A 115343-nucleotide genomic window follows, 5' to 3' on the forward strand; every position below is an offset into this window, starting at 1 on the left:
GTCGGTCGGTGAAAGCCTGCAAAGCCACCTGCTGTGGCAACTCAACGTGGCCCCGATGTCCGACAAGGATCGTCTGGTCGCTGTGACGCTGATCGACTGCATCAACAATCAAGGCTATCTGGACGAGACGCTCGAAGAGATTCTTGAATCCTTCGATCCCGAGCTGGACATCGAGCTGGATGAAATCGAAGCGGTCCTGCATCGCATCCAGCAATTCGAACCCGCTGGCATAGGCGCTCGCACGTTGAGCGAATGCCTGCTGTTGCAATTGCGTCAGCTGCCCGCAAAAACTCCATGGCTTGCCGAAGCGCAGCGCCTGGTGACCGATTACATCGACCTGTTGGGCAGCCGCGATTACGGCCAGTTGATGCGCCGCATGAAGCTCAAGGAAGACGAGCTTCGCCAGGTCATCGAACTGGTTCAGAGCCTCAACCCGCGCCCGGGCTCGCAGATCGAATCCACCGAAGCCGAATATGTAGTGCCCGATGTCATCGTGCGCAAGGATAACGAGCGCTGGCTGGTCGAACTGAACCAGGAGTCGGTTCCCCGCCTGCGCGTCAATCCTCAGTACGCAGGATTCGTGCGTCGCGCCGACACCAGCGCCGACAACACCTTCATGCGCAATCAGTTGCAGGAAGCCCGCTGGTTCATCAAGAGCCTGCAGAGCCGCAACGAAACACTGATGAAGGTCGCGACCCAGATCGTCGAACACCAGCGTGGCTTCCTTGAATATGGTGACGAAGCCATGAAACCGCTGGTCCTGCACGACATCGCCGAGGCAGTGGGCATGCACGAATCGACGATTTCCCGGGTGACCACCCAGAAGTTCATGCATACGCCGCGCGGCATTTACGAGCTGAAATACTTCTTTTCCAGCCACGTCAGCACCTCTGAAGGCGGCGAATGCTCATCCACGGCAATTCGCGCAATCATCAAAAAACTGGTTGCGGCCGAAAATCAGAAAAAGCCGTTGAGTGATAGCAAGATCGCTGGTTTACTGGAGGCACAAGGCATTCAAGTAGCCCGCCGCACAGTCGCCAAGTACCGCGAATCCCTTGGGATTGCGCCTTCCAGTGAGCGCAAGCGACTGATGTGATGCAGGCCGAGCCACAGCGTTCCAGTGGCAGGCGCCATGCCTGCCTCTTTATGCACTGGCAAAGGAGAAAGCTGTATGCAAGTCAACATCAGTGGACACCAACTGGAAGTGACCAAGCCCCTTCGCGAATACGTTGAGCTCAAGCTCAAGAAGCTCGAAGGGCATTTTGACAAGATTACAAACGTGCAGGTCACGATGGCGGTCGAGAAACTGAAGCAGAAGATCGAAGCCACGCTGCATATCCACGGTGGGGAGGTAGTTGCCAATGCTGAACATGACGACATGTATGCGGCCATCGACCTGCTCACTGACAAGCTCGACAGACAATTGCTCAAGCATAAGGAAAAGCAGCAAAGCATCCTCAAGGGTGCCACCGCTCGCTGACACTCATCACACATGATTCGAATTGAAGAAATCCTGACCCCCGGCCGTTCCCTCGTGAACGTGCCGGGTGGCAGCAAGAAGCGCGTACTCGAACAAATTGCCAACCTGATCGGCCGCGAAGTGCCGGGCATGGATTCGCAAACGGTGTTTGAAGCGCTCGTTGCCCGTGAAAAACTGGGCTCCACCGGATTTGGCAATGGTATTGCCATCCCTCACTGCCGCCTTGCCACCTGTGGCGATCCCGTAAGCGCAGTGATCCATCTCGAATCAGCCGTGGATTTCGACGCCATCGACGGCGCGCCCGTCGATCTGCTCTTCGTGCTGCTGGTTCCCGAAGCCGCCACCGACAAACACCTGGAACTGCTGCGACAGATCGCCAGCATGCTCGACCGTGAGGATGTGCGCAAACGCCTGCGCAGCGCCAAGACCAATGAGGCGCTCTATCAGGTCGTGCTAGACGTGCAGAACGGCCACTGACCATGCGCATGATCATCGTGAGCGGCCGCTCCGGCTCGGGCAAGAGCACGGCGCTCGATGTGCTGGAAGACAGTGGTTTCTACTGTGTCGATAACTTGCCGGCTGGCCTTCTCCCGGAACTCGCCGAACGCGCACTGATCAATACGGAACTGGCAGAGCCGCTTCTGGCGGTGTCCATTGACGCACGCAATCTGCCCAGCCACCTGACCCGCTTTCCAGCCATGCTCGATGAGGTGCGCGCTCGTAACATCCAGTGCGACGTGTTGTATCTGGATGCTGACGAAGCCACCTTGTTGAAGCGCTTTTCCGAAACCCGTCGCCGTCATCCGCTGAGCACCTCAGACCGCTCGCTGGCCGAGGCGATTCGTGACGAAACCACATTGCTGGGGCCGATCATCGATCTGGCCGACCTCAAGATCAACACCACGCACCTCAATCTTTATCAGTTGCGCGACGCCCTCAAGCTGCGCCTGCTGAACAAGCCTGAACCCGGCACTGCATTCCTGATCGAATCATTCGGCTTCAAGCGTGGAATGCCGGTCGATGCGGACCTGGTCTTCGACGTGCGTTGCCTGCCCAACCCGTACTGGAAGCCCGAGCTGCGCGATCATTCCGGGCTTGAAGAGCCGGTCATCGAATACCTGGCGGCACAGCCGGACGTTGAAGAGATGTTTCAGGATATCTTCTCGTACCTCAACAAATGGCTGCCTCGTTTCGCGGCCAGCAATCGCTCGTACGTGACTATCGCCATAGGCTGCACAGGCGGGCATCATCGCTCCGTCTATCTGACAGAGCGACTGGGTCAGGTCTTGCAACAATCACTCAAGAACGTTCAGGTTCGCCACCGCGACCTCAGCTGAAAGGATCTTCTCTGCGATGCCCGCCCGTCAAATCACCATCATCAACAAATTGGGCCTGCACGCCCGTGCGGCTGCCAAGTTCGTTGGCGTAGCCGGCAAGTTTCCCTGCCAGATCCGCGTCGGCCGTTCGCCGGACAGCATGGTCGATGGCAAGAGCATCATGGCCGTGATGATGCTGGCCGCCGGTAAAGGCACCGAGATTCATTTGCTGACTGAAGGCGAAGGCGAGCAGGACGCACTGGACGGTCTGGTCGAGCTGATCAACAACCGGTTCGACGAGGGCGAGTAAGGCGTCGCCCCCGCCCTGCCCTGCATGCCCAGGTCACAGGCCGCGCCACCTTCCAGAGTGGCCAACAGACGCGGCTCAAGGTTCAACCATGCGAGCCCCTGAGCCGCCAGCAACGCCATACCCGCCACAAGCAGCACGGTCCCTACCGCCAGACGAAACAACCGCACACTGCTGATCGCGAGTATTTCAGAACGCATAAACAGCCCTGGATGATGGTTATGGAAATCAGGCCACGGCGGCTTGATAACGCCGGGACACTTCGTCCCAATTGACGACGTTGTAGAACGCGTTGATGTATTCCGGACGACGGTTCTGGTAGCGCAGGTAGTAGGCGTGCTCCCAGACATCAAGGCCGAGAATCGGTGTGTTGCCATTCATCAGCGGGCTGTCCTGGTTACCGCTGCTTTCCACCACCAGCTTTTTCTCCGGCGTAACGCTCAGCCAGGCCCATCCGCTGCCGAAACGCGTCAGGGCAGCTTTGGTGAACGCCTCCTTGAAACTGTCGAAGCCGCCTAACTGCTCGTCGATGGCCTGGGCAACGGCGCCCTTTGGCAAACCGCCACCGCCGGGCACCATGACCTCCCAGAACAGCGAATGGTTGGCATGCCCGCCGCCCTGGTTGATCACCGCAGCACGCAGGTTTTCAGGCAACTGCTTGACGCTGGCGACCAGTTTTTCGATCGGCCACTCTGCGTACTCGGTGCCGTCCACAGCGGCGTTGAGGTTGTTGATGTACGTCTGGTGGTGCTTGGTGTAATGGATCTCCATGGTCTGCGCATCAATGTGCGGCTCAAGCGCATCGTAGGCGTAAGGGAGTGCTGGCAAGGTGTAAGGCATATCAATGTGCTCCGTAGAAAAGGCCAGAGGTGGCCGCTGAATCACGCTGCAACGACGAGCGCGTGTGCTCGCCACTGCTGTTCAGCAATCGATGGGTGCGTGGGTATTCGCCGTATTCGCTGATGAACGCCAACAGTTCGGCATAGGTTTTACTGCTATGGCGCAACGCGGCTTGACGCAAGGCGGGCGACAAACGCGTGTCCTGCATGGTCTGCAGCAGGCGCTGGTGGATGGCGCACAGGTACTCGGCACTCTCCTCCGGCTGACCCAGACTCAGGTGCAGGTCGGCCAGGTTGTGGTGAGAAACCACACAGGCCGCAACCGCTTCGTCAGCATCGGCCCAGCGCTCGAACAGCACTTGCGCCAGCGCCAGGGCCTGGAGGTACAGCTCGCGGGCTTCGACCCAGTCGCCAAGCTTGAAACAGCGATTGGCCAGTTCAATGGTGCGTTTCCAATGCTGCATGACAGACCTCCAGGTGCGTTGGCCGGATGGAATCAGATGCCGCCGGCGGTGAGTTTTTCGGGGTTGAGCAACACTTCCAGTTGGCTGCGTTGCAAGTCGGTGTGCTCAAGGGCAACGTCGATCACCGGGCGGCCTTCCTGATAGGCTTTTTTGGCGATTTCAGCGGCTTTCTGGTAGCCGATGATCGGGTTGAGCGCGGTGACCAGAATCGGGTTGCGAGACAGCGCCTCCTTGAGCCGGGCGTCATTGACCTTGAAGCTGGCAATCGCCTTGTCAGCCAGCAGTCGGCTGGCGTTGGCGAGCAATTCGATGCTGCTGAGCAGGTTCTGCGCGATGATCGGCAGCATCACGTTCAGCTCGAAATTGCCTGACTGGCCCGCCACGGTAATGGTGGCGTCGTTGCCAATCACCTGTGCCGCGACCATCGCTGTGGCTTCCGGGATTACCGGATTGACCTTGCCTGGCATGATCGAAGAGCCCGGTTGCAGGGCCTCAAGCTCGATTTCACCCAGGCCTGCCAATGGGCCGGAGTTCATCCAGCGCAGGTCATTGGCGATCTTCATCAGCGAAACGGCTGTCGCCTTGAGCTGACCCGAGACAGCGACCGCAGTGTCCTGCGAGCCGATCAGCGCGAACAGATCCTTGCCCTGAGTGAAGTTGATGCCGCTCAGTGCGCTGAGGTGCGCACTGAAGCGACCGGCGAACTCGGGGTGCGCATTGATCCCGGTGCCGACTGCCGTGCCGCCTTGGGCCAACGCCTGAAGACTGGGTTGTAGCCCTTGGAGATGTTCGATGTTGGCGCGAATCTGCTGCGACCAGCCATTCAGCACCTGGCTCATGCGCACCGGCATGGCGTCCATCAAATGCGTGCGGCCGGTCTTGACGAAGCTGTGAACCTGAACGGCTTTGTGTTCTGTGACGTCCACCAGATGACTCAAGGCGGGCAGCAGTTGTTCATGCAGCGCCAGCGCGGCGCTGACGTGAATCGTCGTCGGAATGATGTCGTTACTGCTTTGCCCACAGTTGACGTGGTCATTGGGGTTGACCGACTCGCCCAGAATACGGCTGGCAAGGGTGGCGATCACCTCGTTGGCGTTCATATTGGTGCTGGTGCCCGATCCGGTCTGAAAGATATCCACCGGAAAATGGGTCATGAAGTCGCTGCCCAGTAACTGCTCCACTGCACCGACAATCGCTTTGCTCTGCCCTTCACTGATCTGCTCCAGCTCAAGGTTCGCGTGAGCCGCAGCAGCCTTGGCGAGCAGCAAGGCCCGAATGAATTGCGCAGGCATACGCTGATGGCTGATCGGAAAGTTATCCACCGCACGTTGAGTCTGTGCGCCATACAGAGCCTCGGCCGGCACTTGTAACGAGCCCATGCTGTCGCGTTCGATACGGGTATTACTCATCGCAATGTCCTTGCACCAGTTCAGAAGGAGAAATCGAGGGTTGCAGCACGCAGGACGCCAGTTGATGAACACAGGCCTCCCAGCGCTGACGGCGAGCGGGCGTGCAGGCCAGGGCCTCGACATCGCGCAGCGGACGCCAGGCCTGATCCAGACACAGACAGCGCCAATGCCAGGGCAGCATCGTGTCGCGAGCGGTGTCCATCAAAAGGCGGAAAGTGGTTTCAGCGATCAGGGCGTGAGGTGTGGCGGTGAAACGCGCCAGATAGCGCCCTTCGGCGAAGTAATGCTCGATCAGCCGCGGCTCGTCAGGCTCAAAGGCACAGCGAATCCGCAGACTCAAACCACGCCAGTTTTCCAGATGGGGTAGCTCGTGCAGAACAGATCCCATGACCGCACCTCATTATGAAAATGAGATTCATTATTGAATGAGATCGAGAATCAAAACAAGTGCAGTGTTGGATTTGTGATCGGAGGGGAAGATCGGCTTAAGGGTGCCAGGCGGGTGTTACCGTGCGCTGTGCTAGCGGGTTGGTCGGGAGAGCATGGGCACAATCGGCTGACTGTGTGGCAAATGGGGCGAGCTTTTTCGCTAGAGCGCTGGGCCTTCCGGCTGAAACCCAGCGCCTGAAATACACCCTTCGCGAGCAAGCTCGCTCCCACTCATGACTGCCCAACCTCGTGGGAGCAAGCTTGCTGCCACTCAGCAGTCCATAACCTCGCGGGAGCAAGCTTGCTGCCACTCAGCAGTCCATAACCTCGTGGGAGCGAGCTTGCTCGCGAAGAGGCGGTAACCGTCACTCGAAATGCACCTTTCGAGATGCGACCCTCGCGAAAGGATGCACGCCCCCACCAAACGGATGTGTGTCAGCTACCCGCCACCGTCATGCGCTCAATCAGCACCGAGCCCGTGCGGATGTTGCTGCGCAGCTCAAGATCGCTGCCAACGGCGACGATCTGCTTGAACATGTCACGCATGTTGCCAGCAATGGTCACTTCCTGAACCGGGAACTGAATCTCGCCATTCTCGACCCAGAAACCCGCTGCACCACGCGAGTAATCACCCGTGACCATGTTCAGGCCACTGCCCATCAGCTCGGTGACCAGCAGGCCACGACCCATGCGCCGGATCAGCGCGTCCTGATCTTCCGTGCCATGGGTAACGAACAGATTGTGTACACCGCCCGCGTTCGCCGTACTCGGCATGCCCAGTTTGCGGCCCGAATAGGTGCTGAGCACGTAGGACACCAGGTCGCCCTTTTCAACGAAGGGTTTGGCGTAAGTCGCCAGGCCGTCGCTGTCGAATGCCGAGCTGCCCATGGCCCGCATCAGGTGTGGACGCTCGTCGATGGTCATCCACTCGGGAAACAGCCGATGGCCCAGCGAGTCCTGCAGGAATGAGGATTTGCGATACAGCGTGCCGCCGGAAATCGCGCCCAGAAAGCTGCCGAACAGACCGCCCGCCAGTTCGGCGGAAAACAGCACCGGCACTTCGCATGTCGGGACAGGACGTGCGCCCAGGCGGCTCGCGGCGCGCTGCGCCGCCTTGCGACCGATGCTCTCGGCATCCGCCAGCAACTGGCCCTGACGATTCACGTCGTACCAGTAATCTCGCTGCATCTGGCCTTCGCCTTCGGCGATCATCACGCAACTGAGGCTGTGACGGGTCGAGGCGTAGCCGCCGATAAAACCATTGCTGTTGCCGTAAACACGGCAGCCCTGATGGGTGTTGAGCGTGGTGCCATCGGCGTTCTTGATGCGGTTGTCGGCATCGAAAGCGGCAGCCTCGCACAGCAGCGCCTTCTCGATGGCCTGCTCGGGCTTTATGTCCCACGCGTGATAGAGATCAAAATCCATGGTCTCCCTGGCCATCAACGCAGCATCGGCAAGACCCGAGCTTTCATCCTCCGACGTATGCTCGGCAATCGCCAAGGCTGCAGCGACCGTTTCGCGAATCGCCTCAGCGCCCGTGGCCGAGGTGCTGGCCGAGCCCTTGCGCTGGCCGACGTACAAGGTAATGCCGAACCCCTGATCGCGGTTGAACTCGACCGTTTCGACTTCGCGCTGACGCACCGAGGTCGACAGGCCCTGCTCCAGCGACACCGCGACTTCACACGCGCTGGCGCCCTGACGCCTGGCTTCGGCGATGATCTGCTCGACCTGTTCCTGCAGTTCGGGCAAGGCCTGTGGGCCGACGCTTTGGTTTGCACTCATGACTTTCTCCATCAAATTCTGCTTTCGGCACAGGCCGAATACCGACCGGGCCGGACAAGCGGCCCTCGACTGGTTATCATGGCGGCGTTTCTTAGCGGACTGCCCCCATGGTTGATTCTTACGACGACTCCCTCGACGGGGAGAAAAGCAAAACCCAGGTCAAACGAGAGCTGCATGCTCTGGTTGATCTCGGCGAGCGACTGACGACACTCAAAGCCGATGTACTGGCCAAGCTGCCGTTGACCGATGCACTGCGCAAGGCTTTGGCCGAAGCGCCGAAGCACACGGCCAACATTGCGCGCAAGCGGCACATCCTGTTCATTGGCAAGCTGATGCGCGATCAGGATCAGGAAGCCATTCTGGTTTTGCTGGACCAACTCGATGCCTCCACTCGCCAATACAATGAACGTTTCCACGGTCTTGAGCGCTGGCGTGATCGCCTGATCGCGGGTGATGACAGCGACCTGGAAAAATTCGTGGTCGAATACCCTGACGCCGATCGCCAGCAACTGCGTTCCTTGATCCGTCAGGCGCAACACGAAGTTGCACGCAACAAACCGCCGGCCACCAGCCGCAAAATCTTCAAATACATCCGTGAGCTGGACGAAATCCAACGCGGTCTGCGTTGATCTCGACCTCGGGACCGGCCGTCATCGGCCAGTCCCGACTCATGTTCAGTTGCCTGTACCGCCCACGGTAATCGCGTCGATTTTCAGCGTAGGCTGACCCACGCCCACTGGCACCGATTGCCCGTCCTTGCCGCAGGTACCGACGCCGCTGTCCAGCGACAGGTCGTTACCCACCATCGAAACCCGACTCATGGCTTCCGGCCCGTTCCCGATCAAGGTCGCACCTTTGACCGGCGCGGTGATCTTGCCGTCTTCGATCAGATACGCCTCGCTGGTCGAGAACACGAACTTGCCGCTGGTGATGTCCACCTGGCCGCCACCCAGGTTGGCGCAGTAGATACCACGCTTCACCGAGGCGATGATTTCCTGTGGATCACTCTGGCCGCCCAGCATGTAGGTGTTGGTCATGCGTGGCATTGGCAGGTGTGCATAGGATTCGCGACGGCCGTTGCCGGTGCGCGCCACACCCATCAGCCGTGCGTTCAGTTTGTCCTGCATATAGCCCTTGAGAACGCCGTTCTCGATCAGGGTCGTGCATTCGGTGGGCGTGCCTTCATCATCGACGCTCAGCGAACCGCGACGACCGGCCAGCGTGCCGTCATCGACGATGGTGCACAGCTTGGAAGCGACCATCTCGCCCATGCGGCCGCTGTAAGCCGAACTGCCTTTGCGATTGAAGTCGCCTTCCAGGCCATGCCCCACCGCTTCGTGCAGCAGAACGCCTGACCAGCCCGAACCCAGCACGACGGGCAAGGTGCCTGCCGGTGCGGGAATCGCTTCCAGATTGACCAGCGCCTGACGCAGCGCTTCACGGGCATAGCCCATGGCGCGGTCGTCGGTCAGGAAATAACGGTAGTCGGTACGCCCGCCACCGCCATGGCCGCCGCGCTCGCGACGGCCATTCTGCTCGACGATGACACTGACGTTGAAGCGCACCAGCGGGCGCACATCGGCGGCAAGACTGCCGTCGGCAGCCGCCACCAGAATCCGCTCCCAGACCCCGGCCATGCTCACCGAGACCTGCTGAATACGCGAATCCAGGGCACGGGTTGCCACATCGATGCGCTTGAGCAAGGCCACCTTTTCAGCGCGGGTCAGGACTTCCAGCGGGTTATCCGGTGCATAGAGCTGCGTCACGTCCTGGGAGGTGAACGCCTGGACACGACCGTTCTGCCCTGCACGGGAGATGGAGCGCGCAGCACGTGCGGCGGTAAGCAGCGCCTCTTCGGTGATGGCATTGCTGTACGCAAAACCGGTTTTCTCACCGGACTGTGCACGGACTCCCACACCCTGATCAAGGTTGAAACTGCCTTCTTTGACGATTCCGTCTTCGAGCGACCAGGATTCGGAAATCATGCCTTGAAAATACAGATCAGCCGCGTCGATACCCGGGCCTGCCAGCTCGCCCAACACTGATTGCAGGCTGTCGAGGCTCAGGCCGCCGGGGGCCAGAAGGTGTTCGCTGACTGAGGACACGTCACTCATATTCACTCCGAAGCAGGCCGCAAAGCGTCCTGCGAAAAAAAGCGCCGGTGAGTGGACACCGGCATCCGCGCCCGTATGGACGCCTGTTCTTCACTGTCACGCGTGGCCAGCAGCACGGTTTCACCCTGCGCGTGCTGAGCCAGGACCCGCCCCCATGGGTCGATAATGGCGGCGTGTCCGTAAGTTTCGCGGGGCCCTGGATGCACCCCGCCTTGCGCGGCGGCCAGCACGTAGCACTGGGTTTCGATGGCCCGCGCACGGAGCAGAACATCCCAGTGCGCGGCCCCCGTCACAGCGGTAAACGCCGACGGCGCAGTGATCAGCTCGGCACCGGCTTCACGCAGCGCGGTGTACAGCTCCGGGAAACGCAGGTCATAACACACACTGAGCCCGAGTCTTCCAACCGGTGTGTCGACCACAACGACGTTGTTTCCATGAGCATAGTCATCCGACTCCCGGTAGCGACCTCGACTGTCGGCAACGTCCACGTCGAACAGGTGCAGCTTGTCGTAGCGCGCCACCTGCTCGCCGTGCTCATCGATCAGCAACGAGCAAGCCGTGACCTTGCGCTCGGGCTGGCCATCGGGCGGGAGGGGAATGGTTCCGGCAACTACCCATAACCTGAGGTCACGGGCGGCCTGTTTCAACCACGGCAGGATCAATCCCTGACCGGAGGCTTCGGCACGACCAATGTCGGCCGCGTCGCGGCGGCCCATGGCGGCAAAGTTCTCGGGCAGCACAGCAAGCCGGGCACCGCCTTCGGCGGCCTGTTCCAGCAAGGCGCGTGCGCGAGCCAGGTTGCCCGCAACATCGCTCTGACTGACCATCTGAATCACGGCAAAAGACATGGCGACCCTTTTTTGAATGGCATGGCCACCACTGTACTCCATGCCGCGCTATTGAGGCTTTTCAAAAGGCTTGTCGAAGGTGATCTTCGGTTCTTTCCACGGTCCTTCGACCTTGTACTGCACGCTGGCAAAGCGCGCGACCTTGTCGCCCAACAGCTTGTCCACCAGGAACAATGCGCCGCCAATGGCTGGCGCGCCAACGATCAGCGCAGCGATAGGCAGGTTGTTGGTGACCGGCAGCGTGACCAGCAGCTTGGCATCGACGCGGTCCTTGACCATGTCCAGCGTGCCGTTCAGCTCCAGGTTACTGGACGGCCCTGTCAGCGTGATGGGGTTACGGGTGACGTAAACCCCGTCGCTGGCCACCAGCAGGCCTTTGACCCGATCGTAGCTGAGGCCCTTGCCGAGCAGGTCAGAGAAATCCAGACGCAGGCGGCGGCCAATGGAGTTGAAGTTCAGCAACCCGAACACACGCAGGGCCTGGGCACCGCCCTCGACCTCCACAAACTGTCCGCTGCGCAGCGTAGCGTCCAGGCTGCCGGTGTAACGTTTGAGCCCGACCCAGGCCGGGGAGCCGGGCCAGCGGCCGTCAAAATTCAGGTCGAAGCTTTCGCTGGTGACTGTGGGTGCAAAGCCCCAGGCCTTAAGGACATCGGCCAGATTCTTGCCGCCCAGATGCCCTTTGAACCAGCTGCTGCTGGATCCGGGGGTCCCCTCCCACACACCTTCGCCTTCCAGCAGAATGCCCTTGAGGCCAAGGCTCAGGTCGGTCATGCGCATACCCGCAACGCTTGGACGAATCTTCAGTGCCCAGGCGCCCAGTAGCTGATCGCCCTGAAACAGCTGGGATATCTTGACGTCCAGCGCTGGAATCTTGCGAGGATCGATATCAGCCAACGGGTCTGGCGCGTTCTCGACCACCGCTGCGTTGGGGTCGGCCGCAGGCAGGCGCACGTACAGCATGTTGATGCCGATCGGCGCGGACTTGGCATCGGGCAACGTAGCAGTGCCCTTGGCCAGCGCGCTGTCCAGCGACAGTGACCAGGCGGCAGCGGCGCGCTGCAGTTGCACACGGACGTCGTCCAGCGTGGTGCCCATCGCCGTCAGCTTGCCGATCTGCAGGTCGACGCTGTTAACCAGCTGTTTGGCGCTGCCGCCCGGGTCGCTGCCCGAGTAGCGGTCTGCGATAGCCTGCCAGGGCGCAACGTCCAGCTCCGTCAGGCTGCCACGGATTCGCAGTCCCTTGGCGTCGGGCACGATAGCGCCGCCCTTGCCCAGAAACAGTTCGCCGCGTCCGTCAGCGATCTTCCCCGCAGGCGCTGCATAGGCCAGGTTGGCCAGGTCGCCATACGCGGCTCCAAAACGTCTTTCAGCGCCTTTCAGCGTCATGCGGAATTCGCTGGCGCGCTCCTGCTCCGCGGTCTTGCCAAACGGCGCAGGCAGATCAATCGCCACGCCAGTCAGGGGCGAGGTGATCAGCAGAGGACTGTCTTTTTCGTCCAGCGTGAGTTGCAGCTGAAACGGCATGTCGCCCGACACCGGCAGCGGCTGCTTGACGTCAAGCCATTCGGTCAGACGCTTGAGGGTGATCTGCCCATTGGCCACGATGCGCGTCACATTGGCGTCCGGCTTGCCCTCGGCGGTAATCTCTGCCGTGATCGGACGGTCAAACGCCTGGGCACGAATGCCTTTGCCGCTGAGCCCGCTGGTGCTGTCGAAGCGGAAATCGCCTTTGAGTTGTGTGAGGTCCAAAACAGGATCGGCCAGTTTCAGGCGTGCATTCTGGGTGCTGAAATCCACCGCGATCTTCGGTTCGGTGCCTTTGGCCAGGGGAATATCCAGCTTGAGCTTGCCGCTGAGTGGCCCGTCAGCCTGCCATCCGGCGAACGTGCTGCCGGTGCCGATAGGCGCTTCCTGCAGAATCTTCATGCCATCGGCCAGCGTGCCGGAGAAGTTGCCGTCCACCAGCAAGTGACTGTCTTGCCCTGACGGCACGTGAGGAATATTGACGACGACGTTGCTGACCTGCGTATTGAGCAGTTGCCCTTTGCTGGCCTTGACCCGCACACCGCTGTTTTCAACGTAGACCTTGCCATCCACACCGGTCAGCGAAGGCCAGCCCGGCTGGAACGCGAGGGTCGCGTTGTTTACGTCGAAAAACAGACTGATGACCCGCGCGGTGTCGGGGGAGTTCTTGTTCAGCGATCCCTGATACTGGAAAAAGCCCTGCTTGACCGCGCCGCTGACAACGGCCGTGCGCAGCCAATGATCCAGATCGGGACTCAGGACAGCTGGCAGGTACTTGCCGGTGTAGCGCCCATCGCCATCGACCATGCCGACGCGCAGGTCCATGTAGTCTTCCTGATCGTGCTTGAGGTGAATGCGAATCAGGAAGTCGGCAGCGATCTTGCCTTCATCGCCCAGTACCTTGATGTAAGGCGCAATCAAGGTGAAGGCCTGATCGTCCAGTGTCCAGGTCAGACGCGCATTGGCCTTCTGATAGCGCCAGGGCTTGGCGAAAATCGGGTCCAGATGCAGCATGAAATCGTTGGTATCCAGACGCAATTCGCCCTGCCCCAGATCGCCGCTGATGGCCCCGCTGACGTTCGCCGCAGCCGGAGCGCCGTGGTAGGCGTTGAAGCCGACCTTGTCCAGATTGGCAGCAAAGCCCAGGCGCTTGTCGCCGGTCTCCTGCGGGCGATAGTCGAGCAATACGTTACGCAGCCCGCCCGTCACCTTGAGCCCGTCCACCACTGCCATGACCGGGTCGGGCAGCGGTGCCAGCGAGTCGATCAGGGGCGTGAGAGGCGTCAGCTCAAGACGGTCGGCCTGCACGTGCCACAGCTCGGTGCTATCGGCGGTCGCGGCGGTCTGCTTCAATTGCAGACGACTTTCCCAGCGGGTGCTGCCCAGGCTCATGGCCAGCGAATCAAGCTTCACATCGAAGCCCTTTTCCGTGCGTTCGAACCAGGCGTTCAGCGCCAGATTTTCAATGGTCGCTGGCTTGCGCTTGGCATACACACCCTTGAACATCGGGGCATGAAGGCGGGCGACCGCGCTTTTCACCGAGCCCTGACTCCAGCTCAACCAGAATTCGCCGCCGGCCTGCAGCCTGGACAGCGTCCACTCCTGCGTCATGCTTTTGGGCAGCCACTTGGCCCAGTCACTCTGCGGCAGGCTTGCGTAAACGTCGGCCTCGCCTTCTTTCCAGCGACTGGCCTCAATGCGCGACTGCACGTTTACGGCCAGCGGCTGGCCATCTGGCAGGGTCAGACGGGCGTCGAGGCGCTGGTGATAGCTGCCTGTCGCCAGGCTCAGGTTGACGTAGGTAAGGGTCAACGGGGATTCATCGAAGGGTTGCAGGGTCACCTGGCTGTTGAGCAGTGACAGCTGTGACACCATTTGCATCTGCGTCAGCACGTGCTCCGGATTGAAGGCACTGTCCTGGCTGACAGGCAAACCCTGCGCCGCCCAGTGTCCGTCCTGATCCTGCTTGAGCACCACCTTGAGGCCATCGACCTCCAGATGCGCGAGCCGCACATCCCGGGCCAGCAGACTCTCCCACATGTCGGGCACGACCCTGACGCTGTCCAGACGCAACGCGCTGCTGCCCTCACCCATCATCACATCATGGGCAAGCACAACGGGCGTGAAGCCGCTCCAGCTGCCTTCGAGACTGCCGATGCTCAGTGGCATCTTCAACGCCGCGCTGGCTTTGGTCTCCACATCGACGCGGTACTCGGCCACCATCGGCGTGAGCTGCCGCCCGACGCTCACATAAAGCGCAGCGAATACCAGAATCAACGCGCAAAGACTCAGGCCCCAACGGGTCATCGCCGCCACGAAACGCGGAAGACGTTGCATCAGCACGCCCTCCACGACAGGCATCGTCGTTCGGGGCGCTCGACATGAACATGATTCACGCAGGCTGGTCCGGTCAGGTACAGGTTTTGCTCATTCGCCACGCATCATTCTCGATATAAGGGTAGACCGGCAGAACCCCGTCGGGCGCTTGTTGCAAACAATGGAACGGTGACAATCTCAGAGCAGTACGACGTCGTATTGTTCCTGCGAGTACATGGTTTCTACCTGAAAACGAATGGTGCGACCGATAAAGCTCTCAAGCTCAGCCACATTGCCCGATTCTTCGTCGAGCAGGCGGTCAACGACACGCTGGTTGGCCAACACACGATAACCCACTGCCTGATAGGCCCTGGCCTCACGCAGAATCTCACGGAAGATTTCGTAACAGATGGTTTCCGGAGTCTTCAACTTGCCGCGTCCCTGACAGCAATGACAAGGCTCGCACAGCACTTGTTCCAGACTTTCACGGGTACGCTTGCGGGTCATCTGCACCAGACCCAGCTCGGTGATGCCGATGATGTTGGTCTTGGCGTGATCACGCTCCAGCTGTTTTTCCAGCGTGCGCAACACCTGACGCTGATGCTCGCCATCTTCCATGTCGATGAAGTCGATGATGATGATGCCGCCCAGGTTGCGCAGGCGCAGCTGACGGGCGATGGCGGTGGCCGCTTCAAGGTTGGTCTTGAAGATGGTTTCTTCCAGATTGCGATGCCCGACGAACGCCCCGGTGTTCACGTCGATGGTGCTCATGGCCTCGGCAGGATCGACCACCAGGTAACCGCCCGACTTGAGCGGCACCTTGCGCTCCAGAGCTTTCTGGATCTCGTCCTCGACGCCGTACAGGTCGAAAATCGGCCGCTCGCCCGGGTAATGCTCAAGACGATCGGCGATCTCCGGCATCAGTTCAGCAACGAACTGGGTGGTTTTCTGGAAGGTCTCGCGTGAGTCGATGCGGATCTTCTCGATGCGCGGGCTGACCAGATCGCGCAACGTGCGCAAGGCCAGCCCCAGGTCTTCATAGATGACCGTGGGCGGGCTGACGGTCTTGATCTGCTCGCCAATCTGATCCCACAGCCTGCGCAGATAGCGGATGTCCATAAGGATTTCGTCAGCGCCCGCACCTTCGGCGGCGGTACGCAGGATGAAGCCACCCGCCTCCTTGATCCCTTCCAGCGCGACACAATCGCTGACGACTTTCTTGAGACGCTCACGCTCGGCCTCGTCCTCGATCTTCAGCGAGATACCGACATGCGCGGTGCGCGGCATGTAGACCAGATAGCGGGACGGGATCGACAACTGCGTAGTGAGCCGCGCACCCTTGCTGCCGATCGGGTCCTTGGTGACCTGCACAACCAGGCTCTGGCCATCATGAACAAGCGAGGCGATGCTTTCGACAGCAGGGCCTTCGCGCATGGAGATTTCCGACGCATGAATGAAGGCGGCGCGGTCCAGGCCAATGTCGATGAACGCGGCCTGCATGCCGGGCAACACACGCACAACCTTGCCCTTGTAGATATTGCCCACGATGCCTCGACGCTGGGTCCGCTCGACGTGGACCTCCTGCAGCACACCGTTTTCCACTAGCGCCACCCGCGATTCCATCGGGGTGATGTTGATCAGAATCTCTTCACTCATGGCTTGTTACCTTCCAGGTATTGCCAACAGGGTATGCCGAAACGACCCAGCAGTTCCGCGGTTTCGCACAGAGGCAGGCCAACTACCCCAGAGTAGCTGCCTTGCAGGCTTTCGACGAAGATGGCCGCCAGGCCTTGAATGGCATAGCCGCCGGCCTTGTCCTGCGGCTCGCCGCTGGCCCAATAGGCGCTGGCTTCGTGGGGCTGAATCGGGCGAAAGCGCACGCGACTGGTGACGACACGGGTTTCGCTGCGCTGATGGTCGATCAGTGCAATGGCGGTCAGGACTTCATGTTCAGTTCCCGATAGCGCGGCGAGCATGCCCAGGGCATCGGCTTCATCCACAGGCTTGCCGAGAATACGGCCGCCTTGCACCACTGCGGTATCGGCGCCCATCACGCACGCCTGCCGATCGCCCGCCAGCAGCGCCAGACCGGCCCGCGCCTTGCCCAGCGCCAGACGCTCGACGTACGCAGACGGTGTTTCCGAATCGAAAGGGGTTTCGTCGATCTGCGCAGTCAGCACAGTGAAAGGCACACCGATCTGGGTGAGCAGTTCGCGACGGCGCGGTGAGCCGGAAGCCAGATAGAGCGAGGGCATGAAGAACTCTCCGTGTCGGTGGCAATCAACACAGCGCCAGACAGGCCACTGTGTTCACGTTGCGCTTAATTGATCTTCAAACGCTTGCGCAATCCACGTAGGCCATAGCTGACCCACGGCCACAGCAAGGCGCTGACCAACGCGGGCAAGACAAGCGCCAGGGTTGGCTGGCGGTTACCGGTCAGAGCGCTGAGCCACAGCTGGGCGAGCTGCGCCAGACCGAACACCACCAGCAGAACGAGACACTGTTGCCACATCGGAAACATGCGCAGGCGCTGCTGCAACGACATGACCAGAAACGTGATCAGGCTGAGGATGAGTGCGTTCTGCCCCAGCAACGTGCCATACAGCACGTCCTCCGCAAGGCCCAGCAACCAGGCAGTGGTCATGCCGTACTTGTGCGGCAGGGCCAGCACCCAGAAGGTCAGCAGCAAGGCCAGCCACAGAGGCCGGAAAATCTCCATGAACTGCGGCAGCGGCGAAATACTCAGCAAAAGACCAATCGCGAAGGTAAGCCAGACGACCCAGCCATTGCGTCCGGAAACATGACTAACCATCGATACGCTCCCGAGAGCTGGAAGGTGAAGAAGCCGGGGGCTGGGACGTAGCAGGCCGCGAGGCCGGCCTTGACGCGGGCGTTGACGGTGCAGCAGCCGGCGCCTGGCTTGCGCCCTGCCCCGTCGCACGGTGTGGGGTGGTGCTGGTCGGGAACACGGGGACGACCGGCTGCGACCACATCGGGAACGCAGGCGCTGGCGGCGGCAGGGTCGGCACCGTAGCGGGCTCAAGGCCCTTGTCGATGGATTCCTGCGCCAGGGCGGCATCGGCGGCACGCTCTTCAGGCGAACGGCCGTCGGAGAACACCAGCAGCAGGTAGCGGCTACGGTTCAGGGCGGCAGTCGGCACGGCGCGCACGATGGCGAACGGCTGGCCGGAGTCATGGATGACTTCTTTCACGGTCGCCACGGGATAACCCGCAGGGAAGCGTTGCCCCAGACCAGAGCTGACCAGCAGGTCGCCCTCCTTGATGTCCGCCGTGTCGGCAACGTGACGCAACTCAAGGCGCTCGGGGTTCCCGGTGCCGCTGGCAATGGCGCGCAGGCCGTTGCGGTTGACCTGTACCGGAATGCTGTGGGTCGTGTCGGTCAGCAGCAGTACACGGGAGGTATAAGGCATGAGTTCGACCACCTGCCCCATCAGACCCCGGGCGTCGAGCACCGGCTGACCGAGCACCACGCCGTCACGCTCACCCTTGTTGATGATGATGCGATGGGTGAAGGGATTGGGGTCCATGCCGATCAGTTCGGCAACTTCGACTTTCTCGTTGACCAGCGCCGAGGAGTTCAACAACTCGCGCAGGCGCACGTTCTGCTCGGTCAGTGCCGCCAGCTTTTGCAGGCGACCCTGAAGCAGCAGCGCTTCGGTCTTGAGTTTTTCGTTTTCGGCGATCAGCTCGGTACGGCTGCCAAACTGGCTCGCAACGCCCTGGAACATGCGCTGCGGCAAATCGACGATCCAGTAGGATTGCATCAAGACCAGTGACATCTGACTGCGCACGGGCTTGAGGATCGTGAAGCGTGCGTCGACCACCATCAACGCCACGGACAACACAGCCAGCACCAGCAGACGAACGCCCAATGACGGGCCTTTTGCGAAAAGCGGTTTAATAGGCCGCTCCTCCGGGGCATGCGATCGACGGATCGAGCTTCAATTGGCAGTTATTCATGCGGTATGGAACCGGCCTGGACAGATGAAAGAAATAGGCACCCTGATTCGACATCAGCCTAACGCATACAGGCAGCACAAGCGCTACCTGTAAACAAAAGGCTCATGTCAGGCACCCCGGCGAATTACTCGCTGGAGAGCAGATCCATGGTGTGCTTATCCATCATTTCCAGCGCACGGCCACCACCACGTGCCACACACGTCAGCGGGTCTTCGGCAACGATGACCGGCAGACCGGTTTCCTGAGCCAGCAGTTTGTCCAGATCGCGCAGCAACGCGCCGCCACCGGTCAATACCAGGCCGCGCTCGGCGATGTCCGAAGCCAGCTCCGGCGGAGACTGTTCAAGGGCGCTTTTCACGGCCTGAACGATAGTCGCCAGCGACTCCTGCAGCGCTTCGAGCACTTCGTTGGAGTTCAGCGTGAAGGCACGTGGAACACCTTCGGCCAGGTTACGGCCACGCACGTCGACTTCACGTACTTCGCCGCCCGGGTAGGCCGTGCCGATTTCCTGCTTGATGCGCTCGGCAGTGGATTCGCCGATCAGGCTGCCGTAGTTACGGCGCACGTAGGTGATGATCGCTTCGTCGAAACGGTCGCCGCCCACACGAACGGATTCGGCATACACCACGCCGTTCAGGGAGATCAGCGCGATTTCAGTGGTGCCGCCGCCGATGTCGACAACCATCGAGCCGCGCGCCTCTTCAACCGGCAGACCTGCACCGATGGCCGCAGCCATGGGCTCTTCGATCAGAAACACTTCACGCGCACCCGCGCCCAGGGCCGACTCGCGAATGGCGCGGCGTTCAACCTGGGTGGACTTGCACGGAACGCAGATCAGCACACGAGGGCTGGGCTGCAGAAAGCTGTTTTCGTGGACCTTGTTGATGAAGTACTGAAGCATCTTCTCGCAGACGCTGAAATCGGCGATGACGCCGTCCTTCATGGGGCGGATGGCTGCAATGTTGCCTGGTGTACGGCCCAGCATGCGCTTGGCTTCTGTACCGACGGCCACGACACTCTTCTGGTTGCCGTGAGTACGGATGGCAACAACAGAGGGCTCATTCAGAACGATACCGCGCTCACGCACGTAAATAAGGGTGTTGGCAGTGCCCAGGTCGATGGATAGATCACTGGAAAACATGCCACGCAGTTTCTTGAACATGGGAAAGGGACCCTAGGGAACGCGTGGGTAAAAAAGTGCGGCAAACTCTAACAACGACAGGGATTTTGGGCAAGGAGCCAATATGTTAAATTGGCGCTTTTATGACCACGACCCTCGACGTTAGCGGCTTGAGACCGCAGAAACACGATAGTGTTCCGCATTCTGCTATAAAGCAAACCTGCTCGTATTCCACTGGAGATACCCCCATGGCGCTTGAACGCTCCGACGTGGAAAAGATCGCTCATCTGGCCCGACTGGGCCTTAATGACGCCGATATCCCACGTACCACCGAAGCCCTCAACAGTATTCTAGGGCTGGTCGATCAGATGCAGGCGGTCGATACGACCGGCATCGAACCTCTCGCCCATCCGCTGGAAGCCTCTCAGCGCCTGCGCGAAGACGCCGTTACCGAGCGAAATCGTCGCGAGACTTACCAAGCCATCGCACCAGCCGTCCAGGACGGACTTTATCTGGTTCCGAAAGTCATCGAGTAAGGGAAAGAGCCTGCATGCATCAAATGACTCTGGCCGAGATCGCCCGCGGACTCGCCGAAAAGAAGTTTTCCTCTGAAGAACTGACCCGTGTCCTGCTGGCGCGCATCGCGCAGCTCGACCCTCAGCTCAACAGCTTCATCAGCCTGACCGAAGACCTGGCCATCACCCAGGCCCAGGCCGCAGACGCACGCCGTGCTGCCGGTGAGAATGGTGCCCTGCTCGGCGCGCCGCTGGCTCACAAGGATCTGTTCTGCACCCAGGGCATCCGCACCAGCTGCGGCTCGCTGATGCTCGACAATTTCAAAGCACCGTACGACGCTACCGTGGTTTCCCGTCTGGCCTCGGCCGGTACGGTGACGCTGGGCAAGACCAACATGGACGAATTCGCCATGGGTTCGGCGAACGAGTCGAGCCACTATGGCGCAGTTAAAAACCCGTGGAACCTTGAGTGCGTTCCCGGCGGCTCGTCCGGTGGTTCAGCGGCGGCCGTTGCGGCACGCCTGCTGCCTGCCGCGACCGGCACCGACACCGGCGGCTCCATCCGCCAGCCTGCCGCACTGACCAACCTGACCGGCCTCAAGCCGACTTACGGTCGTGTGTCGCGCTGGGGCATGATCGCCTATGCGTCCAGCCTCGATCAGGCCGGCCCCATGGCCCGCACGGCAGAAGACTGCGCCTTGCTGCTGCAAGGCATGGCCGGTTTTGACGCACAGGACTCCACCAGCATCGACGAGCCCGTCCCGGATTACTCGGCGACCCTAAACGCATCGCTCAAAGGCCTGCGTATCGGCTTGCCGAAAGAGTATTTCAGTGCAGGCCTGGACCCACGCATCGCGCAACTGGTCCACGACAGCGTCAAGGAACTGGAAAAGCTCGGCGCCATCGTCAAGGAAATCAGCCTGCCGAACCTGCAACACGGTATCCCGGCCTATTACGTGATCGCACCGGCAGAGGCTTCGTCCAACCTGTCGCGCTTCGACGGCGTGCGGTTCGGCTATCGCTGCGAAAACCCCAAGGATTTGACCGACCTGTACAAGCGCTCGCGCGCCGAAGGCTTTGGCCCGGAAGTGCAGCGTCGCATCATGGTCGGCGCTTATGCGCTGTCGGCCGGTTATTACGATGCCTACTACCTGCAGGCGCAGAAAATCCGTCGCCTGATCAAGAATGACTTCATGAATGCGTTCGCCGAAGTCGACGTGATCCTCGGTCCGACCACGCCTAACCCGGCCTGGAAAATCGGCGCCAAGACCAACGATCCGATTGCCGAATACCTGGAAGACTTCTACACCATCACCGCCAACCTGGCGGGCCTGCCGGGCCTGTCGATGCCTGCAGGCTTCGTCGAAGGTCTGCCGGTGGGCGTGCAATTGCTCGCACCGTATTTCCAGGAAGGCCGTCTGCTCAACGTCGCGCACCAGTATCAGCAGGTCACCGACTGGCACACTCGCGCACCTGAAGGCTTCTGAGGAGAAACACATGCAATGGGAAGTCGTCATCGGGCTGGAGATTCACACCCAGCTTTCGACCCAATCGAAGATTTTTTCCGGCAGCGCCACGACGTTCGGCTCCGAGCCTAATACCCAGGCCAGCCTCATCGATCTGGGCATGCCGGGCGTACTGCCGGTCCTGAACAAGGAAGCCGTGCGCATGGCCGTCAAATTCGGCCTGGCGGTGGATGCCGAAATCGGTCAGCACAACGTGTTTGCCCGCAAGAACTACTTCTACCCTGACCTGCCCAAGGGCTATCAGATCAGCCAGATGGAATTGCCGATTGTCGGCAAGGGCCACCTGGACATCCCGCTGGAAGACGGCACGGTCAAGCGCATCGGCATCACGCGCGCGCACCTTGAAGAAGATGCGGGCAAAAGCCTGCACGAAGACTTCCAGGGCATGACCGGCATCGATCTGAACCGCGCAGGCACGCCGCTGCTGGAGATCGTCTCCGAGCCAGACATGCGCAGCGCCAAGGAAGCCGTGGCTTACGTCAAGGCGATCCACGCCATCGTGCGTTATCTGGGCATCTGCGACGGCAACATGGCCGAAGGCTCACTGCGCTGCGACTGCAACGTGTCGATCCGCCCCAAAGGTCAGGTCGAATTCGGTACGCGCTGCGAGATCAAGAACGTCAACTCGTTCCGCTTCATCGAGAAAGCGATCAACAGCGAGATTCAGCGCCAGATCGACCTCATCGAAGACGGCGGCAAGGTCATCCAGCAGACCCGCCTGTACGACCCGAACACCAACGAAACCCGCGCCATGCGCAGCAAGGAGGAAGCCAACGACTACCGTTACTTCCCCGACCCTGACCTGTTGCCGGTGATCATCGAAGACTCGTTCCTGGAAGAAACCCGCGCCACGCTGCCAGAATTGCCGCCGCAGAAACGCGAACGCTTCCAGAGCCAGTTCGGCCTGTCGACCTACGACGCCAGTGTGCTGGCCTCCAGCCGCGAGCAGGCGGATTACTTCGAGCAAGTGGTCAGCATCAGCGGCGACGCCAAGCTGGCCGCCAACTGGGTCATGGTCGAACTGGGCAGCCTGCTGAACAAGCAGGGCGTCGAGATCGAGCAGTCGCCGGTCAGCGCCGAACAACTGGGCGGCATGCTCAAGCGCATCACCGACAACACCATCTCGGGCAAGATCGCCAAGATGGTGTTTGAGGCAATGGCCAATGGCGAAGGCAATGCCGATGAAGTCATCGAAAAGCGCGGCCTGAAGCAAGTCACCGACAGCGGCGCCATCGAATCGATGCTCGACGAGGTCCTGGCTGCCAACGCCGAACAGGTCGAACAATACCGCGCCGCAGACGAAGCGAAACGCGGCAAGATGTTCGGCTTCTTCGTCGGTCAAGCCATGAAAGCCTCCAAAGGCAAGGCCAACCCGCAGCAGGTGAACGAACTGCTCAAGGCCAGGCTGGAAGGCTGATACCTGCAAGGGATACGCAGCCGCCTCGCACTGACTGTGGGAGGCGGCCTGTCGGCGATGCGTCTGTTCAGGCGACAACCAGTGACTGGCCTGACGCCTTCGCCGGCAAGCCGCCTCCCGCAAATAGCCGGGCCACATGGAATTGCGTTACAACCGCGCTCACCCACAGGCACTCAGGACCCGACCCATGCGCCGACTTCTCTCTGCCTGCAGCCTGTTGACGTTACTGGCCGGCTGCTCCAGCAACAGCCTCATCGACCCCCACGGTTACGATGAAACCGGGCGTGCTTCGTATTACGGCTCCCGGCATCACGGCAACCGTACCGCCAGTGGCGAACCCTTCGACCAGAACGCCCTGACCGCCGCTCACCGGCAGTTGCCATTTGGCACGCGCGTCAAAGTGACCAATCTCGACAACGACAGATACGTCGTCGTGCGCATCAATGATCGCGGCCCTCACACGCGAGGCCGATTGATCGATGTCTCTCGCAAGGCGGCTGAACAACTGGGTATGCTGCGTAGCGGCACCGCCCCTGTACGCCTTCAGGCCCTCGACTAAGGACGCCCTCGATTCTCCAGCTCTCGACACTGCCCGCCCCTGCCCTGATCCAGATGGTCTGCGGCCTTCTCTTGCTATTGGTCGGCGCAGAGCTGTCGGTTCGGTCGGCCGTGCACCTCGCGGCCCTGTTCAAGGTCAGACCCCTGATCATCGGCCTGACCGTCGTGGCAATGGGCACCAGCGCGCCGCAGATGGCCGTCAGTCTGCAGGCGGCCTTCTCGGACAACACCGACATCGCGGTGGGCAGCGTGATCGGCGGCAACATCTTCAATGTGCTGGTGATTCTGGGGCTGTGCGCCCTGATCATTCCGCTGCGGGTGGCCCGGCAGGTGCTGCGCGTGGACATCCCGCTGATGATCGCGGCCTGCCTGCTGGTTATTGGTCTGTCGTGGACCGGCGAGCTCAGCAAGTTCGATGGCGTGCTGCTGCTGGCCGCCATGCTGGCCTGCCTGTTTGTTGTCATCCGCCAGGGTGGACAGGTGCCACGCCATGGTGATGCAACCACCACCGAAAAACCCCGCAGCCTGATGCGCATCGCGTTGCTGGCGGCAGGTTTGCTGCTGCTGACGGCGGGTGGGCAGTTGCTGGTGGATGCCTCGGTGGTGATCGCGATCAACCTGGGGCTGTCCGAGCGCATCATCGGCCTGACCGTTATCGCCATCGGCACCTCACTGCCCGCCTTGATGACCTCGCTGATTGCAGCTTTGCGTGGCGAGCGCGACATCGCCGTCGGCAATGTGATCGGCAGCAACCTGTTCAACCTGTTGGGCGTGCTGGGGTTAACCGCGCTGATTGCGCCGGTACCGCTGACCATCTCACCCAATGCACTGGTCTTCGACTTGCCGATCATGTTGGGCGTCGCGGTACTCTGCGTGCCCCTGTTCTATTCCGGCTACCGGATAGACCGCATCGAAGGCCTGTTTCTGTTGTCGCTTTACCTGACCTACGGCCTGCACATCGTGTCGATCAGCTCCGGCATGCTGCTGGCCGAGCGCCTGGAAGGCATGATGCTCAGGTTCATCCTGCCGCTGCTGGGCGTGATCGTTGCCTTTGGCACCGTGCGCGCCTGGCGAAGACAACACTGACGGCCATTCGAAACGCCCGACCACTAAGCCTGAGGAGAAATGCCATGACAGACAAAACCATCAGCAATGGCGAACAGATTCGTCGCCAGGTGATGGGCGATGCCTATGTGGACCGCGCACTGGGCAACGCCACCGACTTCAGCCAGCCGTTGCAGGATTTCGTCAACGAACACGCATGGGGCAGCGTCTGGAGCCGCGAGGGCTTGCCTCTGAAAACCCGTAGCCTCATTACTCTGGCCACCCTGACCGCACTCAAATGCTCTCAGGAGCTCAAGGGCCATGTGCGCGGCGCGCTGAACAATGGCTGCACGGTGGAAGAAATCCGCGAAGCGCTGCTGCATTGCGCAGTGTATGCAGGCGTACCGGCCGCCATCGAGGCGTTTCGTGCAGCGCAGGAAGTGATCGACAGCTACGTGACGCCAGACTGAGACCTGGCTACATGGGACAGTAGTCAGTCTGATGACACAGTTGCCACCCTTCGAGTGGCAACTGCATTCATTCCGCACAAGGGACAGGCCGCTCAGAACAACCCAGGCGTGCCTGCCTCGCTACCGCGCACTGACGGACGTGTTCGACCACATTAAAAGCTGATGTTTAAAGCCGTGGCTCGCCGCCTGATAGTAGCTAATAGCAAACCATGATCAACAGGTCCCGCCGCCCACGATTACGGTTCTCGCTCCTTCCCTGTGCGCTATCTTTACCCAGAACTACTCTGACGCCATCGGAAGGTGTTGCGAGTGGGGGGCTGGCCATACCGGCGGCCTTGAGCAACGACCCGGAGCGATATGGACGTCAGACACAGCCTCATCAAAAGAATCGTCATTGTGTTCGCGCGGATGATTGCGTTCATAGCCGTCATTCTTGTCGCTGCGCTCGTTGCGATCTTTCACGGGGTTTTACCGCCAGGTGCCCGGTGGATGCCGATTCTCAATGGATTTGATGGATAATATTAAGGCACCGTAATGGATATTTTAGTTATTGAGGATCACCCCGACATCCACGACAACCTGGTGGAATACTTTGAACTAAAAGGGCACACCGTAAAGGGCGCACTTGACGGTTTAAGCGGGCTGCACCTGGCGGCCACCCAGAAGTTCGACGCAATCATTCTCGATATCATGCTGCCGGGCATTGATGGCAACCAGATATGTCGAAGCCTGCGTCAATACGCCAAGACTGAAGTCGCGATTATCATGCTCAGTGCCCGCGACGAGCTTGAAGATCGTCTGGCAGGTTTCAGCGTGGGCACTGACGATTACATTACGAAACCGTTTGCCATGTCGGAAGTCCTTGCCAGGGTCGAAGCAGTCGTCGCCCGCAGTCAACGAAGGAATAACCGAATCATGGTCGTTGCAGACCTGACGTTTGACCTGGACACCTGGGAGGTTTCCCGAAGCGGCAAGCGCCTCAAACTCAACCCTGCCAGCATGAAGTTGCTGGAGTTATTAATGCGCAAAAGTCCTGACCTCGTAAAACGCGCAGAACTTGAAGATGTCGTTTGGGGGCGAGACGCGCCCAACAGTGACAGTTTGCGCAGCACTATCCATATCCTGAGACGTACATTGCACAGCGGTTTTGATGCGCCCTTGCTGCACACCGTCCATGGACTTGGTTATAAACTCAGCCAGGCGGAATAGTACGTTCCAGGGCAACATGGTTTTCACGATCACTTGACTCAGTCACAACGCGGATCGCTCTATTTTTTGCTCATGAACACCCGGAGAGCGTCATGAGCAGCCCAGTCAGACTCAAGTTTTCTGAACCTTACGATCAGGACCCTGCAGAGCAGTATTTCCTGAAACACCACGCCACGCTCGCCGGTCGCCTGTCCCACTTGCGGGATGAGCACATGGTGCGCAAAGCACTCAAGCGAGCGGGAGATCCAGGTTTGGTACTGGATCTGCCCTGCGGCGCAGGCAGGTTCTGGCCTGTGCTGTCAGAAAAGAAAAGTCGAATCATCGTAGGGGCAGATCACTCGGCAGACATGTTGAGCACTGCCTGTTCGCTTCAGGACCCGGACATCGTCAAGCGCGTCAAACCGCTGCAGACATCCGCGTTCAATATTTCGCTGCCCAATAACTCGGTGGATACCATTTTCAGCATGCGCCTGTTTCACCACGTGGGCGAGGCCGAAAACCGTATGACGATGCTCAGAGAGTTTCACCGCGTTACCCGAGAGACCGTCATTCTTTCACTGTGGGTCGATGGCAACTACAAATCCTGGAGGCGTAAACGCCAAGAGGTTGCTCGCAAGGAACAGGGTGAGCACGGTGAGAACCAAAATCGGTTTGTACTGAATCGCGCGACTGCAGAAGCGGAATTTGTTTCGGCGGGGTTCGTCATTGAGGAACGTATTGATTTCATACCGTTCTACGCGATGTGGCGGGTCTACGTGCTGAGCAAGCTGTAACGGATGCCAGTGGCACCGCTTGTGCGGTGCCGGATTGTGTATAAGAAAGGTTTTCCTGCTGACACAACAGTAACTCTACACGCGTTGACCAAACGTCAGACAGCGCCCAATGAGCAATTATTATTTCAACTGCTCGTGAGTCAGGCTCTTCCATTGCACTGCATTCAGTGAACCGAGAATCCTGGGTATCGCCTGACCGTCCATTTTCACAAAAAATGCTTCAGTGTATTCACTGGATCGCTCACCGGCAGGCACCCCCATTGTTCGCTCAAAATGATCGATGCAACCGCTGTGCGTGATCAGCACCAGGTTTTCACCTCGTGCTTTGTGGCCGACGACCTCATCCTTGAAGTGGCTGTTGCATTCACCCACCCAGTCCTGAGCGACCACAGCTTGTCCGGCGACGTAACGCGCCGTCTGCTGTGTGCGGGTTGAAGGGCTGGCGATCATGCTGGCCCGCTCAAGCCCCAACCGTTGCAGACCCGCGCCGACATCAGAGGCCATATGGCTGCCGTTCACCGTAATGCCGTCAGCGTTGCCGAGACAGCGATTGGCAGACCGGTCGCAACGTTCTGCGTGCCTGATCATGACCACCACATCGCCATGCTTCCACTGCTCGACAAGCCCCGAGCTGACCAGGTTTTTGCCGCTGCCAAGGTCTACAACACGGGCGGTGGTCAGGTACCAGATCAAGGTGGTGGCGAGCATTAAAGAACAGACAGCGATCACTGTGTGCCAGCTGAAGAGGCGAACCGGGCCAACGCGAATGTTGAGCTCGCCCAGATCCTGAATAAAAGTATGTGCCATGTGAATGCTCCTGTTGGTCACCGTGATGCCGCTTAGTGCACGTGAAGCCTCGCTTCACAACATGAGCCTGAACATAAAGTTACTGCCGTGGCAGAGCAGTGAAGAAGATGTCAAAAATTAGTCGGCGACAAGAAGCACCCCAGAAAAAAGACGGGATCACCTTATTTGAAAAACAACGAAGATGAGCGCCGCACTGCTCGACCTTTTATCACCACCTTTTTCACATAAATTTTATAATCCGCACCCTACAGTTCGCAGCCTTGCCGCAGCCACTCTCGCGCTGCCCAATAGTTGCTTACTGACGTCAGGAAGACCGGCATGTGGAAGATCAAAGCAGCTCGCCCCGAGCTTGCGATTATGCTCGCCAGTGTGTTTTTGTTGCTGGCGTTTAACACGACGTTATGGCAACACCTGTTCGACATTACCGACAACCATGACGGAAATACCGTACTGCGTGTCGCATTCGGCCTTATCGTGCTGTGTATTTTTAATGGTGTACTCACGTTATTTGCGTTTAAAAGAGTCCTCAAACCTCTGCTGACGGTCGTGTTTATTCTGAGCGCAGCGGTTTCATACTTCATGAGCCAGTATGGCGTGTTGATCGATGTCGGCATGTTCAGAAACGTGGCCGAAACCAACATCACCGAAGCTCAAGGACTGCTGTCTCTCAAACTTGTCGCCTACCTTGTCCTGCTGGGGATAGTGCCTTCCGTCGTGCTGTGGAAAACCCCGATCAACTACAGGCGCTGGCACAGAGAGTTGCTCAGCAAAGCCATCGTCCTCGCAGGCTGCGGTTTTGTGATGGGTTCGATGGCCCTGCTCAATTATCAGGGGTTGTCATCGCTTCTTCGCAATCACCATGAATTGCGATTGATGGTGGTTCCCAGCAATTACATGGGCGCCTCCATCAGCTACCTGCGTGAGAAGGTGATCTCCGCCCGGAAGCCGTTTTCAACCGTCGCTGAGGACGCAACGCTGAGCAACGCCTGGGCGCAGCATCCGCGTAAATCCCTGACGGTCCTGGTCGTCGGCGAAAGCGCACGGGCCGATAATTTCGGGCTGCTTGGCTACACCCGAGACACAACACCCGAACTGCGCAGCCAACCGGGCGTGATTGCATTCAGCGACATGCAATCCTGCGGCACCGAGACAGCGGTATCGGTACCGTGCATGTTCTCGAACATGGGCCGAAAAAACTACAATCCAACCACCGCCAAGAATCAGGAAGGGTTGCTTGATGTGCTCAAACGGGCTGGCGTGGATGTCATTTGGCGAGACAACCAGTCAGGCTGTAAAGGAACCTGCGACCGTGTGACGTTTGAAAATGTCAGCAATCTCAAGGACCCTGCGTTGTGCAGGGATAACGAGTGCAGCGACGAAATTCTGTTGCAAGGCCTGCAAGCGCGCATCGACCACCTTGAGAAGGACACCGTACTGGTACTTCATCAAATGGGGAGTCACGGCCCCGAGTACTACAAACGTTACCCAAAGCAGTTTGAGAAATTCACACCGATTTGCGAGAGCAATGCGCTTAATAACTGCTCGCGAGAAAGCATCATCAACAGTTACGACAACACCGTGGCGTATACAGACCATGTGTTGGCCAGCCTGATTAAGCTATTGCGCAGCAATCAGGAAAAGGTCGACACCGCCATGGTGTATCTCTCGGATCATGGCGAGTCATTGGGAGAGTACAACCTGTTCCTGCATGGCACACCCTATATGCTGGCGCCGATGCAACAAAAGCATGTGCCGATGATTGTCTGGTTCTCTGAAAACTATCAGACGTCGTTCGATATCGACTCCGCCTGCCTGGAAAAGAAACGCGATTCAGCACTGAGCCAGGACAACCTGTTTCACTCCATGTTGGGCTTACTTCGGGTCGACACCCAGGCCTACGATCCGGCGCTGGATATGTTTGCAGGCTGCCGAAGTCCCGTCGAAGGCGGAGCGTTGGCAAAGCAATAACATCGTTAATCCCCCCTCGCCTGGCCTCAGGCGAGATGGCGTGCTCAAGAATCAACGCCTCAGCCCTTATATGACAAACACAGTCATCGTTTCTTAACACATTTATGACATTTATCTTGCGCTACGTGTCCGGCATGTGTTCGGGCATTAAAAAACCAGGCTCATGATTCATGAGAGCACAGGGAGCAGCACATGAAAGTGACCGTGTTCGGAACTGGCTACGTGGGGCTGACACAAGCCGCCTGCCTCGCGAAAGTGGGCCACACCGTCTGTTGCATGGATGTCGACGAGAAACGTATCGAAGCGCTACGTGACGGCCTGTGCCCAATCTTTGAACCCGGCCTTGAAGAACTGTTGCGAAACGGGCTGGACTGCCAGCGTTTGCATTTCACTACGGACGTTGCCAAAGCCAGCCGCTTTGCCGAGTTGGTGTTCATCGCGGTAGGTACACCGCCGCAGGCGGACGGCAAAGCGGATCTGAGCCAGGTGTTTGCTGTACTGCGCTCCCTGCTGGGGCACGCTGACGGTGCTCGTCTGATCGTCAACAAATCCACTTCACCTGTCGGGACGGTGGACCGTTTACTGGCCGAAATCGCTGCCAGCCCGCGACGTGATGACGGCTTCGAAGTGATCAGCAACCCGGAATTTTTCAAGGAAGGCTCTGCTGTCAGTGATTGCCTGCGTCCAGACCGGATTATCGTCGGCGGGGCCAGTCAGGCAGCGCTGGAGCTCATGCGTGAGCTGTATCAACCCTTCAGCCGCAACCGTGAAAAGTTTGTGGTCATGGATGCCCGTAGTGCTGAGCTGACCAAGTACGCGGCCAACTGTCTGCTGGCGACCAAGATCTCTTTCATCAATGAACTGGCCAATCTGGCTGAGCGGGTTGATGCAGACATTGAGCAGGTTCGCCTGGGCATCGGCTCAGATCCGCGCATCGGATACGACTTTATCTACCCTGGCTGCGGCTTCGGCGGATCGTGCTTTCCCAAGGATCTTCAGGCGTTGATCGGCACCGCCGAAGAACACGGTATCGAGACGTCACTTCTCAACGCCGTGGAACAGGTCAACCGCCGCCAAAAAAACCGTCTGTTCGAGAAAATCCGCTCGCATTACCACGGCGAACTCAAGGGCAAGGTGTTTGCTATCTGGGGACTGGCGTTCAAACCCGACACCGACGATATCCGCGAGGCCTCCAGCCACGCCTTGCTGGAAGCACTGTGGGCCTCAGGTGCCCAGGTTCAGGCCCACGACCCGCAGGCGATGCAAGCCATGAGTCGCCATTACGGCGAGCGTGAGGACATGAAGCTGGTGGACTGCAAGGAACAGGCGCTTGAAGGAGCGGACGCATTGGTGGTGGTGACCGAGTGGCAGGACTACCGCGTTCTGAATCTGGGCCAACTCGGCAAGACACTGCGTGATCGGGCGGTTTTCGATGGCCGCAACCTGTTCGATCCAACGCAATTGCAGGAAGCGGGCTTTGCATACTATGGCATCGGGCGCGGCCAGAGGGCCCACCCATGACGGTACTCGTGACCGGCGCAGCCGGGTTTATTGGATTCCATGTTGCCAGGCGTCTGTGTGAACTCGGTGTTGAGGTAGTCGGCATCGACAACCTCAACGATTACTACAGCGTCGAACTGAAACAATCGCGACTGGCCATGCTTCAGTGCATGCCCGGCTTCACCTTCAACCGGTTAGACATTACCGACGCAGAGGGTCTTGGCGCTCTATTTGAGCGGCATGGCTTCGAACAGGTCATTCACCTGGCAGCCCAGGCCGGTGTGCGCTATTCACTGGAACAACCCAACGCCTACGTTCAGTCCAATCTGGTCGGTTTTATCAATGTGCTTGAGGCCTGCCGTCAGCACCGGCCAGCGCACCTTGTTTACGCCTCCAGCAGCTCGGTCTACGGGGCTAATACGTGTATGCCATTTCGGGTAGAGGATGCGGTCGACAGGCCGCTCTCCCTGTATGCCGCCACAAAGCGAGCCAATGAACTGACGGCCTACAGCTATTCCCACCTGTATGGCTTGCATGCCACCGGGCTGCGCTTCTTCACGGTTTACGGCCCCTGGGGCCGACCAGACATGGCGTTGTTCAAGTTTACCCAGGCGATGCTCTGCGATGAGCCTGTGGATATCTACAACCACGGCGAGATGGCGCGAGACTTCACTTACATCGAGGACATCGTCGAAAGCATCATGCGTCTGCGCCTGCGTCCACCTGAGTCAGTGGGCGGCGAGCCGCCTCATCAGCTCTTCAATATCGGCCGCGGCCAGCCCGTCAAACTGCTGGAGTTCGTCGATTGCCTGGAGAAAGCGCTGGGCGTATGCGCCAAGCGTCGCTATCTCCCCCTGCAAGCCGGCGACGTACTGCACACCTGGGCCGACGTGACTGCGTTGACCCAGTGGATCGATTTCCAGCCGCAGGTATCGGTCGACAACGGCGTAAACGCCTTTGTTGCCTGGTATCGAGAGCACTATCGATCCGGGCCTCGTCCGCCATCTCTCTAATAAGGACATCCATGACTACGCCCATTTTTCTGTCTGTCGTGATTCCAGCTAAAAACGAAGCCGACAACCTCCCCGCCCTGGTCAGGGAAGTCTGTGCTGCGCTCACCGGCGAGCGCTACGAGATACTGGTGGTTGACGACGGCAGCACGGATAACACCCTGCAAGTACTGACGAACCTGAAGGAAAGCGGCCTCAACACGTTGCGCATCCTGCGCCATGAGCGATCTCTCGGTCAGAGCACATCGATTTATCACGCAGCATTGGCAGCTGAGGGTGAATGGCTGGCGACGCTGGATGGAGATGGCCAGAACGATCCTGCCGACATTCCAGGGATGTTATCGCTGGTACGCGCTCGTCAGGGAGGCCCGAACTCGATCCAGCTGGTGGCGGGGCATCGGGTGAATCGCCGCGATACGGCCAGCAAGCGATGGGCCTCGCGATTCGCGAACGGTCTGCGCAGCCGCCTTCTCAAAGACGCTACACCGGACACCGGCTGCGGCCTGAAGCTGATCGAGCGAGCGGCTTTTTTGCGCCTGCCTTACTTCGACCACATGCACCGATTCATTCCGGCACTCATTCAGCGACACAACGGCCGGATGGTCATCCACCCCGTCAATCACCGTCACCGACAGGCGGGTGTATCCAAGTACGGCAATCTGGACCGTGCGCTGGTCGGCATTCTTGACCTGTTTGGTGTCTGGTGGCTGATCCGCAGGACCCGCCTGGATGCCACCGCACAGGAGCAGCGCCCATGAAACTTGATAGCGAAACCCTCTGGCTGATCCTTGGCTTCGTCGGGCAGGCCGTCTTTACCGGCCGTTTCGTTCTGCAATGGCTGTACAGCGAATTCAAGAAGCGCAGCGTCATTCCGGTGGGCTTCTGGTACCTGAGCATGCTGGGCAGCTCAATCCTTTTGATCTACGCGATCTATCGACAGGACCCCGTGTTCATAGCAGGTCAGGCTTTTGGACTGATCGTGTACATGCGCAACCTTCAACTGATCAGCCAACAGGCCAAGACACCCAAGGAGCAATGACGTTGCGAACTTCCATTTCGCCTCGCCTCGAAGGATGGTTACTGGTCGTGCTGGCCGTCGTGCTGGTCGGGGCCGGTCTGGGTTTGCGCCAGCCGCAGAACGTTGACGAAGAACGCTTTCTGGGCGTTGCGCTGGAGATGCTGCAGAACGGGTCGTGGTTCGTCCCCCATAGGGCCGCCGAAATCTATGCCGATAAACCGCCCTTGTTCATGTGGGCAGTTGCGTTCTTCATTTGGTTGACCGGCAGCCCGAACATAGCGCTCTATCTGCCCGCACTGTTCTCGGCAGGCGCGACCACTGCAGTCCTCTACGACCTGGGGCGTCGTCTCTGGAACCGACGCATCGGTCGATACGCCGCCTTGCTGTTCCTGGCCACTTATCAAACCTACAGCATCCTGCGCACCGGACAGATCGACAGCTTCCTTTGCCTATGGGTCGCGCTCGGTTTCTACGGTTTGGTTCGTCACCTGTTGCTCGGACCGTCCTGGCGCTGGTTTTATTTCAGTTGCGCAGCGATGGGCCTGGGAATCATCAGCAAAGGCGTGGGTTTTGTACCGGCCTTGATGCTGATTCCGTATGCCTACGCCGTGCGTAAAAACTGGCAAGGTGTGGTGAGAATGCCTGGCCAGGCTGCACGCTGGGCGCTGGGTTTACTGGTGACATTGCTGGCGTGCTGCCTCTGGCTGGTCCCCATGGTGATCTCGGTCGTGCGTGACGGGGGACCGGAAGGCTTTGCTTATATTCACGAAATACTCCTGCACCAGACGGCCAATCGCTACGCCAGTGCCTGGGACCACCGCGAGCCCTTCTGGTATTTCTTTGTCAAAGTCATCCCTCAGTACTGGCTTCCACTTATCTTCGCGCTGCCCTGGCTGATCCCGGCGTGGCGCAGGCAATTGAGCAAACAGGATGGCCGAGTGTTGATACTGCTTGGCTGGGTGTTGCTGGTGCTGCTGTTCTTCAGCCTTTCCAGTGGCAAACGCAAGCTCTACATCTTTCCCGCGCTCCCCGGCCTGGTACTGGTCGCGGCCCCACTGGTGCCCTGGCTTCTGCGGCGCTGGTTCAAGGAACGCGCCTGGGCTCGGCGAATATTCCCGACAGTGGTCGTTGTATGGCTGGGTCTGTGGTTCGCCAGAGGCTTCGTCGAACCGCTCATCGAAGGCGAGAACCCACACAAGGAGCTGATGGAGCAGGCCGCCAAAGTCACCCAGGGGGCCGATCTGGTCCTGGTCAACTGGCGTGAGGGCCACTGGCTTTATGCGCGCCAACCCATTGTGCATTTCGGTTTTGCCCGGCCCTTGGCGGTCGAGCAGGCGGCCAGGTGGCTGCGAGAGCACCCCGGCACCTTCGCGCTGGTTCCAGGCGAACTATTGGCCAATTGCTTCCTGCCGGAAAAGGCTCATGCGCTGGGTCAGACATCCAGGGCGGACTGGTTCGTGGTCGATGCCCAGGCCGACAACGGCGTGTGCCGGCCTGAACGCCCTATGGAAGTCTATCGATTTGCCTGGAAACAGCCTGTCCAATGACCATCAGCCCAATCGCCAAGCAAGCAGGGAGTGCCTGACGCCATGCTTCTGGAAACCATAAGAACGGCGCGCGAGGGTGGGTCGAGCCTGTATCGACGACGAGTCTCACTCGCGCAGATACTGCTCGTCACCGTTACGTTTGGGGTGTTGATGCTGGCATACGGCGTGTCGACACACTTTCAGATTCATCAGCAGCTCTATCAGTACGGCCGCACCTGGTTGAAGGGAAATGAAGCACCCGATAAAAACATCTGGTTGCCGGACTTTCAGGTGGTTGTCGAAGCCAAACCCATCGGCCCGGATGTGGCCAATATCTCGGGAATAGCTTACGACTACGACAACCATCGCCTGCTGGCCGTGACCAACAAGGGGCCGATGCAACTGCTGGCGCTGGACATGAACGGCGACATTCTCGAACGCTACCCCCTGATCGGTTTTGACGACACAGAAGGAGTGGCCTATCTGGGTAACGGACGGGTAGCGCTTTGCGACGAGCAGCTTCAGCAACTGGATATCATCACCTTGCCAGCAGCCGCTCGTCCAATCCAGGTCGAAGAGGCCCAGTACATCGCGTTAGTGATCAATCCAAGCCTGCACAACAAGGGCTTTGAAGGTGTCACTTACGATCCTGATAACGACCGTCTATTCGCGATCAAGGAGCGTGATCCACGCCAGCTATTCGAGGTTTCTGGCGTCTTGCGGTCCATCGACCAAGGCCGCTTGCAGATAAAAGTTGTCGATCGGCTGGATTGGGTGACAGGGGGTGTTGCTGCACGTGATCTTTCGGAAGGTTACTACGATCCGCGTACCGGACACTTGCTGCTACTCAGTGACCAGTCACGCTCAATCACCGAGCTGGACGGTAACGGTAGGTTCGTCAGTATAAGGTCGTTGGCATCGGGATTTTCCGACCTGAAAAACAGCATCCCCCAGCCTGAAGGACTGACCATGGACCGCGATGGCAATCTGTACGTGGTCAGCGAGCCGAATCTGTTTTACAGGTTTTCAAAAGCACAGAAGCAACCCGCTGAACAACCGGGTCACTGAAGGCGAAGACGCCTGGTTTCGTCAGATCCAGCCGCCCCACTGCAGGATAAAAATCCCGATATTGGTCGTCACGGCGGCGGCCAGCGTGGTCAGCACGATGATCGCGGCTGCCAACTCGTAATTGCCATTGGCGGTGCGCGCCATGATGTAGCTGGCGGCGGCGGTCGGACTGCCGAAGTACAGGAACAGAATGCCCAGCTCCGCGCCACGAAAGCCCACCAGCCAGGCCGCGAACGTGCACAGCACCGGCAGCCAGACCATCTTCATCACACTGGCACTGATGGCCAGCTTGCCGCTCTTGCGCAGCGAGGCCAGTGACAGCGTACCGCCGATGCAGATCAGTGCCAGCGGCAAGGTCATCTGCGCCAGATAGCTGCCGGATGTTTCCAGCCATTTGGGCAAACCGATACTGAAGTAGGCGAAAGGCGAAGCGATGATCACACTGATGATCAGCGGATTGGCCAATACACTTTTGAACACGTTCCACGGGTCGGACTTGATCACCGGGCTGTACACCGCCAGCACGACGGTCGACAGCGTGTTGTAAAAAACGATGACCAATGCCGCAAGAATCGCGCCCAGTGAAATGCCGTAGGAGCCATACATACTGGCGGCCAGCGCCAGGCCGATCACGCCGTTATTGCCGCGAAATGCACCCTGAACGTAAACCCCGCGGTCTTCATGCGGGCAGCGCCAGATCGCCCAGCACCAGGTGAACGCGAAACTCAGCAGCGTGGCGACGCCGAAGAAGATCAGCAGTCTGGGTTGCAGGGCCGCGCGCAGGTCGGCGTGGATGATGCCCAGAAACAGCAGTGCAGGCATGGTGACGTTAAACACCAGTCCCGACGCTGCAACGATGAAACCATCGTTGATGGCACCGATGCGCTTGAGCAACACACCGAGGAACAGCATGGCGAACACCGGGGCGGTGATGTTCAGGGTTTCAAGAAAAATAGCCAGCATCCAGCGCACCCGGTCCCGTCGATAGGTGGCTCATGATAAGCCACCCACGACGCAGGTGTTGCAAGGAATTTCTGCAAACACCGAACCACCTGACGGCGCGGCGCGTCAGACGATACGACTGACCTCCACCGTTGGCTGCAACTGGCGTTCGAATACCGACACACCATCCAGGTCGCGCAGGGTCACGGTCATTTCGCCGCTCTGCCCGTCGATATTCACTTCACCGAAGAACTGGAAACCGGCGAACGGTGAGGTGTTCTGCGCGGGCGGTGCCTTCTGGAAGACCAATTCCGGGCCGAAGGTCTTGTCAAGCTTATTGGGCCCGAAGCTGCCTGCGTTCAACGGTCCGGCAACGAATTCCCAGAACGGGTCAAAGTCCTGAAACACGGCCCGATCCGGCTGGTAGTGATGCGCAGCGCAATAATGCACATCCGCCGTCAGCCACACACAGTCGCGAATCTTCTGCGCGCGCAGGTAGGTCAGCAGTTCCGCCACCTCCAGCTCACGCCCCAGCGCAGGTCCGTCATTGCCGTTGGCAATCGCTTCCCAGCGTGCAACGCCTGGGCTGACTTCACCGTCCGGTACACCCAGGCCAATCGGCATGTCGGCTGCGATGACCTTCCATTGCGCCCTGGAGCCTTTGAGCTCACGCTTGAGCCAGTCCAGTTGTTCGCGCCCCAGGAACGCCGTGGTCGGGCCCGGCTTGTCGGCCAGATTCGCGTCGTTGCCGTCGCGATAGCTGCGCATATCGAGGACGAACACATCCAGCATCGGGCCATAGGGGATCTTGCGATAGATCCGCCCGCCGTTATCGGCTTCCTGCAAACGCAACGGCGCATATTCCAGGTATGCCTGACGCGCGCGGGAAGACAGCAACTGAATGTCCTTGACCTTGTAGCGGTCATCCAGCTGTTTGCTCGGCGACCAGTTGTTGGTCACTTCGTGGTCATCCCATTGCCAGATTTGCGGCACCTCGGCGTTAAACCGGCGCAGGTTCTCGTCCATCAGGTTGTAGCGATAGTTGCCGCGGTATTCGTCCAGCGTTTCGGCGACTTTGCTTTTCGCCTCGGTGGTGAGGTTGCGCCAGATGCGTCCATCCTCAACCGTGATCTGCGCCGGGACAGGGCCATCGGCGTAAATGGTGTCGCCGCTGTGGATAAAAAAGTCCGGAAGACGCAGGCGCATGGCTTCGTAGATACGCATACCGCCCACGTCCGGGTTGATGCCAAAGCCCTGGCCCACCGTGTCGCCACTCCACACAAAACGAATGTTGCGACGCTGTTGCGGCATGCTGCGCAGATGGCCGAACCAGGGCTCACTGGCGACGCCGCTCTGCGCATCTTCGAACGACACACGGTAGAAGATCGTCTGATCGACGGGCAGGCCGGTCAGCTCGACGCGAGCGGTGAAGTCGGTGCGCCGATCGGCCAGCGCCGACACGACACGTCGCGGCTGGGTGAACATGCTGCGCGTGTCCCACTCCACGATCATGCGCGAAGGTCGGTCGCTGCGACTCCAGACCATCGCGCGGTCGCCCAGCACATCACCTGACTGGACGCCGTCAGTCATCTTCGGACGATCCTGCACCGCCGCGATGACCGCCGGCGCAAGCCCTGGCAACAACAACCCGGCCCCGACGGCCTGAATGACACGACGACGCTTGAGATCGAACTGGCTCACGGTTATCCCCTCGCAGACAGGTAAAAGAGCAACCTAGCAGGGGAATGTTGGGGGAGTGTGACAGCGCTTGCGCAGCGTGGGAGAGGACCCACACATGAGTGCGAGATACCGCCGCCGCCCACAGAAGAAACAGCTTTTCTTCTGCGGGAGGAAGTTGATAAGCGCGTGCGTGATCAGCGTCAGATCAGATCAGATAACACTCAAGCACTGGCCGGGGCGACATCCATTTCGACCACTTCGGGCCGCTTGAGCACGGCATACACCACACCTGTCACCACGCTACCAACCACAATGGCCAGCAGGTAAAGCAGTGCGTGATTGATGGCGTTGGGGATCAGCATGACGAACAGGCCGCCGTGCGGGGCCATGAGTTTGCAGCCGAAGTACATCGACAGCGCACCGGTCAACGCGCCACCCACGACGCTCGCCGGGATCACGCGCAACGGGTCCTTGGCAGCGAACGGAATCGCCCCCTCGGAGATGAAGCACAGCCCCAGCACAAACGCGGCCTTGCCGGCCTCGCGCTCGCTCTGGGCAAACTTGCGACGGGCCAGCAGCGTGGCGATACCCATGCCGATAGGCGGCACCATGCCGGCGGCCATGGCAGCGGCCATCGGCGCGTAACTCTGCGACGCCAGCAAGCCGACCGAGAAAGCGTAGGACGCCTTGTTGATCGGCCCACCGAGGTCGACACACATCATCGCGCCCAGCAGCACACCCAGCAGAATCGCGTTGGTGGTGCCCATGCTGTCGAGGAAGTGGGTCAGCGCTTCGAGCATGCCCGCCACCGGCTTGCCGACCACGTAGATCATCACAAGCCCCGTGAACAGGCTCGACAGCAACGGGATGATCAGGATCGGCTTGAGCGCTTCGACACTCGCGGGCAAGCGTGCATAGCGATTGATCGCCGCCGCGCTGTAACCGGCCAGAAAACCGGCCACGATGCCGCCAATGAAACCGGCACCCAGCGTACTCGCCAGCAGGCCACCGATCATGCCCGGCGCCAGACCCGGCCGGTCAGCAATGGAATACGCGATGTAACCGGCCAGCAACGGCACCATCAGTTTGAACGCCGCCTCGCCACCGATCTGCATCAAGGCGGCGGCCAAGGTGCCCTGCTCCTTGAACGCAGTGATCCCGAACACGAACGACAGCGCAATCAGCAGACCACCGGCCACCACCATCGGCAGCATGAACGATACGCCGGTCAGGAGGTGCTTGTAGACGCCGGTCTTCTCTTGCGCGGCAGGCGACCTGGCAGCGGTTGCGTCGGACTCAACCTGACCTTCTGCCAACGCTTGTTTCAGCGTGGCCTCGGACTGTTTGAGTGCGATGCCCGTGCCGCAACGATAGATTTTCTTGCCGACGAAACGGTCGGTGTTGACCTCGATATCCGCAGCCAGCAGCACCACGTCCGCGTCAGCGATGGCCTTCGGGCTCAGCGGATTACGAGCGCCGACCGAGCCTTGGGTCTCGACCTGCAGGTCATAGTTCAGACGCTTGGCGGCTTGCTGGATGGCTTCGGCAGCCATGAACGTATGCGCCACGCCAGTCGGGCAGGCGGTGATCGCGACAATGCGCGGTTGAGCGCCGGAGCCGGTCGCGGTTTCAGGCGCGACCGCCTGCTGGGCAACGTGGACCTTCGCCTCCTTGTCAGCACGCAGCAGAAAGCCGTCAACGTCCTGCAAGGCATGGGAAGGCGAGTCCTGGAACAGACGCTTGCCGACGAAGCGGCTCAGGTCCACAGGCCCGGTATTGACGACCAGTACCAGATCGGCGGCCTCAATGTCCTGGGCCGACAGTTGGCGATCCGGTTTGTGCGGGTCAATGATCTCGACGCTGGTTTCCCAGCCCTGACGCATCGCCGCCGCTTCGAGCAATCGTGCACTGAGTACGCTGCTGACCTTGCCGTTCGGGCAGGCCGTTACTATGGCTAACTTCATGACGATCCTCTCTTATTGTTCTGTCAGGCTGCGTACAGTGACGCCGCCTTCAAGCCGTTTGAGTTGCGCGGCATCGGTAATGCCGAAGCCGATCTGAGTCACCGCCATGGCGGCAATCGCCGTCGCAGTGCGCAATGTTTTGTGCGGCTCATCGCCGCTGATCAGACCGTGAACCATGCCTGCCAGCAACGAGTCGCCCGCGCCCACGGTGCTGGCGACAGTAACCTTGGGCGGCAGCGAGTGCAGCGCAAGGTGGGGACTGAACCAGTGCACACCTTCCGAGCCTTGGGAAATCACCACGTGCTCGATGCCCTGGGTGTGCAGACGAGCCGCCACCTCGGCCTGAGCGGCGATGGAGATGATCGGCGCATCCAGCGCGTCGGCCAGTTCTTCGGTGTTGGGCTTGATCAGCCACGGACCTGCCGCCAGACCGGCACGCAACGCCAGACCGCTGCTGTCCAGCGCGACTTTCAGCCCCAGATCCTTGAGCATCACCAGCAGCTTGTGCAGCCATTCAGGCGTTACGCCACGTGGCAGGCTGCCGGCAACGACGACTGCATCGAAGCCCGGCGCGATCTGCTGCACGCGGGCAAACAGCGCCTGCTGCGCCTCGTCACTGACCTGCGGGCCGGGGCCGTTCAAGTCGGTGATGCGGCCGCTGCCTTCGGCCAGCTTGATGTTGCTGCGGGTTTCGCCCGGCACGCGCACGAACTCGTCAACGAAGCCACGACGCTCGAACAGCGCCTCGAACGCCTGTTGATTGTCGATGCCCAGAAATCCGGCGACGGTCAGGTCATGTCCCAGGTCAGCGAGCACCTGCGCCACATTCAGGCCCTTGCCCGCCGCGTGAGTGAGCATCGCGTTGCTACGATTGACCTGGCCCAGCTCGATCTGCCCCAACTGCACAGTCAGGTCCAGCGCCGGGTTCATGGTCAGGGTAAGAATCTTCGCCATTACAGGGCCTCCACGAGTGCACGGACTTCGGCGGCACTGCCCACCGCCAGCGCAGTTTGCGCCAGTTGCCGGGCGCTGCTCAGGCTCAGTTCACGAACACAGGCCTTGACCTCGCCGATACTGCGCGCTGAAACGCTCAACTCATCCACGCCAAGGCCGACCAGTATCGGCACGGCCAGCGGGTCTGCCGCCAGTTCACCGCAGACGCCGACCCACTTGCCATTGGCATGGGCAGCGCGCACGGTCATATCGATCAGTTGCAACACCGAGGGGTGCAGACCATCAGCCTGTGCCGACAGGGTCGGGTGACCACGGTCGATGGCCATGGTGTATTGGGTCAGGTCATTGGTGCCGATGCTGAAAAAGTCGACTTCTTTGGCCAGCACCGGCGCAATCAGCGCAGCGGACGGCACTTCGATCATGATCCCCAGTTGCAGGTCACTGACCGGAATCTCTTCACGCAGGCGCTGGGTCATGTCCCGCGCCTGACGCCATTCCTCGACGGTGCCGATCATGGGAAACATGATGCGCAGCGGCCCGCTGTTGGCGGCGCGCAACAGCGCGCGCAGCTGGCTTTCCATCACGTCCGGGCGCTGCAACGTCAGGCGGATGCCGCGCACGCCGAGGAACGGGTTCTCTTCTTTATCGATGGGCCAGTACGGCAGCGGCTTGTCGCCACCCACGTCCAGCGTGCGCACCACCAGAGGACGCCCGCCCAGGTCTTCGAGCACGCGGCGGTACTCCGCCTCTTGTGTGGCTTCGTCCGGCGCCTGAGAATGCGCCATGAACAGCAACTCGGTGCGCAGCAGACCGACGCCTTCAGCGCCCTGCTCCACCGCAGCCGGCGTGCCGGTGCTGTCACCAATGTTGGCGAACACTTCAACGGCGTGGCCGTCGCGGGTCACCGCTGGCTCCATACGCAGCGCTGCAGCCTCCTTGAGGCGTTGCTCACGAGCATCGCGATCCTGAATGGCCCGCTGCAAGGTGGCGTCGTCCGGGGCCACGGTCAAACGGCCGCGCTGGCTATCCAGCAGCAGGACAGTGCCCGGCTTGAGCAGCAGCACTTCATCGCCCGCCCCGACCAGCGCCGGAATGCCCAGCGCACGCGCAACGATGGCGCTGTGCGCCGTCGCACCGCCGCGAGCCGTCAGAATGCCCGCTACCTGCGCAGGATCCAGACGCGCCACGTCGGACGGGCCAACTTCGTCCATCACCAGAATGTAAGGTTCGTCGGGCGCGGCGACGGTTTCAACGCCGCAGATTTGCGCCAGCACGCGACGACCGACATCACGCAGGTCTGCCGCACGTTCGGCAAGCAGCGCGTCCTGCAGTTGTTCCTGCTGAACGGCAGCCGCCTCGATTACGCTCGCCCAGGCAGCGGCAGCACTTTCGTCCCGGTTCAGACGCTGCTCGACCTCGTGGGTCAATTCCGGGTCGTCGAGCATCTCCTGGTGGGTGATGAAGATCTCGCGGATGGCCTTGGCCTTGCTGCGCTGGATCAGGTTTTCGATGTCGCGGCGCACTTCAGCCAGCGCTTTTTGCAGGCGCTCGCGTTCAGCGGCGACCGACTCGCCTTGCTGAGGGTATTCGAAGGCCTGCAACACCTGAATATGCGCCGGGCCAATCGCAATGCCCGGCGAGGCGGAAACGGCCTGCAACACGCTGCCGGCTGCCGGGGCATGGACCGGCTTGGCAACGGCGGCTGGCGCAGGTGCCGTCTTGTTTTCGGACGCCACCGGCAGTGGCTCGACTTCCTCGCCCAAGCCCTGCGCTACCGCTGCCAGCAAGGCCGGCAATGCATCAGCGGCGATGGTCGGTTCAGCGATGAACTCCAGCGTCTGACCGCGACGTGCGCCCAGGCTGAGCAGCTTGCTCAAGCTCTTGGCAGAGACGGCGCTATCGCCGGTTTCCACGATACGCACGCGAATCTCGCCCTCGAACTCCTTGGCCAGTTGCGCAAGGATTTTCGCCGGACGCGCGTGCAGCCCATGGGCGTTGGCGAGTTGGATCTGCTCGGTGGGCCATTCGGCGGGCAATTCGCCACCCAGGGCCTGCAACACCACGCGGCTGTTGGTGGCGTGGCCCAGTTCATGGCCGCGACCTTCGATCAACAAAAGGCACAAGCGCTCAAGCAACGCCTGATGCGCCTCACCGAGACTGGCCAGACAAAACAGGCCGGTGAGCGGCTGACCCAGATAACGAATCGGTTTGTCAGGCGTGACAAAAGCCAGACCCGGACGCTTGACGGTCTGCTCGCTGTGCAGCCACCACAGGCCATCGCCCAGCGACAGCGCCTCGACTTGCTGCAACACCGCAGCGAAACCGTTACTGACACAATCGGCCTTGCGCAGCAGACGTGCGCCGCGCCATACCAGTTCTTCGAAATCGTCGGCCGATACACCCAGGCTGATCATTTGCGCATCGAGCGCCAGTTCCTGCGGTGCGCCTTGCAGCAGTTTGAGCAGATCCTCCGGGGTCTTAGCTTCTCGCAGCGCCTGGCCGAGGTCTTCCTCGCCCAACGCGCGGGTCAGCAGTTGCAGCAGGCGCAAGTGCTCATCGGACTTGGCCGCGATACCAATGGCCAGGTACACCATCTGGCCATCGCCCCAGTCCACCCCTTCGGGGAACTGCATCAGGCGCACGCCAGTGGTGGAGACAAGGTCGCGGGTTTCGGGAGTGCCATGGGGGATGGCGATGCCCTGACCCAGAAAGGTGGAGCCCTGCTGTTCGCGGTTCATCAACCCGGTGAGATAGCCTTGTGCAACCAGGCCGTCGGCGACCAGATGTTCGGCAATCAATTCAAGTGCGGCAGTTTTATCCACAGCCGACTGGGCCATGGATATTTGCTCCAGAGTGAGTTCGAGCATTGCCTTGACTCCTGTGCAGCGCCAGGGCGCCACTTGATTCTTGTTTTAATGACGATCTGACATGATCGACAGCTTGGGGTAGATGAAATGCTATCCATCGGACATCGGTTTCATCTCGATTGCAGCAGACAATGCGAAAGCTGAATCGTTTAATCTACAATTGCCCGGCACGTTACTCGATTCTTGGGATTCATTGAAGCCCAGTCGGTCTGATCCTGTAGGAGAAGTCCCAAAATACTTGCAGTAGTTGGGGTTGTGCCACGGTCTCGTGTAAAGATGACCGTCATACAAAAGTTTTTCGACTGTCGTAAGCCACGCCAATAACAAAAGGAAATTTGCGGTGAAACTGAGCGATATTGCGCGTCTGGCAGGTGTGTCCGTCACCACGGCCAGCTACGTGATCAACGGCAAGGCTGAACAGCAGCGCATCAGCCCCGCCACCGTCGAGCGGGTACGGGCAGTGGTCGAAGAGCATGACTTTCGCCCCAACCCTCAGGCAGCCGGCCTGCGCAGCCGACACAGCAAGACACTGGGCTTTATCCTTCCAGACCTTGAAAACCCCAGCTATGCACGCATCGCCAAACTTCTGGAGCAAGGCGCAAGGGCACTGGGTTATCAGTTGCTGATCGCCAGTTCCGATGACGATCCCGTCAGCGAGCTGCAACTGCTGCAGGTGTTTCGCGCACGCCGCTGTGATGCGTTGCTGGTCGCCAGCTGCCTGCCGCCGAGCGACGACAGCTACCGCGAGCTGCAACTCAAAGGCTTGCCGATCATCGCCATCGACCGTGAAATGAACCCGGAATTTTTCTGCTCGGTGGTCAGCGACGACCACGACGCGAGCCTGCAGCTGACTCACAGTCTGCTGGAAACCAACCCCCGGCACATCGCCCTGATTGGTGCGCGACCTGAGCTGAGCATCAGCCGGGCGCGCGCTGCCGGCTTCGAGCATGCGCTCGCAGGCTTTGCCGGAACCACCATCGTGGAACATGGCGAGGCGTTCAGCAGGCAATGCGGCCAACGCCTGATGACCGAGATGCTTGAGCGCCTGGGTCAATTTCCCGACGCGCTCATCACCACCTCGTATGTGCTGCTGCAAGGCGTGTTCGACGTTCTGCAAAGCCAGACGCTGAACTCGACCCAACTGCATCTGGGCACGTTCGGTGACACGCAACTGCTGGACTTCCTGCCGTTGCCGGTCAATGCCATGGCGCAGCAGCATCAGAAGATTGCCGACACCGCACTGCAACTGGCCCTGGATGCGATTCAGAAGAATGAATATCAACCCGGCGTGCATGCCATCGTGCGTACCTTCAAGCAACGTATTCACGGGGTGTGAGCGTGGCGCTGATCGACACCCACACGCACCTCGACTTCCCGGACTTCGATGCCGACCGTGCGCACGTCCTGGAAAACTGTCGCGTGCTGGGTGTCCAGCGCATGGTGGTGCTGGGGGTTTATCAGCGTAATTGGCAGCGACTGTGGGACCTGACCGAACAGAACCCTGCCCTGCACGCCGCCTTTGGGCTGCACCCGGTCTATATCGACGAGCACCGCCCAGAGCATCTGACGCAGCTGGGTGACTGGCTCACACGCCTCAACGGTCATTCTCAGTTGTGTGCGGTGGGCGAGATCGGGCTGGATTACTACGTTGAAGGCCTGGACAAAGCGCGTCAGCAACAGGTGTTCAAGGCGCAGTTACAACTGGCAGCGGACTTCGATCTACCGGTCTTGCTGCATGTCAGGCGCAGCCATGCCGATGTGATCGCGACGCTCAAACGCTTTGCACTCAAACGCAGCGGCATCGTTCACGCCTTTGCCGGTAGCCGGGAGGAAGCGCGGGAGTACATCAAGCTGGGGTTCAGACTCGGGTTGGGTGGCGCAGCGACCTGGCCACAGGCGTTGCGCATGCACCGGGTGATTGCCGAACTGCCACTGCAAAGCGTGGTACTGGAGACCGACTCCCCGGACATGGCCCCGGCCATGTACCCCAACCAGCGCAACAGCCCGGAACATTTGCCGGACATTTGCACGGCACTGGCGAAGCTTATGAACGTCAGCCCCGCACAGCTGGCCGAGGCGAGTACCCGCAACGCCTGCGAACTGTTCGACTGGCCCCTCTGACGTCAGATCAGCAAGGTCCACAGGGCAAAACCTGTGTACCAGACAATCGCCGCACGGATCAGCAACTCCCAGAGCATGTCGAGGCTGCTCACGCCATCGGTGCCCAGCGCAGGCGCCGGCACGTCGCTGGCCGCACAGCCGATACGGTTGATCAGTTGCGGCGCGCTGATGTTCCAGTTGAGCAACTCATGCAGCATCACCCGGCTGACTGCAACGAAGTTGCCAACCAGAGCGAAGCTGGCCGCGAGCAGCCTGACCGGCACCCAGTCGAAGGCATGACGCAGTTGCGCAGCGCGCTCGACCAGGGCTGGCGTCTTGCCGTGCTCGGCAGCCAGCGCCAGCAGGCGATACGCCAGCGCCGCGACCGGCCCCAGCAGGAAGTACCAGAAGATCACCGCAAAAAAACTTTGATAGGCCTGCCAGAGCATGTAGCCCTGAACGCCCTGCAACAGTTGCTGACTGTCATCGGCCAGAACGCCCATGTCCCGCTCGGCCACATGCACGGCTGCCTGCGAATCGGCACGTCGACAGGCATCGCGAAACGGACCGAGCGCTGCAATCAGATCGCCTCTGCCCAGGCTGTAGATCAGCACCAGCAGGTGAACGGGCAGTGCCAGCCAGCCATACGCCACCGACCCCACGACGGTCAGCGCCAGTTGCAGCAACACGACCGGCAGCAGAATCAGCAACGCCAGGATCAGCCAGGGCCGCGACGCCGTTCGAGGACCGGCCTCAAGCCTGGCCAGCTCGCCCAGCCAGGGACCATCACGCTGCACACGCTGACGCAGCGCAGAGAACTTCTCCACCCAGACCGCCAGCAACAACACCAGAAAACTCATCGTTCGTCCCTCACATCATTCCTGCAGCGCCGCGTGAAATCTTGCCCAGTCAAAACAAGGCCCCGGATCGGTCTTGCGCCCTGGCGCAATGTCACTGTGACCACAGATGCGTTCAGGGGTAATGCCCGGATACGCGACACGCAACTGACGCGTCAAATCGGTCAGCGCTGCGTATTGCGCATCGGTAAAAGGCTGATCATCAGTGCCTTCCAGCTCAATGCCGATGGAAAAGTCGTTGCAGCCTTTACGCCCCTGAAAGCAGGAAACGCCTGCATGCCACGCCCGATCCAGACAAGAGACGAACTGAATCGCGTCGCCATCACGTTCAATCAGAAAATGCGCCGAAACCGTCAGATGGGCAATGCCTTCGAAATAAGGATGCTCAGAGGTATCAAGCCGATTCTGAAACAGGGCGTGTACCTTGCCCGTCTTGAACTGGCCGGGCGGCAGGCTGATGTTGTGGATCACCAAGAGCGAAATCTCGCCATCGGGTCGCGAATTGAAGTTGGGCGACGGGCAGTGCTGGACGCCTGTGCACCAACCGCTTGCGCAATCGAGCCGCATGAAAGCTCCTTGAGCGGACAACTGGATAGCGCTCAGTATGCCCGCGATGGAAAACGATGTGGGGGTTGTCACCAGGCGGGTGTTGTACGAAATGGCTTAAAAACGCGCAGCAGCGGCTCCGCACGCTGTCGCTGCCGAGGGCAGGCGACAGCGCCAAAGGCGTCAGGCGCCTTTCTTGAGCTTGCGCAATTGAGTGACCACCGACTCCAGCGCACGGTCGAACAACAGGGCGTCGTCGAGAATGCGCACCGCACCGCGACGAAACTCGACAGCCAGTCCCATCCGGGTCTTTTCCAGCACTTTCATGCCGGTGCGGTTGACGAAAATGTAGCGCCCGCCTGGCTCGACGATAGCGGTCAGTTTGCAGCGCAGCTTGTGCTCTTCGTCTTCCTGGATCTCGACCCAGCAGCCAGCGCGCAATGCATCCACCATTTGCAGACCGGCGTCATTCTCCGGCAACTGCCCGGGTGCCTCTTGAAGCAGCGCTTCTTCGGGTGCAATCAGGACAATTTCTTCCATGACTTCCATCATGGGCGGGCCTTCAAACGCTGTGACGGACGTTGCCACGCCAGCCGAAGCCTCATCACCTGAAACCTCATGCAGTCTGGACAGGTGCTGGAACGCCTGGACGTGCAGCGACTCAAGCTGGCTGAAAAACTCGCTGGTGGCAAAGGGGTCGAACGCCGCGCTGGTCAGGCCATCGCGCAGCGCCTTGAGCAGACCGGGAACCAGATCCAGCAGTTGCTGACAGGCTTGCGGCTCGTCGTGCAGCTCCACGCTCCAGATCAACTCGTCCATGGTCACCAGCCCCGCCTGCCACTCGCTGGAGCCATCACCGTGCTTGAGGCAGGTTAGCAGCAGGACCTTGCTCCAGGCCTCTTGCAGCAGGCGCACAACGGCCTCGGGCAGTGTCTTGCCCAGCAGACGTCGATTGAGTTCCTGCTGCACACGCTGACGCGCGAGTTCAGCGCGGGCACGCCCTTCTTCGGCGTCGCGGGTTCGCTGCTCAAGCAGCTCGCTGCGCCGACGCTCATCGCTGGTGAACGCCAGAAACTCGGCCAGCAACTCGGAAAAAATCGCCGGGTCGTCGACAAAATCGTTAAGCAGCCGCTGTACGATCTGCTCGACACGCACGTAGAGGGAGTCGCGCTGGTAATCATCGCGCCCACCCCAGCCGAGCGCTGCTGTGGCGATTTCATTGAGCAGACGACGGGCAGGATGACTGCCACGGCTGAAAAAGCTTTTATCGAGCACTGCCACCTTGAGCATCGGAATCTGCAGTCGCCCGATCAGGGCGCGCAGCGAAGGCGGCAGGTTACGGTCGTCGAGGATGAATTCGAACAACATCGCAATCAGGTTGATGACATCTTCATCACCCGCGCCCACACCACGGGACTTGCCGCTTCTGACGCTGACACGCGTCAGCAATTGCTCGAGCTGATCACGCAGGTCGAACTCGTCCGACGCCTGCTGTGCAGGCACGTACTGCTGCAAGTGCGAAAGCAGACGCAACAGGTCCTTGCTGGAGATGGGCCGTACTTCGGTGTTGGGTTCGTGGCGTGGCGTCAGATTGCCCCTGACCTGCAGTAGCAGCTCCTGCAACGCCGAAAACACTTCCTGCACGCCTTTGTCGAGCTTGTCGGCTGCCTCGGCCAGCGTGGGGTCGGACAACTCCGGACTGCGAGCACGCGGCGTCGGATGGTCAGATGAGCGACGCGCAGGCAAAGCCTTCATGTCCGGCAGGATACCGGTGGCGATCAACAACTGATTCGCTTCGCCATACAGATGGTCGGCGTTGCTCAGCACGTAGCGTTCGAACAGTTTGAGGATGATCAGCTTGACCTTGATCTCGACACCCAGACTGCGTGCGGCCTCAAGAAAGAGCCTGCACAGAATCGCTGGCCCCATGGGATTGGTCTCATCCGTCACAGGCTGCGGCAGCAATGCGTTGAGACGCAGGGTGAAGTGACTCAGTGCAAGGCTGTCACGGCTCATGACTTTCGTGACCATCGCATCGACAGCGACGGTTTTCTCGAGCTCATCGTTCGGCACCAGCGCAAGCTTGTCGAACGACACGGAGGCAGACAGCACGGGCTCGCTCACCCGGTACTGGCCAAGCGCCAGAAAGGATTCATAGAACTTGTCGAGAAACCCGCGCTCAATGCTTTTACGCTTGAGGCGCAAGTCCCGCATCGCTTCAAAGAAAAGGTTTTGCTCGCTGTTGCTGCTGGCGCGATCAGCCATCTCGAAGAGGGTATCGTCGGCGTTATCGAACAGCGCTTGCAACGCGTCCTTGAGCTGCTGCGCGGCCTTGTCACGCACTTGCAGCAACACCACGGGCAAGCGGGACAGGGGCGCACTGCCTCCTGGAACGGAAGATATCTTGCTTAACGGCACTACTTTTTCGTCGTTCGGCATTACACCCCCCTGACAGGAACTACCTGAGCGCATCACAACGCGGCGTAAAGCCTGCGTGACTAGCGATCCCCTTGGCTGGCGCCACGTCAAACCTATGACGTCAAATACAAGTCGGATTATCTTTCAAAACTTGTCATCGACGCCAGCTAAGTCTTTCATCCCCACAAACGGGGGTGGCACTGCCTCTATGCGGGGATAGACCGCGTCATTTGCGTTACATCGCAAAGCTTTTTGCAAAACCGACCAACAGCATGTCTTGAATACAGGACAAGGCACCCTGCGCGGGTGGGTTGAAAGGGAACGGTGCCTTATACTCGGGCGACTTTGTGAGTGGAGCCCGCTATGCCGAATTTACGCCTTGCCGCCCTGACCGCCGAAATTGAAGCGAACGTGCGCCGCGCGTTGCTCGAAGACGTCGGCAGTGGCGACATCACCGCCCAACTGATTCCTGCAGAGCGACTGGCCAAGGCCACGATTATCTCGCGCGACGCTGCAGTGATCGCAGGCACCGCCTGGGTCGATGCCGTGTTTCGCCAGCTGGATCCCCGGGTCGCCGTGCATTGGCAGGTGAGCGACGGTGACCGCGTGAGCCCCAATCAGGCGCTGTTTCATCTGGAAGGTCCTGCCCGATCGCTGTTGACGGGCGAACGCAGTGCGCTCAACTTCCTGCAGATGCTCTCAGGCGTGGCCACCCGTGCGCAGTACTTTGCGGACATGGTCGCTGGCACTCAGGTAAAACTGCTCGACACCCGCAAGACCTTGCCGGGCCTGCGCCTGGCCCAGAAGTATGCAGTCACGTGCGGGGGCTGCCATAACCATCGCATCGGCTTGCATGACGCTTTTCTGATCAAGGAAAACCACATCGCCGCCTGTGGCGGTATCGCCGAGTCCATCAACGCGGCCCACAAGATCGCCCCCGGCAAGCCGGTGGAAGTCGAAGTGGAGAGCCTTGATGAACTCAGGCAGGCGCTGGAGGCCGGAGCAGACATCATCATGCTCGACGAACTGAGTCTGGACGACATGCGCGAAGCCGTGCGCCTGACCGCAGGCCGGGCCAAACTCGAAGCCAGTGGCGGAATCAACGATGACACCCTGCGGGTGATCGCGGAAACCGGCGTGGATTACATTTCCATTGGCGCAATGACCAAGGACGTGAAGGCTGTGGACCTGTCCATGCGCCTGAGCATCTGATCCGCTTTTAGTTGAGCGCTGTCATCGAATCCAAATCGGGAGCAGACAACGTGGAAGACTGGTTTGTAATGAATGCGGGCAGGCAACTGGGCCCGATGGACTCGGCCGCAGCGCGCCTCATCGCCCGCGAGTCACCCGGTGCATGGTGCTGGAAACAGGGCATGCCGGACTGGAAACCGATCTATCAGGTCGCAGAAGTGCGCGCCCTGAAGAAAGACGGCGTCACGCCTTTTCCAGACCCGACGCCAGACATGATCCAGCCCCGACCGTCAGCCCTGCCCGCTCAGGCAGCCCCGGTGATCGCGCCTGCGCCCTCCTCCAGCACTGCGCCAATCAAGCGCCCATCGTTCACGCCTGACCCTGACGCGTCAGGCGGTTACGGTTCGTCACAGACCACCGATGGCGTGGACTTCAAACTGTATGGCACGGAAACCCAGTTCATCGAACTGGAACTCGATCGCGGCGAAAGCGCCGTCGCCGAAGCCGGAGCGCTGATGTACAAAACCTGTGACGTGCAGATGGAAACCATCTTCGGTGACGGGAGCAATCAATCATCAGGACTGCTGGGCTCGCTGTTCGGCGCAGGCAAACGCATGCTGACCGGCGAAAGCCTGTTCACCACCGTTTTCTCGCAACAGGGCTCGGGCAAAGGACGCGTGGCCTTTGCCGCGCCCTACCCCGGCACCATTCTGCCGCTCAACCTGCGCGATTTCGGCGGCAAGCTGATCTGCCAGAAAGACAGCTTCCTGGCAGGCGCCAAAGGCGTGTCCATCGGCATTCAGTTCCAGAAAAAAATTCTTACGGGCCTGTTTGGCGGCGAAGGCTTTGTGCTGCAGAAACTCGAAGGCGACGGCTGGGTATTCGTGCACATGGGCGGCACCGTGCGCAAAATCGAGCTGGCCGCGGGTGAAGGCCTCGATGTGGACACCGGTTGTCTGGCCGCCATGACGCAGACGGTCGATTACGACATCCGCCTGGTCGGTGGCGGTATCAAATCGATGCTGTTCGGTGGCGAAGGCATGGTATTCGCCAGACTCACCGGCCCCGGTACCGTGTGGCTGCAAAGCCTGCCATTCTCACGCCTGGCCGGACGCATGCTGGCTGCCGGACCTGCGGGCGTGGGCAGAAGCGAGCGATAACGCCAAATACGTCATCAAGGGCGCATGGGCGTCCTCATTGCCAAGGAAGAAACATGCTTATCTCTCAGGGTCAACGCATCCCTCTTTCCACCCTCATTCAAGGCTCCGATATCACGCTGTCCATCGAGATCAAGAGCGGCCACGTCATCGACTACGTCTGCTTTGGCGTCGATGCCAACGGCAAGCTGTCCGATGATCGCTACATGATCTTCTTCAATCAGCCCGCCAGTCCCTGCAACAGCGTCAAGCAGATCAACGGCGGTGACTTCCAGCTCGCGCTTTCCGGCCTGCCCGCCTCCATCGACCGCCTGGTGTTCACAGCCTCGATTGACGGTGCCGGCGCCATGAGCGACATCCAGGCCAGCCATTTCAGCATCAAGCAAAACGGGGCCGAGGCCGCACGCTGCGAATTCTCCGGCGCGACCTTCGCGGCCGAGAAAGCGATCATGGTCGCGGACATCTACCGCAAGAACGGTGAGTGGCGTCTTGCCTCGAACCTGCAGGGCTACAACGCCGGCCTCGACGCGCTGGTGGTGCATTTCGGGGGCGAGATTGCTGAGGCTCCCGCGCCTGCACCCGCGGCACCCGCAAAAATCTCCCTGGAAAAGAAGATCGCTGCTGCGGCACCTCAACTGGTGAGTCTTGCCAAAAAAGCGCAGGTCAGCCTGGAAAAAGCCAACCTGACCGATACCAGGGCGCGGGTCGGCCTGGTGCTGGATGCATCGGGCTCCATGAACCCTCAATACACCCGTGGACACGTACAGGAAGTGGTGGATCGGCTGATTCCCCTTGCCGTGCACTTCGATGACGACGGCGCGCTGGACTGCTGGGCGTTCGGTGCCAAACCCCAGCAACTGTCGGCCGTCACGCTGGCCAACTTCAAGGATTTCATCAAGACCGATCACGGCGGGTGGAAGGACTGGGAGCTGGGCGCTCGCGTCAATGACGAGCCCAAGGCGATGCGCAAGGTCATCGACTACTACAAGCAGTCGGGTGACAGGACACCGATTTATATTCTGTTCATCAGTGACGGTGGCGTGCATCAGGATCGCGAGATCAGCAAACTGATGGTCGAAGCCGCCAGACTGCCGATCTTCTGGCAGTTCGTGGGCCTTGGAGGACGCGGTTACGGGATTCTGGAAAAGCTGGACGACATGGACGGTCGAGTGGTCGACAACTGCAACTTCTTCGCCCTGGACCGACTGGACGAAGTGCCGGAAGAAAAGCTGTATGACTTGCTGATGGAAGAATTCCCGGACTGGCTCAAGGCAGCCAAGGGCGCGGGGATTCTGTAACGCCTGATAGAACGCCAATAAAAAACCCCCGCCATCACTGGCGGGGGTTTTTATTGAGCGCAAGGTTCGGGTTTAGCCGATCGACACGCCATGGGCTTCTGCCAGTGGCTTGAGGCCGCCTGCAAAGCCCTGGCCGATGGCCTTGAACTTGAACTCGTCGCCGTTGCGATACAGCTCGCCGAAGATCATCGCGGTTTCGGTCGATGCGTCTTCCGACAGGTCGTAACGCGCGATTTCCTTGCCGTCAGCCTTGTTCACAACACGGATGTACGCGTTGGAAACCTGACCGAAGCTTTGCTTGCGCTCATCAGCCGAGTGAATGGTCACGGCGAACACCAGTTTCTTGACCGCAGCAGCCAGGCCCGTCAGCTTGACCACGGCAGACTCGTCGTCGCCCTCGCCTGCACCGGAGCGGTTGTCACCCAGGTGCTCGACCGAACCATCGGTCGATTTTTTGTTGTTGTAGAAAATGAAGCTGTTGTCGTCCAGTACCTTGCCGTTCTCGCCGACGATGAAGATCGACGCGTCGAGGTCGAACTCGGTGCCGTCAGTGACACGCGGATCCCAACCCAGGCCTACGGTGATTTCTGTCAGGCCAGGAGCCTCTTTGGACAGAGAAACGTTGCCGCCTTTACTCAGACTTACCGCCATTTTCTTGATCCTTTTCTAGAAAGTAGTTGAGCGCGAATCAGAAGTTCATGCCGTAGGAATTGGCGACGGCCTTCAGACCGCCTGCGTAACCCTGACCGACCGCACGGAATTTCCATTCGCCAGCATTGCGATACAGTTCGGCGAAGACCATAGCGGTCTCAGTCGATGCATCTTCGGCCAGATCGTAGCGAACGATCTCGGAGGACGACTTCTCGTTCACCACGCGAATGAACGAACCGCCCACCTGACCAAAGTTCTGCTTGCGGCTGTCGGCATCGTGAATGGTCACGACGAAAACAATTTTATCGACGTCGGCAGGGACGCGGGTCAGGTCGACCTTGACCACTTCGTCATCGCCGTCGCCTGCGCCGGTGCGGTTATCACCGGCGTGCTCGACAGAGCCATCGGCACTCTTGAGCTGGTTGTAGAAAATGAAGTCAGCTTCACTGCGGACCTTGCCATTGGCGCCCAGCAGGAATGCGCTGGCGTCCAGGTCAAATTCCTGGCCGTCAGTGGCTCGCGGATCCCAGCCCAGACCGATGAGCACATTGGTCAGGGTAGGGTCGGTTTTCGACAGCGAAAGGTTGCCACCTTTTTGCAGAGTCAAAGCCATGATTCGGTTATCTCCTATATCCAGTGTTTACGCTTTTTCTTCAGCTGGCTCTTCTTTACCCGGGAAGAGCAGGCTGGCGACGATACCGATTACCAGAACGACCACTACAACCAGAAGACTGGCGTTGGCGCTGATCTCGTAACCGTGATGGAAAATGTGGTTGGTCGCATTCAGGCCCAGCTTGAGGGCAATGAAGAACAACAGTGCGATAACCGCTTTCTCCAGGTGCACCAGGTAACGCTTGAGGGCTTCAAGAACGAAGTACAGGGTACGCAGGCCCAGAATCGCGAACAGCATCGCCGAGAACACGATCAGAGGCTCACGGCTGACCGCGATGATCGCGGGTACGGAGTCGAACGCGAACAGTACGTCGGAGATTTCAGCCACGACCAGACACAGGAACAGCGGCGTTGCGAACAAGGCACCTTTGGCCGCCAGGGTAATACCGGCGTTCTCGGGCTTCTTCACTTCTTCTTCCAGCACCGAGCGGCGAACGAAGAAGTTGCTGCCGTGCAGCTTTGGCCATACCGGGAACAGCTTCTTGGCGAAGCGATACGCCATGTGCTGGGAGTAGTCGATCTCTTCATCGTCGTCATCACCGGCCCTGAGCATCATGATGGCAGTCCAGGCAACGATGATCGCGAACACCACTTCGACCCACGGGCCCAGCGCCAGCAGGCCGGTACCAATGGCGACGAAAATGCCGCGGAAAACGATGGCACCGATGATGCCCCAGTACAGAACGCGGTGGCGCAGGCCGTCCGGGATCTTGAACCAGGTGAACAACGCCATGAACACGAACAGGTTGTCGACGCTCAGCACTTTTTCCAGCGCATAACCGGTAACGAACAGCGTGGCAACTTCAGAACCGTGCTGAACGTACAGGAAACCGGCAAACGCCAACGAAATGGCAACCCAGAAAATCGACCAGGCGGATGCCTGAGCCAGCGTAATAGGCTTGTTTCCCCGGTGGGAAAACATGTCGATGGCCATGGCCGTAATGGCCAGGCCGATGAATACGGCCATGGTGAGTGGAGGGAAGCCTAGAGAGGTGCTTTCCATTTAACTGCGTTCCTTAGGGTGAAAAATTACAGGTCGAAATCGGATGGGTTCAGGCCAAGCTCTCGACAGATCGTGCGGCAGACTTCCCGCTCTTTCTCGTCGAAGCTGCCATCTGCGCCACCGATGGCACAGCAGACACGTACCAACAGACGGGAGGCATCTTCTTTTTTCTTGATCTTGCCGATGGTTTTCAAGGCTTCGGCACGGCCGATCTCGAAATCGAACTCGAATTTCGAGCACGCTTCCTGAAAGCCCTGAATGACGTCCTTCATGTCAAAAACTTTCAGTTCCTGAGAGTTTTGAATGAAGCCGGCCATTTTCTGCTTTTCGCTGGAGCTGATATCGCCATCGGCGGCAGATACCAGCGCACAACCGGAAACCACGGCGTCCATGAACTCGCGATTCTTGAACTTCGAGACTTCGTTAGCCAGTTTGTCACGAGCCGCTGTTGCGTTAGTTTTCAACCAGTCCAGCATGTCTATCTCCCATGAGGCGGCACGGCCGACCTCAGAAAATGAGTATGTCGTTTATTTCGAACCGGCAGCCCAGCGCATGCCCCAGCTGTAGGCCTTGTCCATGTTGCTGTGTCCGTTGTGGAAATCCACACGGCGCGTCACCTTGACCGCACCATTGTCGTTTTCCAGCAGCGCAATCGCACACATTCCCTGACGACCACCTTCCTCATTGAGGCGAACCTCGATGGGCGGCTGGCCAGGGGCGTGGATAGTGACAACTCCGTCGGTCTCTTTCCAGTTCGGCGCACCTTCATAGATGAATGCGTAGACCAGAATGCGGCGGATCTTGTTCCAGTGAGCACCGTTTATATGCAACCACTCGCCATCGCTGACAGAGCCGGTGCGGTCATCGCCCATCAGTTTGATGAAGGGCTCGGTGTTGAGCGAACCAAAAGAGTTGCCCAGTGCCTGCACGGCGCCTTTATGACCGTCCTGCAACTCGAACAGGCAGCCTACATCAAGGTCAATGGCATTGCTCTTCTTCATCGAGAAGAAACCGCCACCCTTGCTGTCACTGCGACGATTCCAGTTCAGGTTGACCCTGATTTCGCCAAAGCCGGCACTGGTCTTTTCCAGACTGATCGAAGCGCGCGTCTTGTCTAGCGTGATTTTGCTCAGACTGACGGTCGATTTGACGGCTGGCGGAGCGGAGACAGGTGCAGGTGCAGGTGCAGGTGCAGGTGCAGGTGCAGGTGCAGGTGCAGGCTGATCCTGCGGCGCCGCCACTTCAACCCCGAAATTCTTCGCCAGCGGCTCAAGACCGCCCGCAAAACCCTGCGCAACGCAACGGAATTTCCAGGCCCCCTGACGCAGATAGAACTCGCCCAGAATCAGCGCCGTTTCTTTCATGCCGCCAGTGGGAATATCTGCCTGAATGTCACCGGTGATGCTCAGAGCCAGCCGTGACACGCTGTCAAAGCTGGCCTTGTTCTCGTAAATGGTCGCTGTCAGCGCAACTTTCTCGATAGCCGGGTCCAGACGCCCCGGGTCGAGGGTGAACACGGCGCGACCGGACGACGCCTCGGTCAGCTGCACCGCTCCGCCGTTCACGCTTTTCTGACCGTAAAAACACATGTCCTGATCGCCACGGACCTTGCCGGAGCTGGTCAGCAGGAACGCGGACACGTCAATGTCCGCGCCCGCTAGAGGGGAGTAGCTGACGTCCACCGTCAGGGGACCGGCAGCTACCGGCGCATTGGCGCCTGGGACAAGTTGCGTCATGCGCGTACGGCTCCAATGGCCAGATCGACCAGGTCATCGGCGGTGCGACCGTTAGTGGCCTGGCCCACGGCGGTGAAGTCCCAGCCGCTTGGTGTGCGCGACAGGTAAGACATCACGACACCTGTGTGCTGGCCTTTCTCGGACAGATCGAAACGACCCAGCTCGTTGCGCGTGCCCAGATCGACAATACGGCAGTAGGCGTTGGCGACTTTCTCGAAGTTCTGTCCGGTAAAGGAGTTGACGGTGAAGACCAGATATTTCACGGTCGCTGGCAGTTTTTCCAGATCGACGCTAATGGTCTCGTCATCGCCCGCGCCTTCGCCGGTGCGGTTGTCGCCGGAGTGCTGAATGGCACCGTCGCGGGACTGCAATTGGCGGAACCAGACGAGGTCGAGCGGCTTCTTGTCGGCGTCCAGCATGATGCAGGATGCGTCAAGGTCGATGTCGCCACCGCCACCGCCCAGTAATTTGCCGAAGAATCCGCTCGCTTTCTCGGGGTCCCAGCCGAGGCCCATGCTGACTTTCTTGAGGCCGGTACCAGCGGTTTTCTCAAGTGAGATCGTCTGGTTTTTCGCCAAAGTGAGTGCCATTTTTCGCTCCATGTGGACTGCGCAGGTCGGATAAAAGTGTTACAGCGTTACCGTGTTGGCCCATCTTTGCCATCAGGATTGTGTAACTTGGCGTTAATGGGGCCTTTGTAACGGCCTTTACGCCATGTCGGATGAAAATGCCGCCAGTGCGCATCCTGAGCAGCCGCGAGCAATTCGTGATCGCCTCGCGTGTCGCCCCAGGCCCTGACGCGAAACTGCGTGAGCGGCCCGTAAACGCCCTCAAGACGCGCCACCTTGGAGTCACAGCGGCAGTTACTGCCTTCGATCAAACCGGTCAGTTTGCCGTCGATCACTTCCAGATTGGTGCCAATCAGCTCGACTTTCAGGCGGTTGGCGAACGGTTGCAGGACCATAGCAGGCGATGCTGAACATAGCGTGACAATGGCTCCTTTCTCGATCTCCGCCGCAATGGACTCCAGCGCAGCCGGGCGCATCAGGCGCGACCAGTAGAGTTCGCAGAACGCTTCAGCCTTCTGCTGCAACCACTGCACTTCAACGCCCGTCAGAAAGGCTTTGATCAGACGGCCCTTGAGTTCATCGCGGGTGACGCGTTTGGTCAGGTAGCCAATGCTGGGCAGTACCAGCCTGGCCATACGCACTGAAAAGGCACGCTGCCCGAAGGCGAATTTGAGGAACGGCACGAAGCTGTCGTGTCGAGTGATGGTCCCATCGAAATCGAACACCGCCAGCAGGCGCTGTTCCACTTCGACTTCAAGGTCAGGTTCTATCATCTAGCTAACTGCCTCAGCGAGTCGAATGCTGGCATCCATGATCGAAGCGGGTGCGGGTAGCACTCCATGCCATTTGGCGCGCTCCATGATGTGGGTTGCCCATTTGTAATGAGTGGCCGGTTCACACATCGCGTCGTTGTACTTGAACACAGCCGGCGCGACAGAGTTCAAAATCATCCGGGCCGCGTTCAGGTCGTCAAGACTGACGCGCAGTGCATTCTGAATGATATTGACCTGCGATGGGTGAATGGCGGTCTTGCCGACCAGACCATTGGCAATGTCCAGGGTCAGTTCCTGCTCCAGAATGTCCGGAGTGGCCAGTTGCTCGAACACCGGAGCGGTCAGTGCAAAACCTTGCGAGCCCATGACACCGGCCAGCATCGGTATGACATACCCCATCGGCGTCCCGTACAGGGTCATGGCCGGATGGCGACGCAGGCCAAGGCAGCCCATCAGGTCATTGCCGCCAATGCGCAGCGCAATGATCCGCTCGTTCAGGGTTGCCTTCAAGGCCTGCCCCAGCTCGACCATCGCCGTCGGGTTGAACACCTCCGGCGTCTCGAGGGTCGGCATCAAGGCCAAGGCAGGATTGGTGACGGCCTGCTCCCAGCTCGTCAAGGTGCTCAGCGACAGCTTGGGCACGACGAAGCCGTCGACGTGAGCCATCAACGGCCAGTCGTTGAGAATGCGTGCCATCGCGGCGTCACGAGGACGCACGAACAGCAATGGGCCATTGGCCGGACGGCCACCCCGGTCCTGGATGCGGGTCAGCACCTGGCGCAGATTGGCCAGCGCGGTATCGACGTCGATCAAGGCGACGGCGTCCTCCAGGCAGACGACCAGCGAGCGCAATTCGGGAAGCTTTTCCGCGAACACCACATCCAGAATGTCGTCACGGGTCGCAGGCATGTACAGCGTTGCCCCCAGCGCGTAAGGCGAGAATAAGGCCATTAGCTCAGACTCCGGATGATGGTTACCGCCCTATAGGGCCCCAGGGCGCTGCCGACCTGCTCGACAGGGATGCCCGCTTTTTCGGTCAGGTGCAGGAGCAGTTGTACGTCGCTGTCAGCCGTATCACGCACCAGGACGTGATCTGGCACGCGACGCATGACTGCACGCGTGGCTTCGGCAATGCCCGGCTTCACGCGATTAAGGTTTTTTATCCCGAAACGTTCTGCCAGACGCTCTACCACCTGCGCAGCGGCAGACTTGAGTTCAAGCTGCTGTCGAGCCGTCCATGGTGTCACTGTGGCAGTAGAACGCAGGCCGCGGCGTTCGTTCTCAATCTGTTCGATGAATGGCCGGGTAACGTCATGGGGCTGCAAGTGATCGTAGACCACGCAGCCGTGCAGCCCGCCGTCGGCTGGCCAGATCGAGCGGGAAACCAGCCCGGAAACCGTCGCGCCCAGAATACCGGACGGAATGACCCAGTCCTCGGAAGACGCCGCCAGCCAGGCGCTGCCACAGGGATCGGCCAGGACCACAAGGCGCGGCGCCTCGGGAAAGCGTGTGTCGCCAGCCAGACTGCGTTTGATCTCTCCGGAAATCGCGCCCTTGCCGGTCCAGCCATCGACGAACACGATGTTCTGCGCGCCGTGGGCCTTGATGATCGCCTCAAGCGCCACGGCGTCGATGCCCCGGTCACGAATGATGCTGATGCCGTAGTGATGCGCTTCACGCCCCAGGTCGATCAAGGCACGACGCAGCAGCACACCCAGCGGCAGACCCGCGCGCACGAAAGACACCAGCACAATCGCGGAGTCGGGGTATTCACGATCCAGCGCCTGCGCCAGTGACTGGACGTCGGCCGCCATACGGGCGCCGTTCTGCTCCAGCGTGCGCTTGAACAATGCCTGATGCGCTTCGCTGGGCGCGGCCTCCTCGCTGATCATCTCCGAGTAGTGCTTTTGCCGCGTCTGGATCAGGCGTTCCTTTTCCTCGACGTCCGTGGTCTGCATCTCGACGCAGCGCAACAGAAAATGCACATCGCCTTCGAGATAACTGCCACTTCCCACGGTATCCAGCCCGTGAACCGGATTACTCATGCGCAGCCCCGACAAACATTTTCGCCAACTGACTGCGGGCAGGCGTCGCCCACCAGTGGCACTCGTCCATGAAACCCAGATCGGTAATGCTGTCGCCAAAACCCAGCACCGGGCGCTCGCCATTCACGGCCTTGTCGCGACGCAGCCATTCCTGAACGGCATAGCGCTTGGCCAGGCCGTTGGGCAGGAACGCAAGATTATTGCCATTGCCATGCACGTGCATGTCGTCAAGCAGGCCGCGGGCCTGCACTTCAGCCAGCACGCGCGTGAGGATGCTGTCGTCGCTCTCGTTATGCTTGGTCACAACGTAATGAAACAGCCTGGCCTCCTCCACAACCCAGCCGCGCAGGGACACGCCCATTTCCTGACCAATGGCCAACGTGGTGGCCGACAGCTCATGAAGACGCGTCTGATAGGCGGCGAGCGTCTGAGTCATCTGCTGGTTCCACGCCTTGTCGACACGGCCCATCAGGTCGAGCATCACACCGCCATGGGAGCAGATGGCCCCTGCGGTAAACGGTAGCTTGACCCGGTTATAGGCCTCGACACTACGCGCAGTGACCGGCACGACATCGGAATGCGCCAGCAGCCAGTGCGCAAAGGATTTCTGCACGTTGGTCATATAGCCATTGGCGTTACCACTGATATCCAGCGTCGCGACATGCTTTTCGATGTCGGCCGGGGTTTTGCGCGCCGTCTGGAACAGGGTGTCGTCCAGATCGACGAAGATCAGCGGGCGGGTGTTACTCATCGCAGATCACCTCGGCGTTCAATGCCTGAATCAGCTCGGCAGGCACCGCCTGACTTGGGGTTTCGGTACAGATCAGCACCCGGTCGAACTGACCCGGCCGCACGTTATAAAGAAAGTTGGGAATGCCCAGCCCGTAGTTGTCGGAGAACGACAGCGCGTGGTCGATGGCATGGCCCAGGGCAATCGGCGAGCGGCTGGTCGAGCTGAAGTGCACGTCGGCACCGGCCTTTTCCAGACGCTCGGCCAACAGGAACGGGCGCCAGACAAACTCGCTGGTGCCGACCACCAGAATGCGCTCGCCCTTGGCGACCTGGATGCCTGGCGCCAGCGTGTCCTCGACCGACAGCACACCCAGTCGGCCCCAATCGTTGGCCGTCACCAGCGGCCAGTCGCCCATTGCGACAGTGCCCACTTCCGGCATGTCAGGCATGGGGGCGCTCAGGTCCTCATCGAACGAGTAGGACCCCTGCAGCAAAGACACCTGTTCAGCGACAGCGCCCATGGAGCGGCTGACTGCGCCCGCCGACCAGTCGGTCAGCACGCAGGTCACGACGCGTTCGAGCTGGTCAAGACCGGCATCGACCAGCGCCTTGTAGAGATTGATGAAGGTCTTGCCGGTGGACGCCTCGTCATCGACCAGGACCAGTGACCGGGCATTGAGCATCATGTCGCGCAATGCAGGGTCGGTCGGCAGGTGAATCAGGTGGGCGCTGGCGTGGCTGTGTTCTTCCTCGAAACGCGCGAACAGCTCAGTGCCGGTCGGATGACGTGTGCTGACCAGGTACATCACATCCGAACGCGAGGCGCTGTAGGCACGATGCACACCGGCACCAAGCCCCACGGCGGTCTCTGCCATGCCGATCACCAGCACCGGGCCAGGCAGGTCGGCGGGAATCTTGTGTGCCAGGTTCTGAAAGCTCTCGCGCATGACGCCTGGGCGCACCGGAATGTGCCGGCCCAACACCCGCGAGACGAACAGGAAAGCGCGCTTGGGATTGCGTCGCTCGGCAAAACCGAACAGGGAGTCCGGGGCAATAGTGGACGCGTCTACGCTCACATTGAGGCGTCCGCGGAGCAAATCAGCACCGAGCCGGATAGAAGTGGAAGACGCTGCGCTGCTGTCCATCGATAAATTCCTGATTGTTAGGGTCGCAACCCTTGGCATGTGCCCGTCAAAGCGGTCCCGATTACGGGAGCGCCGGTGTCACTCGCGGGAGGCTTCTACGAGCCAGAGCGACGACTGGGCTGCACGCGAGATTTCTGTGGTGGTGTATGACCTTTCCGAGCGGGCGTGCGGCGCGTCGACGCGGCAGGCCTGCAGAAAGGACAGAAGCAATGCGGATTTCACCGCGAAATTCATGTTTTGCCCGTCCGGCACCGTGGACGTCACCATTCCGATGACCGCCCCGCCGCTGTCGAACAACGGACTGCCACTGGAGCCCGGCTGAATGGGTGCCGTGAACTGGAACAGGCTGGCATCGCTGTGCAGGCCGAACAGCCCGGATATGCCACCCTGCGTGACCTGCAAGCCGCCGCCGGAAATGGACGCCAGCGGATAGCCCAGCACCACCACGTTATCGCCCGGCTCGCAGCCCGGACCGTCGCGAAAGGTAACCGGGGACAATGCCGAGGCACCCTGCACCCGCAACAACGCGATGTCGTTGCGACGATCAATGACCACCGGTTCGACCTTGTACCGCCCTTCCAGTGAGTTGATGTAGAACACGTTCATGTCTTCGATGACGTGCGCGCAGGTCATGACATGTGCAGGCCCCACGACGAATGCCGTCCCGGTCGCCGACTGATGCTGAGAGCCGCCATTGGGCGCGCCCGCAGGACGCCGTGGATGACGATCATCGACCTCCAGACCGATCTTGCGCCCGAACGCCGACAGCCCGTAGGCCGAGCCTTCGCTCAACGCGCGGAATTTCCATTGCTCGTTACGCTTGTAGAACTCGCCGATGATGATCGCCGCTTCGCCGTTGTCGCGCAGGTCGATTCGATGCTCGATGTCAGCGTCGACCTGCAAATGCAGGCTGGCAATCTCGCGAACCGGTCCAGTGGCGGAGAACACGTACACCATCAGCAGCACACGGTCACTGCCCGCAGGAAGTCGATCCAGCCTGAGCGCACAGCCCACGTCCTGCGGACCGCCACTCCACTCCATCCAGCTCTGTTCCTGATGCAGCAGCGCCGGATCGCCCTTGGGCTGACGCTTTTCGTCAACCGGCAGCAGCGCGACGGCTGCGTATTCACCAAAGATCGAGGATCGGCCGCTCTGCAGGTTCCAGGTGCAGTGGGGATTCGCTAAAGCTGTATTTGCACCTGGCGCCAGAACCTTCATGCCCGATCCTCCCTGATAAGAGCGATTAGTGATAGCAAAAATCTATTGTGCGGATCATACAGCGGCCCGCACGGCAACGGTGATGGCCTTGACTCGAATATCATCAAGCCAATGTGTTTCCGGTTCTTTCAAGCCCAGACGCCGTGTGGCGAAAATTCCCGGCAGATTCACACCGGTCTCCCGCGTGTAGCCAATGCCACCTGAATAACGTGGATTGATTTCCAGCAGATGCGGCATGCCATGCTCGTCATCGCGGGTCTGCACGTTGATCAACCCGTCACAGGCAAAATGCTCGGCAGCCCTGACCGCCAGACGCACGGCTTCACTGTCACGCTCGAACGTCTGATTCAGCCCTTGCTTGCGCCGCCCGACGAACGCCACCGCCTTGCCCTGCTCACACACCATGTCCACCGAACACTCGCTGCCCGGCATATACGGCATCAGCAGCATCGGCGGACGGTCGTCGGACTGGCGATAGGCATTAAGGTAAGCCTGAAAGGTGGTTTCGCGCGCATCCGGGTTGGAAAACATGCGGAAATCATCGATGCCTGCCTTGAACCGCCAGAAGCCATGACCAAAGATCCCGACCGTAGGCTTGATGCACACCTCGCCGCAAGCCGAAAGCGTGTCATAAGCTGTCTGAAGCTCTTCGGCATTACAGGCAGTCAGGCCCGGAATGCACGCCAGACCGGCCGCCTGCGCCTGAGCGGTGAAGCGGCTCTTGTCGTCGACATCGATAAAAGTCTGCATGGACGTTCCACCGGTGACCAGGTCGAAGCCTTCAGCAATGAAGCGTTCACGCTGGGCTTCGTATACGCTGCCCACGCGCCCGGCGAGGATGACCTTGACGCCGAGTGTGCGGGCGGTTTCGATGACCCAGTCGATGCGTTCGTCGTTATCGGCAGGCTCCTGCAAGGCCACGTCGGCCTGCCCGGTGATCTCCGGGCGCAATTGTCGATGGGAGGCGACAATCTGCACCGAAGCCGGCAAGGCATCACGCGCGCCCATGATCACTTCGCGCTGGCTGGACTGCCCTTCAAGGAACCAAATCATGTGAATCTCCGGAAGACAAGCCCGCCTCAGACGGCCTTGTCGAATTTTGTAATAACTGTTTTGCTTCGAAATGTTCGGATTAAGGCAAAGTCACGCAATTTTAAACAGAGGACGCTGGTATGAAGTGGCTTAAAAGGTCGATTGGGCTTGTGGTGTTCGTAGCGTTCGGGATCGGCGCATTAAGCCTCTATTACGTCCTGCCGCGCCATGATGTCGTGATGATCACCGGGGTGGAAGTCAAAAGAATGGACGCCGACGGCGTGATCAACGCTGAAAACCCGGCTGACGGTCCGACCCGCGACGTGTATTTCATCAACACCGAACACCCGGACAACAAGAGCGTAGTGGTGTACCGCAACGAAGACACCGGCTGGAGCTTCCCGTGGTACTTCAAGTTCGACTCCGCCGACATCCAGGCCAAGGCCCAGGGCTATTCCCGCGACTCGCAGCAACTGGCGCTCATCCGCTACTACGGCTGGCGCATTCAGATCCTCTCGATGTTCCCCAACGTGACCCAGATCGAAGCCGTGACCACCCGTGACGAACCCTTCCCGGTGTTCAACGCGATCTTCTTCAGCGTCCTGACCTTGCTGCTGGTTCTGATTGTGGTCGTGATCCGCCGCCGCTTCCGCCGACAACCCCGTGTGGATCAAGTGGTGAGGTAAGGCCGAGGCTTAACCCGAAACGAAAAAATCCCGATCATCGCTGATCGGGATTTTTTTTCTGGTGCCGAAAACAGGAATCGAACCTGCGACCTTCGCGTTACGAGTGCGCTGCTCTACCGGACTGAGCTATTTCGGCTTGGCGGGGTTCACGCCTAAGACTTCCATTACTGAGCATAGGCAAGCTTACAGCCTGTGCACGGTCAAATCGCAGGCGTAAAAAAACCCGGCCATTGACCGGGTCCTTTTCAGCTAAACAAGCCCAAATTAGTTCTTGATATACCCGTTGTTCACGCACACACCGGTGTAAGTCCAGGTAACCGGAGCGCCTGCACCTGTAATGGCTGGAGCGAGCGAGCAGGTATCTGTAGTCAGAATGCCTTTAGTGGCGTTAGGAGTAGCAGTGATCGCAGCTGTGGTGCCGGTGATAGTGATTGTATTGACAACACTAGGCAGCGCCACGGCTGACGGCAACGTGACGCCAACCTTGGCGGCAGTGTCGCAATCAGTCAAGTTGCCTTGCTGTGCGACACACACTCCGACCGCTGTTTTAACAGACGCCATCGCAGCCAGAACCTCGGTGTAAGCAGCTTTTTTCGCATAGTTCTGATAGGACGGGATCGCCACGGCCGCCAAAATACCCACGATCGCTACCACGATCATCAATTCGATCAACGTAAAACCTTTTTGTGCTTTCATCGCGTACTTCTCCGAGGCGTCAATTTTGGGTGCCTTGCGAGGAGTAAAGCACACGTCATGCCAATGTGACACACCGCACAGTTTGCGGGTTGAAACGCAAGCCAGCGCGCGCGGAAGCGTTCTGAAATCAGCAGAAACTGACAATTTTCGTCACATCCCCTCCTGCCATTTGGCAGCACCCTCGGACTGCGATATAACCCTCGCATTGTCTGTGCGTGGTGGTGTTATGTCTGATGTCGTTCTCACGGGGCTTGCCAAGCAACTGGTGCTGGCCGAGCTTCTTTCTGAAAAAGCTGCGCAGCAGGCTAACCAAAACGCCAAGCGCGACAAGATCTCGTTGGTCAGCTACCTGGTTCAGAACAAGCTGGTCAAAAGTCTGACGCTTGCCCAGATGGCCTCCGATCAATTCGGCGTGCCGTTCATGGACCTTGCGAGCCTGGACAAGGAAAGTCAGCCCAAAGGGTTGGTCAGTGAGAAGCTGGTTCGCCAGCACCACGCGTTACCGTTGTGGCGTCGGGGCAACAAGCTGTTCATCGGCATCTCGGACCCGACCAACCACCAGGCCGTCACCGACATTCAGTTCAGCACCGGCCTCAACACCGAAGCGATTCTGGTGGAGGACGACAAGCTCAGTGACGCCATCGACAAGTTTTTCGACGCCAACAGCGGTCTGGGCGATCTGGCCGATGTCGACCTCGGTCTGGACATCGAAATCAGCGACGGCAAGGAGTCTTCTCTCAGCGAACAGAGCGATGCCGATGACGCACCGGTGGTGCGCTTCGTCAACAAGATGCTGCTGGACGCGATCCGGCTGGGCTCTTCGGACCTGCACTTTGAGCCTTATGAGAAAGTATTTCGCGTGCGCCTGCGCACCGACGGCATCCTGCATGAAGTCGCCCGGCCGCCGATTCACCTCGCCAGCCGAATCGCTGCGCGTTTGAAGGTTATGGCCAGCCTGGACATTTCCGAGCGACGCAAGCCTCAGGACGGACGGGTCAAGCTGCGCGTCTCCAAGACCAAGGCCATCGATTTTCGTATGAACACCCTGCCGACGCTGTGGGGCGAGAAAATCGTGATGCGGATTCTCGATCCGACCAGCGCCCAGATGGGCATTGATGCCCTGGGCTACGAGCCTGAGCAGAAGGCACTGTATCTGGAAGCGTTGAAGCAGCCACAGGGGATGATTCTGGTCACAGGCCCCACCGGCTCCGGCAAGACCGTGTCGCTGTACACAGGCCTCAACATCCTCAACACGGTGGACATCAACATTTCAACCGCCGAAGACCCGGTCGAGATCAACCTGGAAGGCATCAACCAGGTCAACGTCAATCCGCGTCAGGGCATGGACTTCTCTCAGGCGCTGCGCGCGTTCTTGCGTCAGGACCCTGACGTGATCATGGTCGGCGAGATCCGCGACCTGGAAACGGCAGAAATCGCCATCAAGGCCTCGCAGACCGGTCACATGGTCTTGTCCACGCTGCACACCAACAGCGCGGCGGAAACCCTGACCCGTTTGCACCACATGGGGGTCGCAGCCTTCAACATTGCCACGGCGATCAACCTGATCATCGCGCAACGTCTGGCTCGCAAGCTATGCTCCCACTGCAAAAAAGAGCTGGATATTCCCCGCGAAACACTGCTTCAGGAAGGTTTTCCCGAGTCGAAAATAGGCACGTTCAAGATCTACGGCCCGGTTGGCTGTAATCAGTGCAACGGCGGGTACAAGGGGCGGGTCGGCATTTACGAGGTCGTCAAGAAAACGCCTGAGCTGGAACGCATCATCATGGAAGAAGGCAATTCGCTGGAAATTTCCAGGCAAATGCGCAAGGACGGCTTCAATGACCTGCGCACCTCAGGCCTTTCGAAAGCCATGCAGGGCATTACCAGCCTGGAAGAAGTCAATCGCGTGACCAAGGATTAAGCATGGCCAGCAAGGCAGTCAAAGTCAGTGTTTTCACCTGGGAAGGCGTTGACAAGAAAGGCAGCAAGATCAACGGTGAACTGAGCGGCCACAACCTGGCGCTGGTCAAGGCTCAGTTGCGCAAGCAGGGTATCAACCCGACCAAAGTGCGCAAAAAAGCGGTGTCGATTTTCGGCAACGGCAAAAAAATAAAACCGTTGGACATCGCCTTCTTCTCAAGACAGATGGCGACAATGATGAAAGCGGGCGTTCCGCTGCTGCAATCCTTCGACATTATTATCGATGGCAGCGAGAACCCGAATATGCGCTCCCTGATCGGCACGCTCAAACAAGAGGTTTCGGCAGGCAACAGCTTTGCAACCGCCTTGCGTAAGAAACCGGAATATTTCGATGACCTGTTTTGCAACCTGGTGGATGCAGGCGAACAGGCTGGTGCCCTGGAAAGCCTGCTGGACCGCGTCGCAACCTATAAAGAAAAGACCGAAAAGCTCAAAGCCAAGATCAAAAAAGCCATGACCTACCCCGCGGCTGTTCTGATAGTCGCCATGATTGTGTCCGGTATTCTGCTCATTAAAGTCGTCCCGCAGTTTCAGTCGATATTCTCAAGCTTTGGGGCCGAGTTGCCAGCATTTACATTGATGGTCATCTGGCTTTCAGAGGTCATGCAACGCTGGTGGCTGGTCGCTCTCGGACTATTGATCGGCGCCTACTATTTATTCAAAAACGCCTACAAAAAATCCGAGAAATTTCGCGATAGCATCGACAGATTCTTGTTGAAAACACCCATCATTGGCCCACTGATCTTCAAGTCATCTGTAGCACGCTACGCGCGGACTCTGGCCACCACCTTCTCGGCAGGCGTCCCGTTGGTCGAGGCGCTTGATTCAGTTGCTGGTGCCACCGGCAACGTGGTGTTCCGCAACGCGGTCCACAAAATCAGGCAGGATGTTTCGACCGGCATGCAGTTGAATTTCTCGATGCGCTCGACCGGTGTATTCCCGAGCCTGGCCATTCAGATGACGGCCATTGGTGAGGAATCCGGCGCGCTGGACAGCATGCTCGACAAGGTCGCCACCTATTACGAGGATGAAGTCGACAACATGGTCGACAGCCTGACCAGCCTGATGGAGCCGATGATCATGGCCGTACTGGGCGTTATCGTCGGCGGGCTGGTGATCGCCATGTACCTGCCGATCTTCAAACTTGGAAATGTCGTCTGACTATGCCCCTTCTCGATTTCCTGGCCAGCTCGATGCTGGCCTTTGTTATTTTCAGTGGCGTGCTTGGCCTGCTGGTCGGAAGCTTTCTCAACGTCGTGGTGTATCGCCTGCCAAAGATGATGGAGCGTGACTGGAAAGCCCAGTCGCGGGAAATGCTGGGCTTGCCTGCCGAGCCCGAACAGTCCCCCTTCAACCTGATTCTCCCGCACTCCAGTTGCCCGCACTGCGCCCACAGCATTCGCCCCTGGGAGAACGTGCCGGTCATCAGCTACTTGCTGCTGCGCGGCAAGTGCTCGCAATGCCAGTCTGCGATCAGCAAGCGTTATCCGCTGGTCGAACTGGCCTGCGCGCTGCTGTCGGCCTACGTCGCCTGGCATTTCGGCTTTGGCTGGCAAGCGGCGGCGATGCTGGTGTTGAGTTGGGGCCTGCTGGCCATGAGCCTGATCGACGCCGACACGCAGTTGCTGCCGGACTCACTGGTGCTGCCCCTGATGTGGCTGGGGCTGATCGTGAACACGTTCGGCCTCTTCACCGCGTTGAGTGACGCGCTGTGGGGCGCGGTGGCCGGTTACCTGGCGTTGTGGTCGGTGTTCTGGCTGTTCAAGCTGATCACCGGCAAGGAAGGCATGGGCTATGGCGACTTCAAATTACTGGCAATGCTCGGAGCGTGGGGCGGCTGGCAGATTCTGCCGCTGACCATTCTGCTGTCCTCGCTGGTAGGCGCCGTTCTGGGCGTGATCCTGATGCGCGTGCGCAATGTTGAATCCGGTACGCCAATCCCCTTCGGTCCTTATCTGGCCATTGCGGGGTGGATCGCTTTGCTCTGGGGTGGTCAAATAACCGACTCCTATTTGCAGTTTGCCGGTTTCAAATGACCCACCCTGATCAAAAACCCTGGATTCTCGGCCTCACAGGCGGCATTGGTAGCGGTAAAAGTGCAGCGGCGCAGTGCTTTATCGACCTGGGCATCCAGGCCGTGGACGCCGACCATGCGGCACGCTGGGTGGTCGAACCGGGTCGTCCGGCGCTGGATCAGATTGCCGAACACTTCGGCCCTGGCGTGTTACAACCCGGCGGCGAGCTGGATCGCAGCGCGTTGCGCAAGCTGATCTTCGAGCAGCCTGACGAACGTCGCTGGCTTGAATCGCTGCTGCATCCGCTGATCAATCAGGAGATCGCCCGCTATCTGGCGAACGCGACATCGCCCTACGCCATTCTGGTCTCGCCGCTGCTGATCGAATCCGGCCAGTACCGAACGGTCCAGAGGCTACTGGTGATCGACGTGCCTCAGTCTCTGCAAATAGAGCGCACCATGCTGCGCGACCGCTCAAGTCAGGAGCAGGTCCAGGCCATCCTCAAGGTCCAGGCGCAGCGCGAAGATCGTCTGCGCCATGCCGACGATGTGCTGATCAATGACCGTGATACGGCCTGGCTGAAAAGCGAAGTCGAGCGGCTGCACCACTTTTACCTTACTTTGCGTGGAGGCCAATCATGAGCCAACCAATGATCGTTCAATGCCCGACCTGCGACGCACCTGTGGAATGGAGCGCGGCCAGCCCCAACCGCCCGTTCTGCTCGGACCGCTGCAAGCTGATCGACCTCGGTGCCTGGGCATCGGAAGAACATGCCATCCCGGTCAGCCCGGATGCCGAAGACGATCTGTTTTCAGGCGATCTGGAAGCGCCGCACAGAGGGCATTGAGGCTAACTGATTCTTTTCGCGAGCAACTCCATCGCCTGATGATCCTTACCACGCTCTGCGTTCGCTCAAGAATGTGACGCGGAGCGTGAGCACGGTCAGCGCGGGGTAGACACTGATCCTTCCCAAGCTCCAGCGATCATCGTTAACCAAAAGTCTCACTGCAACCAATGGACTGCGGGAGGCGCCTTGCCGGCGATGCGTTTCTGAAGCGACCTATCAGCGACTGAACTGACGCCATCGCCGGCAAGCCGCCTCCCACAAGGTATGCATTCAGTCAGATACTTTCGCTTGGCCCCGACAGGATCACACCCCTCCGTTACGGCCTTTCCAGCGCCACACGCAACTGATCGGCACTTGCGAACTGCTGCTGACTGACCAGCTTCCCGTCGCGCAATTGCAACCAGAGCACTTTATCCTCGTCGCCAGCGTACTGCGGCACGATGCGTGCCTCGCGGTCGAGCATGACGCGGTAGGTGTAGTCACGCATTTTGGGGATGGCGAACATTTTGGCGATGATGCTCGGCATTTTCTGAATGTCGGCCACGAAGACGGTGTGGCGTGATTCGAGGAAGCCCTTGGGTTTGTCGGCAAGCGCGGCGTTGACCAGCTTGGCGGCGTCCATGCTTCTGGCAACCAGCAGGGTTTGTGTCTGGTCGTTCAGGGTGTACGGCTGATCGTACTGATCAAGCAGCGTCCATGGCGCGAGGTGTTCGCCGGTTTGCAGGGCGTTGGCCGTGAGCGGCAGCAGGGCCAGAAACAGCAGGGGCAGAAATTTCAACGGGGTATTCCTCGAAAAGGTACTGTTTGCCGGAAGGCCATCGCGGCCAGTCAAGATCGAGTGCCAGTCTACACCTACACATTCACTCTTCCAGTGACAGCGATTAGAACGCTAAGCTTGGGCCCATGGATGACTCAGACTACTTACGCCTGTTGACGATCCAGGCCGAACAAGCCAACGCCTTTCTTTCCAATGCGCGAAAGTGGGAGCGTGAGCGTTGGGTGTGTCAGCGCCTGTTGCAGGGCCTGAACATCGCCCATCGCAATGAAGACTTCACGCCCGCCGGCCAGGAGCCGCCGGACGTGCTGTTTCGTGACGCCTGCTTCGAGGTGTTTTTCGTGCTGGACGAAGGTCGCCGTCTCAATGACGAGTGGCGCGAGGAGCTGGAGCGACGACGCAGCGCCTTTTCCCTGAGCCAGCTGGTGCGCCGCGAGGCCAAGCCCAAGCGCATTCCCGCCTCCGAACTGTTGCGACGCCTCGCCCCTACACTGCGCAAGAAATCCCACAACTACCGCGAACGGGGCATTGACCTCGGCGAACTGGATATCATTGCCTTCGCCAGCCTCAAGCGCGAAGTGCTGGACCTCAACAGCCATTTTCCGCCGCCCACCGAATATCTGCGTCAGGGCTGGCGCTCGCTGTCGCTGGTCGGGCCGACGTTCGCTCGGGTATTGTTCGCGCACCCGGATGCCCCGGATTTTCTGCGGACCAATCTGGGCCGCAGTGTCGTTTTCGATGTTGGAATCAGTTTATGAGCCCGTTGCAAGAACTGCTGGCCGATGTCCCGCAGCAAGGTCGTGTGCGCTGGATTGGCGTGCGGCCCGAGTCACGTGTCGACATGATCGAGCTGGACGCTGTCGAGGCGCGTCGCGAGGCCGGTCTGACCGGCGATCACACGCGCCCCGGTCCGCGCAACGCCCGACAGGTCACGCTGATTCAGTGGGAACACCTGGCGGTGGTCAGTTCGCTCTTGAACCGGCCTGCTGAAAACCCCATCGTGCCACAGGACCTGCGGCGCAACCTGGCGATCAGCGGCATCAATCTGTTCAGCCTCAAGGGGCGGCGCTTCAGGATCGGTCAGGCCATCTTTGAAACCACCGGCTGGTGCCAGCCATGCGCGCGCCTTGAGCAACGGCTCGGCCACGGGACCTTTCAAGCGGTGCGCGGGCATGGCGGAATCACGGCCCGAGTGATACAAAGCGGAATCATCCGGCTCGACGACACCCTTCAGGTCGAGCCGCTGGACAGCAATGATCCATGGCCTCCTGCCAGGCAGCGCGCCTGAAACGAGACACGAGACGAGACATAAAATGAGCAGCCGTCTGAACCCGGACGACCAACGGCGTGTCGAAGAGTACCTTCAGACGCCCCAGCATCAAGTCGAGCGCAGGCCTTTTCAGCCCTGGCTGCTCCTGATCATGCTGGTGGTCGTGGTCATCGGACTGGGCCTGCTGAGCCGTTTTTTGAGCCATCTGACGCTATGAGCTGCCTTGCGCTCGCGAAGATCGAGCTCCTCCCGAATTCCTTAAACCTTCTGAGTAATCCTTATGACGCATCGTATTGTCATCGTTGGCGGAGGCGCTGGCGGTCTGGAGCTGGCGACCCGTCTGGGTAAAACCCTGGGCAAGAAAGGCGCAGCCAGCGTTACGCTGGTGGACGCCAACCTCACACACATCTGGAAGCCGCTGCTGCACGAAGTGGCGGCCGGCTCGTTGAACTCGTATGAAGACGAGCTCAACTATGTGGCGCAAGCCAAGTGGAACAACTTCCAGTTTCAACTGGGCCGCATGACAGGCCTGGATCGCGCCAGCCGGCAGGTTCATCTGGCCGCCACGCTGGACGAGAACGGCGCTGAACTGGTCCCTGCGCGCAGCCTGGGTTACGACTCGCTGGTGCTGGCGGTCGGCAGCACCACCAACGATTTCGGCACCAAGGGTGCGGCCGAGCACTGTCTGTTTCTCGACACCCGCAAACAGGCCGAGCGCTTCCATCAACAGTTGCTCAACCACTACCTGCGCGCCCACGCAGGTCAGGCTGACGCTGCTCAGGAAATCACCGTGGCCATTGTCGGTGCCGGTGCCACGGGCGTCGAGCTGGCCGCAGAGCTTCACAACGCCGCCCACGAACTGGCGGCTTACGGGCTTGGTCAGATCAAGCCGGAAAACCTGCGCATCACGGTGATCGAGGCTGGCCCTCGGGTGCTGCCCGCACTGCCCGAGCGCATTGGCAGCCCGGTCCACAAGACCCTGCAGAAACTCGGTGTGACCGTGCTGACCAACGCAGCCGTCAGCGAAGTGACTGCCGACAGCCTGATTACCACCAGCGGCGAAGTCATTCCCGCGACGCTGAAAGTCTGGGCGGCGGGCATCCGTGCTCCTGCGTTCCTGCACGAACTGGATGGCCTGGAAAGCAATCGCATCAACCAGCTGCAAGTATTGCCCACGCTGCAGACCACCCGCGACGAAAACATTTTCGCCTTCGGTGACTGTGCCGCCTGCCCGCAAAAAGGCACCGACCGCAACGTGCCGCCTCGCGCCCAGGCCGCGCATCAGCAGGCGTCACTGCTGGTCAAATCGCTGCGCGCACGCCTCGAAGGCAAGGCCCTGCCGGAGTACACCTACAAGGACTACGGCTCGCTGATCTCGCTGTCGAGTTTCTCGGCCGTTGGCAACCTGATGGGCAACCTCACCGGCAGCGTCATGCTGGAAGGCTGGCTGGCACGGATGTTTTATGTGTCGCTGTATCGCATGCACCAGATGGCGCTTTACGGCACTTTCCGCACCCTGATGCTGATGCTGGGCAGCCGGATCGGCAAAGGCACCGAGCCGCGGATGAAGTTGCACTAAACGAAGACAAGCTGACCGTGCCAATGCTTTGCGTTGGCACGCCTCCCGCTACGCCCGGCGTCTACAGGGTTCGAATTGCGCCGTTTGCGCCTCTGGATGCTGAGTATCCTGAACGGCATCTGTACGCCTGAATGATCAGTTGATCCCCCCTTCTCGCAACGCCCTCCTTCATCTCACCGTTCAAGTGGCGTACAGCCAGCGCTTGCGATATTGGCCTCGCCAGCATGTTCTGTTGCCACCCGGTCATCCGCTAAAAATGTATCAAAACTGAAATATCGCGGACGCTTGGCGCTACACGACGCACCTCACATTCTGGTTGATCCGCCTCTGTGCTCATAACGACAAGCCCTCTCGGGCATCTCTTTCAGACGAGCGAACGACCTGCTGCCATGAATAACACGAACCCGTTGAAGACGTACCAGAACGACCCTTTACTGGATGTGATGTACGGTCCGATGCAGCCTGAACTGTTGCGCGAGGAGGTACTGGCCGATCTGCTCGAAGCCACTGCTCAGCGGCATCCAGAGCAGATCGCGCTCATTTATGGCGAGCGCCGGCTCAGTTATAGAGCGTTGAATCGTCAGGCCGATCAGGTGGCATCGGCACTGATTCAGGCGGGAGTGAAGCCGGGTCACATCGTCGGCCTCTGGTTGCCGCGAGGCATCGAGTTGCTGGTGATGCAGGCCGGCATTGCAAAGACCGGGGCGGCCTGGCTGCCGATGGATCTGGACACCCCGGTGGATCGTCTACAGGTTTGCGTCGAGGATGCCAATGCGCTGGGCGTGGTTTGCACTGAAGCCCTTGGCGCCACGTTGCGCGACACCGGGCTGAACGTATGGACTGCCGAAACGCTGTTGATGCCAACCGATGCCGCCCCGATACACCGCAGCGGCGCTCTGCCCGACCACCCTGCCTACGTAATCTACACCTCAGGCTCGACCGGCAAGCCAAAAGGCATCGTGATTTCACAGCGCAGCATCTGTCACTTCCTGCGCAGTGAAAACGCAGTGCTCGGCATTCGTAACAGCGACCGCATTTATCAGGGCTTCTCGGTCGCATTCGACATGTCGTTCGAGGAAATCTGGATCGGCTATCTGGTCGGCGCAACGCTGTGGATAGGCCCGAAGGAAACCAGCGGTGACCCCGAGACGCTGCCGCGTCTGCTGAATGAGCAGCAGATCACTGTCCTGCACGCGGTGCCGACGTTATTGGCCCTGTTCAGTGAAGACGTGCCGAGCCTGCGGCTGATCAACCTGGGCGGCGAAATGTGCCCCGAATCTCTGGTAGATCGCTGGTCAACGCCGGACCGACAGATGTTCAACACCTATGGTCCAACCGAAGCCACCGTGTCCGCGAGCCTGGCGCGGCTGTCGCCGGGCCGTCCGGTCAACATCGGTCAGCCGCTGCCCAACTACGGGTTGCTGGTCATCGAGCATGACACGCAGGTTGGCAGCGAACACCCGCCCACTCTGCTGCCACGCGGGCAGACCGGCGAACTGTGCATCTTCGGCCCTGGCGTGGCCGAAGGGTACCTGGGACGCCCGGACCTGACCCGGGACAAGTTTCTGCCCAACCCCTGGTCCATCGGCTATCACGATGCTCGCCTGTACCGAACCGGCGACCTGGCGCGCATCGATCACGAAGGGCACGTGCATTGCCTGGGACGTGCCGATGATCAGGTCAAGATTCGCGGCTTCCGCGTCGAGCTCGGCGAGATCGAAGCCCTGCTGGCGCAGGAACCTGGCGTCAGAACCGTGGCGGTTCTACTGCGCAACGACAATGGGCTCGACCAACTGGTCGCCTATGTCGTTTGCGACGATGCGCCTCCGGCAGCGTTCACGAGCCGGTTGCGCAAGGCGCTGCAGGCCCAGTTGCCACCCTACATGGTGCCGGGCCAGTTCGAGCTGCTCGAAAGCATGCCGCGCCTGATGTCCGGCAAGATCGATCGCAAGGCACTCAAGGCGCGTGCGTTGCAGGTCGAAGCCGGTGCAACTGATTCCGACGTGGCCGAAACGCCCAGTGAAGTCGTGCTTTTCGCCGCGTTGGCCAACCTGTTTCCCGGCATGCCGATCCGTCGCCATGCGGACTTTTTCACGGATCTGGGCGGACACTCTTTTTTTGCCGCGCGGCTGGCCTCGTCATTGCGCGCCGATCCGCGTTTTGCGCACATCACCGTGCGTGACATCTATCAACAGCGGCGCATTGACGCCATTGCGGCCGTGCTGGACCAGACGCCGGAAGCCAGCGCTGCATCCGCACTCTGGACGCTGCCGTCAGCCTGGCGACGCTGGCGCTGCGGCGTGGCTCAGGCCTTGGCGCTGCCCGTGATGGTCAGCCTGCGCATGTCACAGTGGCTCGCGCCATTCTTCACCTATCACTCCCTCACTGGCTCACCCGACGACTCCGTCACACTGGCGACGCTCGCCTCGGTCTCGGTGTTCCTGCTCGCAACCGTTGTACAGTTCATGATCGCGCTGGCGGGCAAATGGCTGATCGCCGGCCGCCTGAAAGCCGGTGTCTATCCACTGTGGGGCATGACCTATTTTCGCTGGTGGGCAGCCGATCGCATGGTTGAATCGGCCCCGACCTACCTGTTGAGCAGGTCCTCACTTTATCCGGTCTGGTTGCGCGCGCTGGGCGCCAGAATCGGTCGAGAAGTGATCATCGGCGGCGCGGTGGTGCGTGCTCCCGACCTGCTGGAAATCTGCGATGGCGTCAGTGTCGGCAATGGCGTCAGCTTTCAAAACGCGCGGGTCGAGCGTGGCCAATTGCATCTGGGGCAAATCACCCTGCACACCAACGCCTGCGTCGGTTCTTACGTGATCATGGAAGGCAACACTGTCGTGGGCCCGCTGGGTCACCTGGAAGGACAGTCTGCGCTGGCAGAAAATCGTGAAGTGCCAGCAGGACGGATCTGGCAAGGCTCGCCGGCACGCGATGCGGGTTCGTTCGACACCCGGCACCAACCTGAGCGCCCGGCTGTGCGCATCACGCGTCTGCGCGCAGAGATGCTGTTTTTCATCGCAGGCATTCTGTTGATCGCCACGCTGTTTTTCATTCCGGTTTTCCCCACCTTTTTCTTGATGGACTGGTTCGACGCCCATCACGTACTGCCTTGGCTGGCAGGCACCAGCGTGGGCGGCCAACTCGTCCGTTATTTCATGCTGGCATTCCCGGCCAGCGCCGTGCTGATTGTCGCGACTGCACTGGCCTCTGCCACCTTGCGATGGATCGCCCTGCCTCGACTCAAACCAGGGCGCTACGCGGTACACAGCACGACATATTGCGCCAAATGGCTGGTCAGCCACATTCAGGAGGCAAGCCTTAACGTGTTGTCAGGCGTCTACGCGACGGTTTACGCCCCCTTCTGGTACAGGCTGCTGGGCGCCAAAGTGGGACGTAACGCAGAAATTTCCAGTGCCAGGGGTGTGATCCCGGACATGCTGACCCTGGGCGATGAGACGTTCATCGCCGACGCCGTCATGCTGGGCGAAGAGCACATCGACGGCGGCTGGATGACCCTGCAGCCCACTGTCATCTCCAATCGTAGCTTTGTCGGTAACGGCAGCTACCTATCGGGCGGCACGGTGCTGCCGGAGAACGTGCTGATCGGCGTTCACTCCAGCACGCCGCCCAACAGCGTAATGGCCAATGGCGATACCTGGCTCGGCTCCCCGCCGATCAACCTGCCCGCTCGCGAACAGACCAGTGGTTACCCGGAGTCGCTGACCTTCAAGCCGTCACCGCTGCGCCGACTGGCGCGCGGCTTGATTGAGGGCATTCGTATTGTCACGCCGAATGCCGTGATGATTGCGGTCGGTTACACCGTCATGCTGGACCTCATGCCTCTCACGGAAGAAGGCCGCTGGGGCACCGTCCTGATCTACCTGGCAATGATCGGCCTGGCCTACAGCGTGGGTAATTTCCTGTTGGTGACAAGCCTGAAGTGGTTGCTCATCGGCAGGTATCGCAAGCGCGCGACGCCTATGTGGACACCGTTTGTCTGGCTATCTGAAGGCATCACCAGCCTCTACGAAGGCATGGCAGCGCCACACTTCATGCGCTACCTGCGAGGCACACCGTGGCTGCCGCTGGCCTTCAATCTGCTGGGCTGCAACATCGGTCGAGGGGTGTACATGGATACGACCGATATCACCGAATTCGACTGCGTGAACATCGGCGCAGACAGCGAACTGAATGCCGGCGCCTGCCCCCAGACGCACCTGTTCGAAGACCGGGTGATGAAGATCGATCAGGTCAACATCGGCGAGCGGGTGTACATGGGCCCACGCAGCGCTGTGCTTTACAGCGCTGAGGTGGGTCACGATGCGCATCTGGGTCCGCTGACCCTGGTGATGAAAGGCGAAAGCATCCCGGCGCTCAGCCGCTGGGCCGGCTGCCCGGCAGCACCTGCCAGGGCATGAATACCAGGCCAGTCGGCGTTCTCTGCGGCAAAGACTGGCTTGCTCATCCACAGCCCGACCACCTGCCATTGGCGAGACAACGCGAACACGTACTGCTGGTCAGTACCTTGATCGAACCCGGCACTTCTAGGGCAGAGGTGAGAGATCATATTCGCCGTCACCTGCGTGACTCGCTCACGCAGTGGCTCGGCCTGCCACTTGAGGCAATCACCCTGATCAGCCTCCCAGGTCACGCTCCTCGGTTATTGATTGAGGGCCTGACAGAGCCGGGGCTGTCGATCAGTCATGAAAACGGGCTTTCGGTGGCGGCGGTCAACCTCGATGGACCTGTGGGCATCGACGTGATGAAAACGCAGGACGTTGCCCATTGGCAAACGGTCGCACTGGACTATCTGGGTCCCCAAATAACCTGCGAGTTGTTGTCGACACCTGAAACGCTGCGCCCGCTCGCCTTCGTCAAAGCGTGGTGCCAGCGTGAGGCTCTTTTAAAGCTGCACGGTCAGCCCCTCTCCGAATGGACAGAACATCGACCATTGGCAGGCAAACTCGTTGAAGTCGAGCTGTCCTGGCCATGGGTTGGCGTGCTCGCATTGGCCTGATGCGTCCATGCCAACCCGGGACGCTTACTGGCACATGAGTCAGGACGATCTATGCTTGCGCTGAAAGAAACCGCGATTGATGGCCCCCGTGTTCAGGTGATGGAAAACGTTGCTGATCATCAAGCCCCATTGAAATCTGGCAACGCCCTTACAGCGACACGCCGCTCTGGTTATGTAAAGGAGTGCGACGTTTTTGAAAGCCAATTCCCTGAAGGTACTCAGTGGGTGGATGGTACTGGTTTTGTTGTTGGGGCTACTGATCAGCTATGTCGCCAGCCTTGAACAATCCAAAGCGATAGACAGAGAAACGGAACTGGCACTCAAGGAGGTTGGCAACAGCTTCGGCGACAGCCTTCAAGCCCGGCTCCGTGTCTATGAATACCGCCTGCGAGGCCTGCGCGGCGCCATTCATATGCTGGATGTTGATCACGTCAACAGCAGTCAAATGAGCCTCTACAGTCGAGGACGCAACATTGAAAAGGAATACCCGGGAGCGCGGGGATTCGGCTTCATTCGTCGCGTGCCGGCCAGCGAGGAAGCCACTTTTCTGAGCCGCGTCAGGGCGGATGGAAATCCACACTTCAGTGTCAGCGAGCTTAATAGCCATTCAGGTGATCGATTCATCATTCAATTCATCGACCCTTTGGCACGCAATGCCCAGGCACTGGGGCTGGATATCGCTTCCGAGGACCGACGACGTCATGCAGCTGTTCAGGCCATGCGTACCGGAGTTGCGACCCTGTCTGCGCCGATAACGCTGAAGCAGAACAGCGAAGAACCTATGCGTTCATTTCTCTTTTTGCTGCCTGTTTATCGCACAGCTGAAACGCCGGACGATGTGCAACAGCGTGAAGCGGCCCTCATGGGCTGGACTTACTCACCGTTGGCCATGCGCGAAGTCATGAGCAACCTCGACCCGGCCAACCACAGGTTGCATGTGGCGCTGTATGACATGGGCGATGGCGAACAGTTGATCTATCAGTCGCCTGGCGATGGCTCGGCACCGGAGGTGGTGCATACGTACACGCTCAAGCGTGAGATCTATGGACGTGTATGGCGCATTGAGATCGCGGCTTATCCCGAGTTTGTCAGCGGGCTCGGCACTGCTCCGGCCAGCAGAGTGTTCTTGATCGGCGTGCTGGCGAGCCTTCTCTTGACCGGGCTGGTCGGCACCTTGTTGCTGTCTCGGCAGCGCAAGCAGCAAGTGATTGCAGGTCAGGCCAGGCTGGCAACCATCGTCGAGAACTCAAGTGACGCCATTATCGGTGAAGCACTGGACGGAACGATCATCACGTGGAACCGCGCCGCCGAGCAGATGTTCGGTTACAGCGAGCAAGAAGTGTTGGGCAATCCGCTCGCTCCCCTTCTGGTTCCGTCATCCCGGATCCACGAAGACGAGGAGTTGCTGGAAGGTGTCGCTCGGGGTGAGCGGGGGTCGACCCTGGAAACCCAGCGCCTGCACAGAGAGGGCCATCTGATTGACGTGACCATCACCTGCAGCCTGATTCGCGAGGCAGATGGCACGATCCTCGGTGCAGCGAAGATGATGCACGACATCACTGACCGCAAGCGCGTCGAGCGCTACCTGATGGAGTTCAACGCCGAGCTTGAGCAACAAGTCACCGAACGCACTGCCGAGCTTTCCAGAGTCGCCGGGCTGCTGCGGACGGTGCTGGATGCGTCCTCGAAAGTGTCGATCATCGCCACCAATCTCCAGGGTCAGATCATCGTATTCAATCGAGGCGCCGAACTGTTGCTGGGTTACAGCGGCTCGGAGATGCTCAGGTGCAAGACGCCAGCGGACTTTCATCTTCGAGAAGAAATCGATCAGCGCTCTAAAGAGCTGAGCATCGAGTATGGCGTGCCCATCGAAGGCATTGATGTGTTTAGCTACAAAGCGGCGATTGAAGGGTCGGAAACCCGCGAATGGACGTACGTACGCAAGGATGGTTCGACGATACCGGTGTCCATGATCATCACACCTATCCGTACCGCCGAGGGTGAGCTGACCGGCCATTTGGGCATTGCCCAGGACATCACGGAACGACTTCGCCAAGGTGCAGAAGTACAAGCAGCCAAAGCAAGTGCAGAAGCCGCCAATGCTGCCAAAAGCCTGTTTCTGGCCAACATGAGCCATGAAATTCGCACGCCCATGAATGCAGTGATCGGCATCGCCCATCTGCTCTACAACACGCCCCTGAATGAGCAGCAACGCCAATTGCTGGCAAAGCTGCAGATCGCCGGGCGATCCCTGCTGGGGATCATCAACGACATTCTGGACATCGCCAAAATCGAAGCAGGAGAACTGCGACTGGAGAGCAACCCCTTCAATCCGCGGCACCTGCTCGCCGAATTGCGCGAGCTGTTCAACTCCCAGGCCCAGGAAAAAGGACTGCATTTTGAGGTCAGCGTCATCACGCCGTTACCGCAACTGCTGATCGGCGATACGCTGAGGATCAATCAGATACTGATGAATCTGGTGGGCAACGCGCTGAAATTCACCGCCAACGGCGGCATTGACGTGACCGTGAGCGGTGAGAGCAGCGACGCAGAAAACTGCTGGCTGCGGTTTACCGTACGCGACACAGGCTGTGGCATCGCCCCGCAAGTACTTGATCAACTGTTCTCTCCCTTCACCCAGGCGGACGCCTCCACTACCCGGCGTTTTGGCGGCACCGGACTTGGTCTGTCGGTCGTGCGAGGGCTGGCCGAACAAATGGGCGGACGAGTAGGCGTCGGGAGTGAACCGGGTCTGGGGAGTGAATTCTGGGTCTTGCTGCCTTTCAAGATCAGCAAGAGCGATATCGAACCCTCCGGCATGCTCAGTAGCCTGGAAGTACTCATCATCTGCGATGAGTCCCACGCGTCTCAAGCATTGCAGCGTCTGTGTCGAGGCTTTGGATGGCGCGCGACCTGTCCCGTTGATGAACAGGCGCAACAGATGGCATTGCAACAACTCGATCAGGAAGGCCATCCACAGCCAGACGTACTGCTGCTGGATTGGCAAAGCCCACAGACGCAAAATATTCGACGCCTGATCGAAACCACTCAACTGCCCGTCATCCTCGTTACCGAGCCTGACACCAGGCTCTTACTGGAACCCATCGCCACCACAGTGCTGCTCAAACCCCTGGACAGTTCGGCGCTGTTCAATGCCGTAAACACATGCATCGCGGATCACCAGGGCAGCACTGAGCGCGTCATCCAGGCGACGCGCATGGACACGTCCATCAACCAATGGCTCACTGGGCTGAAACTGCTGCTGGTCGACGACAGCGAGATCAATCTGGAAGTCGCAAGCCTGCTCTTGCAGCAACAGGGCGCTCAGGTGCAGACCGCAGCCAATGGCTTGCTGGCGCTGGAAAGCCTTCGTAAGACGCCTGATTTCTTTGATGCCGTTCTGATGGACGTGCAAATGCCGGAAATGGACGGGTATGAGGCGACGCGACGCATACGAAGCGAGTTGGGGCTTTCACGACTGCCAGTGCTGGCACTGACAGCAGGTGCCTTGGCCGAAGAACGTCGACGGGCCGAGCAGGCAGGAATGAATGACTTTCTCACCAAACCTCTGGAACCGGCCGCCCTGATCAGGGCCATACGCCTGGCTGTTGAACGAGCCCGTGGAGCGCCTCTGTCGGTTGGCAACACATCGCAAAGCCAGCAGCCTGAAGCGGTGTGGCCTCTGATTGAGGGGATTAATACCCAGGAGGTCGCCGACCGGCTTGGAAATGACCTGCCATTGTTTCTGACGTCCCTGCGCCGCTTTTTTAGCGAGTTTGCCCGATTCAGCGACAGCACATCGGCCATGCGCCTGATGCATTCGAACCCCGACCAATTGGTCGCCGATCTGCACAAATTGCGTGGCGTCGCAAATTTACTGGGGGCTTCAACGCTTGGACAATTGGCCGGACAGGCGGAAAAACTGCTCCTCGACGGCAATGACCCGCAGCACACCCTTGAAGCACTAAGCGCAGACTTTTCGCAGCTGCAAGATCGGTGTGCCCACCTGCAAAACGCCCCCTTGCAAACCCCGCGTGCCGAAACCGATCCGAATACCGCAGCACGGGCACTAACAGCCTTGCAGAAACTGCTCGAAAACCACGATATCGCTGCACTGGACCAATTCCCGCTGGCCGCTGCCGCCCTTCAGGCAGCGGCGGGTGAGGTGTTGGTCGAGCAGCTCTGGCAGGCCATTGAAGGTCTTGAGTTCGAAAAAGCCTTACGGCTGCTCGAACGTGCCGACTTGAGAACGGAGTCTTGAAATGCAACCCACACCTAGCCTGTTGATCGTAGATGATGACATTTCGGCCATTCGGGTCCTGAGCAAAACCCTGCACGGGCTAGGCCAGATACGCTTCGCCACTGGCGGTGCCCAGGCCCTCAAGATGGTTCAGGAAATACGTCCGGACTTGATCCTGCTGGATGCCGAGATGCCGGGAGTAAGTGGGTTTGAAGTATGTGAAATCATGAAGGAGGACCCACTCCTGAAAGATATTCCGGTGATTTTCATCACCAGCCATACCGAAACCCGGATAGAGGAAGCCGGCCTGGCACTGGGCGCAGTGGATTTCATTGGCAAACCCATTCAGCCCTCAATCGTGACAGCCCGCGTAAAGACCCACCTACGTCTGAAAATGGCCATCGACCAGCTCAACCTGCTGGCTCAGACAGACGGGCTTACCGGCTTGGCCAATCGACGCTTTCTTGACCAGAACATCGAGCGTGAATGGCTGCGTGTACGGCGCACTCACGCAGCCTTTTCGCTGCTGCTGCTGGATATCGACTTCTTCAAACGTTACAACGACACCTACGGTCACCTGAAAGGTGATGAATGCCTGATTGCCGTCGCTCAGGCATTGAAGGTCTGCGTGCATCGCTCCACGGACCTGGTCGCACGCTATGGAGGTGAGGAATTCGCCATTCTTCTGCCCGATACGGGAGCGGAAGGCGCCTGCAGGCTGGCAGAGGAAATTGTGACGTACATTCACGACCTGGGTTGGCCTCATGAGACCAGCGATTGCGGACGGTTGACCGTTTCGATAGGCGTGGCAAGCCTTGAAGCCGGGGCAATGCCCGATGCGCACGCAGGTATGGACGTCGCACACCTGGATGACTCGGTCGTTGTCGCACTCTTGGCAGAGGCCGATCAAGCTTTGTATCAGGCCAAACGTGAGGGAAGGAACGGCAGTCGGCTTGTGCCGATACGGCTTTCAAGGTGAATGTTTGAACGCCTGGTGGAAAGCCCACAACGAAAAAAGGCGCCCCGAAGGACGCCTTTTTTGTTGGATTCAAGACAACTGTTCTTGAGTCCTGATCTTCAACCCTGATACAGCCGGGCGAAAATGGTCGGGGTAAGGGGATTCGAACTCCTGACATCCTGCTCCCAAAGCAGGCGCGCTACCGGACTGCGCTATACCCCGATGATGCTAAAAAGCACCTCAGAAGAGGCGCTTTTTATATGGATGATGCTTATGGCATCACTCCCTAAGATCCAGCCAGATACAAACTGACCAAAAATGGTGGGTCGTGTGGGATTCGAACCTACGACCAATTGGTTAAAAGCCAATTGGTCGGAGAGCTGAAACAGGACCCCGCTTGAGATCGTTTCGTATCCCAAACCGCAGTCTCTAATGTCCCCATTAGAGGCTTTATATCATGTTCATAACTTCGCTTGTGTCCACCAAAGGTGGTGTCGGGAAGACCACACTGGCCGCCAATCTGGGTGGTTTCTGCGCAGATTCCGGCTTGAAGGTTCTACTCATAGACATGGACCCGGTCCAGCCTTCCCTCTCGTCCTACTACCCCATGGCCGAGGAGGTCAGCGGGGGAATTTTCGATCTGATCGCGCACAACCAGACAGATCCTGAAAAAATCATTTCGCGGACCAGTATCCCAAACTTATCGCTGATCCTGTCAAACGACCCGAACAATCAGTTGATCAACCTCCTGCTCCAGGCACCGGACGGTCGGCTTCGACTGGCTCTCTTGCTGAAAGCATTTTCGGATCAGTTTGACCTGATACTCATCGACACCCAAGGCGCTCGTAGCGTCATGCTGGAGATGGTGGTCCTGGCATCAGATCTGGCGGTCTCTCCTTTGCAGCCCAATATGCTGAGTGCCCGTGAATTCAATCGTGGCACCTTGCACATGCTCGAAGGGCTCCGCCCTTACTCTCGCCTCGGCCTGAACATTCCTCCCATCAAAGTCGTGGTGAACTGCCTCGACCAGACCAACGATGCTCGAGCAATCCACCAAGCGATCAGGGCGACATTTTCCGAAAACAATGAGATTGAGGTGGTTCAAAGCACTGTCCCGGCTTCTGTAATTTTCCGTCAGGCCTCTACCTCGGGCATGTCCGCACACAGGATCGAGTACAAACAACCCAGCAACCGTCGCGCCCCAAGCGCCCTGCAGGTCATTCGGGAACTCGCTATAGAGCTCCTTCCGCAGTGGTCCACTCGTTTCCAGGCTATGACCGAGAACGCTGTAGAAACACTCGTTAAAGGGGACCACTGACATGGCAACTTTGTCCGGCTGTGACGAAAAAACAGGCGGTGCATATCCGTTGTGGGAAGACTCGCTGACCAGCAGCGCCATTGGGGAGGCTGCGTGATGGATCGTCAAAAAATAATTGATAAAGTCATCAAATGTTTCGCGTTGGCACGCTCAGAGGGCGCATCGCCTAACGAGGCGGAGACCGCGTTGCGTCAGGGCCGTAAGCTCATGGAACAGTACCAGCTCGACGAACTTGAGGTCGACGCGCACTTGGCTTGTGAAGCGTCAGTTCCGACTGGTACAAAACGAGCTCCGCCCACCTGGCTACACAACCTGGCCAGCACATGCGCGAGCGCTTTCGACTGCGACTGCATCGCTGTGTGCTATTCGGCAGAGTGGCGATTCAAATTCATTGGCTTGAGCGTCTCGCCAGATCTGGCCACCTATGCCTATTCGGCCCTTCATCAGCAACTGATTCTCGCTCGTCGACAACACGTATCGCAGCTCACACGCTGTAATCCGACCACAAAGAGACGCCGTGGCCGGATCTTTGCCGAAGCATGGGTCGACGCAGTCGCGAGTAATGTCTATCAGTTCGCTGGAAAACAGGACGAACAAACCCGACAAGCCATCAGTGCCTATCTCGGTTTACATCACCCCACCGTAATCGAAAAAGAGCTTGAGCTGACCTCGGCCAAGGGGCATGACCTGAAATCGAAACATCAGGGGTGGGAGAAAGGATTATCAGCCGCCCTGCACAGAGGGGTTAGTCAGAATTCAGCCTCCGCAGCAAGACTTGGAGGGGCATGATGAATATTTCAGACATGTCCCCGCCGCATTCGGTTGAGGCCGAACAAGCCGTACTGGGCGGCCTCATGCTGGACAACGAAGCCTGGGATCTGATCGCAGATCGTGTCCACGCGGACGACTTTTTCAAGCGCGAACACAAGCTGATATTTCAGAGCATCTCGGTGCTGGCCGAGGCGAACAAGCCATTTGATGTGGTCACAGTCGCCGACTCAATGCCCAGCATCGAGGAGGCCGGCGGTTTGGCTTACTTGAGTGACATCGCCAGAAACACCCCATCGGTTGCCAATATCAAGACCTACTCCGACATCGTGAGTAATCGCGCTCACCTTCGGCGGCTGATCTCGCACGGCTATGCATGCGCTCGGGAGGCGTCTGACCCCCAAGCGGTTGCGTCCGTTGTCCAGGACGTCATCGAGCAGAACCTGTTTGCTCTGGGACAAGGCCAACAGACATCCGACTTTGTCGACGTCAACAAGATGCTTTTGCGGGTGGTCGACAAGATAGATCTGCGTTTTAACGCTGGAGAGTCGGTCGTGGGAGTGCCTACAGGACTCACAGATCTCGACGAATTGACGGGCGGATTACAACCTGCGGACCTGATTATCGTTGCTGCCAGGCCATCAATGGGTAAGACCAGCCTGGCGCTGAACTTCGTCGATCCTGCGCTGCAAAAAGACGAACGATCTACCGTCCAGATCTATAGCCTCGAAATGCCTGCCGAAGCGCTCATCTACCGCCTTCTATCGATCCTTGGGCATCTGAACCTGGAGAAACTGATACGTGGTCAACTCGAAGATGAGGACTGGCCGAAGCTCGCGATGGCGGTAGCCAAGCTCAACTCCTACGGTGACCGCCTTGTCATCGACGATCAAGCGGGGCTGACTCCGTCTGCCATACGAGCGCGTGCCCGCAGAGGCGCAAGACAGTTCGGGAAACCGGCACTGATCTTGATCGACTATCTGCAGATGATGCAGTGCCCAGGCAGAGAAAACCGGGCCAATGAAATCAGCGAGATATCTCGGTCACTCAAAGCGCTGGCCAAGGAATTCCAATGTCCGGTCGTAGCGCTCTCTCAACTCAATAGGGAACTTGAGAGGCGTCCGAACAAACGGCCAATCAACGCAGACCTCCGCGACTCAGGTGCGATTGAGCAGGATGCAGATCTGATTCTGTTTGTGTACCGAGATGAGGTCTACAACAACGACACCGAGCACAAAGGCATCGCCGAGCTGATTGTTGGCAAGCACAGGAATGGCTCACTCGGCACAGTCAGAACCGCCTTCATCCCCCAGCACACTCGTTTTACAAACCTGTCGGCCAGCACGTGGCAAGGAGCTCGAGCATGAGCACCCAGAACACCCCTTTCTTGATCACCCATCAGTGCTGCAACTGCGGCCACCACCTGCCCCGCACTGCGGTGCTCGCAACGCCAGGACAGCAGCCGGAGTGCCCGAGATGCCACTCCGGCGAATTCATTGAGCTGGAGCCGTTGGGCGCAGAGTGGCGCGTCACTTCAATCAACAAAGCCCCCCGCAGTAATGAATACACAGTGGTGTTTCGCGTGAAGCCGGCAGGTTCACAAAAAGCATTCATGCAGATGCTGACAGACACATTCATTGATCACGAAGTTGAAATCGTAGAGATGCAGTCCGGCAACAAGCTCACAGCGTCTGGAGGGAAATGAAATGGAGTACTACCACCGCACCGACGAGGATCTTCCATTGCAGTCTGACCGTGAGCGCGAGCGGCTTCGTATTGAACAGGCAATGGCCGAATTTCTGAGCCGTGGGGGCTCAATCGACACAGTCGCACCCAGCCAACGTTCAAGTGAGCCCAATTTCATCATCAATGCTGAGAAGACGGCTCAACTGAAGGCAAATCCTGCATCCCAGGCAAAAAAGAAAGCCGATGTATTCACAGATACAGAGCTGGCTCGGTTGTTGAAAGCGCATTGCACTGCGGGTGCGTCCCTTCAGTCCGCTGCCGGGACACTCAATCAGACAATCAAACGCTGCGAGGTTATTGCCCGCAGGTATCAGATCCCCTTTCGCTCAGCCGCCTTCAGTAAATCGAGGGCACATCAATGAGCAATCTGAGCATTTCTCTGAAAGGGACGAAAAAGTCGTTACAGGAATTGGCTGTGTTCGCCATATCACAGGGATGGGCGATACATCGCACAGGGGGCGGGCATATCAAGTTCACCAAGGGCGGATGCCCCCCTATCTACACATCTTTCACACCCAGCGACCAGAGGGCGAGCCTCAACGCTCGCGCTCGACTGCGCCGCGCACAATCCCTCAGCCTCGATGGAGAACACCATGCTGAATAAAGACGCTGTGAGTCTTCACGACGACAAAGACGACAAATTCGTTATCCGCCTACCGACAGGAATGCGCGGTCGTGTCCGCGGTGCGGCCAAACTCAACCGTCGCTCAATGAACTCTGAAATCGTGAGCAGGATTGAAGCGAGTCTGCGTCACGAGCAGGAAATTGCGCGACTAACGGCGGTGATCGATGTGTTGCTCAAAGGCGGCACTCCCGCCAGCAACGTGATTCAGCTTCCTGAGGCGGGACAATAGACATGGCGAGCAAACTCACTGCGGAAGAGATATCCAGCAAGTTGTTAACCGGTTCTTTCAGCCGGTCTGGCCCTACCGTGGACCGCCTCCCCGATCCAGTTGGGGACACACCCATGGTCCTGACACTGGATGATATGACGGCTTACGCGAACAACCCTCGCACCGTAACCAATGCCAAGTACCAAGAGATAAAGGAGTCGATTCGCCAACGGGGCCTTGATCAGCCCCCGTCCGTCACTCGTCGCCCAGGAGACACGAAATACACAATCCGGAACGGCGGCAACACACGGCTAGCCATTCTTCGCGAGCTGTATACCGAGACCGGGGAAGACCGCTTCTATCGGCACAATGTGTTATTTCGTCCTTGGGATAGTGGACGCGGGGAAATTATCGCACTCACAGGCCACCTCGCTGAAAACGATCTGCGTGGCGCTCTGATGTTCATTGAACGTGCAGTGGGCATCGAGAATGCCCGCGCCATCTATGAAGCAGAAGCCGGCGAACAGATATCACAAAGAGAGTTGGTGCGCAGGCTGCGTGAAGATGGCTATCCAGTCTCACAGTCGCACATCAGCAAAATGCAGGAAACCGTCCGCTGCCTTCTTCCGGTGATACCGGCCGCCCTGTACTCAGGGTTAGGAAAACCTCAGATAGAGCGGTTGCTGTCACTTCGAAAAGCTGGTGGTCAGACATGGTCCACCCACACCGAGGGCAAGGAGCACATACCGGACTTCGAAGGTTTATTTCAAGACGTATTGTCCCTTTTTGATGGTGATGCCAGTGAATTTGTATATGAACGAGTTCAGGACGAACTGATCAGCCACATGCAGACTGGCACTGGGCTCACCTACGAGCAGATCCTGCTAACGCTCAGCGAAAATCAAAATCAGGCACGGCGCTCTGCCGTGATCGAATCTCCGGTTAACCTCTCCCCGGCTCAACCTATCCAACCAAATCTCCCGGATCCCAATGGTGATGAGGACGCAGGTAAATCGACCGCCCCTCCCCTGCAGCCGTCGTCCACAGGTCCTGCCCCAAAATCCGAAGTCCTCAATGGTTCAACACGCCCGAGAAACATCAAAACGGACACAAAGCCTCAGGGTGAAGATGTTTTCCTTTCGGAAGAAGAACTCGCTGCGAGGCTCGCTGGTCACGTCGTAACTCCGGTCGCAACAAGCGATCGAGTGATCGATATGAAGCGGCAGCTGGCCGCGCTCGATGGAGAAAACCTACCTGACTTCAATGCGAATGCGCTGATCTCGATTCCTGTCCAGGCCGGTGGGTTACACCCTATCTCTGACGTCTGGTACATCGAGCGAGTGATCGATGAGCCGCATGAACTGCGGCCGGTCATAGCACAACTGGCTCGGGAAATTGCGTATCTGTCGGGCATCGGTCCAGACAGCGTTATTGATGTACCCGGAGGTCTCGGGTTCATTTGCCAAGAACCTCCTCAGGACGCTGAGTTGACAGATCTCGCCAATCACGCGTTGACCCTTTTGCAATCCATCAGCGGCGTGTACGCAATCGCCTTGACCAAAGAGACCCCGGAACAGCCTCTGGATGTTTCAGAATTCCAGTTCACTGCTGCGCTGGGCCAACTGCTGCTCGGTAGCCCCAGGTATGAAGATCGTGACGCAGTGCTTGAGGGACGCATGGACGATGCCTGCATCGTGAAGCTTTTCCGACTTATTCGACTCGGCCGCCGACTGGTTGAACTTGAGCTGAGGAGCGTGAGAGAGGTTCAGATCTCATGAGGCTTTTTTCCGACGTTGTGAGACAGGAGTTTGGTCATGTCGAAAAAACATAACCCCCTCAACGAAGCCATGGTTGCTCAGATCCTGCATCACCTGCGCAACGGAGAATTTAGGCGCTGCATCGATATGGGTCTGGATCCGGAGATATTGGTCATGCTCCAGCACCCTTCCTCTCAAAGCGTCCTGCTGAATTCTGCGGTGACTTGGTGCCGCGTGGCCGTCGATCCGGACATGGTCAAGCGCTTGCTTTCAAACAAGGAGCGCACGGATGAAGAAAATCGCATCGTTCAGCGTGCGCTTCGACTGGGGGCGACCACGCCCATGCTTCAAGAGTTCTTCGGGATGTCCCCGCAAGAAGTGTCCCTTCAACGAGTGCTGGTAGGTGTTCCGGGCCGTCCAGGGCGATTCCGGGACATACCGGATGACGCTCCATTATGGCACCGATTCGTCCAACTGATGGATGAGTACCACGTCGATCACACCGACGGGGTGGCTTTGCTTGATATCGCGATGATGCTGACTGAGGAGGTCAACATTCCTCCCGAGGAGCCACAAAGTCAGCCATCAGATCCTATCACCTTGGGACTTGTGTGGAACAAGATTCAAAGCTGGTTGGCTCAGGACCTTTACCCCACTGGCCAACAACGCAAGGCCTCCAGCCTCGTACTACTAGGGGACTCTCGTCAACAGTCGAAAGCCAACGCTAGCCGCAGAGCATCGACTCACAGTCAAACGGGTAAACCGGTAGGCAAGGTAGAAGGCGATCGGATGTGATGAGATCCAACCGGCGCCCCTCATTGGGGGGAGCAATCAACGCAGCCGCCGGCGCGCTGCAAAATCATCTGCTGCTCCAGCAAATGAAGTTGGCTCTAGAGCAGAGCGCGGGCTCAGACAACAAGAAAACGGTCGCTGAACCAGGCACCGAAGAGGCATATGACGGGATCGTCTTTAGTGGTAACCCACATGAGACGGTCCCGCGTGCCCTGCTGCTTGATGATCGGCTTTCCCCACTTGAGCGCAACGCCTGGCAAGTATTTAGGCTGCTGATCAACTCTGATGGCATCACTGCTTTTCCGACTTATGAACAGTTGCGCCCGTACCTAGGCTCTGTACCAGGTAAGTCAGCGTCGAGAGAAACTGTTGCCAAGGCGCTGACGGTTCTGCGTCTTACGCGCTGGCTCAGTCTTGGACGAAGAGTACGGGACTCAATGAGCGGTAGGGTACAGGGCAACGTATACATCCTGCATGACGAGCCCGTCGGCTGCGTTGAAGCGATGGAGCTAGATCGCGACTACATGTTGCTCATAGGACAAGCCTTGGAGCACGCCAACAAAACCGTCAGGTCTGTGGCGGACATGACGTTTAAAGAGTTTGCCGCCGACCCCAATCACTCAACGGGGGTGATGCCAACTCGACTGGATGTCATCGAGAACAGATGGCGTAAGCAGGGTTGGCATGATGGGCCTCATCCCATCGACCAGTCGCGCCCCGAGGCTGAGTTCGGAATCCGAACCCCGTCGAGCAGCGATCCACTTTCACCGAGTTCGGATTCCGAACTCGGTGAAAATCCACCAAAAGCGGATTCCGACACCCTGAGTTCGGAATCCGAACTCAGTCTGAAATCCGCCTCATTCAGCACAGTTCGGATTCCGAACTCATACAGTACGTATACGAATACAAATACATCTGTATGTAAACGCTCTGTACCGCACGACCCTGTGCCGGGAGCGGAAGAATTGCCTCTCGGGTTTGAGCGATTCACACAAGAGCAACGCATCAAGGCAGCCACACTTTTGCAGCGTGTCGAACCGGATTTGCGCAAACCTGTAATTGACCAATGGCAACATCGTTGTAAAAGTGGAACCGTGAACAACCCGTTTGGGTATTTGCTGAGCTGCATCCAAAAAGCGTTCAGCGGTGACTTCAACGCACAATGGCAGGCACCCGCCGCCGCCCCCAAAAATTCCAATACCCTGGGTGTTGGTACGCATAAGTCATCCCAGCCAACTTCAGCTTCTTCCGTGAACGCCCAAACCCAGCCGGTCACGAGCCCCTCCCCCCGCACTCGTGACGAGTCGTCTCTTGAAACAGGACGGAGCTCGATGTTGGACATCAAGAAGCTAGTTCGGCCGAGGACTCAGGGTTGAACGCGTCAACGGCTGATCGTCTTGGTAGCTATGCCTTTGTTGGCTCGGACGACACGCTGGTCATCGTGGAAGGTGATTCCAGTGGAATCACTTTTTGCCACGCTCTAGGTGACACGACCGGCAGCGCTTCCGACACCAACCGGGGTGATTCCAGTGGAATCACCCATCATTCCGTTCTGGGTAGTGAGACGAAGCTCGCCTTGTACACCATCAGGACTGATTCCACTGGAATCACTCTGGCACCAAAGCTGGGGGATGCCCGCTGCATCACTGCGGGCAGTGTTCTAGATGATTCATCGATGACAACCCTCGCGAGCGCGCCCGCCGCCAAAAAACCAATCCGTCCAAGAAACGGTTTGTTACTGACCACACCTTACGGGCGGGGGCAGTCTTGCCGCGCCTATTCAATTTCTTCTTATAAAGGAAGCGCTCAGCATGGCTGACAACTTTCAGCTCAACATCGGTTCGTTGCGTTCCAGTGTAAACTTGACCCTGCACACTCACCACGCATCACGTCTGTGGTTCGGTCGTCAACGCACCGAGGGCAAACCGGGCATGATCGGCCTGAGCGGGTTTGCAAACATCCTCAATCGCATAAAGCGCGGGTGCGAGCAGGATGATCCATATTCAGACTGGTTTCTCCTTCTTATAGAAGAAAAGATCGAAAGCTCCGAGCAGGAGATGAAGGACATCGACAACAGGCTGGACGAGGTAATGGCCTCGTTACCCGCGATGCTATCCATAGGCCAGAACCTTTCAGTCCAGCCGGTCACCCTGCCCCTCTTTCTCTCCACACCCTTGGCTTTCAAAGCCGTGTACCTGCTGACCGCTTACGACGAGCTGGTACGACGTATCCTCTTGGCGAGTCACGTCGGTTTGATCGACAACCATGCAAAAGGGCAATGGCTGGATGAAGGCGCTGCCATTCTGCGCCGTCTGTTCGGCCTGAGTCAGCGCTACAAATTCTCAGGCGCAAGCAGAGGCGACTTCGCAGCGAAAAATGCCCGCTCTGAGCTTGCACGCGAGATGTACGCACCTTTCGGTGAGATCCCACAGGACATCCTTGAAGGTACGCGCAAATCCAAGTTCGCCCCAGCGCTGAGCACAGGTCCCGCCTCGACTTTCAACGAGGACGATCAGGACGAGGGAGAGGATTTCATCTCGATGGACAAGGCTCCTGCAGCACCACTGCCGCGTACAGAGTCTGAAGAGTGATGCTCAATACGACGCACTCGGTCCCGGGAGGTCACACCCTGCAACACGGTGCCTTCCAGCCCCTACAACAGGATGCCTTCGCAGGACTGCAACATGCGCCCTTCCTAAAAGGCCTTTTAAAACCTTTTAAAGGTAAGGGGGGGATGCTCCAGTTGGCCGAGCTTTGCCGTTCCCTTGAAGGTGATTTGAATGCACTGGCAGAGGATCAAGTGCTGGCCCAGGCAAACCGGCATCCATACACCCTCTTGCCTGTTCGGATGGTTCGACAACGCACAAGCGCTGGCACAGTGTTTCTTCGCTGGCAAGAAATGGGGACGCGGCAGATGGGCGTCAACGTCTGGTCCAATTTGTTGACGGACCCCCGTACTCCAGAATCGCTGCTCCAAGACCTGCACTCCATGGAACAGCAGCGCGTTGCTTTGAACATGCAAATAAGTCTGGTCCATACCATCGGCCGACAGGCCGCCGAGTGCGCCGAGAAGATGGCCCAATCAGATGCCGTTTACACAGGACGGCTGCAACAGATCTCACAATCCAGCGGCACTACCCCACACACCCAGAAGGAGTCCTAACATGGGCACATCAGTAGATTGGGAAGGCAATATCGGCTCTGCTCCAGAATTCAAAGAGTTCGCCAACGGCAACAAGGATCCACGCCGCTTGCTACGGCTGAACGTTTACTTCGACAACTCGATTCCGAAAACCGATGGGACAGGCTATGAGGACCGGGGAGGATTCTGGGCCAATGTCGAGCTCTGGCACAAAGAAGCAGAGCACTATGCCAACATTTATCAGAAGGGTATGAGGGTACTGATACAAGGCCGGGCGGTCATGGATACCTGGACCAAGGATGGGGAGGACTTTTCGGCGTTGAAGGTGCAGGCTACACGCGTGGCGATCCTTCCCGCAAGGATTGACGCTGTGCACTTGACCCAGTCCCAACCTCAACAGGCGACTCGGACGCAGCCGACCCCGCGGGCACAGAACAACAACGATGCTCCACCGGATTTCGACGACGATATTCCTGTGTAGGACGTTCATCCAAAAAATTGCGCCCTCTGCGTGAGGCTGCTGGTGGAAACGAATCTGATCAGCGTCGTTCTTCACCAGCACGGAGCTCCTTCTGACTTCTCGCTCAAGGCAGCAAAAACGTCCTTTGCGTGCATCAGCAAGAAGCTGCGGAGCTTGCGACTGTCATACACCCTGCAGTTTGAAAAAATCGGCTCGTTCGTGAAGCCTTGGATGTATTAAATCCACTCCTCGGGAATCCTCAGTTGTGAGAGCAGCCCCTACTGCGATACACGAGACTTCGGATCGGCGACGCTGCAACAACCCTCACCAGGCCGTGATGCGCGCCGGGGCTGAAGCAGCGCGTAATAGCATCCCCGTCCACGAATGCCCCTACCGACACCCTGCAATGCGCTCATCGTGGCTAAAGGGTTTTGCCCAGGAGCAACAGCAGAGCTTCGATTTCTGACTTTCAAAGAGATAAACCCATCCACTCGACGTTTACGGTTACTCATGGCGAGCGCAGATCATGTCTAGGACAGTTCTGCGCTAAGTCACTCTGAGCTCTTTGATTCATGACAGCCGAGGCCAACTGCGACACGTCGCGCTCTCCTATTCTTCTCAAACTTAATACGTTTTCAGCCCGGCATCGTGCCGTCGCGCAAACCTGGGCGGACCACTTCAAGGTGCTGCACGACTACCGCGACAGATTCATGCTCGACTACCTGAAATTCACCTCATCAACCAGATGTTGGTTCGTTGCTCTCGGGGATGGTGAGGGTGAAGGTTCTGGAGCGCGTAAAGCACTGGCGCGATTCGGCAGCCAACTTCAGTACTTCGACGGGCGTCAAATTTGGGCAATAGCTTTTAAGCCCAACGATCGAGTTCCTCTCAAGCCACCGACATCAAAAGCAGCTTTACAACTGGCTAACCGCTTTTTCGAAAGACAAACATCGGGTAGCAGTCTCGCTCTGCTCACTACATTTACCAAACGAGCTCGTGCCCTAGCAGCAGCTGAATCACTAGCCAGTCTGGGCAGTAAAGTGTACCGACCGTATGGCCATGAGCCCTCTCAGGAAGGAGCAAACAGGCGATTTTTTGGACCGCGAAATCAGTTCTATATCTCCAACATGGGCGGATCCTTAAAACTGTTCTGGCAGCACTTGGACCAGCGGCTATTGCACGCTGTTCGATCAGTGCAATGCCCTTCCGCACAGCTCTACAACTGGCTAGCCAGTGGTGATAGCAACCGGCGACTTCAAGCATTGAAAGCACAGCCGGTGTTAGTGCCTGTGTTGGTGATTGGGCAGGACGTTCCTTGGCCGTTGATGGCTACGGGCGTGCCTCAGCTGTGCCCTTGGGCCGACTTGCAAGAGGTATGCGTCTTATGGGATGACGACTTCATGCTGGACGGGGCCGAGTTCGTGGGGCGAACCGCTGACCATGGGTTACCTTTGAATAAAGTGTTTGCATGGCTTTTCTCTGCGCCGTTAGCGGCGATTCGCCACCTTGGTCAGCAAAGGGTGTACGACACGAGTAGCGCACTTAGCCGCTTGAATTTCGAAGGTCTTGAAGGCGGCTGGCACGATTTGATAGCCGGAGCGCGGCTGGGCAATCGCCGCCCGAATACCAGGTCCGAGTGGCGATCGTTTTACTCGATACGTTCTTCGATACCGTGGCAATTGCTCATATCGTTGCGTGACATGAACAACTTTTTGAAAGGATGCCCCACTGACTGGGCAGATCCTGCATGGACGGAGATCATTGCCAAGTTGGTAGATCTGAGAGAGCTGTTCGACAATCTGGATAGAATTGGCAGCCGACAGTCAGCAAGCATTAGAGCGCGCCTCCACACTTTCGTGGGGTCGTTGACGTTCAGGCAACTATCCAATTTCGTAGATGCCTTTCATGCTGCACTCATTGATATCAGAGCAAACCTGGAGCGAGATATCCCGCCCGAACCTTCAGATTCCTTCACAACCTGGCCAGGCTTGCTGCTTAATATTGCTCCTATCACCTGTGAAGCGACCGGTCTGCAGATTGTCGAGCTGAACTGCCCTGATGACCTGGACCGCGAACATCAGTCTATGGGGCACTGCATCGACTCGTACGACTACCGCGCGTTCTTAGGCGATTGCCGACTTCTGTCGATCCGCTCTGATGGACAACCCCTAGCATCGGTAGAACTCATTCTCGGGCAGTCTCGGGATGTAAGTGCTACAGGTGAATGGACGCTCAAGCATCTCCAGGTCGCTCAAATCAGAGGGCACCGAAACAGAACTCCGGCCGACACGTCATCTGAGATGAAGACATTTGAATGGTTCATTGCGGCTGTCCGGGGCGGTCATATTCCAGTAAACCTGGAATGGCCAAACAGAGCGTTGAAAATGTCGCGCTACGCTGACGCGAACTCTATCTTCAACATACGATTTGGGGAACAGGTCACCAGCTGGGTTGAGCATTACATGGAAAGGGGGCTCTGACCGTGGCAATGCCAAGACTGATGAACAAGCGCCCTGTCCTACTGCGAAAAGCTATTTACGATGGCTACGACTTCGGGCTTTCCCTGAGTTATCTCGAAGGTGCCAACAAGCTGTTGTTACGCCGAGGCGGTTTTTTCATACGCCGATCTGATCACCCACTGAATCAGTTCTGGCGTGTGCCCAAGGCCAAGTTGCTCGATGACTTGGACGTGCTCTATAGCGAACTGGCCGAGCTCGCAGATGGCAAACATATCGAAAGCTGGCAAGCATTCAGGGACAGAATTACCGCTGCCCAGTCAGATACTCACCGTGATGCGTTCTCCTGGGGGATGAAGTTCCGACTCGCACCGTTAGCAGAAGGCGGCGTGATCCTGTCGGGGGATTTTCATCCTGGTGCGGTAGCCATCGCCAAGCGCATGCGTGGGATATTCCTCTCGGCAGCCAAAGCATGGCGGGTGACAGGCACAGCAGAGTTGGTGCGTAGCAACCTGATTCTGGAACTGGGTTTGGCCGAGGATCAGTTTGAGATTCTGGATACCCTTCAAGAGCTGCTCGCTGACGGCTCAGTTTCGCCGGTACGTGAGGTCACCAGCATTAGTCTGGGCGGTTACTCTCCTGAGTCGACAAAGACCGAGGAGGAAGTTTCTGACTCAGGCATCTACCTCGCCTCTGTTCCCTCTATCAAAACCACTGAGCTTACGAACGTAGAGATCAATAAGGCTCTGGAAGAATTCTCGCTGATGGATCATCAGCCAGCAGGTATTAGACATCTGCTGCATCGCACGAGCGCACTGCTCGCCGACGACATGGGTCTTGGCAAAACTCGCCAGGCGGTAATTGCCGCTGGTATACGTGCCCGAGGCAAACCGGTTCTGGTGATTGTGCTCAACAGCCTGATCATCAACTGGCAACGCGAGATATTAATGGTGTTTCCCCAGGCTCAGATCGCCATGCAAACCTTTGATGCGAATGCAGATTGGATCATCGTTAACTACGAACGCCTGGGTGATTTTGTCATGCACGCGAGCTGTTTCGCGGTGATGGTCATTGACGAGGCTCACCGACTCAAAGAGCCCACTGCTGCGTGGACACGCCATGGTTTCGATATCGCGGCCCAGGTACAGAACCGCTACCTGTTGACGGGTACACCTGTGCTCAACCGAGAGGCAGAGCTGCACACACTCCTCAGGCTTTCTGGCCATCCGATCGGTCAACTGCCCCTCAATGAGTTCTGTGAGCGATTCGCCGGCAGTCCTGAGTTTCGCAAGACGCTTCGAGATGAAATATCTGACTGGATGCTTCGCCGCCGCAAGGACGTACTGCCCAACCTGAAAGGCAAACAGCGGCAGACTGTTCCAGTGGTGCTGAGCAAGATTGAGCGTGATGAGTACAACCAGATCATGCGCAGCGATCAGCATCGATTCGCAAGGCTGGGTGGACTGCGTCAACTACTTGAGCGAGTGAAAGTCCGGATCGTGGCGGACCTGATGGCCGAACTGGACGTGGACGACAAGGTGATCCTCTTCTGCGAGTATCAGGAGTCCGTGGCCACGTTGCGTGAACACTGCCTCAAGATGGGAATCGGGTGCGTTACGTTGGTGGGGAGTGACTCACCCAAGAGGAGGCAGAAGGCGATTGATGCTTTCCAGCAGGATCCGGACTGCAGGGTGTTTATCGGGACACGGTCGGCTGCAGGCACAGGTTACAACCTCACAGCGGCCAACTATGTCTTTTTCCTCGGGCTGCCATGGACACCAGGGTTGCAGGATCAAGCTGAGGATCGGGCCTATCGCAACGGGCAACTGCGCATGGTCGTCGTCAAAATTCCGTTAGCAGAGGACACCATCGATCAGCAGCTGTGGCAGATGCTCATGGACAAGCGTGCCCTGGCAAGCGATCTGATCGACCCGGAAGCTGAAGAGGCAAGCAAAAAGGCACTTGCAGAGACTCTTTGACTGAGCCCCAGAGTACAGAGCCGTAGTCGCAACACAGCAAGTGACAAAGCCGCTATTATTATTCCAATTGTCGTGGGTCGAACTGCCCATCAGCCTTATATCTATATGTTTGCCAAGGGAGCTGCACATGCTGGAATCAACTCATTCAAACATCACCCTAATATTGTCGAAAATCTCAAAAATTGGCAGTCGCTGCGGGATAATGCTCATCGTTTGTTATGTCGTGCTTTCGCTGATGTCCGCATACATGGACCCCAATTTCGACCAGCACCGCCTAGCTGAAGACTTTGCACCCTTCATAATTTTTGCCATCGGTGTCAATGTGGTTTGCCAGCTTGTGATTATGATGATTCGGACCAAGGCAAATTCCGACTGAAACGCGCCCATCGATCATCAGCGCCAAGCTCTGATCAACTGATTGATTGAGAGGGCAGCCTTTACTGCCCTACCTTCAAATTTCCCCAGCCCGATAACCTGAACCGATCCGTTAAGGGTTTAGCCGTGCTTTGCCTTAAGAGCGCTGGCAACTTGACCACCATCAAGAAATGGGGTCAAGGCACACATGATCAGGCAGCTCTCCACACTTTCCATTCTCGCGCTGTTCGCCGGATGTACGTCTGTTGCGGAAAAAACGGATGGACCAGCTTATGACGGCAGCCAGAGTGCAGAACTGCTTTCGCCTGATCTGTATTCAACAACCTCCAGCCGGGAACCGACGGTTCGGTACGGAAGATACGCCCTGGTGAACACTGCTCCAGAACTCGAGCAGCGTGACCTAATGGCGCAAATCATAGATGTCAGTATTCCTGCCAACATGCATCCCTCTGTTCAAGATGCGATGCACTACGTCGTAAGCCGCTCGGGCTATACCTTGTGTCCTCCGAGCACTGAGCATGTAAATATCCTATTCACTCGGCCCCTCCCAGCAGCACAGTACAAGCTCGGCCCTATGAGTCTGCGCAACACTCTGCAGGTGCTTGCAGGTCCAGCATGGCAGGTTAAGGTCAATGAGGTGACGCGCGGTGTTTGTTTTGCACTGAGGCCAGGCTACAAACCGCCGGATGTCCCGAAGCCCGCATTGCTAGCTCCAACTTCAGTACCGTCGAGTACTGGTGCACTTCCTTCTGCCAAGACCTCAAGCGCCGTGACTGTGGTCACAGCACCAGCGGCAGCTGCGCCATTCACGAAGGACCTGGCACCCGCAACTGATCCAAATCTAGCGACTGGTGTAAAGAGCAACCTGCAGCCAAAAGCAACCATCAGCACCCCAGCCAAGGAAGGCTCCCCTACACAGCAAAATCCTGCGCCCGCTGCAGCGGTGGCGGCGAAAACCGCTGCTCCCACGCCGGTACCGCGAGCTGCGACCGTTTCCAATACTGGGCGTACTCCGCCTGAGCCTGGCCCCCTACCTGCCCCTGCACTCCAGGAAAACTGGGATGCTCCAGTGGGCAGCACCTTGCGCCAGACTGTGGAAGGCTGGGCAAAAAAAGCGAACTGGCAGCTGATTTGGGCGCCTGCTGACCTGGACTACCCAATTGAGGCGGCCTTGCAGTTCCGTGGCAGCTTTGTAGAAGCCATCACCCAAATATTCCCCCTATACGACAGCGCAAGACGCCCATTCACAGTCAACGGGAACGTCGCGCAGCGCATTCTTCATATCTCCGAGAGGGAAAAAAAATGACACCACTCCTGAAATTCGGAGGGTTGTCGCTGGCTCTCTTGTTGATCTCCAGCTGTTCCATGCAACGCATCAGCGAGTCTGCAAAGCGAGCAGATGAGGTGGCTGAACAAGCATCTGGCTATGCAGCGGTTTCCCGAAATCAGCTTCAACCATCGCCTCGTGACACTGTGGTATTTAGCGATAAGCCTTGGGTGTCAACAAAACCCATCGTGGCTAAACGCGGACTACCGATTTCGGCCGATTGCGAACTCATTTATCGGCCCACCTCAAGCGTCGGCATCAACGACATAGCTCAGTACATAACGAAGGAGTGTGGTGTAAATGTCATCGTTTCCCCGGACGCTCTGAACCCAGGATCGCTCTCTGTCGGCGGATCCGCGCCCAGTGCTTCAGGAAACGCGACGACCACAGCAACATCTAACCCAGAAAGTCTTTCAGGGTTGTTGCCTGCAGGTGTGGTCGGCGGTATGCCTTTGACTGCCATGGGTTATACGCGGGGTAACGACTTCTCCGCCTCTACGATCTCCAGCCTGATCAACGGCATCAAGTACAGTGGCAAGGCATCAGGGCTTCTGGATCTGGCAACATCCCGACTTGGGTTGTCTTGGTCGTACAACCATACAGAGCGCGTCATACGGGTCAACTACTTCGAAACTCGGAGCTTTGACGTTTATGCTTTTGGCGACAAACAAACCATCGAGAGCACCGTACGCTCGGGTATGAACACATCTGCTGGTGTCGGGTCAGGATCAAGCAGCGGTTCAAGCGGTGGAACCTCGGGTACTTCAGGCTCGGGCTCGGGCGTGTCGGGCGATTCAGGCAGCAATCAAAGCACCAAAAGTACGCTGGAGTCGGCGATCCTTAATGACATCGCCAAAAGTGTTGGGTCCATGCTCAGTACGTCTCCAGCTGGCCGGATGTTCTTGTCGCCATCAACCGGAACGCTCACCGTCACGGACAGGCCTGAGGTACTGGCCCGTATAGATGACTTTCTGAACACAACCAATAACTCGATCACACAGCAGGTCCTGTTCAACGTCAAAGTGTTTGAAGTCACTTTGACGGATCAGGATCAGTTGGGGCTCAACTGGGCTGCAGTCTACAAGTCCCTCTCCAACAAGTGGGGCTTGTCTCTGTCAAATAACGTTGCTGGCATAAGCTCAAATGCAATCTCGGGGTCCATTGGTATCGTGGACACTGCGAACTCAGCATTCGCCGGATCTAACGTGATCATCCAAGCACTTGCTGAGCAAGGTCGTGTATCGAATGTACGATCACCTTCCGTCACCACACTCAATTTACAGCCGGCACCGATTCAGATCGGTAATGTGAAAGGCTACATCGCGTCGACGTCGACAACCAACACATCACAGGTCGGCTCCAGCACCTCTCAATCGCCCGCAACCATCACATCCGGCTTCAATATGACTCTGTTGCCTCGGGTCATGAATGAAAACGAAATGCTGGTGAAGATCGATATCAACATGAGCTCAAAACCCGATCTTCAAACGTTCACCAGCAATGGCTCAAGCGTGCAGGTACCAGAGTACGATGCCAAGAGTTTGAGCCCTAAAGTGAAGCTGCGCAGCGGGCAAACACTCATACTCTCAGGCTTTGATGAGATGAGCGAAAACGCTCTGAAACAAGGTGCTGGAAACCCTGGTTTTTGGGGGTTCGGCGGCAGCCAGATCCGGACATCAACGCATACTGTCCTGGTGGTTTTGATCACTCCGATCCTACTGGGACAAGCAACAAAGAATTCATATTTTGATCAGGTAGCCCGCTCAAATATCGGCTCTGATGAGTGGGCTGCATAGTCATGGCCAACGCCTCCACCTCTGCAGACAAGTCTGTACAGATACTGAGCTACCACGGCAAGACATTCGTGACCGGCCTGTTCTGGCACCCATTAGGCAGCCTGAACGGGTACATGCGCGAAGCACGGCAGTTTGGTCGTCAGGAAAAGATGGACATTGTCGCCATCCGTCATACCCAATCAATTATTCAAGCAGGTTTTGTGGCTCGCAGCGCCGGAGCCGTCAAAGGCATGTACTCACTAGCTGCCACTTTGGCCGGGCAGTTGGGCTCATCATGGTTCGCCGCTTGGAGGCTCACGACGGATGAGGATCGGTATGCATTGGTTGCAGTCTACGAAGGCGCTGTCATACCTGGCTATGACCTTGTCGGGACTGCTGATGAGATTCAGCGCAAGGTAAGACAGCTGCTCAGCAGGTCAATCAACTTCGAAAAATCATACCTCCCGGCTGAGTTTGATAAAGATGCGGTGCCGCTCGACATCGACGTACTGCTTTCCCCCGCTAATCTAAGACGCGAGTATCAGCTGCGGCCTTTGGCATTCGGTCTTTCTACCCATGAGTTGATGCGCTTGGCTGCACTTTGCGCGGTCCTGGTATGCCTGACTCTGAGCTGGCAGCAGTGGAAAGCTTACAAGAACAGGCTGATCCTGGAAGCGAACATCGCCGCTGAGAAACAACGCCAGGCAGAACTTGAGGAACTCAGTCAAAGAACCAATCAGACACAAACGATACAGGCCCTCGAGCACCCTTGGGCAAAGCGCCCCACTGCGATTGACTTTATCGAAGGCTGCAATAGCTCAATCGACTGGCTTCCACCGAGCATCGCTGGCTGGATCTTCATCAGCGCCGAATGCAACGGTGAACTGATCTCCGCGTCATTCATGCGCACTGGCAACAGCACAACGGATGGATTCCTAGAGGCAACCAGAGGCTACCTCATAGACTCACCTCTGTTCAGCGCTGATCGAAACAACGCGTCCATAAGACTAGGCCTCCATCTAAAGCTTGCGGGTGACGAAGAGTTATCAAGCGCCGAAGAGGCATTTTCGCGCCTGACGTCTTGGCTACATGCACAAAGTCTGGCCCCTACGTTCAAGGAAGTAGTGGACGTTTTACCTCAGCCAGCTCCACTGCCAGGCCAATCCACAATCGTGCCCCCCCTCGTACCGGACTGGAAACACTTCGAATTCAGCTACGACAGCTCGCTGCCACCTGCAGTTGCTTTGCGAGGGGTGCCAGATACGGGCCTACGTGTGCGGGAGATCAAAACCAGCATGCGCAACAAAAAATTGACCTGGACAGTGACAGGGGACCTGTATGCAAAGTAGATCGACACTCTCATTGCTCGTTGCTCTGGTCGGCTACACGAGCGCCTGCCTCGCAGCCGAACTAAGCCCATCCACACCCATAAATATCGGCGTTCTCTCAGAGGTTCAGAGCGAAACGATCTTGCTTCAGGCTCGAGCTGAGAAGGCAAAGGCTGAACGCTCGCTAAACGGTGACGTGACAACAACTGCTGTTCAAACGGTACCGCCGTATCCCCCCGAAGCTGCTCGTTCCTCTGCCGACGCTGGTGTCGCGGACCAGCCTCTTCCCGTCGTCACGATGGTTTCGGGATCTACTCGTGCGCCACAAGCGACATTGCTTTACAGCGGAGGTTTCGAGATTGAGGCCAACACATTAGGGGCTGAACTTCCGGGTGGTTACAAACTTGCAAAAATCAGCCTGGATGGAGTGGTGCTCACACGCGCGGGAAAAATGTACCCATTAGGGTTTTCCAGCCGCGCTCCACAGCATTGAGAACTCCAGATGAATAGCATCGCTTTTACGCGTGTGGAACCAGCATCAACCGAAGACGCGCTAGACCTTCCGGCGATCGACTCCCGAGAGTATGAGCGTCTTCTGACAAGCCCTGGTAACACTTGGGAACTCAGCGCTGAGCTCAGACAGCTTTGCGCTCTGACTGCTTCAGGACAGCTCTACGTTTCGTCACAGCACCTGAATGATCACTATGTTATGGCGCTGATGGATAGGCTTGAGCGTTCCGGAATGGAATTCACGGTCCATAAAGTCACCATGAGCGACATAAAGGCGATGTACCAGGCTCATTCAAGTGCCGACGACTCGCCCAGCGGAAAAATGAGCAACACCCAGCGACAACAGGCGGTTATCAAGATATTGGGCCAAGCTCACCAACGGGACGTCAGCGATGTTCACTTCGTTGTTGGCCATGAGATCACCCATATCCTGTTTCGTGAGCACGGATTATTGAGTGAGTTCGCCCAGATCCCAACGTCCATAGGTATTGAGTATTGCTCAGCCTTGTACAACACAATGTGTGATGTGCAGAAGGAACACTACCAACCGGCGATCCCCCAAGATGCTCGTGTGAGCCGCACATATGTCGACCAGCTAGGGTTGTTTGGCGCCCGCGTTGCGACAAGGCCTTTGGTCGAAGGCCCATTGATGGTGTTGCGTCTCCTATCGGACGACAAAAAGAAGCAGTCACTGCAGGAGCTCGGGTTTCTGCCAGAGCAAATCCGGCTCATGAAGCGACTCTACAGCCTGCCCTACGGCGTAGTTCTGGTAACAGGCCCCACCGGGTCAGGCAAGTCCAAATCTTTGCAGATTCTGATCAACCTGATAGCAACAGAATCGAAAGGGACCAAGCACATTCTCACTGTGGAGGATCCTCCGGAATATCCGTTGATGGCGAACCAATCGCCGAAGGGCAATGAGGAGACATGGGACAGCGCGATTACTAACAGCATGCGGCTCGATCCGGACGTGCTGATGTACGGAGAAATTCGCGATCTAGCATCTGCTCAGGCCGCGTTTCGGGGAGGAATGACCGGTCACCTCGTGAAAAGTACGCTTCATACAAACAACGCTGTAGGGTCGCTGCAACGTTTACAGGACATGGGTGTCGATCAAAGCCTGGTAACAGACCCAGCGCTAATGGCCGGCATCATCAATCAGTCCTTGCTCCCGGTGCTGTGCAAGGGTTGTCGTGTCCGGGCACGGGATCATCTTCAGGAACTGGACGATGACCTCAAAGCGCGCCTCTTAACAATGACGCATATCTCGGGTGTTTACCTTCATGGAGCAGGTTGCGCTGATTGTCGAGGTTTGGGCGTTACCGATAGGACCGCGGTTGGAGAGGTGCTGGTCCCTACCCAGAAATTCATGCGGATTTTCCGTGAACATGGAGCCGGAGAAGCACGCAATTACTGGGTCAACGAGATGGGAGGCATCACCAAGACAGCTCACGCTCTGATGAAAATAAACGACGGTATGATTGACCCCCGCATGGCGGAAACGATCATCGGCCCGCTGGACTTTGATCGATTTGTGTTGGAGCAGCAGCCATGATCTCGAGATGTTTCGATGCTTGGTCATCGCTGTCCGAGGCATGGTATTCAACACAGTTTGGCGGCAAAGAGCGCATACAGTTCTACGAGAGCATGGTTGCTCTTCTGGAAAATGGCGTTGCCATAGATATTGCACTCGACGAGGTCGGATCGATCTACGGTGACCGTGAGAAAAAGGAAGAATCCACGGGTAAGCACAAAACCTTCAGATCGTCCAACCATCCGATCGATCTTGCGTGCACGGGAATGCTGCTCAGCGTGCGTAATGGTAAGAGCTTTGCCTTCTCCTGCAGATCCTGGATGCCGCCACAGGAAACCTCGATCATCGAAGCAGGAGAGAAATCGGGGAGTCTGGAGCAGGCGTTCTTTGACTGCGTGCGCATCATTGAGGCACGACAGCGAATCACTTCCCTGGTTATGACCACCACCCTTTATCCAGCGCTGCTTTGGGGCTTAATGGCCTACTTGCTGCACATCATCGCAACCAAGATGGTGCCGGCAATGGCTCGAATGTCTAACCCAGAAACGTGGAGTGGCGCACCTTATTTTCTCTACCTGATTTCGAATTTTGTGAATAACTGGGGGCTGGTAGCACTGCTGAGCTTTCTGACGTTCGTGGTCGCTTCTGTGGTGACTTTGCCCTACTTCCGAGGCCCATTTCGTGTGTATCTGGAGCGTTTTCCACCTTGGTCCATTTACAAGGCGATGCACGGCTCAACTTTTCTGCTCAACATCGCAGTAATGCTGAGATCAAACATAGGGCAGATCGACGCATTAGATGCTCTCGCTCTCAACGCTACACCTTGGATGCGTGAGCGCCTGGCTGCAGCTCGATATGGCGTGAGCATGGGTAAAAACTTTGGTGTTGCGCTCAAGATCGCGGGACACAATTTCCCGGACAAAATGGCCGTTCACTTTCTCTGCGTATTGGCCACTCGCAAGAGCTTCTCGGAATCCATTCACCGCTTCAGTAATCGGTGGCTGGACAACTCGCTTAAGCAAGTCGAGCTCTACGCACGCGGTGTCCTAATCGCGTCGTCTGTAGCTATGGGAATGCTGATGGTCCTTGTACTCGTTGGCACCTACAGCATGCAGGCCAACATCACTACCACCTTTACACACTGACATTACAGAGGCATCAAATATGAAAACGAGAGCATCACAATACGGCTTCATCGACTTGTCGATGATCTTCGTACTGATATGCATTGCGGTCGGTGTAGGCTATGCAATGTACAACGGAGGAAGTTTACTTGGCAGTTCCGACGTCAACAACGAGCAATCCAACATAGGGATGCTGATAGCAAATACCCACAAGCTGAAAGGAAGTTCTGGGTATGGCGCTTCAGGCACGAATCTTGTGCCACAGCTTGCAGCAGCTAAAGGCCTGCCTAACATGACCTATTCGGGCGGAACGCTTTATAACTCATGGAGCGGATCTGTTTCAGTTGTATCAGCCGGTATGTCGTTTGTCATCACTCAAAATGGATTGCCGCAAGATGCATGCGTCAGTTTGGCAACGAAAATCGGAAGAGGTCAGAAAGTTTCGACCTCGCTGAATGGGGGTACCAGTTCCTCGGGTGAGATTGACTCGGCAACAGCCGCTGCCAGCTGCACAGACGGCAATACAAACTCAGTTGCCTGGACTTCAAACTGAATGACCGCAGTCACTGGGGCCAACTTTGTCGATCTCTATCTTGGAGAAGATTACAGCGACGTAAAAGGCCTTCATGGCGCGGTAGCTCGTAGAATCGCAACACCTATTGATTGGGAAAGGGACGTCGTTCATTTAAGAGAGCGGTGTCTCTCACATTTCAGTGCCAATCACGATCCTGAGTTCTCACTAATCGAGGATGGAGTGCTGCTCAGAGTAACGCAGTTTGTAGATCCATTTGGAAAGAATGTTTTTGTGCTGCGTAAATCCAGTATCGAGATCAGGGATATCATGGAGCTGGGCTTCCCGACGGAACTGCTTTCAACTCTCATGGACGAGGTTGTGCGCGGTCTGGTTATTTTTTGCGGGGACATGGGTGTTGGTAAAACCTCAAGTGCAGTAGCGCTGCTGGTAGGGCGGCTACAGCAGCACGGCGGAATTGCCATCGCAGCCGAAGATCCCCAAGAAACAAATCTAGGGGGGGGTACATGGATTGGGGAGATGCATCCAAGTTCAAGTATCCAGAGCGAACGGTGGTTACGAGGAAAGTTTGATACGTGCCTTACGAACAGGAGCGGACATGATCTATGTCGGAGAAATACGTGACATAGCTTCGGCCGCTCAGATTGTGAGAGCATCAATCAACGGTAACTTTATTATTACTACCGGGCACAGTGGCTCGATCCCCGATGTCTTGGAGCGATTTGCGTCTTTGGCTCAACCTCACATCAGCAATGCCCGAGAAATACTCGCAAAGGGACTTGTGGCTGTTGTACATCAAAGTCTTGAAAGCATAGGGTCCAAGAAAATCTTGAAAGTTAAAAGCCTCGTGCTAACAGGTAACGACGGGGCCGCCATCAGAGAAAAAATTCGATCTGGCCACATCCAACAGATCGAACAAGACGTGGAAAACCAATCGAAGAGGAGTCTCTGGGGATGATTGGACATACTCATTCAAGAATGCGCGGTTTCGTATCTATCGAACTGATATTTGCTCTGATCGTGGTCAGCCTTATGACAGCTATCGGCATCAACGTTGCTTCAAACTGGTCGGCATCACAGAGCTATCTAGTCGCAGCGCAGCAGCAGCAAACTGTGGCTGAAGCAGCCAGCAGATACTTGAAAGATAATTTCATTGCGGTCTCAAATGCAGCGAATGCAGCGCCTGTACAAGTCACGGTCCCGATGCTAAGAAACGCCGGCTATCTCGCGGCGGGTTTCTCAGACAATAACGCGTTTGGCCAAACGTTCTTGGCGTTGGCCCGAAAATCAGGCAGCACTCAACTCGAATCTATAGTCATCACTACAGGCGGTGAATCAATCGACGAAATTGGAACCCGAGAAATAGCTGAAAATCTAGGCGGCACCGGTGGTTTTGTTCCTGTCGCGACTCCCACCACAGTACAAGGCACGCGAGGTGGCTGGCAAGTTAACCTCACAAACTTCGGTATTAACCCCGGCGCGGGGCATACAGCGAGTGCCTTATTCCTTTTAGATGGAACTTTGGCGAATGACTACCTTTACCGGAATTTCATAGCTGGAAAGCCTGAGCTCAACCGAATGAATACCGGGCTGGACATGGGGGCAAACAACGTTACTAATGCCAACAACATTACAGGCAGTGGAGAAATAAAAGGCGACACTCTGAAATCTGACGATCGCACCGAAGTAGGAGAGTATATTGATCTTCAAAGTGAAGAAGTAGAAGGTACAGCTTGCGAGAAAATTGGCCTTGTAAGCAAGACAGAGTCAGGCCTCCTACTGTCATGTCAGAAAATTGGTACGACGACTATTTGGACGGCATCACGCGGCGGTGCTTTCGGAGGTGCGTTCATGATCAGCTTAAACTCAAAATCCTGTGCGGCGCCGAATCCAGTAACCGGAGATTGTAATTGCCCAAGAGGTTTTTCGCCCACAAGTTCAGGTTGGATCGGGGTATCTGCTGACACCTATCAGTCCGGCGAATGCATTGTTGACGCAAAATTTGTTGGGACGTATACGACTCAAAATGTGGTGCAGGTTTTTATCGCTCCCCAAAAACCGACTACTACCACATCAAGCTGTCGCACAGGTACACCGAACACACAGCCAGGCTGCACTTGCCCTATCGGATCAATACCAGTCCCACAACTCGCGAAAGTTACTAACTACACTGACTCGATAAATGGAATCATCGACATTAGAACAGAAAGAATAGAGTACTGGTGCATATCTAGAGCGTAACGTCTATAGCCGCTGGCCATTGGACTGGTAAAAACTTAGAGGCTACACACTTCTATCCTTCTAGGACAATTCTGAACGGCGGGGTTTAAAAATGCCTATTTACTGGGTCATCTTGCTAATACTAAGCGTCGGTATTGCAGTACTAGAACGCATCAGCGAACGCGCAGAGACAGGCTCTCAGTACGCAGACACTACTTCAATCGCCCGAAGCCTTTTGACGTACCGAAATGCGCTTGCTGAATATGCTTACACTCATAAAGCTGCAGTTGGACCGGTCCCTGAAACCGCTTTGGCTCTCCCGAATTGGTATTTCCACATTCCCAGAATCAACGGTTACGTTTTGTCCGGCGCGAGCTTCACCTACTATGCGAGTCCACCCAAAGGACTTGTTGCCGAACTGGTTAGCCTAACGGAATCATCAGTGGCAGTCGGCTATGTTCAAGCGGGCAAACTCATCAGCCCATCCGCAGGCGCAACGGATATTGTGGTTCCCTCCGCGATACCTAACGGTGCTGCGATAGCTTTTCAATAGAAACCCCCATGCCTGCATTAACGCTTACCTAGGGCGTATTGCTGCCGGGCTCAATACTTCACTTTGAAAGTCGGTGAGTCCTCGGGCCGCTGGCCGCGCCGATCATAGAGCCGGGTCGTGCTGATGTTTGCGTGGCCCAGCCAGATCTGCACCTTCGCAATGTCTGCGTCATGCTCAAGTGCGTTAGTCGCCGCCGTAGCCCGCAGGCCGTGAACACCCAACCCGGCAACGTGGATCTGCGCAGCTGCAGCCCACTCGTTGACCACTCCATAAACCCCGTTGGCCGTGATCCTGGTGCCCGACGTCCGTCCGCGCAGCGAGCGGAACAATGGCCCAGGTGTATGGGATCGTTCGCCGTCGCCCACCAGGTACATATAAATGCGCTCAGCCGCCACCGGGTGAAGGGGCAAGTAGCGGATCTTGTCGCCCTTGCCGTGGATCTGCAGATGCTTCACGCCTCGGCGCTCCTGCAGGTCACCAGTCTGCAACAGGCTCAGTTCCTCACGTCGCAGGCCGTGGTAAAGCAGTACCGCCAGAATCGCCCGGTCGCGCAGCCCCTTTAGAGAATCCGTGTCCGGTGCATCGAGCAGCCGCTTGGCCTGGTCATCGCCCAGGGCAGGGGTCTTGCCCTCGTTGCTTTCAACCCGAGGCCGTTTCACGCCGTGCACAGGATTGCCCCCGGCGACCGCATTGTTCTCCAGGAGGTGATCGAACAGGCTGGCCAGTGCCGCCAGTTTGCGCCGGATCGTCGCGCCGGCCAGGCCGCGCTGTTCCAGCTGGGCGCGCCAGGCTAAAACGTGCGCCCGGTTCACGGCGCGAAACTCTTCGGCACCGGCCAGGCCGACAAAGCTGCAGAAGTCCTGCAGGTCATTGCGGTAGGCCCGACGCGTACGGGGGTTGTCGATATTGGCGAACCACTCGACCGCTGCCGGCACAGCGGCCAGCTGCTGGAACTCCAGGGCGGTCAGCCGACGTTCGCTGTTCTCTATTGCCATCAATCCTACTGGCACGGGCCGTACTCCTTGTCCCAACGGGCCTTGATAGCCGGCCACTCCGGTGACGCCATAAGCTCGCGTTGCAAACGCAGATGCTCAGGCTCGGGCACTAGGTGCTGCCAGCGTTCCTGCGCCTGTGGCAGTTCACTGCAGCGCAGATCTGTTTCCAGCACAGCACCGGCTGCCGCAAACCTGCGGCGTGCGATTCTCCAAAAGGGTTTCGAGGTGCCAACCTCATGCAGCGGCACAATCGGCACGTGGTGCGCCTGATACAAGATCCAGAGTGCGGCCAGGCCGATACCTTGGCGGCCGTGTTTGTGGTCAACATCGATCTCATTGACGTAGACCCGATCACCCAGCGGGTTAATGCCATAACTGATCGAACCTACACGCTGGCCATCGCGCTCGATGCGGGCAAAGGTATCAGTTCCGGGGAAGACGAAATTGCCACGGAGCGATTCGGCGCGCTCGGTCACCAGCTGGACGCGCGCAGCGCGCTCATTCAGAAAATTGGCTTGGCGTCGATGGAAAAAATCGCGGAGCGGATCGAAAAACGACATATGGTCATCCTGCGCTAAAAGTGTTGATAACGTATTTCTTACATTGGTAAGTAACGGCCATAACCGACAATGGTACGCATGCGCCGCCGGGGGACGTGGTGTCAACGAGCTGACGAACAGCCATAATCCTTCACGATTTCTAGCCGATAGCTTCAAGACCAGGCCTCTGGCCATCTTGCAGTGGGAAGTCCTATGCGGCTCAGAAATATAAACCTCGCTCCACGCGCCACCTTGTTTTTTTCGGCCATCATTTTGCTGGTCGTGGTCTTGGGCGTCATCGCCATACTGCAGATGGGCAAGCTTCGCGATACGGAAAAGGATGTCGAACTGAATTGGCTACCCAGTATTCGGCAAACCGCGATGATGAACTCCACCGTCCTTCGCGTCCGGTTGGAGACCCAGCGGGCCGTTGCCGATCCTCAAACCGTTCAGCAGACCATCGTCAAATTTCCTGCCTACCGGAAAGCCATGAAGGATGCGGTCTATAACTATGAGACCCTCATTGCGAGTGACCAGGAGCGACAGTTGTTCTTGGCCGTGAAAAAGTCCTACGACGATTACGCAAGCCAACTGGATCTGCTGGAACCTTTGTTGAAGGCAGGCGACACCGCTTCGATTGTCAAACTCGTCGCTACCGGTATACGTCCCCTCACGAACCAAATGGAAACTCAGGTCGAGGAATTAACACAATTCAATAACAAAGGCGCTGCGCTTGCCGGTGTTCAAGCGACGCAAGTTTATGATTCAGGTCTTTACATCGTCATCGGCCTGATTATCTTCGTCGCGCTCCTGACTCTTTGTTTGGCAACTCTTCTAACCAAAACGATTACGTCGCCCATCGGGAGCGCCCTTAGCGTCGCCGAACGCATTGCCTCAAGCGATCTGACGAAGGAGGTTGAGGTAAGCGGTACCGACGAGGCAGGCAGGCTTTTGAGCGCGTTGGCCACGATGCAGCAGAACCTTCGAAGCACGATCATGCAGATCGCTGACTCCTCATCCCAACTGGCTGCCGCCTCGGAAGAAATGACCGCGGTGACTGAGCAATCCAGCCTTGGCCTGGTGTCGCAGAATGATGAAGTAAATCAGGCTGCAACTGCTGTCACCGAGATGAGCGCTGCAGTGGACGAGGTAGCACGCAATGCCGAATCAGCTTCCGAAGAGTCCAGGAAAGGTCAGGGCTATACGGAGGTTGGTTTGGAGCGTGTATCGCAGACGCTTAAGTCCATCGAAAAGCTGTCGAGCAACGTGCGCGACACCAGCGAGCAGATCACTGGCTTGTCCAATCGTGCACAGAACATT

The 115343-nt window shown here is 58.3% G+C and carries 108 protein-coding genes, 3 tRNA genes and 3 pseudogenes (2 of these 114 running past the window's edge); 71 read left to right on the forward strand and 43 right to left on the reverse strand.

Annotated features, from left to right (window positions below):
• The 5 genes from BUB69_RS15785 to BUB69_RS15805 all read left to right on the forward strand — a co-directional run.
• A protein-coding gene (locus BUB69_RS15785) for an RNA polymerase factor sigma-54 (RefSeq protein ID WP_073168362.1) crosses the window boundary here: on the forward strand, positions 1-1096 show its 3' portion. Its footprint begins 398 nt before the window's first position; 1096 of the gene's 1494 nt are visible here — the last part of the coding sequence; its start codon lies off the left edge, out of view; the stop codon is at positions 1094-1096.
• Positions 1097-1171: 75 nt separating this feature from the next.
• Positions 1172-1480 carry a ribosome hibernation-promoting factor, HPF/YfiA family gene (hpf, locus tag BUB69_RS15790; protein WP_024687475.1) on the forward strand — a complete coding sequence of 103 codons (309 nt, stop codon included), beginning with the start codon at positions 1172-1174 and terminating at the stop codon, positions 1478-1480.
• Between the two features lie 12 nt (positions 1481-1492).
• The gene (gene ptsN, locus BUB69_RS15795; RefSeq protein ID WP_073168365.1) at positions 1493-1957 is read left to right on the forward strand and encodes a PTS IIA-like nitrogen regulatory protein PtsN; all 465 of its coding nucleotides are present in this window, start codon (positions 1493-1495) and stop codon (positions 1955-1957) included.
• A 2-nt stretch (positions 1958-1959) separates the two neighbouring features.
• Complete coding sequence (rapZ, locus tag BUB69_RS15800; RefSeq protein WP_073168367.1) at positions 1960-2817, forward strand: RNase adapter RapZ; 858 nt, start codon at positions 1960-1962, stop codon at positions 2815-2817.
• Positions 2818-2833: 16 nt separating this feature from the next.
• A complete protein-coding gene (locus BUB69_RS15805) occupies positions 2834-3106 on the forward strand; it encodes an HPr family phosphocarrier protein (protein ID WP_073168369.1) in 273 nt (90 codons plus the stop codon).
• On the opposite strand, the pseudogene BUB69_RS29645 reads toward BUB69_RS15805, so the two are convergent.
• From BUB69_RS29645 to pmbA, 6 genes and pseudogenes are all read right to left on the reverse strand, one after another.
• Positions 3106-3303, reverse strand: a pseudogene (locus BUB69_RS29645) (ZIP family metal transporter); the annotation flags it as partial. The gene BUB69_RS15805 and the pseudogene BUB69_RS29645 overlap by 1 nt on opposite strands.
• 28 nt (positions 3304-3331) lie before the next feature.
• On the reverse strand, positions 3332-3943 hold the full coding sequence (locus tag BUB69_RS15815) for a superoxide dismutase (protein ID WP_073168374.1): 612 nt from the start codon (positions 3941-3943) through the stop codon (positions 3332-3334).
• 1 nt (position 3944) lies between these two features.
• Complete coding sequence (locus BUB69_RS15820) at positions 3945-4406, reverse strand: tetratricopeptide repeat protein (RefSeq protein WP_073168377.1); 462 nt, start codon at positions 4404-4406, stop codon at positions 3945-3947.
• Between the two features lie 32 nt (positions 4407-4438).
• A complete protein-coding gene (locus BUB69_RS15825) occupies positions 4439-5815 on the reverse strand; it encodes a class II fumarate hydratase (protein WP_073168379.1) in 1377 nt (458 codons plus the stop codon).
• Entirely contained in the window at positions 5808-6203 is a 396-nt protein-coding gene (locus BUB69_RS15830; protein ID WP_073168381.1) for a FagA protein, read from the reverse strand. The genes BUB69_RS15825 and BUB69_RS15830 overlap by 8 nt, the downstream gene beginning before the upstream one ends.
• Positions 6204-6679: 476 nt before the next feature.
• A complete protein-coding gene (pmbA, locus tag BUB69_RS15835) occupies positions 6680-8026 on the reverse strand; it encodes a metalloprotease PmbA (RefSeq protein ID WP_073168383.1) in 1347 nt (448 codons plus the stop codon).
• A gap of 107 nt (positions 8027-8133) precedes the next feature.
• Between pmbA and yjgA the strand changes: the two genes are divergently transcribed.
• Positions 8134-8655 carry a ribosome biogenesis factor YjgA gene (gene yjgA / locus BUB69_RS15840; RefSeq protein ID WP_024687484.1) on the forward strand — a complete coding sequence of 174 codons (522 nt, stop codon included), beginning with the start codon at positions 8134-8136 and terminating at the stop codon, positions 8653-8655.
• A gap of 45 nt (positions 8656-8700) precedes the next feature.
• On the opposite strand, the gene tldD is transcribed toward yjgA, so the two are convergent.
• The 8 genes from tldD to mreB all read right to left on the reverse strand — a co-directional run bounded on the left by tldD (position 8701) and on the right by mreB (position 19974).
• Positions 8701-10140, reverse strand: coding sequence for a metalloprotease TldD (tldD, locus tag BUB69_RS15845; protein ID WP_024687485.1), 1440 nt, complete (start codon positions 10138-10140; stop codon positions 8701-8703).
• Between the two features lie 2 nt (positions 10141-10142).
• On the reverse strand, positions 10143-10988 hold the full coding sequence (locus BUB69_RS15850) for a carbon-nitrogen hydrolase family protein (protein WP_073168580.1): 846 nt from the start codon (positions 10986-10988) through the stop codon (positions 10143-10145).
• Positions 10989-11036: 48 nt separating this feature from the next.
• The gene (locus BUB69_RS15855; protein WP_073168583.1) at positions 11037-14852 is read right to left on the reverse strand and encodes a YhdP family protein; all 3816 of its coding nucleotides are present in this window, start codon (positions 14850-14852) and stop codon (positions 11037-11039) included.
• A gap of 177 nt (positions 14853-15029) precedes the next feature.
• A complete protein-coding gene (gene rng / locus BUB69_RS15860) occupies positions 15030-16487 on the reverse strand; it encodes a ribonuclease G (RefSeq protein ID WP_073168385.1) in 1458 nt (485 codons plus the stop codon).
• On the reverse strand, positions 16484-17086 hold the full coding sequence (locus BUB69_RS15865; RefSeq protein ID WP_073168387.1) for a Maf family protein: 603 nt from the start codon (positions 17084-17086) through the stop codon (positions 16484-16486). Before BUB69_RS15865 ends, rng begins: the two co-directional genes overlap by 4 nt.
• A gap of 65 nt (positions 17087-17151) precedes the next feature.
• Positions 17152-17643, reverse strand: a complete 492-nt coding sequence (gene mreD, locus BUB69_RS15870) for a rod shape-determining protein MreD (RefSeq protein WP_073168389.1) — start codon at positions 17641-17643, stop codon at positions 17152-17154.
• On the reverse strand, positions 17636-18754 hold the full coding sequence (gene mreC / locus BUB69_RS15875) for a rod shape-determining protein MreC (protein ID WP_073168392.1): 1119 nt from the start codon (positions 18752-18754) through the stop codon (positions 17636-17638). Before mreC ends, mreD begins: the two co-directional genes overlap by 8 nt.
• A gap of 182 nt (positions 18755-18936) precedes the next feature.
• The gene (mreB, locus tag BUB69_RS15880) at positions 18937-19974 is read right to left on the reverse strand and encodes a rod shape-determining protein MreB (RefSeq protein ID WP_002555108.1); all 1038 of its coding nucleotides are present in this window, start codon (positions 19972-19974) and stop codon (positions 18937-18939) included.
• Positions 19975-20180: 206 nt separating this feature from the next.
• Between mreB and gatC the strand changes: the two genes are divergently transcribed.
• The 8 genes from gatC to BUB69_RS15920 all read left to right on the forward strand — a co-directional run bounded on the left by gatC (position 20181) and on the right by BUB69_RS15920 (position 27444).
• On the forward strand, positions 20181-20468 hold the full coding sequence (gatC, locus tag BUB69_RS15885; protein ID WP_024687492.1) for an Asp-tRNA(Asn)/Glu-tRNA(Gln) amidotransferase subunit GatC: 288 nt from the start codon (positions 20181-20183) through the stop codon (positions 20466-20468).
• Between the two features lie 14 nt (positions 20469-20482).
• A complete protein-coding gene (gene gatA / locus BUB69_RS15890; RefSeq protein WP_024693996.1) occupies positions 20483-21934 on the forward strand; it encodes an Asp-tRNA(Asn)/Glu-tRNA(Gln) amidotransferase subunit GatA in 1452 nt (483 codons plus the stop codon).
• Between the two features lie 10 nt (positions 21935-21944).
• Positions 21945-23390, forward strand: coding sequence for an Asp-tRNA(Asn)/Glu-tRNA(Gln) amidotransferase subunit GatB (gene gatB, locus BUB69_RS15895; protein ID WP_073168394.1), 1446 nt, complete (start codon positions 21945-21947; stop codon positions 23388-23390).
• A 187-nt stretch (positions 23391-23577) separates the two neighbouring features.
• A complete protein-coding gene (locus BUB69_RS15900) occupies positions 23578-23949 on the forward strand; it encodes a septal ring lytic transglycosylase RlpA family protein (protein WP_073168396.1) in 372 nt (123 codons plus the stop codon).
• A 53-nt stretch (positions 23950-24002) separates the two neighbouring features.
• Positions 24003-25034: a calcium/sodium antiporter gene (locus BUB69_RS15905; protein ID WP_073168398.1), complete on the forward strand. Its 1032-nt coding sequence runs from the start codon at positions 24003-24005 to the stop codon at positions 25032-25034.
• A gap of 44 nt (positions 25035-25078) precedes the next feature.
• Positions 25079-25462, forward strand: coding sequence for a carboxymuconolactone decarboxylase family protein (locus BUB69_RS15910; RefSeq protein ID WP_073168400.1), 384 nt, complete (start codon positions 25079-25081; stop codon positions 25460-25462).
• A gap of 534 nt (positions 25463-25996) precedes the next feature.
• On the forward strand, positions 25997-26671 hold the full coding sequence (locus BUB69_RS15915) for a response regulator transcription factor (RefSeq protein ID WP_073168401.1): 675 nt from the start codon (positions 25997-25999) through the stop codon (positions 26669-26671).
• A gap of 92 nt (positions 26672-26763) precedes the next feature.
• Positions 26764-27444, forward strand: a complete 681-nt coding sequence (locus BUB69_RS15920) for a class I SAM-dependent methyltransferase (RefSeq protein WP_073168404.1) — start codon at positions 26764-26766, stop codon at positions 27442-27444.
• Positions 27445-27564: 120 nt separating this feature from the next.
• Here the strand turns inward: BUB69_RS15920 and pmrG are convergent, their stop codons facing one another.
• Positions 27565-28251: a lipopolysaccharide core heptose(II)-phosphate phosphatase PmrG gene (gene pmrG / locus BUB69_RS15925; protein WP_073168406.1), complete on the reverse strand. Its 687-nt coding sequence runs from the start codon at positions 28249-28251 to the stop codon at positions 27565-27567.
• A 318-nt stretch (positions 28252-28569) separates the two neighbouring features.
• On the opposite strand from pmrG, the gene BUB69_RS15930 reads away from it, so the two are divergent.
• The 7 genes from BUB69_RS15930 to BUB69_RS15960 all read left to right on the forward strand — a co-directional run bounded on the left by BUB69_RS15930 (position 28570) and on the right by BUB69_RS15960 (position 36341).
• Positions 28570-30219, forward strand: a complete 1650-nt coding sequence (locus tag BUB69_RS15930; RefSeq protein ID WP_073168408.1) for a phosphoethanolamine transferase — start codon at positions 28570-28572, stop codon at positions 30217-30219.
• A gap of 192 nt (positions 30220-30411) precedes the next feature.
• Complete coding sequence (locus tag BUB69_RS15935) at positions 30412-31740, forward strand: UDP-glucose dehydrogenase family protein (RefSeq protein WP_073168410.1); 1329 nt, start codon at positions 30412-30414, stop codon at positions 31738-31740.
• Positions 31737-32732 carry an SDR family NAD(P)-dependent oxidoreductase gene (locus BUB69_RS15940; RefSeq protein WP_073168412.1) on the forward strand — a complete coding sequence of 332 codons (996 nt, stop codon included), beginning with the start codon at positions 31737-31739 and terminating at the stop codon, positions 32730-32732. Before BUB69_RS15935 ends, BUB69_RS15940 begins: the two co-directional genes overlap by 4 nt.
• A gap of 11 nt (positions 32733-32743) precedes the next feature.
• A complete protein-coding gene (locus tag BUB69_RS15945; protein ID WP_073168415.1) occupies positions 32744-33487 on the forward strand; it encodes a glycosyltransferase family 2 protein in 744 nt (247 codons plus the stop codon).
• Positions 33484-33768 carry a lipid-A-disaccharide synthase N-terminal domain-containing protein gene (locus BUB69_RS15950; RefSeq protein WP_073168417.1) on the forward strand — a complete coding sequence of 95 codons (285 nt, stop codon included), beginning with the start codon at positions 33484-33486 and terminating at the stop codon, positions 33766-33768. The genes BUB69_RS15945 and BUB69_RS15950 overlap by 4 nt, the downstream gene beginning before the upstream one ends.
• Positions 33765-35294: an ArnT family glycosyltransferase gene (locus BUB69_RS15955; RefSeq protein WP_073168420.1), complete on the forward strand. Its 1530-nt coding sequence runs from the start codon at positions 33765-33767 to the stop codon at positions 35292-35294. The genes BUB69_RS15950 and BUB69_RS15955 overlap by 4 nt, the downstream gene beginning before the upstream one ends.
• Before the next feature lie 42 nt (positions 35295-35336).
• Positions 35337-36341, forward strand: coding sequence for an SdiA-regulated domain-containing protein (locus BUB69_RS15960; protein ID WP_073168422.1), 1005 nt, complete (start codon positions 35337-35339; stop codon positions 36339-36341).
• Positions 36342-36362: 21 nt separating this feature from the next.
• Here the strand turns inward: BUB69_RS15960 and BUB69_RS15965 are convergent, their stop codons facing one another.
• The 5 genes from BUB69_RS15965 to ptsP form a co-directional block, all read right to left on the reverse strand.
• On the reverse strand, positions 36363-37304 hold the full coding sequence (locus tag BUB69_RS15965; protein WP_073168425.1) for an AEC family transporter: 942 nt from the start codon (positions 37302-37304) through the stop codon (positions 36363-36365).
• Between the two features lie 105 nt (positions 37305-37409).
• On the reverse strand, positions 37410-38984 hold the full coding sequence (locus BUB69_RS15970; RefSeq protein WP_073168427.1) for an alkaline phosphatase D family protein: 1575 nt from the start codon (positions 38982-38984) through the stop codon (positions 37410-37412).
• Positions 38985-39184: 200 nt separating this feature from the next.
• A complete protein-coding gene (locus BUB69_RS15975) occupies positions 39185-40927 on the reverse strand; it encodes a PTS fructose-like transporter subunit IIB (RefSeq protein WP_073168430.1) in 1743 nt (580 codons plus the stop codon).
• Positions 40928-40939: 12 nt separating this feature from the next.
• Positions 40940-41881, reverse strand: coding sequence for a 1-phosphofructokinase (gene pfkB / locus BUB69_RS15980; protein ID WP_073168432.1), 942 nt, complete (start codon positions 41879-41881; stop codon positions 40940-40942).
• The gene (ptsP, locus tag BUB69_RS15985; RefSeq protein WP_073168435.1) at positions 41881-44748 is read right to left on the reverse strand and encodes a phosphoenolpyruvate--protein phosphotransferase; all 2868 of its coding nucleotides are present in this window, start codon (positions 44746-44748) and stop codon (positions 41881-41883) included. The genes pfkB and ptsP overlap by 1 nt, the downstream gene beginning before the upstream one ends.
• Positions 44749-45088: 340 nt before the next feature.
• On the opposite strand from ptsP, the gene cra reads away from it, so the two are divergent.
• Positions 45089-46084 carry a catabolite repressor/activator gene (cra, locus tag BUB69_RS15990; protein WP_073168437.1) on the forward strand — a complete coding sequence of 332 codons (996 nt, stop codon included), beginning with the start codon at positions 45089-45091 and terminating at the stop codon, positions 46082-46084.
• Positions 46081-46869, forward strand: coding sequence for a TatD family hydrolase (locus tag BUB69_RS15995; RefSeq protein WP_175561752.1), 789 nt, complete (start codon positions 46081-46083; stop codon positions 46867-46869). The genes cra and BUB69_RS15995 overlap by 4 nt, the downstream gene beginning before the upstream one ends.
• Before the next feature lie 2 nt (positions 46870-46871).
• On the opposite strand, the gene ampE is transcribed toward BUB69_RS15995, so the two are convergent.
• The 3 genes from ampE to BUB69_RS16010 form a co-directional block, all read right to left on the reverse strand.
• On the reverse strand, positions 46872-47708 hold the full coding sequence (ampE, locus tag BUB69_RS16000; protein ID WP_073168440.1) for a regulatory signaling modulator protein AmpE: 837 nt from the start codon (positions 47706-47708) through the stop codon (positions 46872-46874).
• A gap of 15 nt (positions 47709-47723) precedes the next feature.
• A complete protein-coding gene (gene ampD / locus BUB69_RS16005; protein ID WP_073168442.1) occupies positions 47724-48272 on the reverse strand; it encodes a 1,6-anhydro-N-acetylmuramyl-L-alanine amidase AmpD in 549 nt (182 codons plus the stop codon).
• Between the two features lie 162 nt (positions 48273-48434).
• Complete coding sequence (locus tag BUB69_RS16010; RefSeq protein ID WP_073168445.1) at positions 48435-50690, reverse strand: DUF1631 domain-containing protein; 2256 nt, start codon at positions 50688-50690, stop codon at positions 48435-48437.
• Positions 50691-51032: 342 nt separating this feature from the next.
• On the opposite strand from BUB69_RS16010, the gene nadC reads away from it, so the two are divergent.
• The 3 genes from nadC to BUB69_RS16025 are packed head-to-tail and all read left to right on the forward strand — an operon-like array spanning position 51033 to position 54315.
• On the forward strand, positions 51033-51881 hold the full coding sequence (gene nadC, locus BUB69_RS16015; protein ID WP_073168447.1) for a carboxylating nicotinate-nucleotide diphosphorylase: 849 nt from the start codon (positions 51033-51035) through the stop codon (positions 51879-51881).
• Positions 51882-51931: 50 nt separating this feature from the next.
• A complete protein-coding gene (locus BUB69_RS16020) occupies positions 51932-53020 on the forward strand; it encodes an AIM24 family protein (protein ID WP_175561754.1) in 1089 nt (362 codons plus the stop codon).
• A gap of 53 nt (positions 53021-53073) precedes the next feature.
• Complete coding sequence (locus BUB69_RS16025; RefSeq protein WP_073168450.1) at positions 53074-54315, forward strand: VWA domain-containing protein; 1242 nt, start codon at positions 53074-53076, stop codon at positions 54313-54315.
• Positions 54316-54387: 72 nt separating this feature from the next.
• Here BUB69_RS16025 and BUB69_RS16030 read toward each other — a convergent pair whose 3' ends face one another.
• The 13 genes from BUB69_RS16030 to BUB69_RS16090 form a co-directional block, all read right to left on the reverse strand.
• Positions 54388-54966: a TerD family protein gene (locus BUB69_RS16030; RefSeq protein ID WP_073168452.1), complete on the reverse strand. Its 579-nt coding sequence runs from the start codon at positions 54964-54966 to the stop codon at positions 54388-54390.
• Positions 54967-55003: 37 nt separating this feature from the next.
• The gene (locus tag BUB69_RS16035) at positions 55004-55579 is read right to left on the reverse strand and encodes a TerD family protein (RefSeq protein ID WP_073168454.1); all 576 of its coding nucleotides are present in this window, start codon (positions 55577-55579) and stop codon (positions 55004-55006) included.
• 27 nt (positions 55580-55606) lie between these two features.
• On the reverse strand, positions 55607-56641 hold the full coding sequence (locus BUB69_RS16040) for a TerC/Alx family metal homeostasis membrane protein (protein ID WP_073168456.1): 1035 nt from the start codon (positions 56639-56641) through the stop codon (positions 55607-55609).
• 26 nt (positions 56642-56667) lie between these two features.
• Positions 56668-57117, reverse strand: a complete 450-nt coding sequence (locus BUB69_RS16045) for a tellurite resistance TerB family protein (RefSeq protein ID WP_073168458.1) — start codon at positions 57115-57117, stop codon at positions 56668-56670.
• A gap of 51 nt (positions 57118-57168) precedes the next feature.
• Positions 57169-58377, reverse strand: a complete 1209-nt coding sequence (locus BUB69_RS16050; protein ID WP_073168461.1) for a TerD family protein — start codon at positions 58375-58377, stop codon at positions 57169-57171.
• Positions 58374-58967, reverse strand: a complete 594-nt coding sequence (locus BUB69_RS16055; protein ID WP_004887472.1) for a TerD family protein — start codon at positions 58965-58967, stop codon at positions 58374-58376. The genes BUB69_RS16050 and BUB69_RS16055 overlap by 4 nt, the downstream gene beginning before the upstream one ends.
• A gap of 47 nt (positions 58968-59014) precedes the next feature.
• On the reverse strand, positions 59015-59719 hold the full coding sequence (locus BUB69_RS16060) for an HAD family hydrolase (protein WP_122696961.1): 705 nt from the start codon (positions 59717-59719) through the stop codon (positions 59015-59017).
• The gene (locus BUB69_RS16065) at positions 59720-60670 is read right to left on the reverse strand and encodes an HpcH/HpaI aldolase/citrate lyase family protein (protein ID WP_073168463.1); all 951 of its coding nucleotides are present in this window, start codon (positions 60668-60670) and stop codon (positions 59720-59722) included. It abuts the gene before it with no gap.
• Complete coding sequence (locus BUB69_RS16070) at positions 60670-61764, reverse strand: cysteine protease StiP family protein (RefSeq protein WP_073168465.1); 1095 nt, start codon at positions 61762-61764, stop codon at positions 60670-60672. The genes BUB69_RS16065 and BUB69_RS16070 overlap by 1 nt, the downstream gene beginning before the upstream one ends.
• Positions 61757-62515: an HAD family hydrolase gene (locus BUB69_RS16075; RefSeq protein WP_073168468.1), complete on the reverse strand. Its 759-nt coding sequence runs from the start codon at positions 62513-62515 to the stop codon at positions 61757-61759. The genes BUB69_RS16070 and BUB69_RS16075 overlap by 8 nt, the downstream gene beginning before the upstream one ends.
• Positions 62508-63641 (reverse strand): phosphoribosyltransferase domain-containing protein, encoded by a 1134-nt coding sequence (locus BUB69_RS16080; RefSeq protein ID WP_073168470.1) that lies wholly within the window; start codon positions 63639-63641, stop codon positions 62508-62510. Before BUB69_RS16080 ends, BUB69_RS16075 begins: the two co-directional genes overlap by 8 nt.
• A gap of 78 nt (positions 63642-63719) precedes the next feature.
• Entirely contained in the window at positions 63720-64859 is a 1140-nt protein-coding gene (locus BUB69_RS16085) for a trypsin-like peptidase domain-containing protein (RefSeq protein WP_073168472.1), read from the reverse strand.
• Positions 64860-64913: 54 nt separating this feature from the next.
• Complete coding sequence (locus BUB69_RS16090; RefSeq protein WP_073168474.1) at positions 64914-65912, reverse strand: ATP-grasp domain-containing protein; 999 nt, start codon at positions 65910-65912, stop codon at positions 64914-64916.
• Positions 65913-66031: 119 nt separating this feature from the next.
• On the opposite strand from BUB69_RS16090, the gene BUB69_RS16095 reads away from it, so the two are divergent.
• Entirely contained in the window at positions 66032-66577 is a 546-nt protein-coding gene (locus BUB69_RS16095; RefSeq protein WP_073168476.1) for a DUF1523 family protein, read from the forward strand.
• 59 nt (positions 66578-66636) lie between these two features.
• Here BUB69_RS16095 and BUB69_RS16100 read toward each other — a convergent pair.
• Positions 66637-66713, reverse strand: a tRNA-Thr gene (locus BUB69_RS16100).
• A gap of 128 nt (positions 66714-66841) precedes the next feature.
• On the reverse strand, positions 66842-67273 hold the full coding sequence (locus BUB69_RS16105) for a pilin (RefSeq protein ID WP_073168478.1): 432 nt from the start codon (positions 67271-67273) through the stop codon (positions 66842-66844).
• Between the two features lie 226 nt (positions 67274-67499).
• Between BUB69_RS16105 and pilB the strand changes: the two genes are divergently transcribed.
• Genes pilB through yacG form a run of 5 tightly spaced genes read left to right on the forward strand, consistent with a single transcriptional unit; the run spans position 67500 to position 72115 of the window.
• Positions 67500-69194: a type IV-A pilus assembly ATPase PilB gene (gene pilB / locus BUB69_RS16110; RefSeq protein ID WP_073168480.1), complete on the forward strand. Its 1695-nt coding sequence runs from the start codon at positions 67500-67502 to the stop codon at positions 69192-69194.
• Between the two features lie 2 nt (positions 69195-69196).
• Entirely contained in the window at positions 69197-70414 is a 1218-nt protein-coding gene (locus BUB69_RS16115) for a type II secretion system F family protein (RefSeq protein ID WP_073168483.1), read from the forward strand.
• A 2-nt stretch (positions 70415-70416) separates the two neighbouring features.
• A complete protein-coding gene (locus tag BUB69_RS16120) occupies positions 70417-71289 on the forward strand; it encodes a prepilin peptidase (protein WP_073168485.1) in 873 nt (290 codons plus the stop codon).
• On the forward strand, positions 71286-71909 hold the full coding sequence (gene coaE / locus BUB69_RS16125; protein ID WP_073168487.1) for a dephospho-CoA kinase: 624 nt from the start codon (positions 71286-71288) through the stop codon (positions 71907-71909). Before BUB69_RS16120 ends, coaE begins: the two co-directional genes overlap by 4 nt.
• The gene (gene yacG, locus BUB69_RS16130) at positions 71906-72115 is read left to right on the forward strand and encodes a DNA gyrase inhibitor YacG (RefSeq protein ID WP_073168489.1); all 210 of its coding nucleotides are present in this window, start codon (positions 71906-71908) and stop codon (positions 72113-72115) included. The genes coaE and yacG overlap by 4 nt, the downstream gene beginning before the upstream one ends.
• Positions 72116-72431: 316 nt before the next feature.
• Here the strand turns inward: yacG and BUB69_RS16135 are convergent, their stop codons facing one another.
• A complete protein-coding gene (locus BUB69_RS16135; protein WP_163032146.1) occupies positions 72432-72893 on the reverse strand; it encodes a hypothetical protein in 462 nt (153 codons plus the stop codon).
• Between the two features lie 125 nt (positions 72894-73018).
• Between BUB69_RS16135 and BUB69_RS16140 the strand changes: the two genes are divergently transcribed.
• The 9 genes from BUB69_RS16140 to BUB69_RS16175 all read left to right on the forward strand — a co-directional run bounded on the left by BUB69_RS16140 (position 73019) and on the right by BUB69_RS16175 (position 85981).
• Positions 73019-73648: a DUF1780 domain-containing protein gene (locus BUB69_RS16140; RefSeq protein ID WP_024685626.1), complete on the forward strand. Its 630-nt coding sequence runs from the start codon at positions 73019-73021 to the stop codon at positions 73646-73648.
• Positions 73645-74178 (forward strand): MOSC domain-containing protein, encoded by a 534-nt coding sequence (locus BUB69_RS16145; RefSeq protein ID WP_073168494.1) that lies wholly within the window; start codon positions 73645-73647, stop codon positions 74176-74178. The genes BUB69_RS16140 and BUB69_RS16145 overlap by 4 nt, the downstream gene beginning before the upstream one ends.
• Before the next feature lie 25 nt (positions 74179-74203).
• Positions 74204-74377, forward strand: coding sequence for a DUF3094 family protein (locus BUB69_RS16150; protein WP_073168496.1), 174 nt, complete (start codon positions 74204-74206; stop codon positions 74375-74377).
• A gap of 63 nt (positions 74378-74440) precedes the next feature.
• A complete protein-coding gene (locus tag BUB69_RS16155; protein ID WP_073168498.1) occupies positions 74441-75739 on the forward strand; it encodes an NAD(P)/FAD-dependent oxidoreductase in 1299 nt (432 codons plus the stop codon).
• Between the two features lie 389 nt (positions 75740-76128).
• Positions 76129-80163 carry a Pls/PosA family non-ribosomal peptide synthetase gene (locus BUB69_RS16160; protein WP_073168500.1) on the forward strand — a complete coding sequence of 1345 codons (4035 nt, stop codon included), beginning with the start codon at positions 76129-76131 and terminating at the stop codon, positions 80161-80163.
• Positions 80164-80270: 107 nt separating this feature from the next.
• Positions 80271-80762 carry a 4'-phosphopantetheinyl transferase family protein gene (locus tag BUB69_RS16165; RefSeq protein ID WP_245825288.1) on the forward strand — a complete coding sequence of 164 codons (492 nt, stop codon included), beginning with the start codon at positions 80271-80273 and terminating at the stop codon, positions 80760-80762.
• Between the two features lie 51 nt (positions 80763-80813).
• Positions 80814-81044: a hypothetical protein gene (locus BUB69_RS28575; RefSeq protein ID WP_141121867.1), complete on the forward strand. Its 231-nt coding sequence runs from the start codon at positions 80814-80816 to the stop codon at positions 81042-81044.
• Entirely contained in the window at positions 80992-85023 is a 4032-nt protein-coding gene (locus BUB69_RS16170; protein WP_084537113.1) for a CHASE domain-containing protein, read from the forward strand. The genes BUB69_RS28575 and BUB69_RS16170 overlap by 53 nt, the downstream gene beginning before the upstream one ends.
• A gap of 1 nt (position 85024) precedes the next feature.
• Positions 85025-85981 carry a GGDEF domain-containing response regulator gene (locus BUB69_RS16175; protein WP_073168507.1) on the forward strand — a complete coding sequence of 319 codons (957 nt, stop codon included), beginning with the start codon at positions 85025-85027 and terminating at the stop codon, positions 85979-85981.
• A 124-nt stretch (positions 85982-86105) separates the two neighbouring features.
• Here the strand turns inward: BUB69_RS16175 and BUB69_RS16180 are convergent.
• Positions 86106-86182, reverse strand: a tRNA-Pro gene (locus tag BUB69_RS16180).
• 97 nt (positions 86183-86279) lie between these two features.
• Positions 86280-86354 (reverse strand) — tRNA-Lys (locus BUB69_RS16185).
• 63 nt (positions 86355-86417) lie between these two features.
• On the opposite strand from BUB69_RS16185, the gene BUB69_RS16190 reads away from it, so the two are divergent.
• From BUB69_RS16190 to pilM, 28 genes and pseudogenes are all read left to right on the forward strand, one after another.
• Positions 86418-87278 (forward strand): ParA family protein, encoded by an 861-nt coding sequence (locus BUB69_RS16190; RefSeq protein ID WP_073168509.1) that lies wholly within the window; start codon positions 86418-86420, stop codon positions 87276-87278.
• Positions 87279-87374: 96 nt separating this feature from the next.
• A complete protein-coding gene (locus tag BUB69_RS16195) occupies positions 87375-88067 on the forward strand; it encodes a DUF2786 domain-containing protein (RefSeq protein ID WP_073168511.1) in 693 nt (230 codons plus the stop codon).
• Positions 88067-89413, forward strand: coding sequence for a replicative DNA helicase (gene dnaB, locus BUB69_RS16200; protein WP_084537109.1), 1347 nt, complete (start codon positions 88067-88069; stop codon positions 89411-89413). Before BUB69_RS16195 ends, dnaB begins: the two co-directional genes overlap by 1 nt.
• On the forward strand, positions 89410-89751 hold the full coding sequence (locus BUB69_RS16205) for a PhlB family protein (RefSeq protein WP_073168515.1): 342 nt from the start codon (positions 89410-89412) through the stop codon (positions 89749-89751). The genes dnaB and BUB69_RS16205 overlap by 4 nt, the downstream gene beginning before the upstream one ends.
• 1 nt (position 89752) lies before the next feature.
• Complete coding sequence (locus BUB69_RS16210) at positions 89753-90154, forward strand: hypothetical protein (protein ID WP_073168517.1); 402 nt, start codon at positions 89753-89755, stop codon at positions 90152-90154.
• Entirely contained in the window at positions 90151-90396 is a 246-nt protein-coding gene (locus tag BUB69_RS29135; RefSeq protein WP_073168592.1) for a hypothetical protein, read from the forward strand. The genes BUB69_RS16210 and BUB69_RS29135 overlap by 4 nt, the downstream gene beginning before the upstream one ends.
• Positions 90386-90646, forward strand: a complete 261-nt coding sequence (locus tag BUB69_RS16220) for an Arc family DNA-binding protein (RefSeq protein ID WP_073168519.1) — start codon at positions 90386-90388, stop codon at positions 90644-90646. The genes BUB69_RS29135 and BUB69_RS16220 overlap by 11 nt, the downstream gene beginning before the upstream one ends.
• Before the next feature lie 2 nt (positions 90647-90648).
• Positions 90649-92403: a ParB family protein gene (locus BUB69_RS16225; protein WP_073168521.1), complete on the forward strand. Its 1755-nt coding sequence runs from the start codon at positions 90649-90651 to the stop codon at positions 92401-92403.
• Positions 92404-92439: 36 nt separating this feature from the next.
• Positions 92440-93177: a DUF2857 domain-containing protein gene (locus BUB69_RS16230; protein WP_017707827.1), complete on the forward strand. Its 738-nt coding sequence runs from the start codon at positions 92440-92442 to the stop codon at positions 93175-93177.
• Positions 93177-94550: an STY4528 family pathogenicity island replication protein gene (locus BUB69_RS16235; protein ID WP_084537110.1), complete on the forward strand. Its 1374-nt coding sequence runs from the start codon at positions 93177-93179 to the stop codon at positions 94548-94550. The genes BUB69_RS16230 and BUB69_RS16235 overlap by 1 nt, the downstream gene beginning before the upstream one ends.
• A complete protein-coding gene (locus tag BUB69_RS28580) occupies positions 94547-94993 on the forward strand; it encodes a hypothetical protein (RefSeq protein ID WP_141121868.1) in 447 nt (148 codons plus the stop codon). Before BUB69_RS16235 ends, BUB69_RS28580 begins: the two co-directional genes overlap by 4 nt.
• The gene (locus tag BUB69_RS16240; protein ID WP_073168525.1) at positions 94986-95765 is read left to right on the forward strand and encodes a PFL_4669 family integrating conjugative element protein; all 780 of its coding nucleotides are present in this window, start codon (positions 94986-94988) and stop codon (positions 95763-95765) included. Before BUB69_RS28580 ends, BUB69_RS16240 begins: the two co-directional genes overlap by 8 nt.
• Positions 95765-96337 carry a DUF3158 family protein gene (locus BUB69_RS16245; RefSeq protein WP_073168527.1) on the forward strand — a complete coding sequence of 191 codons (573 nt, stop codon included), beginning with the start codon at positions 95765-95767 and terminating at the stop codon, positions 96335-96337. The genes BUB69_RS16240 and BUB69_RS16245 overlap by 1 nt, the downstream gene beginning before the upstream one ends.
• A 1-nt stretch (position 96338) precedes the next feature.
• Entirely contained in the window at positions 96339-96797 is a 459-nt protein-coding gene (locus BUB69_RS16250; protein WP_073168529.1) for a single-stranded DNA-binding protein, read from the forward strand.
• A gap of 244 nt (positions 96798-97041) precedes the next feature.
• Complete coding sequence (locus tag BUB69_RS16260) at positions 97042-97242, forward strand: CrpP family ICE-associated protein (protein WP_073168533.1); 201 nt, start codon at positions 97042-97044, stop codon at positions 97240-97242.
• Positions 97243-97348: 106 nt separating this feature from the next.
• The gene (locus BUB69_RS16265; RefSeq protein ID WP_073168535.1) at positions 97349-99256 is read left to right on the forward strand and encodes a PcfJ domain-containing protein; all 1908 of its coding nucleotides are present in this window, start codon (positions 97349-97351) and stop codon (positions 99254-99256) included.
• Between the two features lie 2 nt (positions 99257-99258).
• Positions 99259-101211 carry a DEAD/DEAH box helicase gene (locus tag BUB69_RS16270; RefSeq protein WP_073168537.1) on the forward strand — a complete coding sequence of 651 codons (1953 nt, stop codon included), beginning with the start codon at positions 99259-99261 and terminating at the stop codon, positions 101209-101211.
• A 127-nt stretch (positions 101212-101338) separates the two neighbouring features.
• A complete protein-coding gene (locus BUB69_RS16275) occupies positions 101339-101587 on the forward strand; it encodes a hypothetical protein (protein WP_073168539.1) in 249 nt (82 codons plus the stop codon).
• Positions 101588-101773: 186 nt separating this feature from the next.
• A complete protein-coding gene (gene pilL2 / locus BUB69_RS16280; RefSeq protein WP_073168541.1) occupies positions 101774-102892 on the forward strand; it encodes a PFGI-1 class ICE element type IV pilus protein PilL2 in 1119 nt (372 codons plus the stop codon).
• The gene (gene pilN / locus BUB69_RS16285; RefSeq protein ID WP_073168543.1) at positions 102889-104709 is read left to right on the forward strand and encodes a PilN family type IVB pilus formation outer membrane protein; all 1821 of its coding nucleotides are present in this window, start codon (positions 102889-102891) and stop codon (positions 104707-104709) included. The genes pilL2 and pilN overlap by 4 nt, the downstream gene beginning before the upstream one ends.
• 2 nt (positions 104710-104711) lie before the next feature.
• Positions 104712-106037 carry a type 4b pilus protein PilO2 gene (gene pilO2 / locus BUB69_RS16290; RefSeq protein WP_073168545.1) on the forward strand — a complete coding sequence of 442 codons (1326 nt, stop codon included), beginning with the start codon at positions 104712-104714 and terminating at the stop codon, positions 106035-106037.
• Entirely contained in the window at positions 106027-106509 is a 483-nt protein-coding gene (gene pilP, locus BUB69_RS16295) for a type IV pilus biogenesis protein PilP (protein ID WP_073168547.1), read from the forward strand. The genes pilO2 and pilP overlap by 11 nt, the downstream gene beginning before the upstream one ends.
• A gap of 9 nt (positions 106510-106518) precedes the next feature.
• The gene (locus BUB69_RS16300) at positions 106519-108081 is read left to right on the forward strand and encodes a GspE/PulE family protein (RefSeq protein ID WP_073168549.1); all 1563 of its coding nucleotides are present in this window, start codon (positions 106519-106521) and stop codon (positions 108079-108081) included.
• Positions 108078-109205 carry a type II secretion system F family protein gene (locus BUB69_RS16305; protein ID WP_073168552.1) on the forward strand — a complete coding sequence of 376 codons (1128 nt, stop codon included), beginning with the start codon at positions 108078-108080 and terminating at the stop codon, positions 109203-109205. Before BUB69_RS16300 ends, BUB69_RS16305 begins: the two co-directional genes overlap by 4 nt.
• 19 nt (positions 109206-109224) lie before the next feature.
• Positions 109225-109737, forward strand: coding sequence for a type 4 pilus major pilin (locus BUB69_RS16310; RefSeq protein ID WP_073168554.1), 513 nt, complete (start codon positions 109225-109227; stop codon positions 109735-109737).
• Positions 109738-110674 (forward strand): annotated as a pseudogene (locus BUB69_RS16315) (ATPase, T2SS/T4P/T4SS family). It abuts the gene before it with no gap.
• Positions 110671-111957 carry a shufflon system plasmid conjugative transfer pilus tip adhesin PilV gene (pilV, locus tag BUB69_RS16320; protein WP_084537111.1) on the forward strand — a complete coding sequence of 429 codons (1287 nt, stop codon included), beginning with the start codon at positions 110671-110673 and terminating at the stop codon, positions 111955-111957. Before BUB69_RS16315 ends, pilV begins: the two are co-directional and overlap by 4 nt.
• Before the next feature lie 91 nt (positions 111958-112048).
• A complete protein-coding gene (gene pilM / locus BUB69_RS29650) occupies positions 112049-112489 on the forward strand; it encodes a type IV pilus biogenesis protein PilM (RefSeq protein ID WP_073168559.1) in 441 nt (146 codons plus the stop codon).
• Positions 112490-112539: 50 nt separating this feature from the next.
• Here pilM and BUB69_RS16330 read toward each other — a convergent pair whose 3' ends face one another.
• On the reverse strand, positions 112540-113484 hold the full coding sequence (locus BUB69_RS16330; RefSeq protein ID WP_073168561.1) for a tyrosine-type recombinase/integrase: 945 nt from the start codon (positions 113482-113484) through the stop codon (positions 112540-112542).
• A 5-nt stretch (positions 113485-113489) separates the two neighbouring features.
• Positions 113490-114044 (reverse strand): GNAT family N-acetyltransferase, encoded by a 555-nt coding sequence (locus tag BUB69_RS16335; RefSeq protein ID WP_073168564.1) that lies wholly within the window; start codon positions 114042-114044, stop codon positions 113490-113492.
• Positions 114045-114236: 192 nt separating this feature from the next.
• On the opposite strand from BUB69_RS16335, the pseudogene BUB69_RS29655 reads away from it, so the two are divergent.
• Both BUB69_RS29655 and BUB69_RS29660 read left to right on the forward strand, forming a co-directional pair.
• Positions 114237-114998 (forward strand): annotated as a pseudogene (locus BUB69_RS29655) (MCP four helix bundle domain-containing protein); the annotation flags it as partial.
• Positions 114999-115067: 69 nt separating this feature from the next.
• A protein-coding gene (locus BUB69_RS29660; protein ID WP_407075192.1) for a methyl-accepting chemotaxis protein crosses the window boundary here: on the forward strand, positions 115068-115343 show its beginning. 513 nt of this gene lie beyond the right edge of the window; 276 of the gene's 789 nt are visible here — the first part of the coding sequence; it begins with the start codon at positions 115068-115070; its stop codon lies beyond the right edge, outside the window.

Origin of the sequence: Pseudomonas asturiensis (assembly GCF_900143095.1) — a bacterium.
Lineage (GTDB): Bacteria > Pseudomonadota > Gammaproteobacteria > Pseudomonadales > Pseudomonadaceae > Aquipseudomonas > Aquipseudomonas asturiensis.

Coding starts and splice junctions, on each gene's coding strand:
- BUB69_RS16205 (WP_073168515.1), top strand. CDS start 89,410: ATGAGCACCCAGAACACCCCTTTCTTGATCACCCATCAGTGCTGCAAC.
- BUB69_RS16220 (WP_073168519.1), top strand. CDS start 90,386: ATGCTGAATAAAGACGCTGTGAGTCTTCACGACGACAAAGACGACAAA.
- BUB69_RS16335 (WP_073168564.1), bottom strand. CDS start 114,044: ATGTCGTTTTTCGATCCGCTCCGCGATTTTTTCCATCGACGCCAAGCC.
- BUB69_RS15805 (WP_073168369.1), top strand. CDS start 2,834: ATGCCCGCCCGTCAAATCACCATCATCAACAAATTGGGCCTGCACGCC.
- BUB69_RS16140 (WP_024685626.1), top strand. CDS start 73,019: ATGGATGACTCAGACTACTTACGCCTGTTGACGATCCAGGCCGAACAA.
- pilN (WP_073168543.1), top strand. CDS start 102,889: ATGACACCACTCCTGAAATTCGGAGGGTTGTCGCTGGCTCTCTTGTTG.
- BUB69_RS16330 (WP_073168561.1), bottom strand. CDS start 113,484: ATGGCAATAGAGAACAGCGAACGTCGGCTGACCGCCCTGGAGTTCCAG.
- BUB69_RS15940 (WP_073168412.1), top strand. CDS start 31,737: ATGACGGTACTCGTGACCGGCGCAGCCGGGTTTATTGGATTCCATGTT.
- pmbA (WP_073168383.1), bottom strand. CDS start 8,026: ATGAGTGCAAACCAAAGCGTCGGCCCACAGGCCTTGCCCGAACTGCAG.
- BUB69_RS16240 (WP_073168525.1), top strand. CDS start 94,986: ATGGCTGACAACTTTCAGCTCAACATCGGTTCGTTGCGTTCCAGTGTA.
- mreD (WP_073168389.1), bottom strand. CDS start 17,643: ATGGTTAGTCATGTTTCCGGACGCAATGGCTGGGTCGTCTGGCTTACC.
- BUB69_RS16085 (WP_073168472.1), bottom strand. CDS start 64,859: ATGAAGGTTCTGGCGCCAGGTGCAAATACAGCTTTAGCGAATCCCCAC.
- BUB69_RS15950 (WP_073168417.1), top strand. CDS start 33,484: ATGAAACTTGATAGCGAAACCCTCTGGCTGATCCTTGGCTTCGTCGGG.
- BUB69_RS28575 (WP_141121867.1), top strand. CDS start 80,814: ATGCTTGCGCTGAAAGAAACCGCGATTGATGGCCCCCGTGTTCAGGTG.
- BUB69_RS29135 (WP_073168592.1), top strand. CDS start 90,151: ATGAGCAATCTGAGCATTTCTCTGAAAGGGACGAAAAAGTCGTTACAG.
- BUB69_RS15960 (WP_073168422.1), top strand. CDS start 35,337: ATGCTTCTGGAAACCATAAGAACGGCGCGCGAGGGTGGGTCGAGCCTG.
- ampD (WP_073168442.1), bottom strand. CDS start 48,272: ATGCGGCTCGATTGCGCAAGCGGTTGGTGCACAGGCGTCCAGCACTGC.
- BUB69_RS15850 (WP_073168580.1), bottom strand. CDS start 10,988: ATGTCTTTTGCCGTGATTCAGATGGTCAGTCAGAGCGATGTTGCGGGC.
- pilO2 (WP_073168545.1), top strand. CDS start 104,712: ATGGCCAACGCCTCCACCTCTGCAGACAAGTCTGTACAGATACTGAGC.
- BUB69_RS15900 (WP_073168396.1), top strand. CDS start 23,578: ATGCGCCGACTTCTCTCTGCCTGCAGCCTGTTGACGTTACTGGCCGGC.
- BUB69_RS15975 (WP_073168430.1), bottom strand. CDS start 40,927: ATGAAGTTAGCCATAGTAACGGCCTGCCCGAACGGCAAGGTCAGCAGC.
- BUB69_RS15965 (WP_073168425.1), bottom strand. CDS start 37,304: ATGCTGGCTATTTTTCTTGAAACCCTGAACATCACCGCCCCGGTGTTC.
- BUB69_RS16065 (WP_073168463.1), bottom strand. CDS start 60,670: ATGGCCTTATTCTCGCCTTACGCGCTGGGGGCAACGCTGTACATGCCT.
- BUB69_RS16305 (WP_073168552.1), top strand. CDS start 108,078: ATGATCTCGAGATGTTTCGATGCTTGGTCATCGCTGTCCGAGGCATGG.
- dnaB (WP_084537109.1), top strand. CDS start 88,067: ATGAATATTTCAGACATGTCCCCGCCGCATTCGGTTGAGGCCGAACAA.
- BUB69_RS16190 (WP_073168509.1), top strand. CDS start 86,418: ATGTTCATAACTTCGCTTGTGTCCACCAAAGGTGGTGTCGGGAAGACC.
- pilL2 (WP_073168541.1), top strand. CDS start 101,774: ATGATCAGGCAGCTCTCCACACTTTCCATTCTCGCGCTGTTCGCCGGA.
- BUB69_RS16230 (WP_017707827.1), top strand. CDS start 92,440: ATGTCGAAAAAACATAACCCCCTCAACGAAGCCATGGTTGCTCAGATC.
- pilP (WP_073168547.1), top strand. CDS start 106,027: ATGCAAAGTAGATCGACACTCTCATTGCTCGTTGCTCTGGTCGGCTAC.
- rapZ (WP_073168367.1), top strand. CDS start 1,960: ATGCGCATGATCATCGTGAGCGGCCGCTCCGGCTCGGGCAAGAGCACG.
- BUB69_RS16090 (WP_073168474.1), bottom strand. CDS start 65,912: ATGATTTGGTTCCTTGAAGGGCAGTCCAGCCAGCGCGAAGTGATCATG.
- BUB69_RS15920 (WP_073168404.1), top strand. CDS start 26,764: ATGAGCAGCCCAGTCAGACTCAAGTTTTCTGAACCTTACGATCAGGAC.
- BUB69_RS15915 (WP_073168401.1), top strand. CDS start 25,997: ATGGATATTTTAGTTATTGAGGATCACCCCGACATCCACGACAACCTG.
- BUB69_RS15865 (WP_073168387.1), bottom strand. CDS start 17,086: ATGCCCTCGCTCTATCTGGCTTCCGGCTCACCGCGCCGTCGCGAACTG.
- BUB69_RS16155 (WP_073168498.1), top strand. CDS start 74,441: ATGACGCATCGTATTGTCATCGTTGGCGGAGGCGCTGGCGGTCTGGAG.
- BUB69_RS16010 (WP_073168445.1), bottom strand. CDS start 50,690: ATGCCGAACGACGAAAAAGTAGTGCCGTTAAGCAAGATATCTTCCGTT.
- BUB69_RS16160 (WP_073168500.1), top strand. CDS start 76,129: ATGAATAACACGAACCCGTTGAAGACGTACCAGAACGACCCTTTACTG.
- rng (WP_073168385.1), bottom strand. CDS start 16,487: ATGAGTGAAGAGATTCTGATCAACATCACCCCGATGGAATCGCGGGTG.
- pilB (WP_073168480.1), top strand. CDS start 67,500: ATGTCTGATGTCGTTCTCACGGGGCTTGCCAAGCAACTGGTGCTGGCC.
- BUB69_RS16055 (WP_004887472.1), bottom strand. CDS start 58,967: ATGGCACTCACTTTGGCGAAAAACCAGACGATCTCACTTGAGAAAACC.
- BUB69_RS16060 (WP_122696961.1), bottom strand. CDS start 59,719: ATGATAGAACCTGACCTTGAAGTCGAAGTGGAACAGCGCCTGCTGGCG.
- yjgA (WP_024687484.1), top strand. CDS start 8,134: ATGGTTGATTCTTACGACGACTCCCTCGACGGGGAGAAAAGCAAAACC.
- ptsP (WP_073168435.1), bottom strand. CDS start 44,748: ATGCTCGAACTCACTCTGGAGCAAATATCCATGGCCCAGTCGGCTGTG.
- BUB69_RS15945 (WP_073168415.1), top strand. CDS start 32,744: ATGACTACGCCCATTTTTCTGTCTGTCGTGATTCCAGCTAAAAACGAA.
- BUB69_RS16035 (WP_073168454.1), bottom strand. CDS start 55,579: ATGGCTTTGACTCTGCAAAAAGGTGGCAACCTTTCGCTGTCGAAAACC.
- BUB69_RS16115 (WP_073168483.1), top strand. CDS start 69,197: ATGGCCAGCAAGGCAGTCAAAGTCAGTGTTTTCACCTGGGAAGGCGTT.
- BUB69_RS16145 (WP_073168494.1), top strand. CDS start 73,645: ATGAGCCCGTTGCAAGAACTGCTGGCCGATGTCCCGCAGCAAGGTCGT.
- BUB69_RS16045 (WP_073168458.1), bottom strand. CDS start 57,117: ATGCTGGACTGGTTGAAAACTAACGCAACAGCGGCTCGTGACAAACTG.
- BUB69_RS16195 (WP_073168511.1), top strand. CDS start 87,375: ATGGATCGTCAAAAAATAATTGATAAAGTCATCAAATGTTTCGCGTTG.
- coaE (WP_073168487.1), top strand. CDS start 71,286: ATGACCCACCCTGATCAAAAACCCTGGATTCTCGGCCTCACAGGCGGC.
- tldD (WP_024687485.1), bottom strand. CDS start 10,140: ATGAGTGACGTGTCCTCAGTCAGCGAACACCTTCTGGCCCCCGGCGGC.
- BUB69_RS15930 (WP_073168408.1), top strand. CDS start 28,570: ATGTGGAAGATCAAAGCAGCTCGCCCCGAGCTTGCGATTATGCTCGCC.
- BUB69_RS16245 (WP_073168527.1), top strand. CDS start 95,765: ATGCTCAATACGACGCACTCGGTCCCGGGAGGTCACACCCTGCAACAC.
- BUB69_RS16235 (WP_084537110.1), top strand. CDS start 93,177: ATGAGATCCAACCGGCGCCCCTCATTGGGGGGAGCAATCAACGCAGCC.
- gatB (WP_073168394.1), top strand. CDS start 21,945: ATGCAATGGGAAGTCGTCATCGGGCTGGAGATTCACACCCAGCTTTCG.
- BUB69_RS16040 (WP_073168456.1), bottom strand. CDS start 56,641: ATGGAAAGCACCTCTCTAGGCTTCCCTCCACTCACCATGGCCGTATTC.
- pfkB (WP_073168432.1), bottom strand. CDS start 41,881: ATGGCGAAGATTCTTACCCTGACCATGAACCCGGCGCTGGACCTGACT.
- BUB69_RS16225 (WP_073168521.1), top strand. CDS start 90,649: ATGGCGAGCAAACTCACTGCGGAAGAGATATCCAGCAAGTTGTTAACC.
- pmrG (WP_073168406.1), bottom strand. CDS start 28,251: ATGGCACATACTTTTATTCAGGATCTGGGCGAGCTCAACATTCGCGTT.
- BUB69_RS15830 (WP_073168381.1), bottom strand. CDS start 6,203: ATGGGATCTGTTCTGCACGAGCTACCCCATCTGGAAAACTGGCGTGGT.
- BUB69_RS16175 (WP_073168507.1), top strand. CDS start 85,025: ATGCAACCCACACCTAGCCTGTTGATCGTAGATGATGACATTTCGGCC.
- BUB69_RS15820 (WP_073168377.1), bottom strand. CDS start 4,406: ATGCAGCATTGGAAACGCACCATTGAACTGGCCAATCGCTGTTTCAAG.
- BUB69_RS15825 (WP_073168379.1), bottom strand. CDS start 5,815: ATGAGTAATACCCGTATCGAACGCGACAGCATGGGCTCGTTACAAGTG.
- ampE (WP_073168440.1), bottom strand. CDS start 47,708: ATGAGTTTTCTGGTGTTGTTGCTGGCGGTCTGGGTGGAGAAGTTCTCT.
- pilV (WP_084537111.1), top strand. CDS start 110,671: ATGATTGGACATACTCATTCAAGAATGCGCGGTTTCGTATCTATCGAA.
- BUB69_RS16080 (WP_073168470.1), bottom strand. CDS start 63,641: ATGGACAGCAGCGCAGCGTCTTCCACTTCTATCCGGCTCGGTGCTGAT.
- BUB69_RS16150 (WP_073168496.1), top strand. CDS start 74,204: ATGAGCAGCCGTCTGAACCCGGACGACCAACGGCGTGTCGAAGAGTAC.
- BUB69_RS16265 (WP_073168535.1), top strand. CDS start 97,349: ATGACAGCCGAGGCCAACTGCGACACGTCGCGCTCTCCTATTCTTCTC.
- BUB69_RS15955 (WP_073168420.1), top strand. CDS start 33,765: ATGACGTTGCGAACTTCCATTTCGCCTCGCCTCGAAGGATGGTTACTG.
- yacG (WP_073168489.1), top strand. CDS start 71,906: ATGAGCCAACCAATGATCGTTCAATGCCCGACCTGCGACGCACCTGTG.
- mreB (WP_002555108.1), bottom strand. CDS start 19,974: ATGTTCAAGAAACTGCGTGGCATGTTTTCCAGTGATCTATCCATCGAC.
- gatA (WP_024693996.1), top strand. CDS start 20,483: ATGCATCAAATGACTCTGGCCGAGATCGCCCGCGGACTCGCCGAAAAG.
- BUB69_RS16170 (WP_084537113.1), top strand. CDS start 80,992: ATGGTACTGGTTTTGTTGTTGGGGCTACTGATCAGCTATGTCGCCAGC.
- ptsN (WP_073168365.1), top strand. CDS start 1,493: ATGATTCGAATTGAAGAAATCCTGACCCCCGGCCGTTCCCTCGTGAAC.
- BUB69_RS16120 (WP_073168485.1), top strand. CDS start 70,417: ATGCCCCTTCTCGATTTCCTGGCCAGCTCGATGCTGGCCTTTGTTATT.
- BUB69_RS16095 (WP_073168476.1), top strand. CDS start 66,032: ATGAAGTGGCTTAAAAGGTCGATTGGGCTTGTGGTGTTCGTAGCGTTC.
- BUB69_RS16105 (WP_073168478.1), bottom strand. CDS start 67,273: ATGAAAGCACAAAAAGGTTTTACGTTGATCGAATTGATGATCGTGGTA.
- gatC (WP_024687492.1), top strand. CDS start 20,181: ATGGCGCTTGAACGCTCCGACGTGGAAAAGATCGCTCATCTGGCCCGA.
- BUB69_RS16075 (WP_073168468.1), bottom strand. CDS start 62,515: ATGAGTAACACCCGCCCGCTGATCTTCGTCGATCTGGACGACACCCTG.
- BUB69_RS16250 (WP_073168529.1), top strand. CDS start 96,339: ATGGGCACATCAGTAGATTGGGAAGGCAATATCGGCTCTGCTCCAGAA.
- BUB69_RS16030 (WP_073168452.1), bottom strand. CDS start 54,966: ATGGCGGTAAGTCTGAGTAAAGGCGGCAACGTTTCTCTGTCCAAAGAG.
- pilM (WP_073168559.1), top strand. CDS start 112,049: ATGCCTATTTACTGGGTCATCTTGCTAATACTAAGCGTCGGTATTGCA.
- BUB69_RS15910 (WP_073168400.1), top strand. CDS start 25,079: ATGACAGACAAAACCATCAGCAATGGCGAACAGATTCGTCGCCAGGTG.
- BUB69_RS15905 (WP_073168398.1), top strand. CDS start 24,003: ATGGTCTGCGGCCTTCTCTTGCTATTGGTCGGCGCAGAGCTGTCGGTT.
- BUB69_RS16210 (WP_073168517.1), top strand. CDS start 89,753: ATGGAGTACTACCACCGCACCGACGAGGATCTTCCATTGCAGTCTGAC.
- hpf (WP_024687475.1), top strand. CDS start 1,172: ATGCAAGTCAACATCAGTGGACACCAACTGGAAGTGACCAAGCCCCTT.
- BUB69_RS16275 (WP_073168539.1), top strand. CDS start 101,339: ATGCTGGAATCAACTCATTCAAACATCACCCTAATATTGTCGAAAATC.
- nadC (WP_073168447.1), top strand. CDS start 51,033: ATGCCGAATTTACGCCTTGCCGCCCTGACCGCCGAAATTGAAGCGAAC.
- BUB69_RS15935 (WP_073168410.1), top strand. CDS start 30,412: ATGAAAGTGACCGTGTTCGGAACTGGCTACGTGGGGCTGACACAAGCC.
- BUB69_RS16025 (WP_073168450.1), top strand. CDS start 53,074: ATGCTTATCTCTCAGGGTCAACGCATCCCTCTTTCCACCCTCATTCAA.
- BUB69_RS15855 (WP_073168583.1), bottom strand. CDS start 14,852: ATGCAACGTCTTCCGCGTTTCGTGGCGGCGATGACCCGTTGGGGCCTG.
- BUB69_RS15815 (WP_073168374.1), bottom strand. CDS start 3,943: ATGCCTTACACCTTGCCAGCACTCCCTTACGCCTACGATGCGCTTGAG.
- BUB69_RS16070 (WP_073168465.1), bottom strand. CDS start 61,764: ATGAGTAATCCGGTTCACGGGCTGGATACCGTGGGAAGTGGCAGTTAT.
- BUB69_RS16310 (WP_073168554.1), top strand. CDS start 109,225: ATGAAAACGAGAGCATCACAATACGGCTTCATCGACTTGTCGATGATC.
- BUB69_RS16050 (WP_073168461.1), bottom strand. CDS start 58,377: ATGACGCAACTTGTCCCAGGCGCCAATGCGCCGGTAGCTGCCGGTCCC.
- BUB69_RS16300 (WP_073168549.1), top strand. CDS start 106,519: ATGAATAGCATCGCTTTTACGCGTGTGGAACCAGCATCAACCGAAGAC.